Annotated in this window: 111 protein-coding genes, 1 tRNA gene and 1 riboswitch (2 of these 113 running past the window's edge); of the genes, 71 read left to right on the top strand and 41 right to left on the bottom strand. The window is 72.6% G+C overall.

Annotation, left to right across the window (positions count from 1 at the left end; all coding sequences use genetic code 11):
- The 3 genes in view from PZ894_RS15195 to soxR are tightly spaced (at most 19 nt apart) and all read right to left on the bottom strand, a layout consistent with a single transcriptional unit that may run on beyond the window.
- Positions 1–4 carry the start of a DUF4032 domain-containing protein gene (locus PZ894_RS15195; protein ID WP_275746043.1) on the bottom strand. The gene continues 1,205 nt to the left of window position 1, outside the view, so the window shows 4 of its 1,209 coding nt (coding positions 1–4); it begins with the start codon at positions 2–4; its stop codon lies beyond the left edge, outside the window.
- A 19-nt stretch (positions 5–23) separates the two neighbouring features.
- Positions 24–1,859, bottom strand: a complete 1,836-nt coding sequence (locus tag PZ894_RS15190) for a glycoside hydrolase family 13 protein (RefSeq protein ID WP_275746041.1) — start codon at positions 1,857–1,859, stop codon at positions 24–26.
- Positions 1,856–2,302: a redox-sensitive transcriptional activator SoxR gene (soxR, locus tag PZ894_RS15185; RefSeq protein WP_275746039.1), complete on the bottom strand. Its 447-nt coding sequence runs from the start codon at positions 2,300–2,302 to the stop codon at positions 1,856–1,858. The genes PZ894_RS15190 and soxR overlap by 4 nt, the downstream gene beginning before the upstream one ends.
- Before the next feature lie 75 nt (positions 2,303–2,377).
- Between soxR and PZ894_RS15180 the strand changes: the two genes are divergently transcribed.
- Both PZ894_RS15180 and PZ894_RS15175 read left to right on the top strand, forming a co-directional pair.
- Complete coding sequence (locus PZ894_RS15180; protein WP_275746037.1) at positions 2,378–3,109, top strand: SDR family oxidoreductase; 732 nt, start codon at positions 2,378–2,380, stop codon at positions 3,107–3,109.
- A gap of 51 nt (positions 3,110–3,160) precedes the next feature.
- Positions 3,161–3,233 (top strand) — tRNA-Thr (locus PZ894_RS15175).
- A gap of 127 nt (positions 3,234–3,360) precedes the next feature.
- Here the strand turns inward: PZ894_RS15175 and pdxY are convergent.
- A complete protein-coding gene (gene pdxY / locus PZ894_RS15170; RefSeq protein WP_275746036.1) occupies positions 3,361–4,212 on the bottom strand; it encodes a pyridoxal kinase PdxY in 852 nt (283 codons plus the stop codon).
- Between the two features lie 95 nt (positions 4,213–4,307).
- Between pdxY and PZ894_RS15165 the strand changes: the two genes are divergently transcribed.
- The 3 genes from PZ894_RS15165 to PZ894_RS15155 all read left to right on the top strand — a co-directional run bounded on the left by PZ894_RS15165 (position 4,308) and on the right by PZ894_RS15155 (position 8,069).
- Entirely contained in the window at positions 4,308–5,948 is a 1,641-nt protein-coding gene (locus PZ894_RS15165) for a GMC family oxidoreductase N-terminal domain-containing protein (protein ID WP_275746034.1), read from the top strand.
- Position 5,949: 1 nt separating this feature from the next.
- Positions 5,950–7,509: a succinic semialdehyde dehydrogenase gene (locus PZ894_RS15160; RefSeq protein WP_275746033.1), complete on the top strand. Its 1,560-nt coding sequence runs from the start codon at positions 5,950–5,952 to the stop codon at positions 7,507–7,509.
- A gap of 71 nt (positions 7,510–7,580) precedes the next feature.
- Positions 7,581–8,069, top strand: a complete 489-nt coding sequence (locus tag PZ894_RS15155; RefSeq protein ID WP_275746031.1) for a cupin domain-containing protein — start codon at positions 7,581–7,583, stop codon at positions 8,067–8,069.
- 90 nt (positions 8,070–8,159) lie between these two features.
- Here the strand turns inward: PZ894_RS15155 and PZ894_RS15150 are convergent, their stop codons facing one another.
- Genes PZ894_RS15150 through PZ894_RS15140 form a run of 3 tightly spaced genes read right to left on the bottom strand, consistent with a single transcriptional unit; the run spans position 8,160 to position 10,235 of the window.
- Complete coding sequence (locus PZ894_RS15150) at positions 8,160–8,933, bottom strand: class III extradiol ring-cleavage dioxygenase (RefSeq protein WP_275746029.1); 774 nt, start codon at positions 8,931–8,933, stop codon at positions 8,160–8,162.
- 27 nt (positions 8,934–8,960) lie between these two features.
- On the bottom strand, positions 8,961–9,653 hold the full coding sequence (locus tag PZ894_RS15145; RefSeq protein ID WP_275746027.1) for a uracil-DNA glycosylase: 693 nt from the start codon (positions 9,651–9,653) through the stop codon (positions 8,961–8,963).
- 24 nt (positions 9,654–9,677) lie between these two features.
- Complete coding sequence (locus PZ894_RS15140) at positions 9,678–10,235, bottom strand: FAD-dependent oxidoreductase (RefSeq protein ID WP_275746026.1); 558 nt, start codon at positions 10,233–10,235, stop codon at positions 9,678–9,680.
- On the opposite strand from PZ894_RS15140, the gene PZ894_RS15135 reads away from it, so the two are divergent.
- The 3 genes from PZ894_RS15135 to PZ894_RS15125 are packed head-to-tail and all read left to right on the top strand — an operon-like array spanning position 10,206 to position 12,525.
- Entirely contained in the window at positions 10,206–10,391 is a 186-nt protein-coding gene (locus tag PZ894_RS15135; RefSeq protein WP_275746428.1) for a hypothetical protein, read from the top strand. The two genes, PZ894_RS15140 and PZ894_RS15135, sit on opposite strands and share 30 nt — an antisense overlap.
- 17 nt (positions 10,392–10,408) lie before the next feature.
- Positions 10,409–11,578 (top strand): class II aldolase/adducin family protein, encoded by a 1,170-nt coding sequence (locus PZ894_RS15130; RefSeq protein ID WP_275746025.1) that lies wholly within the window; start codon positions 10,409–10,411, stop codon positions 11,576–11,578.
- On the top strand, positions 11,578–12,525 hold the full coding sequence (locus PZ894_RS15125) for a carbohydrate kinase family protein (RefSeq protein WP_275746023.1): 948 nt from the start codon (positions 11,578–11,580) through the stop codon (positions 12,523–12,525). The genes PZ894_RS15130 and PZ894_RS15125 overlap by 1 nt, the downstream gene beginning before the upstream one ends.
- A 39-nt stretch (positions 12,526–12,564) precedes the next feature.
- On the opposite strand, the gene PZ894_RS15120 is transcribed toward PZ894_RS15125, so the two are convergent.
- Genes PZ894_RS15120 through PZ894_RS15105 form a run of 4 tightly spaced genes read right to left on the bottom strand, consistent with a single transcriptional unit; the run spans position 12,565 to position 18,053 of the window.
- Positions 12,565–14,013 carry an aminotransferase class V-fold PLP-dependent enzyme gene (locus tag PZ894_RS15120; protein ID WP_275746021.1) on the bottom strand — a complete coding sequence of 483 codons (1,449 nt, stop codon included), beginning with the start codon at positions 14,011–14,013 and terminating at the stop codon, positions 12,565–12,567.
- Positions 14,010–15,365 (bottom strand): MFS transporter, encoded by a 1,356-nt coding sequence (locus PZ894_RS15115; protein ID WP_275746019.1) that lies wholly within the window; start codon positions 15,363–15,365, stop codon positions 14,010–14,012. Before PZ894_RS15115 ends, PZ894_RS15120 begins: the two co-directional genes overlap by 4 nt.
- 18 nt (positions 15,366–15,383) lie before the next feature.
- On the bottom strand, positions 15,384–16,583 hold the full coding sequence (locus PZ894_RS15110; RefSeq protein WP_275746018.1) for an alpha/beta fold hydrolase: 1,200 nt from the start codon (positions 16,581–16,583) through the stop codon (positions 15,384–15,386).
- A gap of 30 nt (positions 16,584–16,613) precedes the next feature.
- Positions 16,614–18,053 carry a trehalose-6-phosphate synthase gene (locus PZ894_RS15105; protein WP_275746016.1) on the bottom strand — a complete coding sequence of 480 codons (1,440 nt, stop codon included), beginning with the start codon at positions 18,051–18,053 and terminating at the stop codon, positions 16,614–16,616.
- 102 nt (positions 18,054–18,155) lie between these two features.
- On the opposite strand from PZ894_RS15105, the gene PZ894_RS15100 reads away from it, so the two are divergent.
- From PZ894_RS15100 to PZ894_RS15090, 3 genes are all read left to right on the top strand, one after another.
- Positions 18,156–19,466, top strand: a complete 1,311-nt coding sequence (locus tag PZ894_RS15100; protein WP_275746015.1) for a sensor histidine kinase — start codon at positions 18,156–18,158, stop codon at positions 19,464–19,466.
- A 10-nt stretch (positions 19,467–19,476) separates the two neighbouring features.
- Positions 19,477–20,115: a response regulator transcription factor gene (locus PZ894_RS15095; RefSeq protein ID WP_275746013.1), complete on the top strand. Its 639-nt coding sequence runs from the start codon at positions 19,477–19,479 to the stop codon at positions 20,113–20,115.
- 111 nt (positions 20,116–20,226) lie between these two features.
- Positions 20,227–21,426, top strand: coding sequence for a hypothetical protein (locus tag PZ894_RS15090; protein WP_275746012.1), 1,200 nt, complete (start codon positions 20,227–20,229; stop codon positions 21,424–21,426).
- Between the two features lie 3 nt (positions 21,427–21,429).
- Here the strand turns inward: PZ894_RS15090 and PZ894_RS15085 are convergent, their stop codons facing one another.
- On the bottom strand, positions 21,430–22,479 hold the full coding sequence (locus PZ894_RS15085; RefSeq protein WP_275746010.1) for a Gfo/Idh/MocA family oxidoreductase: 1,050 nt from the start codon (positions 22,477–22,479) through the stop codon (positions 21,430–21,432).
- Between the two features lie 113 nt (positions 22,480–22,592).
- Between PZ894_RS15085 and PZ894_RS15080 the strand changes: the two genes are divergently transcribed.
- From PZ894_RS15080 to pseI, 5 genes are all read left to right on the top strand, one after another.
- Complete coding sequence (locus PZ894_RS15080; RefSeq protein ID WP_275746009.1) at positions 22,593–22,889, top strand: DUF3263 domain-containing protein; 297 nt, start codon at positions 22,593–22,595, stop codon at positions 22,887–22,889.
- A gap of 3 nt (positions 22,890–22,892) precedes the next feature.
- A complete protein-coding gene (locus tag PZ894_RS15075; protein ID WP_275746007.1) occupies positions 22,893–23,387 on the top strand; it encodes a LytR C-terminal domain-containing protein in 495 nt (164 codons plus the stop codon).
- 21 nt (positions 23,388–23,408) lie between these two features.
- Entirely contained in the window at positions 23,409–24,254 is an 846-nt protein-coding gene (gene otsB, locus PZ894_RS15070) for a trehalose-phosphatase (protein WP_275746005.1), read from the top strand.
- Positions 24,255–24,408: 154 nt separating this feature from the next.
- Positions 24,409–26,790 (top strand): endopeptidase La, encoded by a 2,382-nt coding sequence (gene lon / locus PZ894_RS15065; RefSeq protein WP_275746003.1) that lies wholly within the window; start codon positions 24,409–24,411, stop codon positions 26,788–26,790.
- A gap of 65 nt (positions 26,791–26,855) precedes the next feature.
- Positions 26,856–27,917, top strand: coding sequence for a pseudaminic acid synthase (gene pseI / locus PZ894_RS15060; RefSeq protein ID WP_275746001.1), 1,062 nt, complete (start codon positions 26,856–26,858; stop codon positions 27,915–27,917).
- A 22-nt stretch (positions 27,918–27,939) separates the two neighbouring features.
- On the opposite strand, the gene PZ894_RS15055 is transcribed toward pseI, so the two are convergent.
- Positions 27,940–28,938, bottom strand: coding sequence for a hypothetical protein (locus PZ894_RS15055; RefSeq protein WP_275746000.1), 999 nt, complete (start codon positions 28,936–28,938; stop codon positions 27,940–27,942).
- Between the two features lie 91 nt (positions 28,939–29,029).
- Here PZ894_RS15055 and PZ894_RS15050 point away from each other — a divergent pair, with 91 nt between their 5' ends.
- The 4 genes from PZ894_RS15050 (at position 29,030) to PZ894_RS15035 (ending at position 32,543) form a co-directional block, all read left to right on the top strand.
- Entirely contained in the window at positions 29,030–29,635 is a 606-nt protein-coding gene (locus PZ894_RS15050) for a formyltransferase family protein (protein WP_275745998.1), read from the top strand.
- On the top strand, positions 29,632–30,357 hold the full coding sequence (locus PZ894_RS15045; protein ID WP_275745997.1) for a glycosyltransferase family protein: 726 nt from the start codon (positions 29,632–29,634) through the stop codon (positions 30,355–30,357). The genes PZ894_RS15050 and PZ894_RS15045 overlap by 4 nt, the downstream gene beginning before the upstream one ends.
- Before the next feature lie 70 nt (positions 30,358–30,427).
- Positions 30,428–31,414 (top strand): UDP-N-acetylglucosamine 4,6-dehydratase (inverting), encoded by a 987-nt coding sequence (gene pseB / locus PZ894_RS15040; protein WP_275745996.1) that lies wholly within the window; start codon positions 30,428–30,430, stop codon positions 31,412–31,414.
- A 4-nt stretch (positions 31,415–31,418) separates the two neighbouring features.
- The gene (locus tag PZ894_RS15035) at positions 31,419–32,543 is read left to right on the top strand and encodes a DegT/DnrJ/EryC1/StrS family aminotransferase (RefSeq protein ID WP_275745994.1); all 1,125 of its coding nucleotides are present in this window, start codon (positions 31,419–31,421) and stop codon (positions 32,541–32,543) included.
- Here PZ894_RS15035 and PZ894_RS15030 read toward each other — a convergent pair.
- Both PZ894_RS15030 and PZ894_RS15025 read right to left on the bottom strand, forming a co-directional pair.
- Positions 32,469–33,839, bottom strand: a complete 1,371-nt coding sequence (locus PZ894_RS15030) for a hypothetical protein (RefSeq protein ID WP_275745992.1) — start codon at positions 33,837–33,839, stop codon at positions 32,469–32,471. The genes PZ894_RS15035 and PZ894_RS15030 overlap by 75 nt on opposite strands.
- A complete protein-coding gene (locus tag PZ894_RS15025) occupies positions 33,839–34,867 on the bottom strand; it encodes a hypothetical protein (protein WP_275745990.1) in 1,029 nt (342 codons plus the stop codon). Before PZ894_RS15025 ends, PZ894_RS15030 begins: the two co-directional genes overlap by 1 nt.
- A gap of 30 nt (positions 34,868–34,897) precedes the next feature.
- A riboswitch (SAM riboswitch) is annotated at positions 34,898–35,045 on the top strand.
- Positions 35,046–35,055: 10 nt separating this feature from the next.
- Between PZ894_RS15025 and thrC the strand changes: the two genes are divergently transcribed.
- Both thrC and PZ894_RS15015 read left to right on the top strand, forming a co-directional pair.
- Entirely contained in the window at positions 35,056–36,327 is a 1,272-nt protein-coding gene (gene thrC / locus PZ894_RS15020) for a threonine synthase (protein WP_275745989.1), read from the top strand.
- Between the two features lie 52 nt (positions 36,328–36,379).
- A complete protein-coding gene (locus tag PZ894_RS15015) occupies positions 36,380–36,655 on the top strand; it encodes a MoaD/ThiS family protein (RefSeq protein ID WP_275745986.1) in 276 nt (91 codons plus the stop codon).
- A gap of 9 nt (positions 36,656–36,664) precedes the next feature.
- Here PZ894_RS15015 and PZ894_RS15010 read toward each other — a convergent pair whose 3' ends face one another.
- The 3 genes from PZ894_RS15010 to PZ894_RS15000 are packed head-to-tail and all read right to left on the bottom strand — an operon-like array spanning position 36,665 to position 38,573.
- Entirely contained in the window at positions 36,665–37,810 is a 1,146-nt protein-coding gene (locus PZ894_RS15010) for a DUF6596 domain-containing protein (protein WP_275746416.1), read from the bottom strand.
- 47 nt (positions 37,811–37,857) lie between these two features.
- Positions 37,858–38,208 (bottom strand): YciI family protein, encoded by a 351-nt coding sequence (locus PZ894_RS15005; protein WP_275745985.1) that lies wholly within the window; start codon positions 38,206–38,208, stop codon positions 37,858–37,860.
- Complete coding sequence (locus PZ894_RS15000) at positions 38,205–38,573, bottom strand: YciI family protein (RefSeq protein ID WP_275745983.1); 369 nt, start codon at positions 38,571–38,573, stop codon at positions 38,205–38,207. The genes PZ894_RS15005 and PZ894_RS15000 overlap by 4 nt, the downstream gene beginning before the upstream one ends.
- A 319-nt stretch (positions 38,574–38,892) precedes the next feature.
- On the opposite strand from PZ894_RS15000, the gene PZ894_RS14995 reads away from it, so the two are divergent.
- The 4 genes from PZ894_RS14995 (at position 38,893) to PZ894_RS14980 (ending at position 43,477) form a co-directional block, all read left to right on the top strand.
- Positions 38,893–39,912, top strand: coding sequence for a LacI family DNA-binding transcriptional regulator (locus PZ894_RS14995; RefSeq protein ID WP_275745981.1), 1,020 nt, complete (start codon positions 38,893–38,895; stop codon positions 39,910–39,912).
- Between the two features lie 17 nt (positions 39,913–39,929).
- Positions 39,930–40,787: a hypothetical protein gene (locus PZ894_RS14990; protein ID WP_275745980.1), complete on the top strand. Its 858-nt coding sequence runs from the start codon at positions 39,930–39,932 to the stop codon at positions 40,785–40,787.
- Between the two features lie 205 nt (positions 40,788–40,992).
- A complete protein-coding gene (groL, locus tag PZ894_RS14985) occupies positions 40,993–42,621 on the top strand; it encodes a chaperonin GroEL (RefSeq protein WP_275745978.1) in 1,629 nt (542 codons plus the stop codon).
- 274 nt (positions 42,622–42,895) lie between these two features.
- Positions 42,896–43,477: a Uma2 family endonuclease gene (locus PZ894_RS14980; protein ID WP_345799158.1), complete on the top strand. Its 582-nt coding sequence runs from the start codon at positions 42,896–42,898 to the stop codon at positions 43,475–43,477.
- Here the strand turns inward: PZ894_RS14980 and PZ894_RS14975 are convergent.
- A complete protein-coding gene (locus PZ894_RS14975; RefSeq protein ID WP_275745976.1) occupies positions 43,452–44,501 on the bottom strand; it encodes a tellurite resistance/C4-dicarboxylate transporter family protein in 1,050 nt (349 codons plus the stop codon). The genes PZ894_RS14980 and PZ894_RS14975 overlap by 26 nt on opposite strands.
- 52 nt (positions 44,502–44,553) lie before the next feature.
- On the opposite strand from PZ894_RS14975, the gene PZ894_RS14970 reads away from it, so the two are divergent.
- The 15 genes from PZ894_RS14970 to PZ894_RS14900 all read left to right on the top strand — a co-directional run bounded on the left by PZ894_RS14970 (position 44,554) and on the right by PZ894_RS14900 (position 59,219).
- Positions 44,554–45,084, top strand: coding sequence for a sigma-70 family RNA polymerase sigma factor (locus tag PZ894_RS14970; RefSeq protein ID WP_275745975.1), 531 nt, complete (start codon positions 44,554–44,556; stop codon positions 45,082–45,084).
- Positions 45,081–45,701: a hypothetical protein gene (locus tag PZ894_RS14965; RefSeq protein WP_275745974.1), complete on the top strand. Its 621-nt coding sequence runs from the start codon at positions 45,081–45,083 to the stop codon at positions 45,699–45,701. Before PZ894_RS14970 ends, PZ894_RS14965 begins: the two co-directional genes overlap by 4 nt.
- A 40-nt stretch (positions 45,702–45,741) precedes the next feature.
- A complete protein-coding gene (locus tag PZ894_RS14960; RefSeq protein WP_275745973.1) occupies positions 45,742–46,305 on the top strand; it encodes a nucleotidyltransferase family protein in 564 nt (187 codons plus the stop codon).
- Between the two features lie 22 nt (positions 46,306–46,327).
- A complete protein-coding gene (locus PZ894_RS14955; protein WP_275745972.1) occupies positions 46,328–47,245 on the top strand; it encodes an endonuclease/exonuclease/phosphatase family protein in 918 nt (305 codons plus the stop codon).
- Positions 47,246–47,317: 72 nt separating this feature from the next.
- A complete protein-coding gene (locus PZ894_RS14950) occupies positions 47,318–48,193 on the top strand; it encodes a MoxR family ATPase (protein WP_275745971.1) in 876 nt (291 codons plus the stop codon).
- Between the two features lie 2 nt (positions 48,194–48,195).
- Positions 48,196–49,323, top strand: coding sequence for a VWA domain-containing protein (locus tag PZ894_RS14945; RefSeq protein ID WP_275745970.1), 1,128 nt, complete (start codon positions 48,196–48,198; stop codon positions 49,321–49,323).
- Positions 49,316–50,497 (top strand): XdhC/CoxI family protein, encoded by a 1,182-nt coding sequence (locus PZ894_RS14940; RefSeq protein WP_275745968.1) that lies wholly within the window; start codon positions 49,316–49,318, stop codon positions 50,495–50,497. Before PZ894_RS14945 ends, PZ894_RS14940 begins: the two co-directional genes overlap by 8 nt.
- Positions 50,497–50,835 (top strand): cupin domain-containing protein, encoded by a 339-nt coding sequence (locus PZ894_RS14935; protein WP_275745966.1) that lies wholly within the window; start codon positions 50,497–50,499, stop codon positions 50,833–50,835. Before PZ894_RS14940 ends, PZ894_RS14935 begins: the two co-directional genes overlap by 1 nt.
- A 2-nt stretch (positions 50,836–50,837) precedes the next feature.
- Positions 50,838–51,935 carry a prolyl oligopeptidase family serine peptidase gene (locus PZ894_RS14930; RefSeq protein WP_275745964.1) on the top strand — a complete coding sequence of 366 codons (1,098 nt, stop codon included), beginning with the start codon at positions 50,838–50,840 and terminating at the stop codon, positions 51,933–51,935.
- Positions 51,936–51,990: 55 nt separating this feature from the next.
- Complete coding sequence (locus PZ894_RS14925) at positions 51,991–53,217, top strand: helix-turn-helix domain-containing protein (protein WP_275745963.1); 1,227 nt, start codon at positions 51,991–51,993, stop codon at positions 53,215–53,217.
- Positions 53,218–53,260: 43 nt separating this feature from the next.
- Positions 53,261–54,601 (top strand): FAD/NAD(P)-binding protein, encoded by a 1,341-nt coding sequence (locus PZ894_RS14920; RefSeq protein ID WP_275745961.1) that lies wholly within the window; start codon positions 53,261–53,263, stop codon positions 54,599–54,601.
- A 79-nt stretch (positions 54,602–54,680) separates the two neighbouring features.
- Entirely contained in the window at positions 54,681–55,151 is a 471-nt protein-coding gene (locus tag PZ894_RS14915) for a (2Fe-2S)-binding protein (RefSeq protein WP_275745960.1), read from the top strand.
- Positions 55,148–57,643: a xanthine dehydrogenase family protein molybdopterin-binding subunit gene (locus tag PZ894_RS14910; RefSeq protein ID WP_275745959.1), complete on the top strand. Its 2,496-nt coding sequence runs from the start codon at positions 55,148–55,150 to the stop codon at positions 57,641–57,643. The genes PZ894_RS14915 and PZ894_RS14910 overlap by 4 nt, the downstream gene beginning before the upstream one ends.
- Positions 57,640–58,494 (top strand): xanthine dehydrogenase family protein subunit M, encoded by an 855-nt coding sequence (locus tag PZ894_RS14905; RefSeq protein ID WP_275745957.1) that lies wholly within the window; start codon positions 57,640–57,642, stop codon positions 58,492–58,494. The genes PZ894_RS14910 and PZ894_RS14905 overlap by 4 nt, the downstream gene beginning before the upstream one ends.
- Positions 58,495–58,496: 2 nt before the next feature.
- Positions 58,497–59,219 carry an SRPBCC family protein gene (locus PZ894_RS14900; protein ID WP_275745955.1) on the top strand — a complete coding sequence of 241 codons (723 nt, stop codon included), beginning with the start codon at positions 58,497–58,499 and terminating at the stop codon, positions 59,217–59,219.
- Between the two features lie 6 nt (positions 59,220–59,225).
- Here the strand turns inward: PZ894_RS14900 and PZ894_RS14895 are convergent, their stop codons facing one another.
- Together PZ894_RS14895 and PZ894_RS14890 are read right to left on the bottom strand one after the other, a co-directional pair.
- Positions 59,226–60,566 (bottom strand): MFS transporter, encoded by a 1,341-nt coding sequence (locus tag PZ894_RS14895; RefSeq protein ID WP_275745954.1) that lies wholly within the window; start codon positions 60,564–60,566, stop codon positions 59,226–59,228.
- A gap of 67 nt (positions 60,567–60,633) precedes the next feature.
- Positions 60,634–61,500, bottom strand: coding sequence for an aldo/keto reductase (locus PZ894_RS14890; protein WP_275745953.1), 867 nt, complete (start codon positions 61,498–61,500; stop codon positions 60,634–60,636).
- 149 nt (positions 61,501–61,649) lie between these two features.
- Between PZ894_RS14890 and PZ894_RS14885 the strand changes: the two genes are divergently transcribed.
- Both PZ894_RS14885 and PZ894_RS14880 read left to right on the top strand, forming a co-directional pair.
- The gene (locus PZ894_RS14885) at positions 61,650–62,177 is read left to right on the top strand and encodes a DUF488 domain-containing protein (RefSeq protein WP_275745951.1); all 528 of its coding nucleotides are present in this window, start codon (positions 61,650–61,652) and stop codon (positions 62,175–62,177) included.
- Positions 62,174–62,500: an MGMT family protein gene (locus PZ894_RS14880; protein WP_275745950.1), complete on the top strand. Its 327-nt coding sequence runs from the start codon at positions 62,174–62,176 to the stop codon at positions 62,498–62,500. The genes PZ894_RS14885 and PZ894_RS14880 overlap by 4 nt, the downstream gene beginning before the upstream one ends.
- A gap of 18 nt (positions 62,501–62,518) precedes the next feature.
- Here the strand turns inward: PZ894_RS14880 and PZ894_RS14875 are convergent, their stop codons facing one another.
- The gene (locus PZ894_RS14875) at positions 62,519–63,133 is read right to left on the bottom strand and encodes an alpha-ketoglutarate-dependent dioxygenase AlkB (protein ID WP_275745948.1); all 615 of its coding nucleotides are present in this window, start codon (positions 63,131–63,133) and stop codon (positions 62,519–62,521) included.
- 66 nt (positions 63,134–63,199) lie between these two features.
- Between PZ894_RS14875 and PZ894_RS14870 the strand changes: the two genes are divergently transcribed.
- From PZ894_RS14870 to PZ894_RS14855, 4 genes are all read left to right on the top strand, one after another.
- Entirely contained in the window at positions 63,200–63,748 is a 549-nt protein-coding gene (locus tag PZ894_RS14870) for a gamma carbonic anhydrase family protein (protein ID WP_275745947.1), read from the top strand.
- A gap of 70 nt (positions 63,749–63,818) precedes the next feature.
- A complete protein-coding gene (locus PZ894_RS14865; RefSeq protein ID WP_275745946.1) occupies positions 63,819–64,592 on the top strand; it encodes an ABC transporter ATP-binding protein in 774 nt (257 codons plus the stop codon).
- Positions 64,593–64,639: 47 nt separating this feature from the next.
- Positions 64,640–67,147, top strand: coding sequence for an FtsX-like permease family protein (locus PZ894_RS14860; protein ID WP_275745944.1), 2,508 nt, complete (start codon positions 64,640–64,642; stop codon positions 67,145–67,147).
- Positions 67,148–67,210: 63 nt separating this feature from the next.
- On the top strand, positions 67,211–67,921 hold the full coding sequence (locus tag PZ894_RS14855; RefSeq protein ID WP_275746412.1) for a GntR family transcriptional regulator: 711 nt from the start codon (positions 67,211–67,213) through the stop codon (positions 67,919–67,921).
- A gap of 18 nt (positions 67,922–67,939) precedes the next feature.
- Here the strand turns inward: PZ894_RS14855 and PZ894_RS14850 are convergent, their stop codons facing one another.
- Positions 67,940–68,290 carry a hypothetical protein gene (locus PZ894_RS14850; RefSeq protein WP_275745943.1) on the bottom strand — a complete coding sequence of 117 codons (351 nt, stop codon included), beginning with the start codon at positions 68,288–68,290 and terminating at the stop codon, positions 67,940–67,942.
- Positions 68,291–68,375: 85 nt separating this feature from the next.
- On the opposite strand from PZ894_RS14850, the gene PZ894_RS14845 reads away from it, so the two are divergent.
- Complete coding sequence (locus tag PZ894_RS14845) at positions 68,376–69,086, top strand: copper homeostasis protein CutC (protein WP_275745942.1); 711 nt, start codon at positions 68,376–68,378, stop codon at positions 69,084–69,086.
- A gap of 1 nt (position 69,087) precedes the next feature.
- Positions 69,088–69,351 (top strand): DUF4031 domain-containing protein, encoded by a 264-nt coding sequence (locus PZ894_RS14840; protein ID WP_275745940.1) that lies wholly within the window; start codon positions 69,088–69,090, stop codon positions 69,349–69,351.
- 45 nt (positions 69,352–69,396) lie between these two features.
- Here the strand turns inward: PZ894_RS14840 and PZ894_RS14835 are convergent, their stop codons facing one another.
- Genes PZ894_RS14835 through PZ894_RS14825 form a run of 3 tightly spaced genes read right to left on the bottom strand, consistent with a single transcriptional unit; the run spans position 69,397 to position 72,126 of the window.
- Positions 69,397–69,993: a hypothetical protein gene (locus PZ894_RS14835; RefSeq protein ID WP_275745939.1), complete on the bottom strand. Its 597-nt coding sequence runs from the start codon at positions 69,991–69,993 to the stop codon at positions 69,397–69,399.
- 4 nt (positions 69,994–69,997) lie between these two features.
- Positions 69,998–71,248: a hypothetical protein gene (locus tag PZ894_RS14830; protein WP_275745938.1), complete on the bottom strand. Its 1,251-nt coding sequence runs from the start codon at positions 71,246–71,248 to the stop codon at positions 69,998–70,000.
- A 5-nt stretch (positions 71,249–71,253) separates the two neighbouring features.
- A complete protein-coding gene (locus PZ894_RS14825; RefSeq protein WP_275745937.1) occupies positions 71,254–72,126 on the bottom strand; it encodes an oxygenase MpaB family protein in 873 nt (290 codons plus the stop codon).
- 30 nt (positions 72,127–72,156) lie between these two features.
- Between PZ894_RS14825 and PZ894_RS14820 the strand changes: the two genes are divergently transcribed.
- Positions 72,157–73,740, top strand: coding sequence for an alpha/beta hydrolase (locus tag PZ894_RS14820; RefSeq protein ID WP_275745935.1), 1,584 nt, complete (start codon positions 72,157–72,159; stop codon positions 73,738–73,740).
- 70 nt (positions 73,741–73,810) lie between these two features.
- Here PZ894_RS14820 and serA read toward each other — a convergent pair whose 3' ends face one another.
- Complete coding sequence (serA, locus tag PZ894_RS14815) at positions 73,811–75,010, bottom strand: phosphoglycerate dehydrogenase (protein WP_275745933.1); 1,200 nt, start codon at positions 75,008–75,010, stop codon at positions 73,811–73,813.
- A gap of 118 nt (positions 75,011–75,128) precedes the next feature.
- On the opposite strand from serA, the gene PZ894_RS14810 reads away from it, so the two are divergent.
- Complete coding sequence (locus PZ894_RS14810; RefSeq protein WP_275745931.1) at positions 75,129–77,840, top strand: hypothetical protein; 2,712 nt, start codon at positions 75,129–75,131, stop codon at positions 77,838–77,840.
- Between the two features lie 10 nt (positions 77,841–77,850).
- Here the strand turns inward: PZ894_RS14810 and PZ894_RS14805 are convergent, their stop codons facing one another.
- Positions 77,851–79,209, bottom strand: a complete 1,359-nt coding sequence (locus tag PZ894_RS14805; protein ID WP_275745930.1) for a TrpB-like pyridoxal phosphate-dependent enzyme — start codon at positions 79,207–79,209, stop codon at positions 77,851–77,853.
- 113 nt (positions 79,210–79,322) lie between these two features.
- Between PZ894_RS14805 and PZ894_RS14800 the strand changes: the two genes are divergently transcribed.
- Together PZ894_RS14800 and PZ894_RS14795 are read left to right on the top strand one after the other, a co-directional pair.
- Entirely contained in the window at positions 79,323–79,976 is a 654-nt protein-coding gene (locus PZ894_RS14800) for an aspartate/glutamate racemase family protein (protein ID WP_275745929.1), read from the top strand.
- Between the two features lie 71 nt (positions 79,977–80,047).
- Positions 80,048–80,374, top strand: a complete 327-nt coding sequence (locus tag PZ894_RS14795; RefSeq protein WP_275745928.1) for an antibiotic biosynthesis monooxygenase — start codon at positions 80,048–80,050, stop codon at positions 80,372–80,374.
- Positions 80,375–80,534: 160 nt separating this feature from the next.
- On the opposite strand, the gene PZ894_RS14790 is transcribed toward PZ894_RS14795, so the two are convergent.
- Positions 80,535–81,047, bottom strand: a complete 513-nt coding sequence (locus PZ894_RS14790; protein WP_275745927.1) for a hypothetical protein — start codon at positions 81,045–81,047, stop codon at positions 80,535–80,537.
- Between the two features lie 68 nt (positions 81,048–81,115).
- Between PZ894_RS14790 and PZ894_RS14785 the strand changes: the two genes are divergently transcribed.
- The gene (locus PZ894_RS14785) at positions 81,116–81,811 is read left to right on the top strand and encodes a hypothetical protein (protein WP_275745925.1); all 696 of its coding nucleotides are present in this window, start codon (positions 81,116–81,118) and stop codon (positions 81,809–81,811) included.
- On the opposite strand, the gene PZ894_RS14780 is transcribed toward PZ894_RS14785, so the two are convergent.
- The 4 genes from PZ894_RS14780 to PZ894_RS14765 form a co-directional block, all read right to left on the bottom strand.
- A complete protein-coding gene (locus PZ894_RS14780; protein WP_275745923.1) occupies positions 81,808–83,460 on the bottom strand; it encodes a DNA repair helicase XPB in 1,653 nt (550 codons plus the stop codon). The genes PZ894_RS14785 and PZ894_RS14780 overlap by 4 nt on opposite strands.
- A 29-nt stretch (positions 83,461–83,489) precedes the next feature.
- A complete protein-coding gene (locus PZ894_RS14775) occupies positions 83,490–83,894 on the bottom strand; it encodes a VOC family protein (protein WP_275745921.1) in 405 nt (134 codons plus the stop codon).
- 102 nt (positions 83,895–83,996) lie between these two features.
- Positions 83,997–84,524 (bottom strand): CGNR zinc finger domain-containing protein, encoded by a 528-nt coding sequence (locus tag PZ894_RS14770; protein WP_275745919.1) that lies wholly within the window; start codon positions 84,522–84,524, stop codon positions 83,997–83,999.
- A gap of 9 nt (positions 84,525–84,533) precedes the next feature.
- Positions 84,534–86,801, bottom strand: a complete 2,268-nt coding sequence (locus tag PZ894_RS14765) for a helicase C-terminal domain-containing protein (protein WP_275745917.1) — start codon at positions 86,799–86,801, stop codon at positions 84,534–84,536.
- A gap of 39 nt (positions 86,802–86,840) precedes the next feature.
- Between PZ894_RS14765 and PZ894_RS14760 the strand changes: the two genes are divergently transcribed.
- The 6 genes from PZ894_RS14760 (at position 86,841) to PZ894_RS14735 (ending at position 92,955) form a co-directional block, all read left to right on the top strand.
- The gene (locus PZ894_RS14760; protein ID WP_275745916.1) at positions 86,841–87,785 is read left to right on the top strand and encodes an FHA domain-containing protein; all 945 of its coding nucleotides are present in this window, start codon (positions 86,841–86,843) and stop codon (positions 87,783–87,785) included.
- The gene (locus PZ894_RS14755) at positions 87,782–88,882 is read left to right on the top strand and encodes an RDD family protein (protein ID WP_275745915.1); all 1,101 of its coding nucleotides are present in this window, start codon (positions 87,782–87,784) and stop codon (positions 88,880–88,882) included. The genes PZ894_RS14760 and PZ894_RS14755 overlap by 4 nt, the downstream gene beginning before the upstream one ends.
- A gap of 54 nt (positions 88,883–88,936) precedes the next feature.
- The gene (locus tag PZ894_RS14750) at positions 88,937–89,347 is read left to right on the top strand and encodes an SRPBCC family protein (RefSeq protein WP_275745914.1); all 411 of its coding nucleotides are present in this window, start codon (positions 88,937–88,939) and stop codon (positions 89,345–89,347) included.
- 53 nt (positions 89,348–89,400) lie between these two features.
- Positions 89,401–91,017, top strand: a complete 1,617-nt coding sequence (locus tag PZ894_RS14745) for an AMP-binding protein (protein ID WP_275745912.1) — start codon at positions 89,401–89,403, stop codon at positions 91,015–91,017.
- A 66-nt stretch (positions 91,018–91,083) separates the two neighbouring features.
- On the top strand, positions 91,084–92,502 hold the full coding sequence (gene larE, locus PZ894_RS14740; RefSeq protein ID WP_275745911.1) for an ATP-dependent sacrificial sulfur transferase LarE: 1,419 nt from the start codon (positions 91,084–91,086) through the stop codon (positions 92,500–92,502).
- A gap of 57 nt (positions 92,503–92,559) precedes the next feature.
- On the top strand, positions 92,560–92,955 hold the full coding sequence (locus PZ894_RS14735) for a cold-shock protein (protein ID WP_275745910.1): 396 nt from the start codon (positions 92,560–92,562) through the stop codon (positions 92,953–92,955).
- On the opposite strand, the gene PZ894_RS14730 is transcribed toward PZ894_RS14735, so the two are convergent.
- The gene (locus PZ894_RS14730; RefSeq protein WP_275745908.1) at positions 92,956–93,714 is read right to left on the bottom strand and encodes a hypothetical protein; all 759 of its coding nucleotides are present in this window, start codon (positions 93,712–93,714) and stop codon (positions 92,956–92,958) included.
- Between the two features lie 38 nt (positions 93,715–93,752).
- Positions 93,753–95,153, bottom strand: coding sequence for an MFS transporter (locus PZ894_RS14725; protein ID WP_275745906.1), 1,401 nt, complete (start codon positions 95,151–95,153; stop codon positions 93,753–93,755).
- A gap of 71 nt (positions 95,154–95,224) precedes the next feature.
- Between PZ894_RS14725 and PZ894_RS14720 the strand changes: the two genes are divergently transcribed.
- A complete protein-coding gene (locus tag PZ894_RS14720; RefSeq protein ID WP_275745904.1) occupies positions 95,225–96,001 on the top strand; it encodes a DUF3027 domain-containing protein in 777 nt (258 codons plus the stop codon).
- Positions 96,002–96,008: 7 nt separating this feature from the next.
- On the opposite strand, the gene PZ894_RS14715 is transcribed toward PZ894_RS14720, so the two are convergent.
- The gene (locus tag PZ894_RS14715; RefSeq protein ID WP_275745902.1) at positions 96,009–96,317 is read right to left on the bottom strand and encodes a DUF2530 domain-containing protein; all 309 of its coding nucleotides are present in this window, start codon (positions 96,315–96,317) and stop codon (positions 96,009–96,011) included.
- Positions 96,318–96,364: 47 nt separating this feature from the next.
- On the opposite strand from PZ894_RS14715, the gene PZ894_RS14710 reads away from it, so the two are divergent.
- From PZ894_RS14710 to ilvA, 8 genes are all read left to right on the top strand, one after another.
- Positions 96,365–97,801 carry an NCS2 family permease gene (locus PZ894_RS14710; RefSeq protein WP_275745900.1) on the top strand — a complete coding sequence of 479 codons (1,437 nt, stop codon included), beginning with the start codon at positions 96,365–96,367 and terminating at the stop codon, positions 97,799–97,801.
- A gap of 70 nt (positions 97,802–97,871) precedes the next feature.
- The gene (locus PZ894_RS14705) at positions 97,872–98,321 is read left to right on the top strand and encodes a MarR family transcriptional regulator (RefSeq protein WP_275745898.1); all 450 of its coding nucleotides are present in this window, start codon (positions 97,872–97,874) and stop codon (positions 98,319–98,321) included.
- Positions 98,322–98,331: 10 nt separating this feature from the next.
- Complete coding sequence (locus PZ894_RS14700; protein WP_275745896.1) at positions 98,332–99,741, top strand: MFS transporter; 1,410 nt, start codon at positions 98,332–98,334, stop codon at positions 99,739–99,741.
- A 133-nt stretch (positions 99,742–99,874) separates the two neighbouring features.
- A complete protein-coding gene (gene rpsL / locus PZ894_RS14695) occupies positions 99,875–100,249 on the top strand; it encodes a 30S ribosomal protein S12 (RefSeq protein ID WP_011757353.1) in 375 nt (124 codons plus the stop codon).
- A gap of 1 nt (position 100,250) precedes the next feature.
- Complete coding sequence (gene rpsG, locus PZ894_RS14690; protein WP_183591896.1) at positions 100,251–100,721, top strand: 30S ribosomal protein S7; 471 nt, start codon at positions 100,251–100,253, stop codon at positions 100,719–100,721.
- Positions 100,722–100,807: 86 nt separating this feature from the next.
- Positions 100,808–102,919, top strand: a complete 2,112-nt coding sequence (gene fusA, locus PZ894_RS14685; RefSeq protein ID WP_275745893.1) for an elongation factor G — start codon at positions 100,808–100,810, stop codon at positions 102,917–102,919.
- Between the two features lie 71 nt (positions 102,920–102,990).
- A complete protein-coding gene (tuf, locus tag PZ894_RS14680; protein ID WP_275745891.1) occupies positions 102,991–104,184 on the top strand; it encodes an elongation factor Tu in 1,194 nt (397 codons plus the stop codon).
- Between the two features lie 133 nt (positions 104,185–104,317).
- Positions 104,318–105,574 (top strand): threonine ammonia-lyase IlvA, encoded by a 1,257-nt coding sequence (gene ilvA / locus PZ894_RS14675; RefSeq protein WP_275745889.1) that lies wholly within the window; start codon positions 104,318–104,320, stop codon positions 105,572–105,574.
- A gap of 17 nt (positions 105,575–105,591) precedes the next feature.
- Here ilvA and PZ894_RS14670 read toward each other — a convergent pair whose 3' ends face one another.
- Complete coding sequence (locus PZ894_RS14670; protein WP_275745888.1) at positions 105,592–105,804, bottom strand: hypothetical protein; 213 nt, start codon at positions 105,802–105,804, stop codon at positions 105,592–105,594.
- Between the two features lie 17 nt (positions 105,805–105,821).
- Here PZ894_RS14670 and trmB point away from each other — a divergent pair, with 17 nt between their 5' ends.
- Positions 105,822–106,553, top strand: a complete 732-nt coding sequence (trmB, locus tag PZ894_RS14665) for a tRNA (guanosine(46)-N7)-methyltransferase TrmB (RefSeq protein ID WP_275745886.1) — start codon at positions 105,822–105,824, stop codon at positions 106,551–106,553.
- On the opposite strand, the gene PZ894_RS14660 is transcribed toward trmB, so the two are convergent.
- Positions 106,519–107,538, bottom strand: a complete 1,020-nt coding sequence (locus PZ894_RS14660) for a LacI family DNA-binding transcriptional regulator (protein WP_275745884.1) — start codon at positions 107,536–107,538, stop codon at positions 106,519–106,521. The genes trmB and PZ894_RS14660 overlap by 35 nt on opposite strands.
- Positions 107,539–107,585: 47 nt before the next feature.
- On the opposite strand from PZ894_RS14660, the gene PZ894_RS14655 reads away from it, so the two are divergent.
- Positions 107,586–108,962, top strand: coding sequence for a GH1 family beta-glucosidase (locus tag PZ894_RS14655; protein ID WP_275745882.1), 1,377 nt, complete (start codon positions 107,586–107,588; stop codon positions 108,960–108,962).
- A 26-nt stretch (positions 108,963–108,988) separates the two neighbouring features.
- Here PZ894_RS14655 and PZ894_RS14650 read toward each other — a convergent pair whose 3' ends face one another.
- The 3 genes from PZ894_RS14650 to PZ894_RS14640 form a co-directional block, all read right to left on the bottom strand.
- Entirely contained in the window at positions 108,989–109,918 is a 930-nt protein-coding gene (locus tag PZ894_RS14650) for a carbohydrate ABC transporter permease (RefSeq protein ID WP_275745881.1), read from the bottom strand.
- 67 nt (positions 109,919–109,985) lie between these two features.
- Positions 109,986–110,948, bottom strand: coding sequence for a sugar ABC transporter permease (locus PZ894_RS14645; RefSeq protein WP_275745879.1), 963 nt, complete (start codon positions 110,946–110,948; stop codon positions 109,986–109,988).
- Positions 110,949–111,013: 65 nt separating this feature from the next.
- Positions 111,014–111,154 carry the final stretch of an ABC transporter substrate-binding protein gene (locus tag PZ894_RS14640; protein ID WP_275745878.1) on the bottom strand. The gene runs 1,209 nt beyond the window's last position, so 141 of the gene's 1,350 nt are visible here — the last part of the coding sequence; its start codon lies beyond the right edge, outside the window — the gene reads right to left on this strand; the stop codon is at positions 111,014–111,016.

Genomic DNA, 111,154 nt, shown 5'->3' with positions numbered 1-111,154 from the left:
CCACGTCGTTCAGGCTAGCTTCGCTAGAGCGTCCACATCGAGAACGTCGGGCCGGCGACGTCCGGCAGCGTGACGACACCGTCGCGCTCGACCAGGTCGCCGTCGTCGCCGGTGGTGAGCAGCAGCGAGCCGTCGCCGAAGCCGAGGCGACCGGCGTCGAGCGTCACCGCCGGCGCCGCGGCGCGCCGGGCGGCGACGAGGACCGACCCGGCCGGGTGCTCGCGGAGGTAGACGAGCGTGTCGTCGTCGACGTGCGCCCAGCGCAGTCCGCCGCGGCGCAGGGCCTCGGTGGAGTGGCGCAGCCGCGCCAGCCCGGCGTACGTCGCGAGCGCCTCGTCGTCCCAGGCGCCCGGGCTGTCCCAGGGGAAGGGGCGCCGCGAGTCCTCGCCGAGCACGCCCTCGAGGCCGATCTCGTCGCCCGCGAAGACCATCGGCACGCCGGGCAGCGTGAACTGCAGCCCTGCCGCGACCCGGTGCACGTCCCCCGCGCCGACCACCGTGCGGATCCGGGCGCTGTCGTGGGAGCCGAGGATGTTCCACGAGCAGGTGGTCGCCCGCCAGCCGTAGCGCCCCTGCCACTCGAGCAGGCTGCGCACGACGCTGCCGCCCGGCCGGCGCGGCGCCGGCACCGGCCGTCCGAAGGCCCGCGCCGGCGAGGCCGGGGCTCGCAGCCAGGACCAGACCGGCCAGGAGAAGCCCGAGTAGTTCATGGTCCCGTGCCACCCGTCGCCGTCGAGGTCGGCCGACGCGTCGTGGTTGTGCTCGCCGATCACCAAGGCGTCGGGGCGCTCCGCCTGCGCCGTACGACGGACCAGGCGGGCGACCTCGTGGTTGACGTCGACCGCACCCAGGCGACCGGTCATGTTGGCGACGTCGACGCGCCAGCCGTCGAGGTCGTACGGCGGCCGCAGCCAGCGCGCCACGACGGACTCGGGACCGTCCACCATGGCGGCGCGCAGCGCGGCGTCGGCGTGGTTGAGCTTCGGCAGCGTGCCGTAGCCCATCCAGCACTCGTAGGAGCCGTCGGGGAGGAAGTAGTAGAACGACCGGGCCGGCGCGCCCTCGACGTCGCGCGCGGCGACGAACCACTCGTGGGTGTCGCCGGTGTGGTTGGTCGTCAGGTCGCCGAGGATCCGCCAGCCGCGGTCGTGGACGGCGGCGGCGAGCCGGACGTACGCCGCGTCGCCGCCGAGCAGCGGGTCGACCGCCTCGAACGTCGAGGCGTTGTAGCGGTGGTTGCTCTCGCCGGGGAAGACCGGCGTCGTGTAGACCACGCTCACGCCGAGCTCGGCGAGATGGTCGAGGTGGTCGGTGATGCCGTCGAGGTCGCCGCCGTAGAGCTGCAGCGGCGTGCGCGGGTCGAAGCCCTCGAACACCACCTCGTCGTCCCACCCGGCCGGCACCGCCCACTCCGGGACCTCCCGGTCGTCGGCCGCGGCCGAGCGGGCGAAGCGGTCCGGGAAGATCTGGTAGACGACGGCGTCGCGGGCCCAGTCGGGTGGCGCGTCGTGGGAGCTGAGCCGGAAGTCGAAGGCGTCCGGCGGGTCGTGCTCGACGGTCCCGACCGCCGTCAGCCAGCGCTGGTCCTCGGGGCTCGCGAGGAGGAACCGGTAGTGCGTCACCGGGTTGTGCACCGGCAGCGCGCCCTCCCACCAGACGGCGCGCCCGTCGTCGACCGCGGTGCGCGTGCAGGGGTGGTAGGTCGGCTCCTCGTCGTACGTCGTGCGCACCCAGACCCGGTCGACGGGGTCGGCGGGGTCGGTGCGCAGCCGGACCGTCACGACGGAGCCGGGCGCCGGTGCCTCGTCGCTGACGTACGTCGGGGAGCCGTCGTGGTGCGGCTCGCGCAGGAGCGTCACCGGTCGGCCCCGCTCGGCTCGAGGAACACCGCGCCGGTGCCCCACTCGCCCGCCTCGTCGCCGGGGTTGCTCAGCGCGCAGGTCTTCAGGCTCAGGCAGCCGCAGCCGATGCAGCTGTCGAGCCGGTCGCGCAGCCGCTCGATCCGCTCGATCTGCTCGTCGAGCCGCGGCCGCCAGGCCTTGCTCAGCCGGTGCCAGTCGGACTTCGTCGGCGTCCGGCCGTCGGGAAGCGTCGCCAGCGCCGCGCCGATCTCGTCGAGGGAGAGCCCGACGCGCTGGGCCGTCCGGATGAACGCGATCCGCCGCAGCGTCGACTGCGCGTAGCGGCGCTGGTTGCCCGCCGTGCGCACCGACGAGATCAGCCCGCGGGACTCGTAGAACCGGATGGCCGAGGTCGCCACGCCCGCGCGCTCCGCCAGGTGGCCGATGGTCAGCTGGGTCATGCCCCCCACCCTCGCCGAACTTCAAGCATCCTTCAAGTTGGCCCCGATAGAACCTGTTCCAGTAGCCTCCCGCTCGTGCAGCAGACCAACCCGCCCGGCAGTCGTGTCGTCGTCATCACCGGAGCAGCGTCCGGGATCGGGTACGCCGCCGCGGAGCTCTTCCGCGACCTCGGCGACACCGTCCACGGGCTCGACATCAACCCCACCGTCCCCGACGGTGTCACGTACGTCGAGTGCAACGTCGGCGACAGGGCCGCCGTCGACGCGGCGATCTCGAGGTGCGCCGCCGACGGCCGCATCGACGTGCTGGCGAACGTGGCGGGCATCGTGCAGTTCGGCCGCATCGAGACCGTGACCGAGGAGGAGTGGGACCGCGTGCACGCGGTCGACCTCAAGGGCCCGTTCTTCCTCATGCAGGCAGCCCTGCCGCACCTGCGCGCCTGCCGCGGCACCATCGTCAACGTCTCGTCGGTCGCCGGCAACGCGCCGCAGCCCTACGCCACGGCGTACGCCGCCGCCAAGGGCGGACTCACCCAGCTGACGAAGTCGCTCGCGCTCGAGCTCTCGCCGGAGGGCATCCGGGTCAACGCCATCTGCCCCGGCACCGTCGACACCCCGATCGTCGAGCAGGTCTTCCACAAGATCACCGACGACCTCGACACCCGGGTCGCGGACCGGCTGATGATGATGCTGCCCGGCGGCGCCATCAAGCCCGCCGAGATCGGCGAGACCATCGTCTGGCTCGCCTCTCCGGCCGCCCGGATGATCACCGGCGCCGTGATCGCCCACGACGGCGGGATGAGCTGAGCGACTCCGGGCCCCGTAACATGTGCCCGCGCCGTCTCCTGGGGCGGCGACGCCGCGTTAGCTCAGCTGGTAGAGCATCCGTCTTGTAAACGGAAGGTCGTCGGTTCGATCCCGTCACGCGGCTCTGTCGGTTCTCTGGGGGCGCGGCTTCATCAAGGGATGACGTCGAAGCGTCGCTTCCCTCGGCCGGTTCGACGTGGGAGGCGCAGGCTCGCCTGCACCCCGTGATGAAACGGCCGGCCGGCCGGACCTCAGCGCAGCCGCCGCACCTCGAAGCCCATCGGCGGCTCGGCGATCGCGTCCTGGGCGGCGACGAGCTGGAGCTCGCGGGTGCCGGCCCGATGCGTCCGCTCGAAGACGGCGAACACCGACGAGGCGGTCCGGGCGAGGGCGGTGGGCGCGGAGCCGGTCGTGCTCAGGTGGGCCAGGTAGAGGGCGGCGGTGACGTCGCCGCCGCCGTTGGGGGTGATCGGCAGCAGCGGCGTCTCGACCGCCCAGGCTCCGTCGGCGGACACGGCGACCATGTCGATCCGGTCGGCGGGGACGTCCCCGTGCACCACGCTCGTGACGAGCACGTCGCGAGGGCCGCGGTCGCGCACCTGGTCCGCGGCCTCCAGCACCTCGGCGAGCGACGTCGTCCCGCGACCGGCGAGGAAGTCGAGCTCGAAGTGGTTGGGCGTGACGATGTCGGCCCGCGGCACGACGGTGTCGCGCATGAACTCCGGGATGCCCGGTCGCACGAACATCCCGCGCCCGACGTCGCCCATCACCGGGTCGCAGCAGTAGACCGCGTCGGGGTTCAGCTCCTTCACCCGGGCGACGGCGTCGAGGATGATCCCGCCGACGGCCGGGTCGCCCTGGTAGCCGGACAGCACGGCGTCGGCCTCGCCGAGCACGCCGCGGTCGCCGATGCCCGCGATCACCTCGCGGACGTCCTCGGGTGCGAGCAGCGGCCCGCGCCACGCGCCGTACCCGGTGTGGTTGGAGAAGTGCACGGTGAGCACCGGCCAGACCTCGTGCCCGAGCCGCTGCAGCGGGAAGACCGCGGCGGAGTTGCCGACGTGGCCGTAGGCGACCGAGGACTGGATCGAGAGGATCTTCACGGGCCGATCCTCGCCGCGCGGCTCTGTACGAGCAAACTAGAACTTGTTACAGTCGGCGGGTTGACATTCTCTCGGTATGTAAGCAGGGGTGGGCAGTGGGCCGGAAGCCGTCGTACGCAAGCGAAGCCGACTACGTCGTGGTGGGCTCCGGCAGCTCGGGAGCGGCCATCGCCGGCAGGCTCGCGGAGTCCGGAGCCAGCGTGATCGTGCTCGAGGCCGGCAAGAGCGACGACCAGTACCTGGTGCGGAAGCCCGGCATGATCGGGCCGATGCACGCCGAGCCCAAGCTCAAGCGGCGCGTCGACTGGGGCCTCTACTCCACCCCGCAGAAGCACCTCCTCGACCGCACCATGCCGGTGCCGCGCGGCAAGGTCGTCGGTGGCTCGAGCTCGATCAACGGCATGGTCTACGTGCGCGGCAACCGCGCCAACTTCGACGCCTGGGCGGCGGCGGGCTGCACCGGGTGGTCGGCCGACGAGGTCAACGCGGCGTACCGCCGGATGGAGGACTTCGAGGACGGCGCCAACGAGTTCCGGGGCGCCGGCGGCCCGATCAAGGTGACCCGCAACGCGGCGCCGCAGGATGGCACGCTGCAGTTCCTCGAGGCGACGTCCCAGGCGCTGGACGTGCCGGTGCTCGACGACTACAACGCCGCCTCCCAGGAGGGCGTGAGCCGGATGCAGCAGAACGCCGCGGGCGGCCTGCGCTACTCCGCGTCCCGCGGCTACCTCCACCACCTCGCGCCTCGCACGCTGGAGCTGCAGAGCGAGGTGCTGGTGCGCAAGGTCGTGATCGAGGGCGGTCGGGCGACCGGCGTCGAGGTGACCGACAAGGACGGGTCGCGGCGCGTCGTCCGCGCGGGCAAGGAGGTCGTCCTCTCGGCCGGCTTCGTCGGCTCGGCACAGCTGCTGATGCTCTCCGGTGTCGGCCACGCGCAGCACCTGCGCGACCACGGCATCGAGGTCGTCGCGGACCTGCCGGTCGGCGACAACCTGCACGATCACCTCTTCCATGCGCTGACCTTCCACGCGACGTCGTCGCGGATGAAGGGCAACGCGCTGTTCTTCGCCAGGGGAGTCCTGGCCGAGACGGTGCGACCGGGACGCTCCTTCCTGGCCAACTCGGTCTTCGAGTCGGTGGCCTTCGTGCGTACGTCGCAGGCGACCGACGTCCCGGACCTGCAGCTGCACCTGCTGCCGTGGGCCTACGTGTCGCCCAACCAGGACGCGCCGATCCGCCACGACGTCGATCCTCGGACGGCGCTGACGGTCCTCGCCACGCTGATCTACCCCCGGAGCCGGGGCACGCTGCGCCTCGCATCGGCCGATCCCACCGCGCAGCCGCTGATCGACTTCCAGTACCTCGCCGACCAGACCGACCTCGACGTGCTGGCCGAGGGCTCGGAGATGGTGCGGGAGATCATGGCCGGCCCGGCGTTCGGCGGCTCGGTCAGGGAGGAGATCCACCCCGGCGCCGGCGTACGCGGACCCGAGCTGCGGCAGGCGATCCTCAACCGAGCCACGTCGGTCTACCACGGCGTCGGCACGTGCCGGATGGGCGTCGACGAGCTCGCCGTCGTCACCCCCGACCTCCGGGTCCGCGGGGTCGAGGGCCTCCGGGTCTGCGACGCCTCGGTCATACCGTCGATCACCGGCGGCAACACCAACGCACCCGCCATCATGATCGGAGAGCGCGGGGCCGACCTCGTGCTCGGCCGCAACGAGCGGAGGGCATGACATGTCACTGCAGCGACCCGCCTCCCTGACCGACGACTTCCTCCGGGGCCTGGTCGCCCGCGTACCCGCCGGTGACGGAGCGACCTGGAAGCTGACCGAGGTCTACACCGGGGACCTGCTCGTCGAGCTGCCGCAGTCGACCCCGGCCGACATCGAGCGGGCCTTCGCGGCCGCGCGGGCCGCGCAGTCGGAGTGGGCGGCCTGGCCGTTGCGGAAGCGGCTCGCCGTCTTCAAGCGCGCGCACGCGCTGTTCATCGAGCGCGCGCACACCACCGCCGACCTGATCCAGGCGGAGAGCGGCAAGAACCGCCGGATGGCGATCGAGGAGACCTGTGACCCGGTGATGGTGATGAGCCACTACCTCAAGCGGGCCCCGCGCCTGCTCAAGCCGGTCAAGCGCGGCGGACCGATCCCGGTGCTCTCGACGTCCACCGAGATCCGCCAGCCCAAGGGCGTGGTCGGCATCATCGCGCCCTGGAACTTCCCCTTCGCCACCGGTATCTCCGACTCGATCTCGGCGCTGATGGCCGGCAACGCGATCGTGCTCAAGCCCGACAACAAGACCGCGCTGTCGCCGCTCTACGGCGTCCAGATGCTCGAGGAGGCCGGCCTGCCCCGCGGTCTCTTCCAGGTCGTATGCGGTGAGGGCCCGGAGGTCGGCCCGACGCTGGTCGACAACGCCAACTACGTGATGTTCACCGGGTCGACCGCGACCGGACGGGTCATCGGCGAGCGCGCCGGGCGCAACCTGATCGGCTGCTGCCTCGAGCTCGGCGGCAAGAACCCCATGATCGTGCTCGAGGACGCCGACCTCGACGACGTCGTGCAGGGCGCGATCTTCGGCGCTTTCGGCAACACCGGCCAGATCTGCATGCACATCGAGCGGATGTACCTGCCCGAGTCGCGGTACGACGAGTTCCGCGACCGGTTCGTCGCCGCGACCGAGCGCCTCGTCCTCGGCGCGACGTACGACTTCGGCCCGGACGTGGGCTCGCTGGTCTCGCCCGACCACCTGGACCGCATGAAGGCGCACGTCGACGACGCCGTCGCCCGCGGCGCCCGCGTGCTCGCGGGCGGCAGGCCGCGGCCCGACCTCGGCCCGGCGTTCTTCGAGCCGACCATCCTGGAGGGCGTCACCAAGGACATGCTCGCCGGCGTCACCGAGACCTTCGGCCCGGTCGTCGCGCTGCACCGCTACCGCACCGTCGACGAGGCGATCGAGCTCGCCAACCACACCGACTACGGCCTCAACGCGTCGGTCTGGGGCGGCGACCTCGCCCACGCCTGCCGGGTTGGCCGGCGGATCCAGTCGGGCAACGTCAACGTCAACGACATCCTCGCCACGGCGTTCGCGTCCAAGGGCACGCCCTCCGGCGGCGTGAAGCAGTCGGGCGTCGGCGCGCGGCACGGCGACCAGGGCCTGCTCAAGTACACCGACGTGCAGCAGCTCGCCGTGCTCAAGAAGCAGGTGATGGGTGCAAGGAGGGGCCAGGACCACGACCAGTACGTCAAGGGGATGCTCGGCGGCCTGAAAATGATGCGGAAGACCGGCATCCGCTAGCCGCTTCGTGGTCGGTGGTTGAGGAAAGGCGCGCTGGCGCCGGTCTCGAAGCCACACGTAGGTTTGGGTGCATGTCGCTCCCGCGCGCCTACCCGCCCGACACCTACCACGGCGAGGGCGGTGAGGTCTCGGCGTGGGTACGCCGGGGCGACGAGCCGCCCGACATCACCTATCGCAACGGCGGCACGTGCGAATACGTCGCCACCGGAGACCAGACGGCCGGGCGTTTCGGGCTCTACCGCTGGACGTTCGGCGAGACGGAGACCGGCCCGGACCCGCACTTCCACCGCGCGATCTCCGAGCAGTTCTACGTGCTCTCCGGCGAGGTGAGGCTCTACGACGGGCGCGCGTGGGTCACCGCGCGCTCCGGGGACTTCCTCTACGTGCCCGAGGGCGGCCTGCACGGCTTCCGGGGCAGCGGGGGTGCGTCGATGCTGCTGATGTTCGCCCCCGGTGGCCCGCGCGAGGACTACTTCGAGACGCTCGCCCGCGGCGAGCAGATGACCGAGGAGCAGCGCGCGGAGTTCATGCTGCGCCACGACACGTTCTGGGTCGGTTGAGTCGGGACTTCTGACGGTTGAGTCTGGACTTTCCTCCGGACTCGACCGTCACAACTCCCGATTCGACCGTCGAGAAGTCCCGACTCGACCTCAGGCCACTTGGAGCGATCGCTTCGACAGCCCCATCCAGAAGCCGTCGATGACCTGGAGTCCGGGTGACTCGGGGTCGGTGGCGGCGCCGAGGGTGACGAACAACGGCGTGTAGTGCTCGACGGTCGGATGCGCGTAGGGAAGGCCGGGCGCCCGGCCGCGGTAGTCGGCGAGTGCGTCGACGTCGCCGCGGGCCAGCGCGTCGGCGGCCCAGGCGTCGAAGTCGTGCGACCAGCCCGGCACGGCGGCGTCGATGCGCCACTCGGTGAGGAACGGCAGGCCGTGGGTGAGGAAGCCGGAGCCGATGATCAGCACGCCCTCGTCGCGCAGCGGGCGCAGCCGTTCGCCGAGCGCGAGCAGCCGCACGGGGTCGTGGGTGGGCAGCGACATCTGCAGCACGGGGACGTCGGCCTCGGGGTACATGATCCGCAGCGGGACCCACGCGCCGTGGTCGAGCCCGCGGCTGCCGTGCCGGTGCACGGGCTCCGAGGCCGGCATCATCGCGGCGACGCGCTCGGCGAGCGCGGTGGCGTCGGGGGTGTCGTAGGTCATCCGGTAGTACTTCGGGTCGAAGCCGCCGAAGTCGTAGACCAGGGGAGCGCGGCTCGCGGAGAGCATGACCGGCGCGGACTCCCAGTGGGCGCTGACGATCAGGATCGCCCGCGGCCGGGGCAGGTCCTGCGCCCACGCCGCGAGCTGCCCGGACCACGTCGGGTCGTCGAGGAGCGGCGGGGCGCCGTGGCCGATGTAGAGCGCGGGCATCCGGTCAGTCATGCCGCCATAATCGTCCAAGATTCAACTTTAATCCACGGGCAACCTCCAGTCGACGGCGGCGCCGCCCTGCTCGACGAGCATCGCGTTGACGCGGCTGAAGGGCCGGGAGCCGAGGAAGCCGCGGTACGCCGAGAGCGGCGACGGGTGGACGGACTCGACGGCCGGGATCGGGTCGAGCAGCGGCTTGAGCTTGCGGGCGTCGGCCCCCCACAGGATCGCCACGCAGGGACCGCCGCGCGCCGCGAGCGCCGCGATCGCCCGGTCGGTGACGGGCTCCCAGCCCCGACCGCGGTGACTGTTCGAGGCGCCGGGCCGCACGGTCAGGCTCCGGTTGAGCAGCATGACGCCCTGGTCGGCCCAGGCCGTGAGGTCGCCGTGTCGCGGTGGCATGACGCCGAGGTCGTCGCGCAGCTCCTGGTAGATGTTGACCAGGCTCGGCGGCAGCGGCCACACGTCGCGGCGTACGGCGAAGCTCAGTCCGATCGGGTGCTGCGGGTTCGGGTAGGGGTCCTGACCCACGATCAGCACCCGCACCCGGCTCAGCGGTCGCTCGAACGCCCGGAACACCCGGTCTCCGCTGGGCTGGTAGCCCCGTCCCGCGGCCAGCTCCTCGCGCAGGAAGCGACCCATCACGGCGATCTGCTCGTCGACCGGCGCCAGCGCCTCGGCCCAGTCCGGCGCCATCAGGCCCTTGTCGACGAGTCCCGCGAGAGCGCTCATGGACCGTGAGGCTATCGAGCCTCCTCAGAGGTGGCGCGCCACCTCCGCCGCGACCCGCTCGCCGGCCCGCACCGCGCCGTCCATGTAGCCGCTCCAGTACGTCGAGGTCTCGGTGCCCGCCCAGTGGACCCGGCCGAACGGGCGCCGGATCGCGGAGCCGAACGCCGTCAGCGTGCCCGGCGCGTGGAAGGCCGTCGGCCCGCCGCGGGTCCAGCTCTCCGCGGTCCAGTCGTGCTCGACGTACTCGACCGGGTGCAGTGCCTGCTCGCCGAACATCGCCGCGAACCCCTCGAGCACGGCCAGACGCCGCCGGTCGGCGGACATCGGTCCGTAGGTGCGCCACGTCGAGCCGCCGACGAACGCGAGCAGCACGCCGGGCGATCCCTCGGGCGGGGAGTTGTCGAAGACGACGCGGGCGGCTCCCGAGTCGATGATGCCGAACCCGTTGAGCCCGGCGTCGCGCCAGAACGGCCGGGGTCGGCGCCGAAGCCCGGCTGCGTCCAGGACTCGATCAGGTTGCCGACACCGCGGGAGTTGACGGTGTTGCGACGGATGAACTTGCCCAGGCTCATCGCGTCCCACGCGGCGGCCCTGGGGTGCGACCACGGTGCGGAGACGTCGATGCCCGCCGCCATGTTGTCGACGCGCGCCAGCAGCAGCGCGGAGTCGAGGGGGATGGTCGGGTCCGGCGGGACGGTGCCGGAGTACTCGCTGCGCCCGAGCAGCGAGGAGACGTAGACGCTGCGGCCCTCGTTGTGCTCGGGGAACGTCGCGACCCCCAGCTCGTCGGCGAGCGCGAGGATGTGGTCCTGGGTCGGGCCGACGAACGCGCCGCCCGACTCGATCACGGCGGCGCCGGTGCGCAGCTCGTGGTTGAGCACGCGCCCGCCGACCCGGTCGCGCGCCTCGACGAGGAGAACGTCGTGGCCGCGGTCGGCCAGGTCGCGGGCCGCGACCAGCCCGGAGATGCCGCCGCCGACCACGACGGCGTCGACGTCGCCGGGCAGCGTGCCCTGCAGGGTGCGGGCCGCGACCGCGGCGTGGAGCCCGTCGGTGGTGGCCGCCAGCGCGCCGAGGGAGGCGCTCCCCAGCAGCAGCCGACGGGTCAGGACTGGTGGCCCATGAGCGCTCCTCGGGGCCGGGCGGACGCAGTCCCAACGATGCGGCGGCCGGTGGGGTATGCGGAAGCGCGTCTGCCACTACGATCGGCGCACGACCTCTCGGACCAACGACGTCGAGGAGCAGCCGTGGCAGCCGGATCCGCACCACCCGATCTCACCGCGCTGCGAACCGAGGTCGCCGAGGCGGCCCTCCGGCTGGCCGAGGTCGGACTGCTCGCCGGCGCCGCCGGCAACGTCAGCGCCCGGCGGGGCGGCCTCGTCGCGGTCACCGGGAGCGGGATCGTGCTCGCGAGGTGCCGCCTCGAGGACGTCACGGTCGTCGACCTCGACGGCGCCGTCGTGGCGGGCGACCTCACGCCCACCTCAGAGCTCGACCTCCACATCGGCGTGTACGCCGACCACGCTGCCGATCGGGTGGCCGCGATCGTGCACACCCACGCGCCGTACTGCACGGCGATCGCCTGTGTCCTCGACGAGCTGCCCGTCATTCACTACCAGCAGCTGCTCCTCGGCGGGGCGGTGCGGGTGGCGCCGTACGCGACGTTCGGCACCGAGGAGCTCGCGGGGCACGTGCGCGCCGCCCTGGTCGGCCGCAAGGCGGCCCTGATGGCCAGCCACGGCGCGGTGGCGATCGGGCGTCATCTCGACGAGGCGGTGGAGAACGCCTACCTCCTGGAGTGGCTGGCCGCCCTGCACCACCGCGCGACCGCGCTCGGCACGCCGCGGGCGCTGAGCGACGACCAGCAGGCGGCGGTGGTGATGGCCGCGATGGTGCGCAACTACGGGCCGCTCGGCGAGGGCTGATGCGCACTCCCGTGCCCGGCATGCGGGTGGCCGCGGTGGGCGTGCACGTGCTCGACATGCACGTGATCGGCATCGGGTCGATCCCGGGCGGCTCCGACGGCCAGCTCGTCGACACGATCCGGATGTCCGCGGCGGGCACGGCGGGCGGGACGGCGCTCGTGCTCAGCCGGCTGGGCGCGGAGGTGTGGTCGTACGGCGCCGTCGGCACCGACCCGATCGCCGACGCGCTCCTGGCCCTGCTGGGGCGTGAGGGCGTCGACGTCTCGGGCCTGGTGCGCAAGCGGGAGCAGCAGACCTCGGCGTCGGTGCTCCCGGTGCGCCCGAACGGCGACCGACCGGCGTGGCACTGCATCGGCGCCAACGGTGCGTTCACGCTCGACGACCTGCCGCTCGACCGGCTCGACGGGATCGGTCACCTGCACCTGGGCGGACCGGAGTTCCTCGGCGGGGAGGCGGCGGCGAGGCTGCTCGCGCACGCGCGGTCGATCGGACCGGTCACCTCGCTCGACGTGCTCGCCCCGGGCGACCCGGACCTGCTGGCGTGGATCGCCGACGCCCTGCCGCACACCGACTACCTGCTGCCGAACGACGAGCAGGTGCTCGGCTTCACCGGCGCCACCTCACTGGCCGACGGTGCCCGCGCGCTGGTCGACGCGGGCGCCGGCTGCGTGGCGGTGACGAGGGGCTCCGCGGGCGCGCTGGTCGTGACCGCCGACGAGGTGGTCGAGGTGCCGGCGTACGCCGTGGACGTGGTGGACACGACGGGGTGCGGCGACGCGTTCTCGGCCGGCTTCCTGCGCGGGCTGTCTCTCGACCGTGACCTGCGCGGCGCCGCGTCGCTGGGCTGCGCCGTCGCCGCAGAGGTGGCGAGGGGCCTCGGCACCGACGCGGGCACCTACTCGCTGGAGAGCGTGCTCGCGTCCGCCGCGCAGGGCGCGCGGCGGTAGCGCTGTCGACGGAGTCTCGCCGGTCGGCCGACGAAGCTCTCAGCGCGTCGGCCGTTGCAGCCGGTCGAGGAACGCCACCAACAGCGCCTCGCGCATCCGCGGGGAGGCGAGGTCGAGCATCGCGTTGACGTCGGCCATCCGGTCGGGGAGGGTGAGGTCGGCCCCGCCGGTCGGGTCGCCGACGAGCCCCGCCGCGACGAGCAGTCCGTCGAAGTCGGCGTCGGTCAACGCGGTCGGGTCGAGCGCCTCGATGAAGGCCGCGACGTCCGCGTCGACCGTCACCGGTCCGGCCGCCGCGGCGGCCGCCACCGACTGGCGCAGGGCGGCGAGGAGGTCGTCGACGCCCGACAGGGTCGCGGCGCTCACCGAGAGGTGGATGGTGGCGGGTCGGTCGTCGTAGGACATCTGCGGCTGGACGTACCACCCGCGTGCGGCCATCTCGTCGCAGACCGTGAACGGGTCGCAGGTGTCGTCGGTGCCGAGCGCCACCAGCGTCGAGTCGGGTGGCGTCAGGACGCTGATCCCGGCGATGTCGGTGCTGCCTGCGACGATCGCGTCGACGGCTTCGAAGACCTCTCGGGAAAGGAGCTCGTAGCCCGTGTCACCCAGCGACTGCACCACGGCCCACGCACCGGCCAGGGGGCCGCCCGACTTCGTCGACTGCATCGTCGAGTTGAGCATCGTGTAGCCCGGCCAGTCGGCGTGGGCGAAGTACTGCGGCCTGCGGTGCCCCGGCGTCCGGTGCAGCAGCAGCGACGTGCCCTTGGGTGCGTAGGCGTACTTGTGCAGGTCGACCGAGATCGACGTGACGCCCTCCACGGCGAACGTCCAGGGTGGCACCTCCCGGCCGAGCCGCGCGGCGTACGGCAGCACCCAGCCGCCGATGCACGCGTCGACGTGGCAGCGGATCCCGCGCGCGGCAGCGGCCGGCGCGATGGCGGCGACCGGGTCCACCACGCCGTGCGCGTACGACGGGGCGGAGACGACCACGAGCACCGTTCGGTCGGGGTCGGCGTCGATCGCGTCGAGCATCGCCGTCGGGTCGGCGCGGAAGTCGGCGCCGACCGGGACGACCACGGCCTCGACGCCGAAGTAGTGCGCGGCCTTGAGGAACGCGGCGTGGACGGTCGACGGCACGACCATGCGCGGCCGGTCGACCCGGGGACGGCTGTCGCGCGCGCCCTGCACCGCCAGCAGGCACGACTCGGTACCGCCGGACGTCACGGTGCCCACGACGGTGTCGGGCGCGTCCAGCAGGTCTGCCGCGAAGCCGACCAGGTCGTTCTCCATCTGCAGCAGGCTGGGGAACGCCGTCGGGTCCAGCCCGTTGGAGCCGGCGTACGCCGCGACGGCCTCGCGGCCGATGCGGTCCACGTCGGGGAGCCCGGAGTCGTAGACGTAGGCGAGGGTGCGTCCGCCGTGCACGGGCAGGTCCGCGGCCTGCATCCGGAGAAGGCGGTCGAGGGCGTCGGTCCCGGGCTGGTTCACGCCGTCACGCTCTCATCCCGGGTGCCGTCGACGTCGTGGGAGGTCAGGGAGTAGCGGCGCAGCCAGACCAGGCTGAGCAGGATCAGCGCGGCCGGCAGCAGCGAGAAGCCGAGCGTGATCGCGGTGAGCGCCGAGTCGGGCTGGACCGCGTCGCCGTCCGTCGACGACCGGTAGCCGCCGATCGCCAGCACCAGCGCGTAGACGCCGGGACCGAGGGCCAGCCCCAGGGTCTCGCCCGCGGTCCACACGCCGGTGTAGACGCCGGCCCGGTTGGAGCCGGTGCGGCGAGCGTCGACGGCCGCGGCGTCGGGCAGCATCGCCATCGGGAAGACCTGGCATCCGGCGTACCCGACCCCCACGAGCACCACGGCGAGGTAGACGACCGCGGCGGGCGCAGACTGCGCGGTCACGGCGCCCAGTGCGCCGGCGGCGAGGATGGCCGAGCTCGCCACGTAGCCGCGCTTCTTGCCGACCCGGGTGCCGATCGCCGACCAGGCCGGCGTGAGCAGCAGGGCGGGCCCCACGAAGCAGACGAAGAGCAGCGTGGCCGCGCCGTCGCTGCCGAGCACGTCGGAGGCCAGGTAGTCGACGCCGGCCAGCATGCATCCGGTCGCGAGCGCCTGGACGACGAAGCAGGTCAGCAGCCAGCGGAAGTCGCGGGCGCGCGCGACGATGCGCAGCTGGTCGCGCAGGCTGCCGGCACCCGGCTGGGGTGCGGCGATCGGGGCGCGGCGGGTGCCGACGTACGCGCTGACGACGCCGACCAGGATGATGACGGCCATCGCCAGACCCATCACGCGGTAGCCGTCGCGGCCACCGACGGCGTCGCGGATCGCCGGCGCGGACGCGCCGGCCAGCATGATGGTGAACGCGAGGATCGCGACCCGCCAGGTCATCAGCCGGGTGCGCTCGTCGTAGGACGAGGTCATCTCCGCGGGCATCGCGACGTACGGCACCTGGAAGAACGCGTACGCCGTCGCGCAGGCCAGGAACAGCACCAGCACCCACAGCGCCTCGAGCCCGGTCGCCATCTCGGGCGCCGCGAAGAGGAGCGCGAAGCCGCCCGCGAGCGCGACGCCGGCGCGCAGCAGCCACGGACGCCGTGGGCCACGCGGGTCGACGGAGCGGTCGCTGGCCCGGCCGGCGATCGGGTTCAGGACCACGTCCCACGCCTTGGGCAGGAAGACGATGAAGCCGGCGACGACGGCGGCGATGCCCAGGCTGTCGGTGAGGTAGGGCAGCAGCATCAGGCCCGGCACGGTGCCGAAGGCGCCGGTGGCGACGGAGCCCGAGCCGTAGCCCACCCGCACCCCGCGCGGGAGGCTGGTCCCGGACGAGACGGTGGCTGGCATGACCGGAGGCTAGCCGGGTCAGCGGGACAGCGCGCGCGATCCGGCCGAGGAGTAGCGGCGCCGCGGGTTCGCGCCGATGTCGTCCGCCTTCGTCGCGGCCGGCTCCTTGGTGGCCGCCTTCTTCGCGGGCGACCGCTTCGTCGTACGCCGTCGCGGTCCGTCCCACTGCGCGAACCACTCGTCGAGCACCTGCCACGTGGTCTCGCGGGCGGCGCGGCCGGCGAGCATCCCGAGGTGACCGCCGGGCACGATCTCGAACCGCACCTCGCATGACCCGGAGAGGAGAGGCAGCACCGCCCGCACCGCGGCGACCGGCGCGATCCCGTCGGTGGCGCCGGCGAAGACCAGCGTCGGGGCCGTGATCGCCGACAGCGACACCGGGTGGTCGCCCAGCTCCACGGTGCCGGACGAGAGCGCGTTGCCCCGGGCGAAGCGGTGGTAGAGCTGCCCGAAGCTGCGGCCGGGGTAGGCCGTCATCGCGGCGGTGAAGCGGTCCACGGCCTCGACCTGTGCCAGCCACTCGGCGTCGTCGAGGTGGACGGCGATCGCGAGCGGCTTGGTGACGAGCTTCTGGACGGAGGCGAGCTGGAAGGCCCAGCCCACCAGCGGCGGCGCCCCGCCGAGGGCGCGGTAGGTGCGCGTGACGAGCCCCGGCCAGTCCGCTGCGGTCAGCAGGGGGCGCAGCGGCGCGACGAGCGGCACCCTCGTCACGTCGACCGGCGATCCGAGCACCGAGAGCGACGCGAGCGGCAGGTCGCGGGAGGCGGCGGCCGCGAGCATCGCGAAGATGCCGCCGAGGCTCCATCCCACCACGTGCACCGGCCGCCCGCCCGCGTGCCGGGACACCTCGCGGATCGCCGTCGGCGCGACCTGCTCGACCCAGTGCTCGAGCCCGAGCGAGCGGTCGCGGAAGGAGACGGCGCCGTACTCGACGAGGTAGGTGGGCCGCCCGCCGGCGACCAGGTGCTCGACCAGTGAGCCGCCCCGGCGCAGGTCGAAGCACGTCGCGGGCGCGGCGAGGGGCGTGACCAGCAGCACCGGGTCGCCCCGCTGCTCGGTCTCGGGTGCGGGGCGGTAGTGGTAGACCTCGCGCAGCGTGCCCTCGTCGACCAGCGTGCGCGCCATCGGACGCAGGTCGGCGAGCCCGCCGTACACCAGCAGGCGTGCGAGGTTGGCGGCCGCCGTGACCACCTGGTCCGGCTTCGGCAGCAGGTCCATGGCCTCGAACCTACCGGGGTCGCGCCTCCGTCAGGACCGCCGGGCGGGCCGGACGCTCTTGCCGTGCGAGGGCCGCACCGCGCCGAGCTCGGTGAGGAAGCTCTCGGCCCAGGCGCCGACGTCGTGCTCCATCACCTGCTTGCGCATCGCCTTCATCCGCCGGGTCAGCTCGCGGTCCTCGGCGCCGTAGGCGTCGAGCAGCGCGGACTTCATGCCGTTGATGTCGTAGGGGTTGATCAGCCACGCCTGGCGCAGCTCGTCGGCGGCGCCGGCGAACTCGGAGAGCACGAGCGCGCCGTCGTTGTCGAAGCGGCAGGCGACGTACTCCTTGGCGACCAGGTTCATTCCGTCGCGCAGCGGGGTGACCACCATGATGTCGGCAGCACGGAAGAAGGCCGCCATCTCCTCGCGCGGGTACGACGCGTGCAGGTAGTGGATCGCCGGCTGGCCGATCTTGCCCAGGTCGCCGTTGATGCGGCCCACCAGCCGTTCGATGTCGTCACGCAGGATGCGGTACTGCTCGACCTGCTCCCGCGAGGGCGTGGCGACCTGGACGAACACCGCGTCCTCGACGTCGAGCCGGCCGTCGTGCATCAGCTCGGCGAACGCGCGCAGCCGCGCGTAGATGCCCTTGGTGTAGTCGAGCCGGTCGACGCCCAGGAAGATCTTGCGGGGGTTGCCGAGCGCCTCGCGGATCTCCTCCGCGCGCGCGGCGACCTCCTGGGACCGGGCCAGCTCCTCGTAGCCGGCGGAGTCGATCGAGATCGGGAACGCCTTGGCGCGCACGGTCCGGCCGTCGGCGAGGTAGATCAGGTCGCGATGGGTCTTGTGGCCGACGCGCTGACGGACGAGGCGGACGAAGTTCTGGGCGGCGCCGCTGAGCTGGAACCCGACGAGGTCCGCACCGAGCAGGCCCTCGAGGAGCTGCCGGCGCCACGGCAGCTGCTGGAAGAGCTCGGCCGGCGGGAACGGGATGTGCAGGTAGAACCCGATCCGCAGGTCTGGCCGCAGCTCGCGGAGCATCGCCGGCACCAGCTGGAGCTGGTAGTCGTGCACCCACACGGTCGCCGCCTCCGCCGCCACCTCGGCAGCGCGCTCGGCGAACCGACGGTTGACCGCGACGTAGGTGTCCCACCACTCGCGGTGGAACTCCGGCTTGGCGACGACGTCGTGGTAGAGCGGCCACAGGGTCGCGTTGGAGAAGCCCTCGTAGAACTCCTCGACCTCCTGGGGCGCCATCGACATCGGCACCAGGTCGAGGCCGTCGGCCTCGAACGGCTCGAGGCCGGTGTCGGTGCCGCCGGGCCAGCCGATCCAGGTGCCGTCGTTGGCGCGCATCACCGGCTCCAGCGCGGAGACCAGTCCTCCCGGTGAGGGGCGCCAGCCGGGCGACCCGTCGGGGTTCTCGACCCGGTCGACCGGCAGTCGGTTCGCGACGATGACCAGGTCTGCTCCGCCAGCGGTGGACACGCCCCTCACCCTAGTGGTGCCCGAAAGTGTCGGGCTGGCCCGACCACGACCGTCGGGCTGGCAGGATCGTGCAGAAGTCCCGTGATTCCTAGCGTCTGAGGCATGACACAGACGGTGTACCCACCCGAGGCGATGACAACCACGACGCCCGCCGCGACCGCCCCCCTGCGCCCGCGCGGGCTGCGGCGCGTGCTCTACGAGAGCGGCTACTCGCTGTCGGCGTTCCCGATCGCGCTGGTCGGCTTCGTGGTCATCGTCGTGGATCTCGCGCTCGGGGTGGCGCTGTCGATCTTCATCGGCGGCGTCCTGCTGATCTCGCTCGGAGTGATGGTGGCCCGGGGCTTCGCGCGCTTCGAGCGGATCCGGATGGAGGGGATGCTCGGCCGGCGCGCCGCGACCCCGTCGTACCTCTGCCCGCGCTCCGGCGACGGGTTCTGGCGGCGGCAGCTCACGCCGCTGCGGGACGCGCAGTCGTGGCTCGACGTGGTCTGGGCGCTGGTGGGGCTGGTCACCGGGACGATCGCGTTCGGTGTCACGCTCGCCTGGTGGGCGGGCGCGGCCGGTGGCCTGACCTACTGGTTCTGGCAGCGATTCATCCCCGAGACCGACGACGACCACGGGCTCGCCTACTACCTCGGCTTCGGCGACGGTCGTACGGCGGAGAGCTGGGTCAACGTGGCGCTCGGCGTCGCGTTCGTGCTGACGCTGCCCTGGGCGGTGCGGCTGGTGGCCACGATGCACGCCAGCCTCGCCTGGGTGCTGCTCTCCAGCCGCGCCGAGCTGCAGAGCGAGGTCGCGCGGGTCGAGGGCGGCCGTGACGCCGCCCGGCTGGCGGAGGCCGAGTCGCTGCGTCGTCTCGAGCGCGACATCCACGACGGCCCGCAGCAGCGGCTGGTCCGGCTGACCATGGACCTCGGTCGCGCCAAGCGGCAGGTCGCCGACGACCCGGAGCGTGCGGCCGAGACGCTCGACGCCGCCCTGCTCCAGGCGCGCGAGACCGTGGCCGAGCTGCGCTCGCTCAGCCGCGGCATCGCGCCGCCGCTGCTGGTCGACCGGGGCCTGTCGGCCGCGCTCGCGGAGATGCTGAACCACAGCAGTCTGCCGGTGCACTCCCGCATCGACGTCCCCGCGCAGCTGCCCCCGCACGTCGAGACCGCGGTCTACTTCGTCGTCGCCGAGGCGCTCACCAACGTCGCCAAGCACAGCCACGCGTCGTCCGCCGAGGTCTCGGTGGTGGCCGTCGGGACCGAGCTCGAGGTGCGGGTCGAGGACGACGGCGTCGGCGGCGCGCACCCGTCGAAGGGCCTGGGCCTGGCCGGGCTGCGCCAGCGGCTCGCCGCCGTCGACGGGACGCTCGACGTCAGCTCCCCCGTGGGCGCGGGCACGGCCGTGGTTGCGAGGATCCCCACATGAGGGCGCACGGATGAGGGTGGTCATCGCCGACGACTCGCTGCTGCTGCGCGAGGGCCTGCAGCTGCTGCTCGCCGACGCCGGGCACGAGGTGGTCGGGTCGGTCGGCGACGGCCCGGCGTTCGTCGCGACCATGCTCGCCGAACGACCCGAGCTCGGCGTGGTCGACGTACGCATGCCGCCGAGCCACACCGACGAGGGGCTCCGCGCCGCGGTCGAGGTGCGACGGTCGTGGCCGGACGCCCGGCTGCTCGTGCTGTCGCAGTACGTCGAGGTGTCGTACGCCGACGAGCTGCTCGCCACGGGCGACGGGGGTGTCGGCTACCTGCTCAAGGACCGGGTCAGCGACCTCGACGACTTCCTCGGCGCGGTGCAGGCGGTGGCGGCCGGCGGCACCGCGCTCGACCCGCTCGTCGTGCGCCAGTTGATGGGTCGCAACCGGGACCCGCTCACCGACCTGACTCCGCGCGAGCGCGAGGTGCTGGCGCTGATGGCCCAGGGCCGGTCCAACGCGGCGATCGCCGAGGAGCTCTCGGTCACCCTCGCCGGCGTCGAGAAGCACACGCAGCGGATCTTCGCCAAGCTCGGGCTGCTCCCCGACGACAGCGCGGCCCACCGTCGCGTGGCGGCGGTGCTGAAGTTCCTGCGTTAGACGAGCGTCGCCAACGCAGCGAGGTGCGTGCGCTGGGTGCGTAGACCCTTGGTGAATCAACGGGGATGACCGCTAGTCTCCGGTGTACGCCGACAACGGGGGTCTCGAATCATGGGTCGTGTGCATCGTCCGCTCGCGTCGGGAGCTGTGGCCCTCGCGCTCGTCCTGTCGGGACTCGGCGCGGTGGCGCTCGGCCCGCCCGCGGCGGCGGACGACGTCGTGGTCGAGCGGACCGCGGACCTGACGGTCCGCGACGGCGTCGGCACCGGGACCGGGATGGGCGCCCAGCGCCTGTCGTCGGCGTCGGTGCGCGCCGACGTCAGCGGCGCCCGGGTCCAGGCGACCGTCGTGCTCGACGCCGAGCCGACGGCGGCCACGGGCGCCACCGTCGTCGTGGCGTTCGGCCCGCTGGTGGACGGCATCTGCCAGCTCGACGACTTCCTCGACGCCGACCAGTACGAGTCGTCGACGACCGACCTGGCCGCGGGCTGGACGCGCACCGGCCGCACGCTCACGCTCGACCTCGCCGCCGAAGAGGCCGGCTATCAGCCGTGGGACTGCGCCGGGGCGATCCTCGGGGTGGGCGGCGAGGTGGTGTCCTTCCTCGGCGGCAACCTGACCGCGGTCCACCTGGAGCCGCAACTGGGCATCGATCGCCCGAGGATCCTGGACAAGCAGGTGCGCGGCAAGCTGCGCCTGGTGCGCGGTCAATGGCACGTCGTCCGGGTGCCGGTGCGCGGCCTCAACGCCGCGGAGGCGCGTCGGGTCGTGGTGCGGGGGTCGGGTCGGGGCCTCGCCGTCACCGGCCAGTCGCTCGGCACGATCGACCAGGACTACGTCCGCGAGGCGGTCATCCGCGTCCGGGCCAAGAGCCGCAAGGTCGGCCCGCTGCGGCTCCGCGTGACGAGCGAGAACGGCGACACGGTCCGCCGCAAGGTCCCGGTGCGGCTGGTCAGGGCGCCCGCGCGACCGGTGCCCGGCCGCTACCGCTCCGCCGACGGCAGCGTCGCGTTCACGATCACCGGCGGGCGGACCGCACGCGTCGCGAGGTTCCGGGTCGAGACCCGCACCCGCTGCCAGCCACCCCTCGACTACGCGACCTACACCGACAACATCTACGGCTTCCCGAAGACCCGCATCGGTGGCGGCGGTGTCGTCGACGCCAGGCAGGTGAAGCCGCTCTTCTCCGTCTCCCTCCAGCTGAAGGCGGTCGGCCGTCGGGTGACGCAGGGCTCCTTCGGCTACGTCGGCCCGAAGGGCAGCTACTGCTCCGCCGACGAGCGGTTCCGCGCCCGGCGGGTGAGGCGCTGAGGATCAGACCGGCCGCGCCTCGGCGGGCGGCGCGCCGGTCGCGAAGGTGACACCGACCTGGCGGCGTACGTCGTCCATCAGCCGCAGGATCGCGAGCGTCTGCTCGTGCGGCACCAGCGGGCTCTCCCGCAGGCCCGCGCGCAGGCACCGGCCGACCTCGACGATCTCGTGGCCGTAGCCGCGACCGATGACCGGCTCGGTGCCGGAGATCTCGACCGGCTCGCCGGGCTCGGCCGCGCGTCCGCCCTCGGCCGGGACGACGGGAGTGAAGGTCGCCCGTGCCGGGTGGTGGAAGTCGTCGAGCTCGACGCGGCCGAGGTCGGTCGCGATCTCGGCCCGCCGCGACGACCAGGACGTGATCGACGCGGTCATGGTGGCGAGCGCGCCGTCGGCGTACCGGCCCGTCATGGAGATGTCGACGTCGATGCCGTCGCGGCTCAGGTCGCCGGTCGCGTGCACCTCCAGCGCGGGACCGAGCATCAGGTGGGCGAAGGTGAGCGGGTAGACGCCCATGTCGAGCAGCGCGGACGCGCCGAGGGCCGGGTCGAGCATCCGGTCCTCGGGCGGCGCCTCGACCCGGAAGCCGAGCTCCGCGTGCAGGTGCCGCGGCCGTCCGAGCACACCGGAGCGCAACCGCTCGCGCAGCGCCCGGATCGTCGGGTGGCACGCGGTCCACATCGCCTCCATCAGGAAGCGATCGTGGTGCCGCGCCAGCCGCACCATCTCCTCGGCGTCGGCGGCGTCGAGCGTGACCGGCTTCTCGCACAGCACGTGCTTGCCCGCCTCGAACGCCAACCGGGCGTTGTCGAGGTGCAGCGCGTGCGGCGTCGCGACGTAGACGACGTCGACGCCCGGGTCGGCGACCAGCTCCTCGTAGGAGCCGTACGCCGTGCCGCCGTGCTCCGCGGCGAACGCCTCGGCGCTCGCGAGCCGTCGGGAGCCGACCGCGGCGAGCCGGGCGCCGGGCACCAGGGCCAGGTCGTGGGCGAAGGTGTGCGCGATCTTGCCCGTGGCGAGGATGCCCCAGCCGAGGTCGCCGGTGAGCTCGGTCATGGCCGGACAGTAGCGGTGCGACTCGCCGCCGGCCGAATCACATCGATGTGGTTCGCGGTCCTATAGTGAAGCCGACAGTGTCGACACGAGTCGATCTCCGGGGGAGGAGCACCATGGACGCCGCCAACGCAGTCCACGGCGACGCCGGCGACGCGACGCCCGGCCTGAGCGAGCGCGACCAGGAGATCCTGGCCTTCGAGCGCCAGTGGTGGAAGTACGCCGGCGCCAAGGAGACCGCGGTCCGCGAGCAGTTCGACATGTCGTCGACGCGCTACTACCAGGTGCTCAACGCGCTGATCGACCGGCCGGAGGCACTCGCCGCCGATCCGCTGCTCGTGCGCCGGCTGCGCCGCCTCCGGGCCGCGCGCCAGCGTCAGCGCTCCGCCCGCCGGCTCGGTTTCGAGGTCTGAGTCGTGGCCGCGCGCAACCAGCGGGGAGCGGTGTTCCCGTCCCCGGTCGTCATCCTCAGCGTCCTGGCCGTCGCCATGGCCGGCATCGCCTACGTCGCCACCCGCGGCGGCGAGCCGACCGAGCGCGAGGTCACCCCGGTCGTCCAGGAGGAGAAGCCGAAGGAGTCGCCCTCGCCGTCGTACCAGCCCACCAAGGACGCCAAGCCGAAGAAGCCGCCGGTCCGGCGCGGCAAGGTCTACGTCGAGGTCTACAACAACTCCGGCATCACGGGCCTGGCCGGCCGCGTCGCCGACCGCGCGACCGGCATCGGCTGGGCCGTCGTCGGCTCCGACAACTGGTACGGCACGATCCCGTCGACCACGGTCTACTACCCGCAGAAGCTCAAGCGGGCGGCCAGGACGCTGGCCCTCGACCTCGGCGTCCAGCGCACCGCGCCGGCCGTCGACCCGATGCGCCAGGACCGGCTTACGCTGATCCTCACCGAGCCGCTGCGCTGACACCCGTGGTTGGGTGGATCCATGGAGTTCACCTCCGCCGACGGTGAGCAGCGGTACGCCGAGCTCGTGCGCGCCGCGTCGCGGGCCGTGGTCGGGCTCGACTTCGACGGCACGCTCTCGCCGATCGTCGACGACCCCGACGCGGCCCACATCCACGCCGACGCCGGCGAGGTCATCGTCGACCTCGCGCGCGAGGTGGCCGCGATCGCCGTGATCACCGGGCGGCCCGCTCGTCAGGTGCTCGACCTCGGCGGGCTCGAGGACGTCGGCCGGCGGCTCGCCGACGCGGGCAGCGACCTCCACGTCCTGGGGCAGTACGGCAACGAGCGCTGGTCCTCGACGAGCCGCCGGATCCTCTCGCCCCGTCCCCCGAAGGGTCTGGCGACGTTCGAGCGCGAGCTGCCCGCCCTGCTGCGCCGCCACGCCGCCGCCGGCGCCCATCTCGAGCACAAGGGCCTCGCCGTCGCCGTCCACACCCGTCGACTGCCCGAGCCCGAGGCCGCGTTCGAGCGGCTGCTGCCCGCGATCGGCGACCTCGCCGAGCGCTGCGAGCTGGTCGTCGAGCCGGGGCGCCAGGTCATCGAGGTCCGCTCACCCGGGATGCACAAGGGCCTCGCCGTCCGCATCCTCGTCGACGAGCTCGACGCGGGCGCCTTCCTCTTCGCGGGCGACGACCTCGGCGACCTCGAGGCCTTCGAGGCGGTCGCCGAGCTCCGCGCCGGCGGCATGCCCACCCTCCTGGTCTGCTCGGCCTCCTCCGAGGAGAGCGCGCTCCTCCCACTCTCCGACGTCGTGGTCGACGGCCCCGACGGGATGATCGCCTTCCTCCGGCGGCTGACCGTCGATGCGCGCGTTCGCCCTGGATGAACAGGAGAGGGTCTCCGGAACATCGCGCCGGCCCCGGGAGTTGAGTCGCTACCACTCAATCTTCCGAAAGGGAGGGCGTTCGCATGAGCACCCCACCACACTGCACGCTCCGCTCGCTCCGCTCGCTTCGCGCACACTTTGGAGGGGACCCCGCGTGACCGCCACCAGACTTCCCGTTCTCTTCGTCTCCGACCTCGTCGTGCTGCCGGGCATGGTCGTCCCGCTCGCGCTCGACGAGTCCTCCCAGGCCGCCATCGACGCGGCCCGCGCCGGCTCCGACAGCCGGGTGCTCGTCGCGCCGCGGCTGGAGGACCGCTACGCGTCGTACGGCGTGGTCGCGACGATCGACCGCGTCGGTCGGCTCGCCACATCACAGGGGCCGGGCGGCTCGCCCGCCGCCGTGCTCCGCGCCGGCACCCGCGCCCGCATCGGCAGCGGGGTCACCGGGCCCGGCGCGGCGCTGTGGGTCGAGGCCGAGCCGGTCGAGGACGTCGTCACCGACCGGGCCCGGGAGCTCGCCGAGGAATACAAGCGGCTGGTCGTCGCCGTCCTGCAGCGCCGCGAGGCGTGGCAGGTCATCGACCAGGTGCACCAGATGAGCGACCCGAGCTCGATCGCGGACGCGGCCGGCTACGCGCCGTACCTCTCCGTCGACCGCAAGCGCGAGCTGCTCGAGGACCCCGACGTCGAGTCGCGGCTGCTCCGGCTCATCGGCTGGACCCGCGACCACCTCGCCGAGTCCGAGCTGACCGACAAGATCGGCGAGGACGTCCGCGAGGGCATGGAGAAGCAGCAGCGGGAGTACCTCCTGCGCCAGCAGCTCGCCGCGATCCGCAAGGAGCTCGGCGAGGGCGAGCCCGAGGGCGCCGAGGACTACCGCTCGCGCGTCGAGGCGGCCGACCTGCCCGAGCACGTGCGCACCGCCGCGCTCAAGGAGGTCGACAAGCTCGAGCAGGCCAGCGAGCAGAACCCCGAGGCCTCCTGGATCCGCACCTGGCTCGACACCGTCCTCGAGCTGCCGTGGAGTGTCACGACCGACGACTCGACCGATGTCGGCGCGGCCCGCGCCGTGCTCGACGCCGACCACCACGGCCTCGACGAGGTCAAGGAGCGGATCGTCGAGTACCTCGCCGTCCGTGCCCGCCGCGCCGAGCGTGGCCTCCAGGTCATCGGCGGCCGCGGCTCCGGGGCCGTCATCCTGCTGGCCGGACCTCCCGGAGTCGGCAAGACCTCGCTGGGTGAATCGGTCGCGCGCACCATGGGCCGGAAGTTCGTGCGCGTCGCGCTCGGCGGCGTGCGCGACGAGGCCGAGATCCGCGGCCACCGGCGCACGTACGTCGGCGCGCTCCCCGGCCGGATCGTCCGCGCGATCAAGGAGGCCGGCTCGATGAACCCGGTCGTGCTCCTCGACGAGGTCGACAAGGTCGGTGCCCGCCTAGGAATCGGGGATGGTCGGGGCGACCCGGCGGCCGCGCTGCTCGAGGTGCTCGACCCGGCACAGAACCACACCTTCCGCGACCACTACCTCGAGCTCGACCTGGACCTGTCCGACGTCGTGTTCATCGCGACCGCCAACGTCGTCGACCAGATCCCGAGCGCCCTGCTCGACCGGATGGAGCTCGTCACGATCGACGGCTACACCGAGGACGACAAGGTCGCGATCGCCCGTGACTTCCTGCTGCCGCGGCAGCTGGAGCGGGCCGCGCTGACGGCCGACGAGGTCTCGGTGACCGACGCCGCGCTGCGCGAGATCGCGGCCAACTACACGCGCGAGGCGGGCGTCCGGCAGATGGAGCGCCTCCTGGCCAAGGCGCTGCGCAAGGCGGCGACGCGGCTCGCGACCGGCGCCGAGCGGGTCGACGTCGACGTGACCGACCTCAAGGGGCTCGTCGGGCGGCCGCGGTTCACGCCCGAGTCTGCGGAGCGTACGTCGGTCCCGGGTGTGGCCACCGGCCTGGCCGTGACCGGCCTCGGGGGCGACGTGCTCTTCGTCGAGGCGTCGGTGGCCGACGCCCGGTCGTCGGAGGGCGCCGGTCTGACCCTCACCGGCCAGCTGGGCGACGTGATGAAGGAGTCGGCGCAGATCGCGCTGTCCTTCGTCCGCTCGCACGCGGCGGAGCTGGGCGTCGACCCGTCGGCGCTGGAGAGGGCGATCCACGTCCACGTGCCCGCCGGAGCCACCCCGAAGGACGGTCCGTCGGCAGGCATCACGATGGTGACGGCGCTCACGTCGCTGCTGACCGGCCGGCCGGTGCGGTCCGAGGTGGGCATGACCGGAGAGGTCACGCTCAACGGCCGGGTGCTGCCGATCGGCGGGCTCAAGCAGAAGCTGCTCGCCGCACAGCGCGCCGGCCTCACCGAGGTCTTCGTGCCGCAGCGCAACGAGCCCGACCTGGACGACGTGCCCGCGGACGTGCTCGAGTCGCTGACCGTGCACGTCGTGGGCGATGTCCTCGACGTCGTCCCCGGTGCCCTCGCGCCAGCAGGTACGGCGGCCGGCGGCCCTGCCCGCGGAGCCGCGTCGGAGGCCGCCTGACCTGCGGCCGAGGGCACGCGCCCAGCGCGTGCGGTCGCACCGGCACCCATGGCTAGGGTTGCCGGGTGAGCAAGACGCAGGTGATCACGGTCAACGGCCGAGCGATCGGCGCCGAGAGCCCGGTGTTCGTCATCGGTGAGATGTCGGGCAACCACAACGGCAGCCTCGACCGAGCCCTCGAGATCGTCGATGCGATCGCGGGGGCCGGCGCGGCCGCGTTGAAGATCCAGACCTACACAGCGGACACGTTGACCATCGACGTGGACCTGCCGCCGTTCCGGGTCGCCAGTGGTCACAGCCTCTGGAGCGACCGGACCCTCTACGACCTCTACGAGGAGGCGCACACCCCCTGGGAGTGGCACCGGGCGATCTTCGAACGGGCGCGGCAGCAGGACCTCATCCCGTTCTCCACGCCGTTCGACCCGACCGCCGTCGCCCTCCTCGAGGAGTTGGGGGTCGAGCTCTACAAGACCGCGTCGGCGGAGATCGTCGATCTGCCGCTCATGCGCGAGATCGCGGCCACCGGCAAGCCGATGGTCGTGTCGACGGGCATGGCGACCCTTGCCGAGGTCGATGCGGCGGTCAACGCGATCCGAGGCGCGGGGAGCAGCCCGATCGTCCTGCTGGCCTGCACGGCTGCCTACCCGGCAGATCCGGCCGAGGCCCGCCTGGGCAACATCGCGCTGCTGCGCGAGGCATTCGACGTGCCCGTCGGCCTGTCCGACCACACCCCCGGTGTCGGCGTTGCGGTCGCTGCCGCGGCGCTCGGTGCAGTGGCGATCGAGAAGCACGTGACCCTCGATCGCGCCGATGGCGGGGTCGACTCCGAGTTCTCGCTCAACCCCGACGAGCTGGCCGCCCTGGTCCGCGCCGCCGAGCAAGCGCGCGTCGGCGTGCGCAGCGGCGTCGGGTTCGGCCCGACCGAGGAGGAGAGCACGATGCTTGCTCTTCGCCGCTCGCTCTACGTGGTGGAGGAGGTGCGCGCCGGCGACGAGGTGAGTGCCGCCAACGTCCGGTCGATCCGACCGGCCGGCGGGCTCGCTCCAGACGCCTTCGATGATGTGGCCGGCCGCCGCTTCACCCAGGACGTCGGTCGCGGCACCCCCTTGACGTGGGACGTGCTGTGAGGGGCGTGATGCCAGGGCGACGCTAACGCGTGCTCTCCCAGGCGGCGACCGTACGGCGGGCGCCGAGGCCGTCGACGGTGGCCATGCCGCGCCGCGCGAGCGCCTCCCGCGACTCGCGATCACGCATGACGTGCTCGAGCTCCGCGATCCGATCCGGCAGGTCTGCGAACGGCGCCGAGCCGAGCCCGAGGGCGATGCCGGCGTCGACCGCCGCCTCGTACCCCTCGTGCTGGTTGTCGACGACGCACAGCAGTGCCGAGGGGGCGCCCATGCAGGCGAAGTCCCACACGGACGTGCCGGCGGCGCTGACCACGACGTCGTGCTGTCGGGCCGTGGCGGGCAGATCATCGAGGAACTCGACGAGTCGGATGTCGTGTCGCTGATCGGCCGCCACCGAAGCGAGGACCTCGTGCTGCGAGGGAGGGGCCACGACGGTGGCGTCGATCGGCTCCGTCAGGGCGGTCAGGCTCCCGACCACGTGGGTCGTGACGTCGAACGGATCTGTTCCGCCGAGCACGACCAGCATCCGCAGGCGTTCCGAGTGCGCGGCCGCGACGGATCGTTGGCGGGTGACCTGGCGTCGGATGGGCATGTAGCGGATGCCCAGGAGGGCGGCACCAGCCGGGTCCCCGCGATGCCTTCGCTCGGCGCCGAGATTGCCGTCGACGGCGAGGTCGGCGGGCCGCACACCGTGCGCACCGTCCTGCATGTTGCTGAGCAGGAAGTCGCCGAGCGCCACGTCGGACTCGTGCAGGTAGGAGTCGACGTGGATCACGTCGGGGTGTTCCGTGCGCGCCGCGGCCAACCACTGCGGGACGCGTGCGAGTGCCATGGCCTCGACCTCTGCCTGAGGGACGAACCGATCGACCACTCCGAGGGCAGCGGCCGACAGGTCGCCACCGATGCGCACTGTCCAGCCGCGGTCGAGCGCCGCTTCCGAGAGTGCGACGCACCGCATCAGATGACCCATCCCGAAGCTGCCGCCGGCGTTGCAGTGGAGGACGACGCGACCGGGACCCACGCGGCAACCATAGATGCGGCGGCGGGTCCGGCCCTCGGGTACGGTCGCGTGTCGTGCGGGCACGACTGGACCGACCGGCTGGGGGCCGCCGATGACGAACGAGAAGGTGCTCTTCCTCGGACCGGCCGACGCTCCGTTGCGCGCGTGGCTGCAGGCCCAGGGCAACGAGGTCGTCCAGACCGAGGCCGCGGTGTCGGCCGACGTCATCGCCGACGCAGGGTTCACGTTCCTCGTCAGCCACGGATACCGGCACATCCTCCGGCGCGACGTGCTCGAGCTGTTCGCCGGCAGGGCGGTGAACCTGCACATCTCCTACCTGCCGTGGAACCGCGGCGCGGACCCCAACCTGTGGAGCTTCGTCGACGACACCCCCAAGGGGGTGACCATCCATCGCATCGACGAGGGCGTCGACACCGGCGACATCCTCGTGCAGGAGGAGGTGCGTCTGGAGGTGGGCGACACGCTCGCCACGTCCTACGCGAAGCTGCAGAGCTCGATCCAGGACCTGTTCCGGCGGAGCTGGGAGCAGATCCGGACCGGTGAGCTGCCGGGCAGACCGCAGCCCGCCGGGGGATCCCGGCACCGGCTGCGGGACAGGGTCGCTCTCGCCGACCTGTTGGCCGACGGCTGGGACACTCCCGTCTCGACACTCAGGGGCCAGGGCCTGCCGGGCGGGGACGTCGGAGCGTCGCGATGAGGCTCGGCGTCATCACGCAGGCCCGGACGACCAGCACCCGACTGCCCGGCAAGGTGCTGCTGACCGCAGGCGGTCGGACGATGCTGGAGCACCACATCACTCGGCTGCAGGCGGCCGGACTTCCGGTGTACGTCGCCACCACGGCGAACGCGACCGACGACCCGATCGTCGAGGTCGCCGACGCCCTGGGCGCACCCGTTCACCGTGGCAGCGAGGACGACGTCCTCGAGCGCTACGCCGAGACGGTCGGGCGGTTCGCGCTCGAGACGGTCGTGCGCGTGACGTCCGACTGCCCCCTGATCGACGGTCGTCTGGTCGCGCGCGGAGTCGATGACTACGTCGCCGCCGGGAACGCGGATCTCTATCTGTCCAACACGCTCACGAGGAGCTATCCGCGCGGCTTCGACTTCGAGGTGTTCGATGCGGCCGCACTGCTCGAGGCGCATGCCCGGGCCGATCGCCCGGAGGAGCGCGAGCACGTCACGCCGTACCTCTACTCCGGCGACCGTCCCGTCCGCTCGGTGGCCAGACGCGAGGACGCCTCGGAGTATCGAGTCACGCTCGACACCCCGGCCGACTTCGAGATGATCCGCCGGTTGATCGAGGAGCACGACGCGTCGTCGCTCGACGCAGAGCAGATCATCGCCGTGCTGCGCGCGCACCCGGAGATCGCGGCGATCAACGCCCACGTCGAGCAGAAGAAGCTCGGCGAGCAGCGGTAGCGGAGACGCGCAAGAGCCACGGGCGGGGCCCGGCGCCGAATCCGTGCGCAGCACACTAGACTTGGCGGCCGTGTCCGTCCTCCAGCGCTCGAACCTGCTGATCACTGGAGGCACAGGCTCCTTCGGCAAGGCCTTCGTCCGCCACGCCCTCGACCACCTCGATCCCGCGCGCCTGGTCGTCTTCTCGCGCGACGAGCTGAAGCAGTACGAGATGCGCCAGCAGTTCGGCGACGACCCGCGACTGCGGTGGTTCATCGGCGACATCCGGGAGGAGCGCAGGCTCGAGCGCGCGATGCACGGCGTCGACTACGTCGTCCACGCCGCAGCCCTCAAGCAGGTCGACACGGCGGAGTACAACCCGTTCGAGTTCGTGAAGACCAACGTGCTCGGCAGCCAGAACGTCATCGAGGCGGCCATCGAGACGGGCGTGCGCAAGGTCGTCGCGCTCTCGACAGACAAGGCGTCGAGCCCGATCAACCTCTACGGCGCCACGAAGCTCACCGCAGACAAGCTCTTCATCTCCGGCAACCACTACGCCGCCCGCTACGAGACCCGCTTCGCCGTGGTGCGCTACGGCAACGTCGTGGGGAGCCGCGGGTCGGTGATTCCCTTCTTCCGACGCCTCGCCGAGGCGGGCGAGGCGCTGCCCGTCACCGACCTGCGCTGCACCCGGTTCTTCATCACGCTCGAGCAGGCCGTCCAGATGGTCGTCGACACCTTCGACCTCATGCAGGGCGGGGAGCTGTTGGTGCCGCGGATCTCGTCCATGAAGGTCACCGACCTGGCCCAGGCGATCGCGCCGGGCGCCGAGATGCGCGATGTGGGTCTGCGCCCCGGCGAGAAGCTGCACGAGGAGATGATCAGCCCCGAGGAGGGCCGGCGCGCGCTGGCCGTTCGCGACGGGCGGTACTTCGTGATCCAGCCCGACCTCGCGACCTGGGGATACCAGCCGCCGCCGGACGGCGTACCGGTGCCGCCCGGCTTCGCCTACCGGTCGGACACCAACGACCAGTGGTTCAGCCGCGACGAGATCGCGGCGATCCTCGCCACGGGTTGAGCCGGTGCTTCCCTACGGCAGGCAGTCGATCTCCGAGGCCGACATCGAAGCAGTGGTCGCCGTCCTCCGGAGCGACTGGCTGACGACCGGACCGCTGGTCGCCCAGTTCGAGCAGCGGGTGGGCGAGCTCAGCGGCGGGCACCGTGCCGTGTCGTGCACGTCGGGCACTGCGGCCCTGCACATCGCGTACGCCGCGGCGGGTGTCGGTCCCGGCGACGAGGTCGTCTGCACGCCCATGACGTTCGTGGCGTCTGCGTCCGCCGCGAGCATGCTCGGCGCCACCGTCGTCTTCGCCGACGTGGACCCCGCGACCGCCCTCCTCGACCCGGCGGCCGCCGCGGCCGCCGTCACGTCGCGCACGCGGGTCGTGACCGCCGTCGACTACGCAGGTCAGCCGGCTGCGTACGACGAGCTGCAGCCCGTTGCGGACTCGGTGGGAGCCCGCACCCTCGCCGATGCCGCTCACTCCGTCGGCGGCTCCGCGGGCGACCGACCCGTCGGCGATCTCGCGGACCTCACGACGTACTCCTTCTTCCCCACGAAGAACCTCACGACCGGCGAGGGAGGCGCGGTCGTGTGCAAGGACGCCGAGCTCGCCCAGCATGCTCACGAGTTCCACTTCATCGGGCTGGTGCGAGACCCCTCGCGGTTCCGGATCGTTGGCGAGGGGCCGTGGCACCAGGAGGTCCACGAGTTCGGGAGCAACTATCGCCTGACCGACATCGGCTGCGCCCTGGGTCTCTCGCAGCTGCTCAGGCTCGAGACCTTCAAGCGGCGCCGGGCCGAGATCGTCGCACGGTACGACGAGCTGCTCGGCGGCGTGCAGGGACTGGAGCCGCTGGGTCGCCGGGAGGACGTGGACCCGATGTGGCATCTCTACCCGGTGCGCATCCTCGACGGTCGGCGCGGGGAGGTGTACGAGAAGCTGCGCGCGGCCGGCATCGGGGTGCAGGTGAACTACATGCCGGTCTACTGGCACCCGGTCTACCAGGACCTCGGCTACCGGCGAGGGCTCTGCCCGAACGCCGAGGCCTTCTACGAGCAGGAGCTGTCGCTACCGCTCTTTCCCGATCTTCGCGACGACGACGTCGCGCGTGTGGCGGAGACGCTGACGCAGGCGCTGGCGTAGCGACCTGCGTGCCGGACGGGTCTGGGCAAGCCTGACCATCTGCGCCGCCACCCGGTGCGCGGCCCGCCCGTCGGCACCACCGACGTGGTAGTGCTCCAGGCGGCGAGCGAACCGGGCGAGCTGCCGGTCCCTGAGGTCCGGGTCCTCGATCAGCTCGCGCAGACGCACGGCAAGGGTGCCCGGGTCCGCCTCCACGACGCCCGCGGCGCCGTCGAAGGCGGGCGGCATCGGGAGCATCGCCGTGCCGGCCAGGTTGACCGCCGGCGTGCCGCAGAGCATCGCCTCGACGAGATAGTTCGAGTCCACGGCCACCAGCACGTCGGCCGCGACTGCCCACTGCGGCCCGTCCTCGGAGGTGTGGACGACGCGTGCCCGGGCCCCGCTCTCCGCGAGGATGCTCGCCAGGGCCTCCTCGCCGACGTCGCTGTTGCTGGGCCGGTCCTTCACGACGGCGCTGAAGCGGACGCCTCGTCGGTCGAGGTCGGCGCAGGCAGCGACGAAGGCTGCGAGGGCGCGCCGATGGGCGTCGCCGGTGTCGAGCGCGGTGAGGTGTGCCGACCACGTCGTGCCGAAGACCACGACCGGCAGGTCGTGCTCCAGGCCGTGCTTCGCGAGGAGCTGCGTGCGCAGGGCGTCTCGGTCTTGCCGCATCGAGGCGTAGTCGTCCCAGGCGGGATTGCCGGTCGCGACGATCCGTGCCGGATCGATGCCCAGGTCCAGGTAGCCCTCGGCGCCGCGCGGGCCGTAGACGGCGAGGACGTCGGTCAGCAGGTGCGCATGCACGGTGTAGGGGTCGACGAGCGCCAGCGAATGGGCGACGTGCAGGCTTGGCACCTGCCGCTTCCGGGCCCACGCGGCCGCGGTCTTGGACAGGGGGATGACGTCCTCGGTCGTCACGAAGAGGCGGATGTCATGAGCCGTCCACGCAGCGTTGAGGGCATCCAGCAGCTCCACGGCCGGCGGGACCTCGGCCCCGACGCGTTGACGCACGATCCTCCGGACGGTGTCGACGTCGCCCTCCCCGATCACACCGCTGGAGGACCAGTCCGAGCCCCGGATCTGGGCCCTGAGGGCTCCGAGCACCTTGCGTGCCTCTCGGTCTCGGGCGTATCCGGGTGGCAGGAGCTCCTCCAGGACGACCACCGCGCACCCCCGGGCCGCGGCGATCTGCTCGAGCCGCTCGTAGCAGTAGGCGCGCGGCGCGATGACGGTGTCGACGGGGAACTGCGCCAGGAACTCGTCCAGGGCACCGAGGTGCTTGTCCCAGAGGTAGCTGATGACGGCGGTCGGTCGCATCACCGCTCCTCGTCGAAGAGCCGGAAGTGCTGCTCGAGCAGGTCGGCGACCAGGTGGTAGTCGACTGCGTGGGTCGTGTCCACGCCGCGCCGGAACCGCGCCGGTCGGCCGCGGGGCCAGTCACGCACGAAGCTGGTGACCGCGTCGTCGATGTCGTGGGCGCGGCGCCAGGTCAGGTACTCGTCGGAGCGGGCCGGGCCCAGCACCTCCGTTGCGCCGAGCGTAGGGACGAGCCGCTGGGCCGCGTCGAGGAGCGCGAAACCGAGATAGCGCGCGTGCGCCGGCTCGAGGAGTCGGTCGAGCTCCGCTCGCAGCTCGCCGGACAGGGCAGGCTCGTCGCCGCTCCCCTCGCGTCGGAGCCAGGCCTGGTTGGACTCAGGGTCGCGGCGCTTCTCCACCACGATCATCATTCGGTGGGTGACGACGGTCGGAAGCCTGGCCACGACCGCACGTTCGAGGAACAGCACCAGCCCGGTCAGGCCGGGATCCTCGGGCAGCCACGACAGCGTGCGCCGCCATCGGTGGGTGCGTTCGAGAGCGGCGAGGTGCGAGAGCTCCGGCTCCGGGCCCCCGAGCAGCGCGCCGTACGGCACGACGTCGACGATCGCCAGGTCGGCGGTCTCGGCAGCGGCCGCCAGCTCGGCGGGGGAGACGAGGCCTCGGAGCCGGCGCGCGCGGCGTACCGCAGACGCGCTGGAGTGACCGCGGGCGCGGACCACCGCGTCCAGGTGGTCGCGCGAGAGCGCGTCGACGATCAACCGACCGGACGCGGGCAGCCGTCCGGCCAGCTTCGCCAGCTCGGCGGGCCAGCGGCGCCGGCCGACCAGCGTGCCTCGTTCCACCGGGCGGCCGGTCGCGGAATGGCGGGCGACGATGTCGGCTTCGATCGCCTCGGCGAGGCCGGCCAGCTCCGGAAGCACGGCGTCATGGTCCCACAGGGCCTGAGCCGTCTCGATCGCGGCCGGCTCGGGCCCGGCCGTCGAAGACAGGCGGAGCGCGTGCCCAGCATTCGGGACCGGCTGACGCATGTTGAGACGCGGCAGGGTAGTGTTCTCACCAGCTCATCCAGAGGGACTGAGGGATACGGCCCGAAGACGTCCCGGCAACCGCCACGAGCCTCCGCCCCCGGCAGACCAGCCGGTCGCGGTTCGTGGAAACGGTGCCAATTCCGCCCGGCGCGACCGTCGCAGCCGGGGAAGATGAGAAGGAGGAATCCATGAGCGCCGTCGTCATCGAGAAGTCCACCACCCTGCGCGAGGGCGCGTTCGGGAACGCCAAGGCGCTGTCGTGCCGCGAGTGCGGCCACCACGTGGAGCTCGGCCCCCACTACGCGTGTCCGGAGTGCTTCGGTCCGCTGGAGATCGCCTACGACTTCGGCACCGTCACCCGCGAGCAGATCGAGGCGGGCCCGCGGAACATCTGGCGCTACAAGGCGCTGCTGCCGGTCCCCGACGACATCGAGACCAGCCCCAACACCGAGCCCGGCTTCACCCGCCTGCTCAAGGCCGACAACCTCGCGGCCGAGCTCGGCATCGCGAACCTGTGGGTCAAGGACGACTCGACCAACCCCACGAACTCCTTCAAGGACCGCGTCGTGGCCTGCGCGCTGAGCGCCGCCCGCGAGCTCGGCGCCAAGGTCTTCGCCTGCCCCTCGACCGGCAACCTCGCGAACGCCGTGGCCGCGGCGGGCGCCCGCGCCGGCATCAAGACGGTCGTCTTCATCCCGCGCAACCTCGAGCAGCCCAAGCAGGTCAACTCGGCCGTCTTCACCGAGTCGCTGGTCGCCGTCAACGGCAACTACGACGACGTCAACAAGCTCGCCTCCGAGATCGCGGGCGAGGAGGACGGCTGGGCGTTCGTCAACGTCAACGTCCGCCCGTTCTACGCCGAGGGCTCCAAGACGCTCGGCTACGAGATCGCCGAGCAGCTCGGCTGGCGGCTGCCCGACCAGATCGTCATCCCGGTCGCGAGCGGGTCTCAGCTGACCAAGGTGCACAAGGCCTTCCAGGAGCTGATCAGGCTCGGCCTCGTCGAGGACAGGCCCTACAAGGTCTTCGGCGCCCAGGCCGAGGGGTGCTCGCCGGTGTCGGTCGCCTACAAGGCCGGCGTCGACGCGATCCGCCCGGTCAAGCCCGACACGATCGCCAAGAGCCTGGCGATCGGCAACCCGGCCGACGGCATCTACGTGCTCGACATCTGCCGCCAGACGGGCGGGGCCGTCGAGGACGTCACCGACGACCAGGTCCGCGAGGGCATCGTGCTCCTGGCCCGCACCGAGGGCATCTTCACCGAGACCGCGGGCGGCACGACCATCGCCGTGCTCAGGAAGCTCGTCGAGACCGGCCAGCTCGATCCCGACCTCGAGACCGTCGCGATCAACACCGGCCACGGCCTGAAGACGCTCGACGCCATCTCCGGGTCCGTGGGCCCGGCTGCGACGATCGACCCGACGTACGCCGCCTTCGCCGCCACCGGCCTCGGTGGTTGAGGAGGATGCACAGCAACCGTCTCGACACCAACTGACCCCCAGAGGAGCCCGCATGTCCGTCTCGGTCCGGATCCCGACCATCCTGCGCACCTACACCGGTGGCGAGTCGGAGGTGAGCGCCAACGGGGGCACCCTCGCCGAGGTGCTCGACGACCTCGACGCCAACTTCAGCGGCATCAAGGGCCGGATCCTCGACGAGGGCGGTGAGCTGCGCCGCTTCGTCAACGTCTACGTCGGCAACGACGACGTGCGCTTCCTCGACAACCTGGCCACGCCGACGCCGGACGGCACGCAGATCTCCGTCATCCCGGCGGTGGCCGGCGGCTGAGCGCCCCGGCTACAGCTGTGCGCGGCGCTCGATGAGGTGCGCTCGCTCGGCGAGGTTCGAGCAGCGGCCGATGGCTTCGTCGTACGCCGTGCCCGCCTCGGCCGCCCGGCCGGCCCGGGCCAGCAGCTCGGCGCGGACGGCCGGGAGCCGGTGGCCCGGCAGCACCAGCCCGTCGAGGGCGGCGAGGCCCGCCGCGGCGTCGGACGACTCGGCGATCGCGACCGCGCGGTTGAGCCGGACGACCGGGGAGTCGGCCAGCGCGAGCAGCTCGTCGTAGCGCCGCACCACCCGGTCCCACGCGGTCTCCGCCGCCGTCGGGGCGATGGCGTGCTCGGCGGCGATCAGCGCCTGGAGGAGGTACGGCGAGGGCGGCGCGCCGACCCACGGCCGCAGCACCTCGAGCGCCTCCGCGACCTCGTCCGCGTGCCAGCGGGTCCGGTCCTGGTCGGGCAGCAGCACCAACCGGCCGTCGACGACCCGGGCGTCGCGACGGGAGTGCTGGAGCAGCATCAGCGCGAGCAGCGAGTCGACCTCGACGTCGTCGTACGGGACCACCGAGCGCAGCACCCGGAAGAGCCGGATGGCCTCGCCGGCGAGCTCGGCGCGCAGCACGTCCGGTCCGGATCCGGGCGCGTACCCCGACGTGAAGGCGAGGTAGGCGACGTCGGCGACGACGCCGAGGCGAGGAGCGAGGTCGGTGGGGATCACGAAGGACTCGCCGGCCAGCCGCTTGCGGGCCCGGGTCAACCGGGCCGCCATCGTCGGCGTCGGCACGAGGAAGAGTCGCGCGACGTCCTCCGTGGGCACGCCCAGCACCAGCCGCAGGGTCAGCGCCGCCGCCGACTCGGGTGCCAGCGAGGGGTGGGCGCACAGCAGCACCAGCCGCAGCCGCTCGTCGAGCGGCACGGAGCCGTCGTCGGCCATGACCCGTTGCGCCTCCTCCTGCAGGGACGTCTCGACGGCGAGCAGAGGCAGCTTCCGTGCGGCGACGGCCTCGGACCGCAGCCGGTCCACGACCCGGCGCCGGGCGGCGGTGAGCAGCCAGGCGGGCGGGTTCGAGGGCGGGTCGTCGCCCCAGGTGCGCGCCGCGGCCTCGAAGGCGTCGGCGAGTCCGTCCTCGGCCAGGTCGAGGCGTCGGTACTGCGCGACGAGCAGGGCCAGCAGCCGGCCCCACTCCTCGCGCAGGAGGTGCTCGGTCGGGGTCAGACCGGCACCTCGAGGACCGGGCGGACCTCGACGGTGTACTCCCGCGGCAGCAGCGCGGCGAGCTCGACCGCGACCTCCGTCGAGTCGACGTCGATGACGTAGAAGCCGCCGATCTGCTCGACGGTCTCGGCGAACGGTCCGTCCGTCACCGGCCGGCCGTCGCCTGGCCGCACGGTGCGGGCGGTCTCGGGCCGCGAGAGCGCCTCGCCACCGACGACCGAGCCTCGCCTGGCGACGGCCGCGTCGAACGCCTCGAAGTCCGCGACGACCCGGGCGCGATGCTCCTCGGAGGCGGCGTCCCAGTTGGCGAAGTGGTCGGCCTCGGACATCAGCAGCACGAACCTCATGACGTCGGGCCGTCCGCGCCGCCCACGGCCGCGCGCACCTCGACGGGTCCGTCGCCGTCGGCGAGGACTCCGCAGACCTCGAGCAGGTCGTCGAGGTCGTCGCTCTCGACGACGTAGAAGCCGGTGAGCTGCTCGACGGTCTCGGCGTACGGTCCCTCCGTCACGGCGATGCCGGAGTCGGTACGACGGACCTGCCGGGCCTCGCGCGAGTGCGTGAGCTCGGCGCCGCCGGTGATCGTGTGCCCGCGCTCGGCGAGCAGCCGGGCGAACTCGCCGTGCCTGGCGTAGACGTCGGCGCGGACCTGCTCGGAGGCGGACTCCCAGGTGCTCTCGTCACCCGGGAGCAGGAGGACGTAGGTGGTCATGACGGGTTTCCTCTCGTCGACGGCTTTGAGTCTGACACCGCGATGACGGGCGGGGACCGCGGAAATCGACGGGACCTCCTTGACAGGCGGTGCCGCAGACCGCAGAGTGAGCGGTGGGAACGCTCCCATCAACCACGACGCGACGAGGGGTGGACCGCGCGATGGCCTCGCAACGGCGTGGGGGAGCGCTCGCCCGGGACCTCGGTCCGGGGACGAGCCCCGACGTGCGGCGGGCCCGGGGACTCCTCGACGGCCCGGGCCCGCCGTTCGCACGTCGGTTCGCGCCTCGGGGGCGCGCCGCCGTCGGCATACTGACGCCATGACCCGGCCGCTGCGCTCCCGCCCCACCCTCGAGGAGGTCGCCGCGCGAGCCGGGGTCGGCCGAGGCACCGCGTCCCGCGTGATCAACGGCGGGGAGAAGGTGTCCGAACGCGCGCGCCTGGCGGTGCAGCAGGCGATCGACGAGCTCGGCTACGTGCCGAACGCCGCGGCCCGCGCCCTGGTCACCCGGCGCACCGACGCGATCGCCCTGGTCATCGCCGAGTCCGAGGAGCGGGTGTTCGGTGAGCCGTTCTTCGCCGGCGTCATCCGCGGCATCGGCTCGGCGCTGGCCGAGGCGGACCGGCAGCTGATCCTCGTGCTCGCGCAGGCCTCGCGCCGGCGCGGTGCACTCGACGAGTACCTCACCCGCCAGCACGTCGACGGGGTGCTGCTCCTGTCGCTCCACGACGACGACGAGCTGCCCGCGCGGATCCGGGCCCACGGCGTACCCCTCGTGGTGGGCGGGCGCGCCGGCGCCGAGGTCGATCACGACTTCGTCGACGTCGACAACGTCCAGGGCGCGCGGCTGGCGGTCGAGCACCTGCTCGGCCTCGGGCGTCGCCACGTCGCCACCATCGCCGGTCCGTCCGACATGGTCGCGGGCCACTCGCGCTACGAGGGGTACGCCGACGCGATCGCCGCCGCCGGGGTGCCGGTCGAGGAGCGCCTCGTCGCGCGCGGCGACTTCGGGCAGGCGAGCGGTGAGGAGGCGATGCGCGCGCTGCTCGCGGGCGGCGCGGTCGACGCCGTCTTCTGTGCCAACGACCTGATGGCCGCCGGGGCGCTGCGGGCACTCGGCGAGGCCGGCCTGAAGGTGCCCGAGGACGTCGCGGTCGTCGGCTTCGAGGACGCCCCGATCGCCCAGTCGACGACCCCGCCGCTCACGACCGTGCACCAGTCCCCCGAGCAGATGGGGCGAGAGATGGTGGCCGTGGTGCTCGCGGCGACCCGCGAGCCCGGTACGCCGCAGCCGGGCCGGATGCTGCCGACGCATCTCGTGGTCCGGGGCAGCGCCTGAGTCGGTAGCCTCGCCCGGTGACGCGCGCGCTCCTCGCCACCTTCAACCTCATGCCCGACGGCGAGCCCGGCGGTGACCTGCTCCTCGCCGCCCTGGCCGAGCGCGGCGTGGACGCGGCCTGGGCGTGCTGGGACGACCCGGCCGTCGACTGGGGCGCTGCCGACGTGGTCGCCGTACGCAGCACCTGGGACTACCACCGGCGCTGCGCCGAGTTCCTGGCCTGGGCGCGGTCGGTGCACGAGGAGACGCGCCTGCTCAACGGCGCGGACGTCTTCGCGTGGAACGCGGACAAGTCCTACCTCACCGACCTCGGCGACGTGCCCGTCGTCCCCACGATCCTGCTCGACGACCGCACGCTCGTCGCCGGGCTCGAGGCCGCCGTCGCCCGGTGGGGCACCGTCGTCATCAAGCCCGCGATCGGTGCCAGCGGCGTCGGCGTGGTGGTCGCGCGGGGGATCGACGACGCCGCGCTCGAGGGGCTGACCGCGGCGCCGTGGCTGGTGCAGCCCCTGGTCGGGTCGGTGCGCACGCAGGGCGAGATCTCGGTCTGCGTCCTCGACGGGCGGGCGGTCTCCCGCTTCGACAAGCTCCCGGCCGGCGGCGAGATCCGCGTGCACGAGTTCTACGGCGGCGCGACCCGCCCCGGGGTCCTGGACGAGGTGACGACCCGGCTCGCCGAGCGGGCCGTCGCGTCCACCGCGGAGCGACTGGACGCCGACCTCGCCTACGCCCGCGTCGACCTCATGGAGTACGACGGGCGGTTGGTCGTCAGCGAGCTGGAGCTGATCGAGCCGGGGCTCTACCTCGGCGTCGCGCCCGACAACGCCGCGCCGTTCGCCGACCTCGTCGTCGAGCGGGCGGGGCGGCGACCCTGAGCCGCGCCCGCTGCTTGCACTCGCCAGGGTCGAGTGCTAAACATGACGCTGGCACTCTCGACCCGAGAGTGACAAACCGGAACGGCGACGTTGAGGCTCCGTGCGCCGGCGAGAAAGGGTTCGCCGGGTCCAGCGGGGGCCGTCCGTCGCGGGCAACCCGCCGCCCCGGTCCACGTACTCAGCATGCGAAGGAATCGCAGGAGTTATGCCGAAGCTGATTGCATTCGACGAGGAGGCCCGGCGCGGTCTCGAGCGTGGCATGAACACGCTCGCCGACGCCGTCAAGGTCACCCTCGGTCCCAAGGGCCGCAACGTCGTGCTCGAGAAGAAGTGGGGCGCCCCCACGATCACCAACGACGGTGTGAGCATCGCCAAGGAGATCGAGCTCGAGGACCCCTACGAGAAGATCGGCGCCGAGCTGGTCAAGGAGGTCGCCAAGAAGACCGACGACGTGGCCGGTGACGGCACCACCACGGCGACGGTCCTGGCCCAGGCGATGGTCCGCGAGGGCCTGCGCAACGTGGCCGCGGGTGCGAACCCGATGGGCCTCAAGCGGGGCATCGAGGCCGCCGTGTCCGCCGTGTCCGAGCAGCTGCTCGGCATGGCCAAGGACGTCGAGACCAAGGAGCAGATCGCGTCCACCGCGAGCATCTCCGCCGCCGACACCACCGTCGGCGAGATCATCGCCGAGGCGATGGACAAGGTCGGCAAGGAAGGCGTCATCACCGTCGAGGAGTCGAACACCTTCGGGCTCGACCTCGAGCTCACCGAGGGCATGCGCTTCGACAAGGGCTACATCTCGGCGTACTTCGTCACCGACCCGGAGCGCATGGAGACGGTCCTCGAGGACCCCTACATCCTCATCGCGAACCAGAAGGTCTCGTCGGTCAAGGACCTGCTCCCGCTGCTGGAGAAGGTCATGCAGTCGGGCAAGCCGCTGCTGATCCTGTCCGAGGACGTCGACGGCGAGGCGCTGTCCACGCTGGTCGTCAACAAGATCCGCGGCACCTTCAAGTCCGTCGCCGTCAAGGCCCCGGGCTTCGGTGACCGCCGCAAGGCCATGCTGCAGGACATCGCGATCCTCACCGGCGGCCAGGTCATCTCGGAGGAGGTCGGCCTCAAGCTGGAGTCGACCGGCATCGAGCTGCTCGGCCAGGCCCGCAAGGTCGTCATCACCAAGGACGAGACCACCATCGTCGAGGGTGCGGGCGACGCCGACCAGATCGCCGGTCGCGTCAACCAGATCCGTGCGGAGATCGAGAAGTCGGACTCCGACTACGACCGCGAGAAGCTCCAGGAGCGCCTCGCCAAGCTGGCCGGCGGCGTGGCCGTCATCAAGGTCGGCGCGGCCACCGAGGTCGAGCTCAAGGAGCGCAAGCACCGCATCGAGGACGCCGTTCGCAACGCGAAGGCGGCCGTCGAGGAGGGCATCGTCGCCGGCGGCGGCGTCGCCCTGGTGCAGGCGTCGGCGACGGCGTTCGACAAGCTCGACCTGTCGGGCGACGAGGCCGTCGGTGCCAACATCGTGCGTCTCGCGACCGAGGCCCCGCTCAAGCAGATCGCGATCAACGCCGGTCTCGAGGGTGGTGTCGTCGCGGAGAAGGTGAAGAACCTGACCCCCGGTCACGGTCTCAACGCCGCCTCCGGCGAGTACGTCGACATGATCGGCGAGGGCATCATCGACCCGGCCAAGGTGACCCGCAGCGCGCTGCAGAACGCCGCCTCCATCGCGGCGCTCTTCCTCACCACCGAGGCGGTCGTGGCCGACAAGCCGGAGAAGGCCGCGCCCATGGGCGGCGACCCGACCGGCGGCATGGGCGGCATGGACTTCTGATTCCCGCTCTCGTAGCAACACCCGAACGGCCCCGGTCTCCTGGACCGGGGCCGTTCGGCCGTTTCGGGACCATCGACCGTTGGCAGCGGCCCCCCGGTGCGGCACCGCGGACGTCATGTGCGAGCACTGCGGCCGCCGGGAGGTCGAGCCGATCGCTGGGCTGATGGACGAGGCGCACCACGTCCGGCTGACGTCGACCGCCCGCCTGTGGATGAGAGGTCGCGTTGGGGCAGAGCGTGACCGAGCCTTGAGGGCATGGACCCGAGGAGGCACCATGAGTTCCATGACCGCCGCGACCGGACTGCCGCCGGGTGGCCCGTTCGCGCTTCCCTGGGGGCGGCCGCTGACGGCGGCCGATCTCGAGACGATGCCCGATGACGGGCACCGCTACGAGCTCGTCGACGGGGTGCTGATCGTGACGCCGTCGCCGCTCGTGCCACATCAGCGGGTCGTCGGCAACCTGCATGTCCTGCTGCGCGCGGCCTGCACCGATGACCTCGAGGTGATGCTCGCCCCGCTCGACATCACCGTGTCGGACTCCACGGTCCTCCAGCCCGACATCCTGGTCGCTGCGCGCACCAAGCTCGCCGGGCGAAAGATGGTGGGCCTCCCCGTGCTGGCGGTCGAGGTGCTCTCCCGCAGCACCCGCCTGATCGACCTCAACCTCAAGCGCGCCGCCTTCGAGCGGGCCGCGGTCACGTCGTACTGGGTGGTCGACCCCGACCGGCCGTCCCTCACCGCCTGGCGGCTCTCGGACGGCGCGTACGTCGAGGTCGCGACGGTGGCCGGCGAGGAGGTCTGGCGCAGCGAGCTGCCGTTCCCGCTCGCGGTCAGCCCGGCGACGCTCGTCCGGTGAGCCACCGGCCGAGGTGCCAGAGCATCGCCGCGAAGACGATCACGCCGGCCGTGAACGCCACCCACAGCTCGGCGCCCGCGATGTCGCTGACCAGCGGCAGCGAGTCGGCCTCACCCAGGTAGATCCCGCCGGCGGCGTACATGCCGAGCGGGAAGACCATGCTCCACAGGGTCGGCTCGTAGCGCAGCGGGAGGCGCCGGACGACGTGGCGCCACCAGCCGGCGGCCACGAGCACCGGGATCAGCCACGTCGCGAACGCCCAGCACACCACCGACAGGCCCGCGATCAGGCCGCGCGTGGCGGCGACCATCGGCGTGTCCGCCATCTCGACGATGCGGGCACCGGCGAGCACGGTGATCGCGAGGGCGCCCATCGCCACCCAGTACGGCGGGTTGAGCTCCTCGGGCCCGAAGTCGTAGAGCATCAGGCGCAGGGTCACCACCACACCCGTGGCGGCGTAGAGGAACACGCCGACCGACCACGCGAGCACCGCCAGCAGCGCGAGGGCCGACCGTCCGGTCGTGACGTGGGGCTCCAGCGTCGCGGCCGCCGTCGCCACCGACTGGGTGCCCACCGTCCAGATGAACCAGGTGCCGTTGGCGGTCGCCACCACGGGCCGCTCCTGCCGCCCGAGCACCGCCGTCCACGGCACGACGTACCCCAGCACCAGCCAGGCCGTGCCCGCGAGGGCGAGCAGCACGGCGGTCGCGGTGTAGTGGCCGTCGAGCCCGAGCCGGACGCCGAGCACGTTGGTGCCGGCGACGAACGTGAAGTAGCCGAAGCCGCGCCGGGGGTCGACGAAGTCGTCGACGGCCGCGTGCCGGAAGGCGACGAACCGCCACGCGGTGAGGGACAGCAGCACGACGAAGGCGGTCACGCAGATCGCCAGCAGCACCGACGACAGGGTCCGGTGGCCCTGCAGCGCCATCCCCACCGAGAGGATGCCGCTGGCCATGACGAGGGCGAAGTAGCCGGGCGTCAGGCCCTCGACGCCGGAGCGGAGGCGGTCGCGGAGCACGGACACGGCTGCACGGTACCGGGCGGGGTCGTGTGGTGCGGTGTGTGAGGCTGGGTGCGTGGACGAGAGCCGACGCGAGCGCTTCGAGGAGATCGCGCCGGGGCTCGTCGAGCCGCTGCGGCGCTACCTCGCCCGGCGTACCGATCCCGACACCGCCGAGGACGTCCTGGCCGAGACCCTGCTGGTCTGCTGGCGGCGGGTGGGCGAGCTGCCGGATCCGCCTTTGCCCTGGGCGTACGCCGTGGCGGCCAACTGCCTGCGCAACGCCGAGCGCACCGCGCGGAGGCAGTGGCGCGTGGCCGCGAAGGTGGCGGCGCTGGACCCGCCCCGCCCCTCCGGCATCGAGCCGGGGGAGGGCGACCCCGACCTGACCGCGGCGATGTCCCGCCTGCGCGCTGGCGACGCGGAGCTCCTGCGCCTGTGGGCGTGGGAGCAGCTGACACCGGCAGAGATCGCGACGGTGCTCGGCATCTCGGCGAACGCCGCCAGCATCCGGCTGCACCGCGCCCGCGAGCGACTGCGCGGGCAGCTGCGAAAGACCGGGACGTGGTCCGGACATGAGGAGTCGAGAGAGGGGAGGACACCGTGACCGACGACGAGCTGCTCGCGCGGCTGCGCGCCGCCGACCCGGCGACCTCCCTCCCGCCGGCCGACCCCGAGGGGACGGCCCGACTCGTGGAGGACGTCATGAGCACCGAGCTGACCACCGAGAACCGCGAGACCGGCACCCGTCAGCGCAGCCCCCTCACGTGGGCGGTCGCTGCGGCCGCGGTCCTGGTGATCGCCGGTGCCGGGTTCCTCGGACTGCGTGCGGTGACCGACGACGGCTCCGCGCCGACCGACGCCGGCCAGGCGGCGCCGTCGGCCACCCACCTCACGGTGTCCGACGACGTGGGGGCCGGGAAGTGCATGGTCCCGACCGCCGACGTGCTGGGCCGCGCCGACGTCGCGTTCGACGGCACCGTCACGGCCGTCGACGGCGACCTGGTGACGCTGACGCCGACGCACTGGTACGCCGGCGACCCGACCGACGAGGTCACCGTGACCGCCCCCAGCGTGCAGATGCAGCGGGTCGCGTCCGCGGTCAGCTTCGAGCAGGGCGGTCGCTACCTGGTCTCGGCCGTCGACGACCAGGTCAGCCTCTGCGGCTTCTCCGCGGCGTACGACGACGACCTGGCCGCGGTCTACCAGCAGGCCTTCGGCTGACGGACTCCACCTCGCGGACTCCGCCCGACAGAATGGGTCCGTGACCGTCCACGGCATCCTGCTCGCGGCCGGGGCCGGACGACGCATGGGCCGGCCCAAGGCGCTGGTGCGCGCCGACGACGGCGAGCCGTGGCTGGTCCGCGGCGTCCGGGCGCTGCGCGACGGAGGCTGCGACCGGGTCGACGTCGTGCTCGGCGCGCGGGCCGAGGAGGCGCTCCCGCTGCTCGACGGCACCGGGGCCGTGGCCGTCGTCGCCGCCGACTGGGCCTCAGGGATGTCGGCGTCGCTGCGGGTCGGGCTGTCGTCGGTCGAGGCCACCGACGCGGTCGCGGCGGTCGTCACGCTCGTCGACCTTCCCGACGTCGGCGCCGACGTCGTCCGCCGGCTCCTGGCCGACCCGCCCGACGCCGGCACGCTGCGGCGCGCGGCGTACGACGGCCGGCCCGGCCACCCCGTCGTCCTCGGGCGCGCGCACTGGGCGGCGGTCGCCGGCGGCGCGACCGGTGACCGGGGGGCCCGTGACTACCTCGCCACCCGGACGGTGGAGGAGGTGGAGTGCGGCGACCTCGCGGGCGGGCGCGACGTCGACACGATTGGCGGCTGAGGTCGTGGGTACGTGACCTCATATGAGCACTCCCGTACTCGGAACGGTTCGCTCGACGATCGCCGCCGGCGCAGTGGGGGCGCTCCTGCTCAGCGGGGTCCCCGCCGCCGCGCAACCTGCGCCGGAGCACCGCAGCGCACCCGCAGCGGAGCGCGCCTCCGCGGTACGCATCGGCACCTTCAACATCAACGCGGGGCTGCCCCTGGACCGGTGGCGCCAGGCGGTGCAGGACTTCAGCGCGCTCGTCGACATCGGCGGCATCCAGGAGGCGGCCGGCAAGGACAAGGCGGCCGCGCTCCGGTCGATGCCCGGCATCGGCAGCTACGTGTCGCAGAGGTTCCTCCAGGAGCCGGTCTTCTGGAACCAGGACGCCTTCCGCCTGGTCAAGGGCCGGTCACCGAAGATCGCCGCAGGACGGAAGGTCGAGAGCAAGACCGGTCCCGGCCTGGTCCACCAGGCGGCCACGCTCGCGACCGTCGCCCGCCTGCGCAGCAGGACCAGCGGCGAGACGATCTCGGTCGTCAACGTGCACCTCCTCTCCGGATCGGTCAACGCGGGCAAGCCGCTGCCCGGCGTGCCGCGCCGGGTCGGCATGTACACGGACCAGGTGCGCAACCTCGGCAAGGTGGTGAAGAAGGAGAAGAAGTGGTCGGGTGGCCCGGTCTGGGTGGTGGGCGACTTCAACGTCAACTACGGCCGCGACAAGGTCGTGCGCAAGAAGAGGTTCGCCTTCTCGACCCTGCGCCGGCGCGACCTCGTCGCCTCCTGGGAGGCGCGCAAGGGCCAGCTCCAGCCGGGCCACGGCTCCGGCTCGCGCAGCGGCGCCTACCTCGACGTGATCTGGTCGACCCGGAAGGCGCGGTCGGTGGACGTGCGCCGCGACGAGCAGTTCCGCGTCTCCGACCACTTCCCGGTGGTCTCGGCGTACCGCGCTCCCTGAGCCGGACCTGGGCCGGACCTGGGCCGGGCCGGCCCAACCCGGAGCCAACACCCCGCCGACTACGCTCGTGGCATGGAGCCGTCGACCCCCGCCGACATCGCCGGGCGCCTGGGTGCGACCGGCTACCTGTGCGACGACGCGCTCGCGACGGTCACGTTCCTCGCGCTGAGGATGCAGCGGCCGCTGTTGCTCGAGGGCGAGCCCGGCACCGGGAAGACCGCGCTCGCCGAGGCGGTCGCCGAGAGCCTCGACCGGCCGCTGGTGCGGCTGCAGTGCTACGAGGGCATCGACGCCACGCAGGCGCTCTACGACTGGGACTTCCCGCGCCAGATCCTGCACCTGCGAGCGCTCGAGGCGGCCGGCCGCGACAGCAGCGTCGAGGAGGCGGAGAAGAGCCTGTACGACGCGCGCTTCCTGCTCGCCCGGCCGGTGCTGCGCGCGCTCCAGGAGAGTCCGGCCGTGCTGCTGGTCGACGAGGTCGACCGCGCCGACGACGAGTTCGAGGCGTTCCTGCTCGAGGTGCTGTCGACCTACCAGGTGTCGATCCCCGAGCTCGGCACCGTGCGCGCCGCGACGCCGCCGATCGTGGTGCTGACCTCCAACCGGACCCGTGAGCTCCACGACGCGCTCAAGCGGCGCTGCCTCTACCACTGGATCGACCACCCCGGGCTCGACCGCGAGGTCGAGATCGTGCGGTCGCGGGCCCCCGAGGTCTCGGCCGCCCTGGCCCGTCAGGTGGTCGGCGTGGTGCAGGACCTGCGCGCCCGTGACGACCTGCAGAAGCCGCCGGGCGTCGCCGAGACCCTCGACTGGGCGCGGGCGCTGACCTACCTCGGCACCGCGGAGCTCGACCTCGCCGCCGCGTCGGCGACACTCGGCGCGCTGGTGAAGTACCGCGAGGACGCCGACCGGGTGCGGCACGCGCTGGACCGGATGCTGCGGGCCTGACCATGACGACACGGCCGGCCGACCGGGGCGGCGACGAGATCCTGCTGGCGTTCACGCGCGCGCTGCGGGCGGCCGGCGTACCCGTCACCCACGACCGGGCGCACGGCTTCCTCGCCGCGACTTCGGTGCTCGGCCTCGACGACCAGCGCGCGACGTACCTCGCCGGTCGGGCGACGCTGTGCGCCGGCCCCGACGACCTCGAGCGCTACGACCGGGTGTTCACCGCGTTCTTCGGGCCCGACGGCCTGCCCCGCTCCCGCCCCGCGCAGCCAGGCGGCGTGCCGGGGTTCTCCGGCCTGCCGGACGACGACGGATCGGGGGTCGGGGACGACGCCGAGGAGGAGGTCGTGCGGGCGCGGGCCAGCGCGACCGAGGTGTTGCGGCACCGCGACGTCGCGACGCTGTCGGCGGCGGAGAAGCAGCGGCTAGCCGCCATGTTCGCGACGCTGCGGCCGCGCCCGCCGGTGCGGCGTACGGCCCGGCACCAGCGCTGGCACCGCGGCCAGGTCGACGCGCCGCGCACGCTGCGCGCGTCGCTGCGCCGGATGGGCGAGCCGGCCGAGATCGCGTGGCGGCGTCGTGGCGTGCGGCCCCGCCGGGTGGTGCTGCTGATCGACGTGTCCGGCTCGATGAGCGGGTACGCCGACGCGCTGCTGCGGCTCGCGCACCGCTTCACCCAGGTCGGCCGCGGTCAGGGCGGCGTGGTCGAGACGTTCACGGTCGGCACCCGCCTGACCCACCTGACCCGGGTGATGCGGATCCGCGACCCCGAGCGCGCGCTGGTCGCCGCGGGAGAGACGGTCCCGGACTGGTCGGGCGGCACCCGGCTGGGCGAGACGCTGCGGTTCTTCCTCGACCGGTGGGGCCAGCGGGGCATGGCGCGCGGCGCCGTCGTCGTGGTGTTCAGCGACGGCTGGGAGCGCGGTGACCCGACGCTGCTCGGGGAGCAGATGGCGCGCCTGCGCCGGGTCGCCCACCGGGTCGTGTGGGTCAACCCGCACCGCGGCAAGGTCGGCTACGAGCCGGTCCAGCAGGGCGTGCTCGCGGCGCTGCCGCACTGTGACGACTTCGTCGCCGGCCACTCGCTGGCGACCTTCGCCGAGCTGTCGGAGGTGATCTCGCGTGCGTGACGTGCTGCCCGAGCTGTTGGAGTGGTGGCGGGCCGGGGAGACCGTCGGTGTCGGCACCGTCGTCGCCACCTTCCGGTCCGCGCCGCGCCCAGCCGGCGCCTCGATGCTGGTCGGCCCCGACGGCACCGCCGTCGGGTCGGTGTCCGGCGGCTGCGTCGAGGGCGCGGTCTACGACCTCGCCGAGTCGGTCGTCTCCGACGGCGAGCCGGTCCTGGAGCGCTACGGCGTCTCCGACGACGACGCCTTCGCCGTCGGCCTCACCTGCGGCGGCATCCTCGACGTGTTCGTCGAGAAGGTCAGCCGCGAGACGTTCCCCGAGCTCGAGGAGATCGCCGCCGACGTCGAGGCCGGCCGCCCGGTCGCCCTCGCCACCGTCATCGAGCACCCCGACCCGTCCCGGCTGGGCCGGCGCCTCGTCGTACGCCCCGAAGGGATAGTCCCTGACGTTTCGGGGGTCGGGGAGCGTTCCCACACCCCGAAAACGTCAGGGACTATCCCGGTGCTGGGGTCGCAGCGGGCCGACGACGCCGTGCACGACGATGCGCTCGGCCTGCTGGCCGCCGGCCACAACGCGACGCTGACCTACGGCCCCGACGGTGAGCGCCGGGGCGAGGGGATGCGGGTGTTCGTCTGGGCGTTCGCGCCGAAGCCGCGGATGCTGGTCTTCGGCGCGATCGACTTCGCGGCGGCCGTCGCGCGGGTCGGCAGCTTCCTCGGCTACCACGTGACGGTCTGCGACGCGCGGCCGGTGTTCGCGACGAACACCAGGTTCCCCGAGGCCGACGAGGTGGTCGTCGACTGGCCGCACCGCTACCTGGCCGCGGAGGCCGACGCCGGCCGCGTCGACGGCCGGACCGTGATCACGGTGCTCACCCACGACCCGAAGTTCGACGTGCCGCTGCTGGAGGTGGCGCTGCGGCTGCCGGAGGTGGCGTACGTCGGCGCGATGGGCTCGCGGCGCACCCACGACGACCGGCTGGCGCGGCTGCGCGAGGCCGGCGTCGACGACAAGGAGATCGAGCGGCTCTCGAGCCCGATCGGCCTCGACCTCGGGGCGCGGACCCCGGAGGAGACCGCGATCAGCATCGCCGCGGAGATCATCGCGGGGCGATGGGGCGGCAGCGGGGAGCCACTCGCGTCGCTCGACGGACGGATCCACAAGGAGCTCGCGTGATGGACGGACACTCCCTGACCCGGCTCGCCGACGAGCACCTCGCGATCGCCGGCGACCATGGCAGCGGCCGCAGCGCCGTGACCGTGCACGGCGGCCGCGAGCACCACCTGCGGCAGACGCTGATCGCGCTGGCGGGCGGGAGGTCGCTCGGCGAGCACGAGAGCCCCGGCGAGGCGACCCTGCAGGTGCTGCGCGGCCGGGTGACCCTGCACGCCGGGGGCGAGCAGTGGAGCGGGGGACCGGGCGACTTCCTGCTGATCCCGCCGCAGCGCCACGACCTCGAGGCGATCGAGGACGCGGCCGTGCTGCTCACGGTCGCGAACCGACTGGCGGACTGACGATGCGGCGCGGCGCGGCCCTCGTGCTGGCGCTCGCGCTGCCGCTCGGTGCCTGCTCGGGCGAGGATCCCTCGGCCGAACCGGCGCCGACCGTGTCGACCGAGTCGACGGAGGCGACCGAGGCGACCGCGCCGACCGACTCGGCCCCGACCGACGAGGCGGCCGAGCTGTCTCCGGGCCCCACCCAGCCCCCCACCCCCGCCGAGCAGGACGAGAGGTTGCCACCCACCACCGACACCCCGTCGCTGGCCAACCTGATGCGCGAGCAGATCGACGCCGGCCGGATCCGGCGGACCGCGCGGCTCGGGGGCACCGACCGGTGGACCAGCTGGGCGGTGACCTACACCGTCGACGGCGCGACGGTCTCCGGTGAGCTGCTCGTGCCGACCGGTCGCGGGCCGTTCCCGGCTCTGGTGCTCAACCACGGCCACATCGACCCGGGCTACTACACGCTCGGGCTCGGCATGTCCCGCGAGCAGGAGTGGTTCGCCGCCAACGGGTTCGTCGTCCTGCACACCGACTATCGCGGCCACGCCGCCTCCGACCCGGTCAGCGACCTCGGTCGCGAGACCCGCCTCGTCTACACCCGCGACGCGATCGGCGCGGTCGAGGCGCTCGAGCAGGAGCGGTACGTCGACGACGAACGGCTCGGCATGGTCGGCCGCTCGATGGGTGGCGGCGTCACCTACAACGCCATCGTCGCGCAACCCGATCTCGTCGACGCGGCCGTGGTCTTCGCGCCCGTGAGCTCCGACTACCTCGACAACCTGCGCCGATGGACCATCCCCGAGCGCCCCGACGCGGCGCAGGCGCTCTACGACGACCTGGGCGGGTCGCCGCGGGCGAACCCCGGCGCCTACCGCGCCCTGTCGGCGCGCACGTACTTCGACCGGATCGAGGTGCCCGTGCTGATCCACCACGGCACCTCCGACGACAGCTGCCCGATCGCGTGGTCCCGCGAGAGCCAGCGGCTGCTCACCCGGGCCGGGGTGGACAGCACCCTGGCGGTCTACGAGGGAGAGGAGCACGCCTTCGGTCCGCAGTTCCCGGCCTCCATGCGGCGCACCGTGGAGTTCCTCCGCGCCCGTCTCGGGGCATGACCCACGTCACCGAGTCGGCTACGTTGGCCCACAGCAACGCACCCCGGGGGGTCCGATGGCACGCACCGAGCTGCAGACGCGCCGCGTGGAGGCCGTCCGCGCCTGGACGGCGTTCGTCGAGCACGGCGACGAGGCGGCCGCGATGGTCCGGCCCGAGATCCTGACCAGCTGGAACCGCTCCGAGGCCGCGATCGCGCCCGACGTCGCCGAGGCTCCGCTCGCCGACGAGTCCGAGACCGCGGCGTACTGGCGCGGTTCGGCCCTGCAGACCGCGGTCGAGCGCGTCCAAGCGGAGCTGCGGCGCACGGCCGAGGACGGCGACCTCGTCATCGCCGTCACCGATCCGGAGACCAGGATCCTGTGGACGTACGGCGGCCGAGTGATGCGCCGCAAGGCCGAGACCGTGAACTTCGTGCCCGGCGGGCGCTGGGACGACGAGTCGGTCGGCACCAACGCCCTCGACCTGGCCAACCGGCTGTCGGAGCCGGCGATGGTCTTCAGCGCCGAGCACTACGCCTCGATCGTGCACAACTGGGTCTGCTGGGCGGCGCCCGTCCACGACCCGGCGACCGGCACCCAGCTCGGCGTCATCGACCTGTCGACCACCTGGGACCGCACGCACCCGATCGGGCTGGCGACCGCGCGGGTGATGGCGCGGCTGATCGAGGCCGCGATGCCGCTCTCGCACCAGCACCCCGTGCGCCTGGGCGAGAGCACCGAGCCGGGCCTGGTCATGCACCTGCTCGGCACCGCCGAGACCTGGCTCGACGGGCAGCGGCTGCTGCTCAACCGCCGACAGACCGAGATCCTCGCGCTGCTCGCGATGCACCCCGAGGGGCTGTCCCTCGAGCACCTGCACGCGCTGGTCTACGGCGACCAGGCGGTCACCACCTCCACGCTCAAGGCCGAGGTCTCCCACCTGCGCGCGTCGCTCGGCGGACAGCTCGCCTCGCGGCCCTACCGGCTGACGATGCCGGTCTCCACCGACGTCGACCTGGTGCTCGGCCTGCTCCGGCGCGGGAGGGTCACCGCGGCCGTCGACGCGTACGGCGGCGACCTGCTGCCCGGCACCAACTCGCCCGCCCTGGCCGAGCTGGCCGAGCTGGTCGCCGTCGCGGTCCGCGAGGCGCTGCTCGCCGATCCCGACCCCGACGCCGTGCTGAGCTACGGCGAGCGGGCGCCGTACGACACCGAGGTCCTCGAGGTCTGCCTGGCCCGGCTGCCGCAGGGCCACCCGGCCGTGCCCCTCCTCAAGGGACGGTTGGCCGCCGCCCAGCGGTGACCCGCTTCCCAGCTAAGACAAGTAGTTCACTAGACTTAGCGCCATGGCCGTCCTCGACCGCGCCCAGCCCGACCCCGCCGCGTCCCGTCCCGCGCCCGCCGCGGCGCGGGTCGCCGTCGTCGGGGGCGGCGCCAGCGGCGTGCTCACCGCGCTCCAGCTGCTGTCCACCTCCGACGACTCCTCGCTGTGCGTCACCGTCCACGAGGCGACCGGGGTGCTCGGCCGTGGCGTCGCGTACGGCACCTCGGACCCGCGCCACCTGCTCAACGTGCGCGCCCGGCACATGAGCGCCTTCGCCGACGTGCCCTCCGACCTGCTGGACTGGGCGCGCCGGGCCGGCCGCGACCCCGACCCGCTCGGCTTCCTGCCGCGGATGGAGTACGCGGCGTACCTCCAGGACACCCTTGCCGACACCGCCGACCACCGGCTCACGATCAGCGCCGGGCGGGTCGACGACCTCGTGCCCACCGACTCCGGCTTCGAGCTGCAGGCCCGCGGACGGACCAGCGTGGCCGACGTCGTCGTGCTCGCCTACGGCAACCAGAGGCCCCAGGAGCTGCCCGAGCTCGCCGGACTGCCGGGCCTGATCGGCAACCCCTGGGACCTCGCCGCCATCCGTGCGCTGCCCGGCGACGCCGACGTCGTCATCGTCGGCACCGGCCTCACCGCGATCGACACCGCGATCACCCTGCTCGAGGATCGGCCGCGCCGCCGCGCGGTGATGGTCAGCCGCAGCGGGCTGCTTCCGTGCGCCCATATCGCGCAACAGTCCACGGCGTGGGTGACCGACGTCCCCGCCGGACCGCTCACCGCCGACTCGGTCGCGGCGCTCGTGCGCCACCAGGTGGAGGCGGCCCGCGCCCACGGCGTCGACTGGCGCAACGTCGTCGACGGGCTGCGGCCCCAGACCCAGCAGATCTGGCGCCGGCTCGACGTCGACGAACGGCGGCGCTTCCTCGCGACGTACGCCCGCGACTGGGAGGTGCGCCGCCACCGGATGGCTCCGGAGGTCGCCGACCGGATCGACCGCTACCGCCGCGACGGTCGGCTCACGCTCGTGCCCGGCGGCACCGGTCGCGTGGACGTCGGCGCCGCCGACGCGGTCGTCAACTGCACGGGCCCACTCACCGACATCAGCCGCACCGACGACCCGCTGCTCCGGGCCCTCCAGGCCCGCGGCCTCGTCGCTCCCGACCCGCTCCGGCTCGGCCTCGAGTCGACGGTGTCCGGCGAGGTCATCGGCGCCGACGGCCGCGTCGTCGAGGGTCTGTACGCCGTGGGGCCGCCTCGCAGGGGGACCCTCTGGGAGTCGACCGCCATCCCGGAGATCCGCGCCCAGGCGGCCGAGGTCGCCCGGCTGGTCCTCGCCGCCGCGCTGCGCTGACGGGTCGGCCTACCTTCGACCAACCGGCACCTCCTAGCGTGACCAGCACCACAGCAGGTCACGTCCTCGAGGAGAGTCCATGACCCGGATCAGCCTGACCGTCGACGGCGCCGCGGTGTCCGACGACGTCGAACCCCGCATGCTGCTCGTGCAGTACCTCCGCGAGCGTCTCGGCAAGACCGGCACCGTGATCGGTTGCGACACCAGCAACTGCGGCGCGTGCACCGTCCACCTCGACGGCACCAGCGTGAAGTCGTGCAACGTGCTCGCCGTCCAGGCCGACGGCGGCGAGGTCACCACCATCGAGGGCCTGGCGCAGGACGGCCAGCTGCACCCGGTGCAGGAGGCGTTCCGCGAGTGCCACGGTCTCCAGTGCGGCTTCTGCACGCCCGGCATGATCATGCAGAGCGTCGACCTCCTGAAGGAGAACCCGAAGCCCTCCGAGGAGGAGATCCGGCTCGGGCTCGAGGGCAACCTGTGCCGGTGCACGGGCTACCACAACATCGTCCGTGCGGTGCAGCACGCGAGCGGTCAGGGGGTGACGTCGTGACCGCCACCCAGGAGCGTCCCGCCGACGCCGTCGACCGCGAGATCGGCCGCGACCGCCGCCGCAAGGAGGACCAGCGGCTGATCACGGGCCGCACCCGCTGGACCGACAACATCGTGCTGCCCGGGATGCTCCACCTCGCGATGGTGCGCAGCCCGTTCGCCCACGCGACGATCACCGGCATCGACACGAGCGCGGCGAGGTCGGCGCCGAACGTCGTCGCCGTGCTCACCGGCGCGGACTTCGGCGAGGAGCTCGGCGTCTGCATCAACGCGTGGCCGATCACGCCCGACCAGGTCGCGCCCGTGCACTGCCCGATGCCGAGCGACCGGGTGTCCTTCGCCGGCGAGATCGTCGCGGTCGTCGTGGCCCGAAGCGCCGCCGAGGCGCGCGACGCCGCCGAGCTCGTCGACGTCGAGTACGACGAGCTGCCGGCCGCGCTCGACCTCAAGGCCGCGGCCGCCGACGAGGTGATCGCGCACCCGGACCTGGGCACCAACAAGTCCGCGCTGTGGGTCTTCGACTCCGGCGAGGCAGGCACCGGCGGCAACGTCGAGGACGCGATCGGCAAGGCCCGCACCGACGGCATCGTCATCGAGCGCGAGTACCGCCAGCAGCGACTGATCCCGGCGTTCATGGAGCCCCGGTCGGTCGTGGTCGACCCGACGGGCGAGCAGTACGTCATGTACTCCGCCACCCAGATCCCGCACATCCTGCGCTTCGCGCTGGCCGCCACGACCGGGGTGTCGGAGTCGAAGATCCGGGTGATCGCCCCCGACGTCGGCGGTGGCTTCGGCGGCAAGCTCCAGGTGACGCCGGAGGAGTGGATCGCCTGGGCGGTCGGCCGCCGGATCGGCAAGCCCGTCAAGTACACCGAGACCCGGTCCGAGTCGCTGATGAGCGCGCACCACGGCCGCGACCAGTGGCAGAAGCTCACCCTGTCGGCCGAGAAGGACGGCACGGTCACCGGCCTCAAGGTCGAGCTGCTCGCCGACCTGGGCGCGTACGTCGCGATCGTCGGCGGCGGCGTGCCGGTGCTCGGCGCCTTCATGTTCAACGCGATCTACAAGTTCCCGGCCTACCACTTCGCCTGCCAGACCGTGCTCACCAACAAGACCTGGACCGACGCCTACCGGGGCGCGGGCCGGCCCGAGGCGACGTACGCCATCGAGCGGCTGATGGACGAGCTCGCCGCCGAGGTCGGCGCCGACCCGCTCGCGATCCGGGAGAAGAACTGGATCCGGCACGAGGAGTTCCCGTTCACGACCGTGGCCGGCCTCGAGTACGACTCCGGCAACTACGAGGCCGCCACCGCCAAGGCCAGGGAGATGTTCGGCTACGACGAGCTCCGGTCCGAGCAGATGGCCCGCCGGGCGAGCGGCGACCCCGTGCAGCTCGGCATCGGCGTCTCGACGTTCACGGAGATGTGCGGCCTCGCGCCGTCGCGGGTGCTCGGTCAGCTCGACTACGGCGCCGGTGGCTGGGAGTACGCCAGCGTGCGCATGCTCGCGACCGGCAAGGTGGAGGTGACGACCGGCGCCTCGGCGCACGGTCAGGGCCACGAGACGGCCTTCAGCCAGATCGTGGCCGACCGTCTCGGGGTGGCGTTCGAGGACGTCGAGATCCTCCACGGCGACACCGCTGTCGCGCACAAGGGACTGGACACCTACGGCTCGCGCTCACTCGCGGTCGGAGGCGAGGCCCTGGTGCGGGCGGCCGACAAGGTCGTCGAGAAGGCCACCCCGATCGCGGCGCACCTGATGGAGGCGTCGGTCGACGACATCGAGTTCGCCGGCGGGCGGTTCTCGGTGCGCGGCACCGACCAGGGCATGGCGATCGGCGAGATCGCCACCGCGGTCTTCGCGGCCCACAACCTGCCCGACGGCGTCGAGGCGTCGCTCGACTCCGACGCGACGTACGACCCGGTGAACTTCTCCTTCCCGCACGGCACCCACCTGTGCGCGATGGAGGTCGACACCGAGACCGGCGCGCTGCGGATGCGCAAGTACGTCGCCTGCGACGACATCGGCAACATCATCAACCCGCTGATCGTCAGCGGGCAGGTGCACGGCGGGCTCGTGCAGGGGATCGCTCAGGCGCTCTGGGAGGAGGCCGTCTACGACGAGGGCGGCACGCTCGTGTCGGGCTCGTTCGTCGACTACCTGCTGCCGACCGCCGCCGACACGATCAGCTTCGACATCGACCACACCACGTCCCCGGCGACGACCCACTCGCTCGGCGTCAAGGGCGTCGGCGAGGCCGGCACGATCGCCTCGACGCCCGCCGTCGTCAACGCGGTCGTCGACGCCGTCCGCCACCTCGGCGTGACCGACATCCAGATGCCGTGCACGCCCGAGCGGGTGTGGAAGGCGATCAACGGTCCCGGTGCCGGAGGGTCCACCGAGGGGGCGGCGATGCCGCACTTCGAAGCGGGTGGTGCCGCAGGCAACCAGGAGCAACCGGGCACCTCGAGCACGGAAGGAGCGGGGCAGTGATCCCGGCACAGTTCGACTACGTGGCCCCGACGTCGGTCGAGGACGCGCTGGCCGCCCTCGCCGAGCACGGTGACGACGCGAAGATCATCGCCGGCGGGCAGAGCCTGCTGCCGGTGCTGCGGATGCGGCTCAACGCCCCCGAGATCGTCATCGACCTCGGCCGCATCGACTCGCTGCGCGGCGTACGCGACGACGGCGACGCGATCGTGATCGGCGCGATGACGCCGCACTCGGTCGTGGGCGCCGACCCGCTCGTCAACGAGCACGCGTTGCTGATCGCCAGGGCCGTCGAGCACCTCGCCGACGCCCAGGTGCGCCACCGCGGCACGTTCGGCGGCGCGCTCGCGCACGCCGACCCCGCCGGCGACCTCGGCGCCCCGGTGCGGGCGCTCGGCGCGTCGTTCGTGATCCAGGGCGCGGGCGGCACGCGGACCGTGTCGGCCGACGACTTCTTCGTCGACCTCTTCGAGACCGCGATCGGTGACGACGAGATCCTCACCGCGGTCCGGGTGCCCAAGCACACCGGCTGGGGTGCGCACTACGAGAAGTTCGTGCGGGTCGCCCACCAGTGGCCGATCGTGGCGGTCGCCGCGACGGTGCGGGTCGAGGGGGGCGCGATCGCCGAGGCGCGGATCGGGCTCACCAACATGGGCTCGACCCCGCTTCGCGCGACCGCGGTCGAGGCGGCCCTCGCCGGGCAGCCCGCCACCGAGGACGCCGTACGCGCGGCGGCGGCCCACGCCGCGGAGAGGACCAGTCCGCCGAGCGACCTCAACGGCGACGCCGACTACCGCCGGCACCTCGCCACGGTGATCACCCGCCGCGCCGTGCTGGCCGCTGCGGGAGGTTGAGCGTGGACCTCACCCACACGTTCACCGTCCCGACGTCGGTCGACGAGACCTGGGCGCACTTCAACGACATCGCGTCGGTGGCCGAGTGCTTCCCGGGCGCGACCGTGACGTCCGTGGACGGCGACACGTTCTCGGGGTCGGTGAAGGTCAAGCTGGGACCGATCGCGCTGGTCTACAACGGCTCGGGCACGTTCGAGGAGAAGGACGAGGCCGCGCACCGCTTCGTCGTCGACGCCAAGGGCCGGGACAAGCGCGGCAACGGCACCGCCGGGGCCAAGGTCACGCTGACCATGGCCCCGGCGGCCGACGGCACCTCGACCGACGTCGTGGTCGTCACCGACCTCGCGATCACCGGCAAGCCCGCCCAGTTCGGGCGCGGCGTGATGCAGGACGTCTCGGACAAGCTGCTCGGGAAGTTCGTGGAGTGCCTGGAGCAGCGTCTCGCGGCGGGGTCCGCCCCACCGCAGACGACTCCCGCGTCCGAGCAGGCGGCCGAGGCGGAGCCCGGGACCGCCTCGGCCACCGGGATAGTCCGTCACGAGATGGCTGACGATCAGCCCGACGGGCAACCAGAACGTGACGGACTATCCCACCAGGCGGCGCCGTCGCAGGACACCCTGGACGTGGGGGCGGCGGTGCTGCCGGTGCTGGTGAAGACCTACTGGAAGCCGGTGGTCGGGGCGGCCGTGGTGGTCGGCCTCGTCATCTGGTGGGCCACCCGGTAGGCGGGGTCACTCCAGTGCGCTGGCCCGGGTCTTCGGGGTCGGCTCGGGCACGACGTCGGCGTCGGCCACGAGCTCGGCCTCCCGGACGCCGTTGACCCGCGCGGGCAGCTGCGGCTCGAGCCGCGCGACGGCCAGCACGCCGAGCACGACGCAGCCGACGACGAGCGAGCCGATGTAGACGCTGTCGAGGTGGTGGCCGATCAGGAAGCCGGCGATCGGCGGCGCGATGATCTGCGCGAGCTGGAACGCCGCGGAGCTCGCCGCGTTGTAGCGTCCGCGCAGGTGGTCGGGCGCGAGGTCGTTGACCAGCGCGGGGACGGTCGGCTGGAGCAGCGTCTCGCCGAACGCGAAGATCGACGCGGACGCGGCGACCAGCATCGTCGCGCCCCAGGTGCCGGAGACCAGGCCGGTGGCGCCCAGGAACAGCCACGACAGCGCCCACACGGCCGCCATCACGGCGATGATCCGGGTGCGCCGCCGGCCCTCGATGCGCTGCAGGACGACCAGCTGGAGCAGCACGATCACCAGCGTGTTGGCAGCGAACGCGAAGCCGAGCCCGCGCGTCGACACCTCGCCCACCGAGCGGGCGTAGGCGGGCATGCCGGCGTTGAGCTGGGAGTAGCCGACGTACGACGACACGAAGCTGACCACCATCATCGAGGCGACCGCGGGGCGGCGCAGCACCTCGAGATAGCCGACCCTGGCGTTCGCCTCGTCGTGGTGCTCGACCCGGCCCGCGACGTGGCGCAGCGGCACCGTCATCAGGAACAGCGCCGGGAGGTAGCTGACCGCGTCGCCGAGGTAGATCGCCTGGAACGTCGCCAGGTCGTCGACGCTCACGACGGCCCCGGCGACCAGGCCGCCGATGCCGATGCCGAGGTTGAGCAGGGTGAAGTTCACGCCGAAGTAGCGCTGTCGCAGGTCGGAGGGGATCACCGCGGCGATGAACGCCTGGAACCCCGGCCACGAGACGCCGAACGCGACGCCGGTCAGCAGCAGCGACACCGCGGCCACCGTGGGCGTCGACGCGAAGGCCAGCACGACGTTGCCGACGACCTGCAGCAGCAGGGCGCCGATCAGGATCCGCCGGGCGCCCCAGCGATCGATCGCGGCGCCACCGGGGCCGACGACCAGGAAGCCGACGAGCGGCGGCACCGCGAGCAGCAGGCCCGCGTCGCTGAGCGCGAAGCCGCGGACCTCGTGGAGGTAGACGACGTTGAACGGCAGCACCAGCCCGGTGCCGATGAACTCGAAGACCACGACCGAGAGCAGCAGCTTGCCCTCGCGCGGCAGGTCGTGCCAGAACGAGCGGAGCGTGAGGCGGCCGGGGGCGGCGGTGCTGGACATCGGTGGGAGTCTCCCAGCGCCCACCGACCGTGATCCACTCGTTATCGGCCGACCGCCGGACCTCCGGTCACGCCAGCGCGGAGAGCCTCGTGAACTCCTCGTCGGCGAGCTCGATCGCGGCGGCCGCCGTGTTCTCCTCGAGGTGCTCGACGCTCGACGTGCCGGGGATCGGCAGCATCACCGGCGAGCGGCGCAGCAGCCACGCGAGGGCCAGCTGCGACGGGGTCGCCCCGTGCTCGCGGGCCGCGTCGGCGAGCGGCCCGTCGTTCTTCGACAGCTCGCCGGTGGCGAGCGGGAACCACGGGATGAAGCCGATGCCCTCGCGCTCGCAGTGGACGAGCAGGTCCTCGGCGGAGCGGTCGGCGAGGTTGTAGAGGTTCTGCACGGTCGCGATCGGCGCCACGGCGCGGGCCGCCTCGAGCTGCTCGACCGAGACCTCGGACAGTCCGAGGTGGCGGATCTTGCCCTCCTCCTGGAGCTTCTTCAGCTCGCCGACCTGGTCCTCGAGCGGGTACGCCCGGTCGATGCGGTGCAGCTGGAAGAGGTCGATGGTCTCGAGCCCCAGCCGGCGCAGGCTGAGCTCGCACTGCTGGCGCAGGTACGGCGGGTAGCCGACCGGGGTCCAGACGTCCGGGCCCTGCCGGACGAGACCGGCCTTGGTGGCGATCACGACGTCGTCGGCGTACGGCGACAGCGCTTCGTGCAGCAGCTGCTCAGCGACCTCGGGACCGTAGGAGTCGGCGGTGTCGAAGAACGTGGTGCCGAGCTCGGCCGCCCGACGCAGGACCCGGATCGCCTCGTCGTGATCGCGGGGCGGACCCCACACGCCCGGCCCGGTGAGCTGCATGGTGCCGTAGCCGAGCCGGACGACCGGCAGGTCGTCCGCGATCATGAACGTGCCCGACGAGTCTGCGTTGGTGTGGGTCGTGGTCATGTCGTCGTTCGTACCAGCGCTCCACAAACGGTCGCGGGTGGATGTCGCGGGTGGGGGTCGCGGCGCCGTCGACGAGCGACGTGCCGCGGCGGCTAACGTCGACAGCGCACCCGCCCGCACGGGACTCACCGACGCTGGGGAGGAAGAGCATGAACCGCGTCTGCACGATCGGGCACTCCTCGCGATCCTTCGGCGACGTGGTGGCCATGCTGCGGTCCCACGAGGTCACCGAGCTGGTCGACGTGCGCTCCTACCCGTCGTCCCGGAAGTTCCCGCAGTGGAACCAACCCGAGATCCGGGCAGCGCTGCCTGCGGACATCGCCTACCGCTGGATCCCGAAGCTGGGCGGGCGGCGCCACACCCCGGCCGGGGTCGCGACAGCGAACGGCGCCTGGCAGGTGAAGGCATTTCGTGACTACGCCGACCACATGGCCACCGCCGACTTCGCCGACGGGCTCCACGAGCTCCTCGCCCTGGCCGCGGAGGGCTGCCCGGCGATCATGTGCAGCGAGGCCGTGCCGTGGCGCTGCCACCGACGTCTGATCACGGACGCTCTGCTCGTCGCGGGTGTCGACGTCGTCGACATCCTGTCGGGTACGACGACCCGGGAGGCCTCCCTCAACCGGATGGCACACGTCGAGGACGGCCGCATCACCTACCCGCCGACCGCATCGTGACGCCGACGCCCCCACCCGTCAGGACGACCACCGCCCTCATCGACGAGGTGGCCGGCGTCGTTGCCTCCATTCCGTCGGGGCGCGTCGCCTCCTACGGCGACATCGGTGACCATCTCGGCGTCGGCGCGCGCCAGGTGGGTCGGATCATGGGTCTGCTCACCGCAGGTGCTCCGTGGTGGCGCGTCGTCCACGCCGACGGCTCGCCCGCGACCTGCCACGACGGCCGGGCCCCGGCCCTGCTCGAGGCGGAGGGAGTGCCGCTGCGCCGAGGACGCGTGGACATGAGCGCGGCCCGCGTCACGACGTGGTCCGACCATGAGTGAGCGCGGTGGCGGGCCGGGTCAGAACACGTTCAAGGGACGGAACTGCACCGAGATCCGCGGGCCGGCGTGGGCGACCTTCGGCACGGCGTGCTCCCACGTGCGCTGGCAGGAGCCACCCATCACCAGCAGGTCGCCGTGGCCCATCTCGATCGAGATCGAGGGCCCACCCACGCGCGGCCGGAGGGCGAGCCGGCGCGGGTCGCCGAGGGAGACGATCGCGACCATCGTGTCCTGGGTCCTGCCGCGGCCGATGGTGTCGCCGTGCCAGGCGACGCTGTCGCGCCCGTCGCGGTAGTAGCAGCAGCCGGCGGTCACGAACGGCTCGCCGAGCTCGGGCCGGTAGTGCGCCGACAGCGCGCCGCGCGCCCGCGCGAGGGTCGGGTGGGGGAGTTGCTCGCCCACGGCGTACGTGTGCAGGAGGCGGGGCACGTCGACCTCGCGGTCGTACATCTGCCGCCGCTCGGCCCGCCACGGCACGTCGTGCACGAGCGTCGCAAAGACGTCGTCGGGCGCGGGCAGCCAGGTGCGGCAGACGTCGATCCAGGCGCCTCGGGTCAGCGTCCGGCGCTCGACACGGTCGAAGGTCGGCGTCTCCACGGTCGGCGCCTCGAACAGCGAGCCCTGGAAGTCCATGGGCCGAGCATACGTCGCGTTCGAACAGATGTTCTAGCGCCGAGGTCGGCCGCCTACGATCGGCGGATGGCCCACATCGACACCACGGCGATCGTCGCAAGCTCGGCAGTCGTCACCGGCGACGTGACGATCGGGCCCGAGTCCAGGGTGCTCCACGGCGCGGTGCTGAACGGCGACCTCGGGCCGGTGCGGATCGGCTCCCACGTCGTCGTCATGGAGCATGCGCTGCTGCGCGGACGGCCCGACCAGCCCGTCGAGATCGGCGACCACGTCCTCGTCGGACCTCGGACCCACCTCAACGGCACCCGGATCGAGGACGAGGTCTTCGTCGCCACCGGCGTCTCGATGTTCCCCGGTTCGTCGGCCGGCCGGGGGTCCGAGCTGCGCATCAACAGCGTGCTCCACGTGAACTCCCGCCTCGAGCCCGACACGGTCGTCCCGATCGGCTGGATCGCAGCCGGAGACCCGGCGGAGCTCTTCTCGCCGGACCGGCACGACGAGCTGTGGGCGGTGCAGGAGGCGCTCGACTTCCCGGGCACCGTGTACGGCGTGCCGCGCGGCACCTCGATGCGGGAGATCATGCGCCGGCAGACCGAGCTGCACCGGCCCACCTGATCGCGGGCGTCAGGGCGATCTCGGGGCCAATCCGGTAGCGCCCGCGGTGCCGGCGCGGGAGGGTTGGACCATGATCGGCGCTCCTCCCTCCTCGCCGCCCGCCGCGCGGGTCCGCAACCTCACCAAGACCTACGGTGCCGGGCAGGCGCTGGTGCGCGCACTCGACGACGTCTCCCTCGACATCGGGGCCGGCGAGTTCACCGCCGTGATGGGCCCGAGCGGCTCGGGGAAGTCGACGCTCATGCACTGCTGCGCCGCCCTCGACCGGGCCGACTCGGGCGAGGTGCTGATCGGCGAGCAGGACATCACCCGCCTCAAGGACAAGGCGCTGACCCGGCTGCGCCGCGACGAGATCGGCTTCGTCTTCCAGTCCTACAACCTGGTGCCGACGCTGACGGCGGAGGAGAACATCAAGCTCCCGATGGCGATCGCGGGGCGGCGGCCCGACGCGGAGTGGTACGACGACGTGATCGCCACCGTCGGGCTGGGCGACCGGCTCGGCCACAAGCCCAACGAGCTCTCGGGCGGCCAGCAGCAACGGGTCGCGGTCGCCCGCGCGCTCGCCAGCCGGCCGCGCATCGTCTTCGCCGACGAGCCCACCGGCAACCTCGACTCCCGCTCCGGCGCGGAGGTCCTGGAGCTGCTGCGCCGCAGCGTCGACGACTACGACCAGACGATCGTCATGGTCACGCACGACCCCGTCGCCGCGGCGTACACCGACCGCGTCGTCTTCCTCGCCGACGGCCGCGTCGTCGACGAGCTGCGCGACCCGACGCGCGAGCAGGTGCTCGACGTGATGAACCGGATGGCCGAGCAGGCGCCCGAGCAGATCCCGACGACATGATCAGGGCGGCGCTCAAGAGCCTCCTCGGGCGCAAGCTGCGCCTGCTGATGAGCACGTTCGCTATCGTGCTCGGCGTCGCGTTCGTGGCGGGCACCCTGATCTTCAGCGACACGCTGAACCGGAGCTTCACCGCCCTGTTCGCGTCGACGGTCGGCGACGTCGTGGTCCGGCCCGAGGGCGGCACGACGGCCGACGGCGCGCCCTCGACCGTGACGATCCCGGCGAGCCGGCTCGAGCGGCTCCGCGCCGTCGACGGCGCCGCCCGGGTCGACGGCAACGTCAACGCCTTCGGCGTCTTCGTCGTCAGCGACCGGGGCAAGGTCGTGAGCGGGTTCGGCCCGCCGGCGATCGGCGGCAACTGGTCCGACGCCCCGGCCGGGCACGGGCTGCAGGGGCTGTCGATCGTCGAGGGTCACGCGCCGCAGGGTCGCGAGGAGGTCGTCCTCGACGAGCGCACCGCCGAACGCGCCGGCTACCGGGTGGGCGACCCGGTCGCGATCATCCCCTCGACGGCGATCGAGGGCGAGCCGGGCACGGACCTCGCCTCGCTCCGGCTCACGCCCACCCTCGTCGGCATCGCCGGGTTCCCGGGTGGCGGCTCGCTCAACGGCGCGACGTACGCCGCCTTCGACACCCCGACGGCGCAGGACCTCTTCGTCGACGGCGAGGACGCCTACACCGACGTGTGGGTCACGGCCGAGGACGGCGTCTCGCAGGAGCAGCTGCGCGATCGCGTCGCGGAGGTGCTGCCCGACGGCCTCGAGGCGGTCACCGGCGACGACGCCGCCGACGAGTCGGCCTCCGACCTGCTGCAGGCGATCTCGTTCCTGACCACCTTCCTGCTGATCTTCGCCGGCATCTCGCTGGTCGTCGGCGCGTTCCTGATCGTCAACACGTTCTCGATCCTGGTCGCCCAGCGCAGCCGCGAGCTCGCGCTGCTGCGCGCCCTGGGCGCCTCCAAGCGTCAGGTGACGTGGTCGGTGCAGCTCGAGGCGTTCGTGCTCGGTGTCGTCGGCGCGACCGTCGGCCTCGGACTCGGCGTGCTGCTCGCGATGGGCATCCGCGCGCTGTTCGCGAACTTCGGGCTCGACCTCTCCGGCCAGCCGTTGATCTTCGCGCCGCGCACGTTCGTCGCGTCGTACGCCGTCGGCGTGGTCGTCACGATGGCCGCGGCCTGGCTGCCGGCGCGCCGCACGGGGCGGATCGCGCCGGTGCAGGCGCTGCGCGACGACGTGGCGCTGCCCGAGTCCACGCTGCACCGCCGGATGTGGGTCGGCGCCGCGCTCGTCGTCGTCGGCCTGGGCGTGCTGTGGCTGGGGCTCTTCGGCGACCTGCCCCACGGCGGCTGGCAGACCGGCGGCGGCATCCTGGCGATCCTGCTCGGCGTCGCCGCCGCGAGCCCGGTGATCTCGCGGCCGTTCCTGGCGCTCGCGAGGGCGGCGTTCGCGCGGATCTTCGGCACCGTCGGCAACCTCGCCGGCCAGAACTCGCTGCGCAACCCGCGGCGCACCGCCGCCACCGCGTCCGCGCTCATGATCGGGCTGGCCCTCGCGTGCACCATGGCGATCGTCGGCGACTCGGCGAAGGCCAGCGTCGACAGGTCGGTCGAGGACAACTTCGTCGGAGACTTCGTCGTCAGCAACGTGATCGGCACCGGCTTCACGCCGGCGATCGGCGACCGGATGCAGCGGGTCGACGGGGTCGACCGCATCGTGCGCGAGCGGTTCGCCACCGCCGAGCGCGACGGCGACCGGCAGATGGTGGCGGCCGTCGACCCCGGCGACGTCGACCGCCTCGAGCTCGACCTCACCGACGGCGACCCGATGACGGCCGGGTCCGTGCTGCTGCAGCAGTCCTGGGCCGACGACCACGACCTCGGGGTCGGCGCCGACCTCGAGCTCCAGATGCCGGCCGGCAAGCGGACCTACGTCGTGGCCGGCACCTTCGACGACAACCCGGTCGTCGTCGCACCGGTGCTGATGTCGCTCGACGACTTCGGCGAGGGCGGCTTCCCCGCGACCGACAACGTCCTGATCCTCTTCACCGACGACTCGGCGGGGATCCAGCAGCGGCTCGACGAGGTGGTCGCCGACCTGCCGATCGTCACCGTCAAGGACCAGGCGGAGTTCGCGCAGGAGCAGCGCGAGCCCATCGACCAGTTCGTGCTGATGATCTTCGCCCTGCTCGGGCTCGCGCTCGTCATCGCCGTGCTCGGCATCGTCAACACGCTGGCGCTGTCGGTGATCGAGCGGACCCGTGAGGTCGGCCTGCTCCGCGCGATCGGGCTCAACCGCAGCCAGCTGCGCCGGATGATCACGCTGGAGTCCGTGGTGATCGCGGTGCTGGGCGCCCTGCTCGGCGTGCTGCTGGGCATCGGGTTCGGCATCGCGCTCATGTCCGCCGTGCGCGACCAGGGCCTCGAGGTGATCAGCGTCCCGTACGGCCAGCTGGCGGTGTTCCTCCTGCTCTCCGTCGTCATCGGCGTGCTCGCCGCGGTGTTCCCCGCGCGCCGCGCGGCCCGCCTCGACGTGCTCCGCGCGATCGCGACCGAGTAGCCGTTCCTCGTGATCCGAGGACGCGGACGCAGTTGAATGTCTACAGTGCAGGTCGTGAACGAGATGCTGGTGACGGAGGGGCGCGCGCTCAAGCACGTCCAGGTGCGTGAGTACGTACGCACGCTCGTCACGGGGGCGGCACCCGGTTCGCCAGCGCCCTCGGAGCGTGAGCTGGTGCACCGTTTCGGGGTCGCCCGGATGACGGTCAGACAGGCCATGGACGCCCTCGTGGTCGAGGGGCTGCTCGAGCGCATCCCCGGGCGGGGCACCTTCGTGGCCCGCCCGCGGCGTGCGCCGAGCCGGTTGACGAGCTTCACCGAGGAGATGGCCCGCCGTGGCCTCCTCGCGGAGTCGCAGACCCTGCTGGCCCGCCGCGAGCAGGCCGGCCCCGGCGTCGCCCGGGCCCTCAACCTGACCGAGGGCGACGCGGTGATCCACTGGCGCCGCCTGCGCCGCGCCGACGGCCAGCCGATGTGCCTGGAGGACGCCTACCTCAACGAGGTGCTGATCCCCGGCTTCCTGCAGAGCGGGATGCCGACCAGCCTGTACGACGCGCTCGACTCGCGCGGGCTCCGCCCCACCTGGGCCGAGGACTCCATCAACGCCGACGTGGCGTCGGAGGAGGAGGCGCAGCACCTCGACCTGCCCGCGGGCGGCCCGGTGCTGCGGCACTCGCGGCGCGGGCTCGCGGGCGAGAAGGTCGTCGAGGTGTCGCGCACCGTCTACCGCGCCGACCGCTACACGATCTGGCTGCAGGTCGGCGCCGAGGGCTGAGGCCGCGCGCCCGGGATCTCAGCGCCCCAGGTCGCCGAGCGGCGCGACGACGTCGCCGCTCTCCTCGCAGACCCACACCGGGTCGGGCCCGCCCAGGTCGGGCTGGATGTAGAGCGCGTGCACCGGTGCACCGTCGCCGCAGTCGCGACACACCGGCCAGCGACCGACGGTCTCAAAGAGCGCGTCCTGCACGTCCTGCGCGACCAGGCCCGCGACGTACTGCGCCCCCTCGGGCCACTGCTCCGCCCACCACTTCCGCTGGGCGACCGCGTCCTCGAGCGCCGAGACGGCGGCCGGGGTCGCGTGGTTGCGCGCCTCGAGGTCGGAGAGGACCCGGGCCCGCGCATCGAACAGCAGGGCGTTGTCCATCCCCCCATCATGCCCCCGGCCGGAAACGCCACCGGGCCAGCGCGGCTCCCGCGTCCGCACGGTCGCCGCTCCTACCATCGGTGCCATGGGACCGACGCTCCTCGAGGTCGCCGTCCAGGACCCGCGCGACGTGCCCGGCGCGGAGGACGGTGGCGCCGACCGCCTGCTCCTCTCGACCCCCGACGGGAGCTCTCCCGAGCCCGCGCTCGTCTCGGGGGTCTGCCGCGAGGCCGACCAGCCCGTCCACGTCGTGCTCCGTCTCAACGACACGTGGAGCACGACCGGCGGTGAGCTCGCGCGCCTGGTCGGGCTGGGCGAGGACTATCTCGGCTCCGGCGCCGCCGGCTTCTCGTTCGGCTTCCTCGACGGCGACCTCGAGGTCGACACCGAGGTCTGCGCCTACCTCGCTGCCCAGCTCCCGGACGTGCCTTGGACCTTCGGCCGCGCCGTCGACGACACGCTCGACCTGCGCCGGTCCTGGCGGCGTCTCTCCGGCCTGACCGGACTCGTCGGCGTCCGCTCGGCCGGGTCGCCGCGTGGGCTCGAGGCGGGGTACGACGAGCTGCTCGCGCTCGCCTCCGCCGATCCCCTGGTCGCCCGCACGCTGATCCCCGGTGGCGGGCTGCTCGCCGAGCAGGTGCCGTGGTTCGTCCGGGCCGGCGTCCGGCAGTTCCACCTCGACAGCCAGGCCCGGCCCGGCAGGTCGTGGAAGGCGTACGTCGACGCCGGCCACGTCCGCTCGTGGCGACTGCTCCTCGACGACGCCGTCGAGCGCGCCTCCCGCAGCGCCGGGTGACATGATCCTCATCGACCCGCCCAACGCGGCCGGGCACGGCCGGCTGTGGTCGCACCTGGCCAGCGACGCCTCCTACGACGAGCTCCACGCCTTCGCGGCCACCCTCGGCATCCCGCCGCGCGGCTTCGACCGCGACCACTACGACGTGCCCGCCGAGTGGTACGACGACGTCGTCGCCGCGGGCGCCGCCCCGGTCACCTCCCGCGAGCTCGTCGCCCGCCTGACCGCCGCGGGGCTGCGTCGGCGCAAGCGGGATAGTCCCTGACGTTCTCGGGGTCGAGCCTCGGCGGAAACCCCGAATCGTCAGGGACTATCCCAGCGACCGCAGCTCGGCCTCCACGTTGGCGCGGGCGGCGTCCTCCCACGCGTCGCGGGCGTGGGTGGTGTGGAAGAGGTGCGGCTTGGCGAGCAGGTCGCGGAGGATCGCCGACCGGCCGGCGGCGAAGTCGGCGTCCGGCACCTCGGCGTACTCCTCGCGCACGGCGGAGGCGTACTCGGCGTACCGCTCCGGCGGCGCCGCGAGGATCGCGAGGTCGGCGTCGGAGAGCGCGCAGCCGTTGGGGTCGTCGTCGGCCGGGCGATGGTGCTCGGTCACCAGCACCAGCCGCACCACCTCGTCGACGACTCCCCGGTCGACCAGGGTCGGGAGCGCCTCGGCCGCCCAGGCGGCGGACCGCTTCTCGGCGTCGGGCCGGCCGTCGTAGACGCTGTCGTGGAACCACGCCGCCAGGAGGACGGCCATCCGGTCGAGCTCCACGCCGTGCGTCGACAGCTCGTGGATCCGCTCGAGCACCTCGGCGAGGTGGCGTCCGTCGTGGTAGCGCCGCTCGGGGTGCGCGTACGACGCGACGAGCTGCGCGCCCAGCGCCGGAGCGCCGGGAAGCGGCCAGGCGGTCAGGAGGTCCACGGCGTCAGCAGGGCGGCGACTGTCCGGGCGTGCGGGCCACGCCGAGCGTGCCCAGCGAGGTCTCCTTGCCCTGCGCCACCGAGATGTCCGACACCGACCTGGAGTCGAAGTGACAGTAGGAGACCGTTTGCACGTAGCCGCCGCGATCGGGATCGGGGTCGATCACGACGGTCATGCGGCGCTGGGTGGTGAGCTGCCCGTCGAGGGTGAACCCGCCCGAGTCCGACGTCGTCGTCTCGTCGACCTTGGTGCCGTAGACGTCGTAGAGCCGCACCTGGGCGTTCCCGAGGGGATACGCGGGCGCGCCGGCGTCGACTGCCTGGCCGGTGATCCAGCCGCCGCGCCTGCTCACCCGGTAGGTGCCGATCGTCGCGCGGTCGGACCGGACCTTCGCCTTCCGGATCCGGCCCTCGGAGCCCAGCCAGGTCCCGACGCCGTCGAACTTCAGCCGGTACCTCCCGGGGTGGACCCCCGGGAAGACGGCCGTGCCTCCCCGGACCGTGCCGGTCCACCACTGGCCGGTCCTCGCGCTGGTGACCGTGACGGTGGTCCTGCCCCGGAGGGCCGACCCGTCGCGCGTGTAGAGGAGCACCCGCAGCGATCCGGAGTGCCGGCGGAGCCGCACCCGGACGTCCGTGCCCGTACCCGTGCGGACCCTCCCGGCCCAGACGCTGGGACCGACCCATCTCTCGCGCCGGTCCCAGGCGAACACCGACCACTTGCCCTGAGGCAGGCCGCCGATCGCGAACGCGCCCCGGCCGTTGGCGGTCGTGTCGAACGACTGCTCCTGACCGTCGGGGAGCGTCCGCGCGACCGCGACCCGCGCCTTCCTCGCCACGCCGGCCCCGGTCGTGACCCGGCCGGTGACGAACGCGCCGCGCTGCATCCTCACGTCTCGCACGGTCGGCCGGCCGGCGCGCACCGTGACCTTCACGTCGGTGGGGGCGTACTTGTCGGTGCGCCACGACGGGCGCCGGTCGACGAACTGGAGCCAGTAGGTGCCCGGCACCAGGTTGAGCGCGTAGGAGCCGCCGTTCGCGCTCTTCTGGCCGAGGTACTGCCAGTCCCTGGTGAACCACAGGACACGCACCCTCGGCGCCTTCCCCGTGCCGTGGCCCGGGAAGGTGATGAACCCGGCCACCGGCCTAGTGTCCGAGCGGGCGGCCGTGGCGCCCGGTGCGACCAGCGCGATCGCCGACGCGAGCAGCGCGACCACCGCGAGAGCGACGACTCGGGATCGGACGCGAGGAGGCATGGCGGTCATCGTAGGGGCGCGGCGCGCTGGCGCGGCATCATCGCCCACCGGATCGTGCCGGTGGCGGCGGTGCCGAGCGCGCGCACGACGGTGCGCTCGGAGACCGGGAGCCACGGCAGCCGCAGCGGCCGCCGCGTCCAGCGTGGCATCAGCCCCACGGCGGCGGCCGCGATCGCGCCGTACGGCGGCCGCGCCACGATCGGCAGCGGCGGCCGCAGCAGCAGGTAGCCGACCGTCGCGCGGGCCTCGGGGGTGCCACGCAGCTCGGGACGGTACGCCGCGAGCGCCGCGGCCAGCTCGGCCTCGCTGGTCGGCGGGTCGAGGACGCCGAGGCGCGCGGCGACCTCGGCCGTCTGCGCGACGTACTCGTCGCGCTCGGCGGCGGTCAGCGGCGCGCGGCCGTAGACGGTGTGTGCCCGCAGGAAGCTGTCGATCTCGGCGACGTGCACCCAGCCGAGCAGGTGCGGGTCGGACGCGGCGTACGGCGTGCCGTCGGGCATCGTGCCGGTGATCCGCTCGTGGATGCGGCGCACGGCCGCGACCGCCTGCTCCGCGTCGTCGGCGGTGCCGAAGGTCGTCACCGCGATGAACCTGCTGGTGCGCGCGAGCCGGCCCCACGCGTCGCGGCGGTAGTCGGAGTGCTCGGCGACGCCACGCATCGCCGCCGGGTGCAGGGTCTGCAGGAGCAGCGCCCGCAGCCCGCCGACGAACATCGACGCGTCGCCGTGCACCCGGGTGATCGGGCTGCCGGCCTCGAACCACCGCGGACCGGGACGCCCGTGGATGCGTGCGGCGTGCCTGCCGCCGTCGGGCCCGGCGACCCGGAGGAAGAGCTCCTGGCCGAGTCGGTCCCGGACCATCGGCACCACGCTTGCCATACGACGACACTACGGGTTCTGATCTACCCCATGCACCTGAAGACGCTGGCGGCAGTGGCCGCCGGGACCCTGGCGGCGGGACTCGCGACGATCGTGCCGGCGACGGCACCGGCGGCGGGGGAGACCGCGACGGCGTTCCGGGTGGCCCCGATCTCGTGGGGTCGCTGCGACGACAAGAGCCTGCGCGACGCCGGCGCCGAGTGCGGCACGCTCACGGTGCCGCTCGACCACACCGAGCCCACCGGGCCGACGATCGACCTCGCGGTCGCGCGGGTGCTGCACACCGAGGAGCCCTACCGCGGCGCGGTCCTCACCAACCCCGGCGGTCCGGGCAGCGACGGCACCTGGCTGGCGCCGTACGGCCAGTACGTGCCGCGCGAGGTCGGTCTGACCTACGACTGGTACGGCATCGACCCCCGGGGCACCGGCGCGAGCGACCCGATCCTCACCTGCGACAGCAAGTACTTCGGCTGGGACCGGCCGGACTACGTGCCCACGACGCCGAAGGTCATGAAGCAGTGGCGCAAGCGGACCGAGCGGTACGCGAGGGACTGCGGCCACGCGAAGGCCCGGGAGCTGCTCCGCCACGTGCGCACCACCGACACCGCGAGCGACTTCGACCTGCTGCGCCAGGCGATCGGCCTGGAGAAGGTCACGATCTTCGGGTTCTCCTACGGCACCTACCTCGCGCAGGTCTACGCGACGCTCTTCCCCGGCCACGTGCAGGCGCTGGTGATGGACGGCGTGATCGACGCCGACCGGGTCTTCTACCAGTCGAATCTCGACCAGGACCCGGCGTTCCAGAAGTCCTTCGAGAAGTTCCTCGCGTGGGTGGGGAAGCACCCGAGGGTCTACCACCTCGGCGCCGGCCGCAAGGCCGTCGGGCGGCGCTACCAGCTCCTGCGCAGCCGACTGGCCGAGGAGCCGGCCCGCGGCAAGGTGGGCCCCGACGAGCTCGACGACGCGCTGCTCAACGCGGCGTACTACAACGGCTACTACCCGATCGTCGCCGACGCGCTCGCCGACCTCGCCAACAGGGGCAAGGTCAAGGGGATCAAGGATCTCTACCGCGGCTCGAACCCGAGCGGGAAGGCCGCCGACAACGGCTACGCGATGTACCTCGCGACCGAGTGCACCGACGCCAGGTGGCCGACGAGGTGGAAGACCTGGCGCAAGGACAGCACCCGGCTGCACCGCAAGGCGCCGTTCCTGACCTGGGCCAACAACTGGTACAACGCGCCGTGCCGCACCTGGCCCGTCGCGGGCACGCAGCGCGTCCAGGTGACCGGCGCCGGCCTCGGCGACGTGCCGATCCTCCTGCTCAGCGAGACCCACGACCCGGCGACGCCGTACGCCGGCGCGCTGGCCACCCGCCGCACGTTCCCGAGCGCGGCGCTGGTCGCCGGGGCGGGCGGCTACTCCCACGCCGTGTCGCTGTCGGGCATCGCCTGCACCGACAACGCGATCGCCGACGTGCTCGAGGACGGCACGCTGCCGGACCGCAAGGCCGGCAACCGCGCCGACAAGCGCTGCCATCCGCTGGCGGCGCCCAAGCCGCCGAGGAAGGGCTCCCGCGTCGAGCTCCCCGAGCACCGCAGCTGGTGGGGTCGGTGACGACAGCCCACCGTTGACCCGCCCGAAACTCGTGGCTGACCCGCCCGAAAGTTTCGGACGGGTCAGCGTTTCAGGCGTCCCAGCTGCGCAGCCAGATCGTGTGCTCCGACTGCGCGAGCTTGGCGAGCGCGTCGCCGGGCAGCGCGTCGAGGGTGTCGGTGACGACGTACCCCTGCTCGCCGCGCGTCGAGAGGTACTGCGCGGTGATGTTGTCACCGCCCTCGGCGAGGATCCGGTTCACGTCGGCGAGGACGCCCGGCACGTTCACGTGCAGGTAGCCGACGCGGTGGCCGGCGTGCAGCTGAGGTGCCTGCACGGCCGGCAGGTTCACCGAGAGCTCGGTGCGGCCCTCCTGCGAGAAGCCCGCGAGCTTGCCGGCGACGAAGTAGCCGATCTCCTCCTGCGCCTCCTGCGTGGAGCCGCCGACGTGGGGGGTGAGGATGACGTTGGCGAGGCCGCGCAGCACCGACTCGAACCCCTCTCCCTGGGCCTTCGGCTCGACCGGGAACACGTCGAGCGCCGCGCCGGCGAGGTGGCCGGAGAGGATGTTCTCGCGCAGCGCGGCGTCGTCGACGACCATGCCGCGGGAGGCGTTGATGAAGAGGCTGCGCGGCTTCATCCTCGCGAACTGCTCCGCGCCGAACATGCCCGCGTTGCCGGGCCGCCCGTCGACGTGGATGCTGACGACGTCGGCCTCCGCGAGCAGGTCGTCGAGTGTCCGCATCCGGCGCGCGTTGCCGTGCGCGAGCCGGTCGGCGGTGTCGAAGAAGACGACCCGCAGGCCCATCGACTCGGCGAGGTTGGACAGCTGGGTGCCGATGTTGCCGTAGCCGACGATGCCGAGCGTGCGGCCGCGGATCTCGTGGCTGCCCTTGGCGGACTTGTCCCAGACGCCCGCGTGCATGCGCTCGGTCTTCTCGGCCAGTCGGCGCGCCAGCATGATGATCTCGCCGATCACGAGCTCGACGACGCTGCGCGTGTTGGAGTACGGCGCGTTGAACACCGCGATGCCCCGCTCGGCGGCCGCCACCAGGTCGACCTGGTTGGTGCCGATGCAGAAGCAGCCGATCGCCAGCAGGTCGGGTGCGCCCTCGAGGACGGCCGGCGTGATGTGGGTGTTGGAGCGGATGCCGAGCAGGTGCACCCCGGGCAACGCCTCGAGGAGGTCCTCCTCGGACAGCGAGCTGCTCCGCAGCTCGACCTCGAAGCCGCGGGCCTCGAGGACCTCGACGGCGACCGGGTGGATGTTCTCGAGCAGCAGCACCTTCACGATCCCCCAGCGTAGGCGCGGGTCCCGCACCCGCCGAACCGGCGCCGGTGGGTGGACGGTTGGGTACCGATCGGCACGTTCCACGTCCGTGGGTCCGGGCGAGCGGCATGATTCGCCCATGTCCCGCCCTACCAGGTGGACCGTCGCCACGGCCGTCCTCGCGCTGACCGTCACCGTCCTCGGCGCGGGCAGTGCCGGGGCGGCTGTCGACCGCTCCGTCGCGCGCGGCCAGGACGCCGGGGTCTGGCAGGTGCGCCGGCTCGCGCAGGGCCAGTACGCCGTGGCCTGGACCTCGCCCACGCGGCTGCCGGTCACCTCCGACCGTCCCACGGTCGTCGGTCCCGCCGGCCGGGCCATCGGGACGTCCACCGTCGCGGCCGACGGCCGCACGGTGCGTGCGCGGGTCGACTCGGCGACGCGGCCCGACGCGGCGCGGCTGGACGTCGTGCTCTCCGGCGCGCGTCTCGACGCCGCCGCAGCCGACCACGCCCGCCGGGCGGCCGGGGCGCCCGACCCGGTGCCCGACCCGGTGCTCGACCTCCCGGGCACCCGCACGCTGGCGGCCGACCCCGCGGCCCCCGGCCCGCACGCCGTGGTGAGCAGCGACTACGAGCTCGCGCCGGTGGCGGTGCCGGGACTCCCCGAGCCGGTCGAGATGGTCGGCCACGTCGTCGAGCCGGTCGCGGCCGCCGCCACCGGGCCGCGGCCGCTCGTGCTCTTCATGCACGGCCGGCACGGCTACTGCTACGACCCGGCCGACAAGCAGGACTGGTCCGCCGACTGGCCGTGCCGGGCTCCGCTGGAGGAGATCCCGAGCCACCTGGGCTACGACTACGTCCAGCGGGTGCTGGCGTCGCAGGGCTACGCGACGGTGTCCGTGCGCGTGAACGGCATCAACGCGCAGGACGGCGGAGCCGCCGACGGCGGCGCGGACGCCCGGGCCCGCATCGTGCAGGCCCACCTCGACCACTGGGTCGCGCTGGCCGGCCCGCACCAGGTCGACCTCGGGCGGGTGGTGCTGGTCGGCCACAGCCGCGGCGGCGAGGGCGTCAACCGCGCCGCGCTCCGGATCCCGCTGACCGCGCCGTACCGCGTCGTCGGGCAGGTGCTCGTCGCGCCCACCGACTTCGCCTCGCAGACCGCGCCGTACGTCCCGACCGTGACGCTGCTGCCCTACTGCGACGGCGACGTCAGCGACCTGCAGGGCCAGCGGTTCACCGACGTCGCGCGCGACCTGACCGGCGACGACACGGCGTTCCGCAGCAGCGTGCTCCTCATGGGCGCCAACCACAACTTCTTCAACACCGAGTGGACCCCGGCGACCGCGCACGCGGCCGCCGCCGACGACTGGTACGGCGCCGCCGACCGCACCTGCGGCCGGCGCGACCCCGCGCGACTGTCGGCCCGCGAGCAGCGCGCGGTCGGCACGGCGTACGTCGCGGGCGCGGTGCACCTCTTCGCGAACGACGACCAGCGGGTGCTGCCGCTCTTCGACGGCTCGCGCGCACGGGTGGCGTCGCAGGGGCCGGCGCAGACGCTCAGCCACGCGATCGGCGGCGGCCGGGCGCTGCGGACGCCGGGCGGCACCGCCGCGCTCGCACTCGCCGACGGGGCCGACACCCGCTTCTGCCGGGGCACGCTCGTCACCGGCCGGGTCTCGTCGTGCGGCGCCGCCGTCGGGCCGGTCGCCGCCGCGCCGATGTGGCTGCAGCCGGGTGAGGCGGCGCCGGCGCGCGACTTCTTCGAGATGGGGTGGACGGCGGCCGGGCAGGCCGGCGGACTGCTGCTGCGCAGTCCGCTGGACCTGACCGGCCGCCGACTCGAGCTGCGCACGATCGTCGAGGGGCGGACCGGTGCCGCGGTCCGCGTCCGCCTCACCGACGCCGCCGGTGCGACGGCGCTGCTCGACCCCGTCGGCGGGCCCCGGCTGCCGGGTCTCGGCAGGTCGGGCGACACCCGCAAGCTCTGGGCGCAGACCGTCGTGGTCGACCCGGCCGGCGCCGCGCTCGACCTCACCCGCATCGCCCGCGTCGAGCTGGTCGGCGTCAGCGGTCGCGGCCGGATCTGGGTGGCCGACGTCGCCGCCGCGCCCGACCGGCTCTCCGTCGTACCCGCGCGGCGGCTGCCGACCGTCGACCTCGGTGAGGTCCGGCTGCGGGAGGGCGCCGGCGGCGTGCGGGTCGCGCGGCTTCCGTTCCACGTCAACGGCACGCTCACCGAGCCGGCGCGCCTCGTCGTGACGACGGTGGGACAGACGCGGCGGGACAGCCAGCGGTTCACCCTCGACCTCGCCCCGGGCCAGACCGGCGGATCGATCCCGGTCGCCTACGACGCCGACGCTCGTGCCGACTATCGCGAGATGGTCACGCAGGTCTCGGCCTGGGGGAGCCGCAACGTGGTCACCGACCGGTACGCCGGCAGCCTCACGGTGGTCGACGACGACCCGCGGCCGCGCGCCACGGTCCGGACGGTCTCTCGCCGGGTCGCCGAAGGTGAGACCGTGCGGTGGCGGATCCGGCTCGGCCGCCGGGTCGACTACGACGAGCCGGTCTCGGTGCTGGTGCGGCGCAGCCCGCGCCCCGCGCTCCGCGTCGGCGATCTCGCCGAGCGGTGGGTCCGCACGCACCTGGGCGGCGCCGAGCCGCGGCAGCCGCTGTGGCGCGCCGGGGCCGCGCTCTTCGACACGCTGCGTCCGGGCACCCGCCGCCTCGAGCTGACCCTCCCGACCCGGCGCGACGGCGTCGCCGAGGGCGAGGAGACGCTCCGGGTGCGGGTCGAGGTCGGCGCCCGGGTGCTGTTCCGCACCGTCGCCGTCGTCGACGCGCGGTGATCACCGAGACCTACGCGACCTCCGGGACCCCGGCCAGGGCCGCGGCGAGCGCGTCGTCGCTCAGCGGGTCGTCCTCGAGGTGGCCGGCCAGGAACGTCTCGTAGGCGCCGAGCTCCAGGAGACCGTGGCCGGACAGGCCGATGACGATCACCTTCTCCTCACCGTCGGCCTTGGCGGTCAGCGCCTCCCGCTTGGCCTGGGCGAGCGCGTGCGACGACTCCGGTGCCGCGACGACGCCCTGCGTGCGCGCGAACTCCAGGGCGGCCTCGAAGCACTCCGACTGGTGCAGCGCGGCCGCCTCGATCAGGCCCTCGTGGACGGCGTGCGAGACCAGCGGCGCCATGCCGTGGTAGCGCAGCCCGCCCGCGTGGATCGGCGACGGCACGAAGTCGTGGCCCAGCGTGTACATCTTCATCAGCGGCGTCAGCCCGGCGGTGTCACCGAAGTCGTAGCGGTACTCGCCGCGCGTGAGAGTCGGGCACGAGCTCGGCTCGACGGCCAGGATGCGCGGGCTCTGGCGGCCCGCCAGCCTCTCGCGCAGGAACGGGAACGACAGCCCCGCGACGTTGGAGCCACCTCCCGCGCAGCCGATCACCAGGTCGGCGCCGCTCTCGCCGGCCTTGGCCAGCTGGCGCAGCGCCTCCTCGCCGATGACCGTCTGGTGCAGGAGCACATGGTTGAGCACCGATCCCAATGCGTACTTGGTGTCCTCGCTCTGCGCGGCCATCTCGACCGCCTCGGAGATCGCGATGCCGAGCGACCCGGAGTGGTCCTCGGGGAACGCCAGTCCCGACTCGGTCAGCCGGCTCGGCGAGCGGTGGACCTTGCCGCCGAACACCTCGATCAGGGTGCGGCGCTGGGGCTTGGTGTCGTACGACGTGCCGACCTGCCACACCTCGCACTCGATCCCGAAGAGCGCGCACGCGTAGGCCAGCGCCGTGCCCCACTGGCCGGCGCCGGTCTCGGTGGTCAGCCGGGTCACGCCGTGCAGGGAGTTGTAGTAGACCTGCGGGACCGAGGTGTTCGTCTTGTGCGAGCCAGCCGGGGAGACGCCCTCGTACTTGTAGTAGATCCGGGCGGGCGTGCCCAGTTGCTGCTCCCAGCGTCGGGCGCGGTAGAGGGGACTCGGTCGGTACTGCCGGTAGACCTCGCGCACGGGCTCGGGGATCTCGACGTACCGCTCGGCCGTGACCTCCTGCATGATCAGGTCGACCGGGAAGAGCGGCGCGAGGTCGTCGGGACCGACCGGCTCGCGGGTGCCCGGGTGCAGCGGCGGGGGCGGCGGGGTCGGGAGGTCGGCCACCAGGTTGTACCAGTGCGTGACCTGCTCGGACTCGTCGAGGGTGAACATGACCTGGTCGTCGCTCATCTGGGGTCCCCGCGGAATCGTGGGGCGGAGGAGCGCAGCGGGGGAACCCCGCGATTGCGTGGGGTGTTCATGCACCGTCACGGTAGTGGTCGCGCGGCGGCAGGATGTACCCCATGTCGAGGGTTGGATTCCTGCACACCGCCGAGGTGCACGTCGGCACGTTCGACGCGCTGGTCGGCGATTCCGCCGAGACCGTGCACGTCGTGGAGTCGCACCTGCTCCAGCGGGCCCGCACCGATGGGTTGACGCCGGCCGTCGAGGCGGGTGTGCGGTCGGCCCTCGACGAGCTCCACGCCCGGGGCGCCGACGTCGTCGTCTGCACCTGCTCGACGCTCGGCCCGGTCGCGGAGTCGGTCGCCTCGGACGTGCCGGTGCTGCGGGTCGACCGGCCGATGGCGCGGACCGCCGTGGCCGGCGGCGCGCGGATCGGTGTGGTCGCGGCGGTCGAGTCGACGCTGGAGCCGACGCGCTTGCTGCTGCAGGACGAGGCGCGCCGGGCCGGTGCCGAGCCGGTCCTCACCGAGGTCCTCGTGCCCGGCGCCTGGGCGTCGTTCGAGGCCGGCGACACCGCGGCGTACCTCTGCGCGATCGCCGACGCCGCCCGCGCCCTCGCCGACACCGTCGACGTCGTCGTGCTCGCCCAGGCCAGCATGGCCGGTGCCGTCGACCTGCTCGAGGACCTGGCCGTGCCGGTCCTGGCCAGCCCTCGGCTCGCCGTGGAGAGCGCGCTCCGGGCGGCCGGGGACCGACCCGTCGGTCGCCCCTGACGTCGACGATCCGATGTCCGGTGTGCGGTGTCCGGTGTGGGGGGCGAGATGCGGGCGGCTACGTTCGGCGCGTGACGATCGCCGAGACCCCGGAGCCGCCGTACACCGCGGTCATCTTCACGTCGCTGCGCACCGAGGGCGACAACGGGTACGCCGCGATGTCCGTCCGGATGGAGGAGCTCGCGCGCCGGCAGCCGGGCTACCTCGGCATCGAGGCGGCGCGCGACGGGCTCGGCATCACGGTGTCCTACTGGGCCGACGACGCGGCCGCGGCCGCGTGGAAGCAGGTCGCCGAGCACCTCGTCGCGCAGCAGCGTGGCAAGGAGGCGTGGTACGCCGACTACCGGGTGCGGGTCGCGACCGTCACCCGGTCCTACGGTCCCGACGGGCCGCGCTAGTGGTCGTGCCCGTTGATACGTCGGGGGTATCCGTGCTCAGCGTGCGTGCATCGCAAGGCGGCGGCGCGACGGCATACCGGGTTGTCTACCGAGCGTCGCCAATGCAGCGAGGTGCGTGCGGTGGGTGTGTAGACCCCTGGTGAATCAACGGGGATGACCACTAGGCCGCGGGGCCCTTCGCGCGCACGTCGGCGACCGCGGTCATCGCGTCCCGCAGCTCCGTGAGCCAGTCGTCCTCGTGCTGCGCGACCAGGCGCACGCACCACGCGAGCGCATCGGCCCGCGAGCGCGCGACGCCGGCGTCGACCAGGGTCTCGAGTACGAGCCGCTGCGGCTGACGCAACCGCGTCATCACCGGGGCGGCGACGTGGGTCCACAGCTCCCGGTGGTCGCCGACGGCCAGCCCCCACGAGACCGTGCGCTCGAAGCGGTGCTGGGCTTCGCGCGCGATCTCCATGCGCCGCTCGCGGGTGTCCTCGCGGAACGCCGACGCGCGACCCGCACGCGCCTCGGCCAGGGCGGTCTCGCTGGGGCTCTCCAGCGCGACGTCGTCGATGGTCAGCACGACCGTGATCTCTTCGCGGTCGATGGTGACGTCGGCGGGCTGCCAGTCCGCCGGGAGCCGGCCGGCGAACCAGCCCGTCACGCGCTCCCGCATCTCCGCTGTAATCATGTAAGCATCATTGCACGGCTCGACAAATCGGGGTGCTGCGTTGCCGGCGGCGGGCCTACCCTGCGGCGGTGACCCCGACCGTCGACACCTTCCACGCCCTGGCGCGCAGCTCGCCGTGGCGCTGGATGACGCTTCACTTCGAGCACCGCTCGAAGTTCCCCGGCCCCTGCGAGGCGTGGGTGCGCCGGCCGGGCGAGCTGCTGGTCCGGACGCCGGACGGTCGCGCGGAGCGGGCGTCGGGTCTGCCGTACACCAGCAGCTTCGGGGTCGCCGCCGTCTCCGACCCCGGCTACACGCCACCGCCCCTGCCGCGGCCGGTGCTGCCGCACGAGGCGACGCCTACCTACCGCGACGACGGCCTGGTCGCGGTGCGGCCGGCGGCGCACTTCGAGGTCAACTACGACGACCCGATGTACGGCAACTACAGCTGGGTCGCGATGCTCGACCCGGTCGAGCTCGCCGATGGCGTCGCCCCCACCGACGTCCGCGAGGACGTGGTCGCCGGCCGGCCGGTGTGGCGCGCCGACGTACGCGCACTGCCGGACTACGACCCGCGATGCAGCTGCTGCGCGCTGATCTGGTCCGAGGTCGCGGACACCTACGAGTACGGCGACCGACCCGGCTGGACGCCGGTGAAGGAGAAGTATCCCGACCACTACGACGTCGCGCTCGACGTCGAGACCGGCGTCGTGGTGCGGTGCCTGCCGGTCGGCGGAGACCCGGACGCGGCCTGGTTCGAGAACGACATCCTCGAGGTCCGCTAGACCCCCAGGTCCCGGCCCAGGTCCTCGGCGTCCACGATCCGGTAGGCGTACCCCTGCTCGGCGAGGAACCGCTGCCGATTGGCGGCGAACTCCGCGTCGACGGTGTCGCGGGAGACGATCGTGTAGAAGTGCGCGGTCTTGCCCTCCGACTTCGGGCGCAGCAGCCGGCCGAGGCGCTGGGCCTCCTCCTGGCGCGAGCCGAACGACCCGGACACCTGGATCGCGACCTCCGCCGAGGGCAGGTCGATGGAGAAGTTCGCCACCTTGGAGACCACGAGCAGGCCGACCTCGCCCGCCCGGAAGGCGGCGAAGAGACGCTGCCGCTCCTTCACGGTCGTCTCGCCCTTGATCCCGGGAGCGTCGAGAGCGGCGGCGAGCTCGTCGAGCTGCTCGATGTACTGCCCGATCACCAGCGTCGGCTGGCCGGGGTGAGCCGCGACCAGCGACCGCACGACGTCGATCTTGTGGTGCGTGCACGCCGCGAGCCGGTAGCGCTCCTCGGGCTCGGCGGTCGCGTAGACGAGCCGCTCCGACGACGGCAGCGTCACGCGCACCTCGACGCAGTCGGCCGGCGCGATCCAGCCCTGCGACTCGATGTCCTTCCACGGCGCGTCGTACCGCTTCGGCCCGATCAGCGAGAACACGTCGCCCTCCCGGCCGTCCTCGCGCACCAGCGTCGCGGTCAGGCCGAGCCGGCGGCGCGCCTGCAGGTTCGCGGTCATCCGGAAGATCGGCGCCGGCAGCAGGTGCACCTCGTCGTACACGATGAGGCCCCAGTCGCGGGCGTCGAGCAGCTCGAGGTGCGGGTAGACGCCCTTCCGCTTGGTGGTGAGCACCTGGTACGTCGCGATCGTGACCGGCCGGATCTCCTTGACGGCCCCGGAGTACTCGCCGATCTCGTCCTCGGTGAGGGTGGTGCGCCGCACGAGCTCGTCCTTCCACTGCCGCGCGGAGACGGTGTTGGTGACCAGGATCAGCGTGGTCGCCTTCGCCTCGGCCATCGCGGCGGCGCCGACCAGCGTCTTGCCGGCGCCGCAGGGCAGCACCACGACACCGGAGCCGCCGTGCCAGAAGGAGTCCGTCGCCTCGCGCTGGTAGGGGCGCAGCTCCCAGTCGGCCGGGTCGAGGAAGATCGGGTGCGCCTCGCCGTCGACGTAGCCCGCGAAGTCCTCGGCCGGCCAGCCGAGCTTGAGCAGCGCCTGCTTGAGGTTGCCGCGCTCGGAGCCGTGCACGACGACGGTGTCGTCGTCGATGCGCTCGCCGATCATGCCGGCGACCTTCTTGGCCCGCAGCACCTCCTCGAGCACGGGCCGGTCGTTGGAGACCAGCACCAGCCCGTGGATCGGGTGCTTCTCGAGCCGCAGCCGCCCGTAGCGGGCCATGGTCTCGGCGACGTCGACGAGCAGCGCGTGCGGCACGGCGTACCGGCTGTACTCCAGCAGCGTGTCGACGACCTGCTCGGCGTCGTGGCCGGCGGCGCGCGCGTTCCAGAGGCCCAGAGGCGTCAGCCGGTAGGTGTGCACGTGCTCGGGGGAGCGCTCCAGCTCGGCGAACGGCGCGATCGCCTTGCGGCAGTCGTCGGCACGCTCGTGCTCGACCTCGAGGAGCAGGGTCTTGTCCGACTGGACGATCAGGGGGCCGTCGTGCACTCAGAAGATCCTACGGAACGCCCGAAGGGTCAGGTGTAGAGGCAGAAGGGGTGCCCGTCCGGGTCGAGCATCACCCGCACGTCGTCCTGCGGCTGGAAGTCGGCCGGCGTCGCCCCGAGCTCGACCGCGTGCTCGACCGCGGACGCGAGGTCCTGCACCTCGAAGTCGAGGTGCAGCTGCTGCTGGGGCTGCTGCGCCGTCGACGGCCACACCGGCCGGACGTGCTGCTCGTTGAGGTGGAACCCGAGGTAGGCCACGCCGTCGGGTGCCCGCAGCGTCACCCAGTCGGGAGCGTCGTCGGCGATCTCCCAGTCCAGCAGCGCCGCGTAGAACCGGGCGAGCTCCCCGGGCGTCGGGGAGTCCAGGACCACGCCCCAGTAGTCCTTGCGAGCCTGACGGTCCGGGTTGGGGTCCTGTGTGATGCGTCCTCGCATGCGACGACGCTACGCCGCGCCCGCGACCCGCCCCGGGCGACCCTCGGCCCGGCAGCGGCAGAAGAGCCGCAATCGCGCGGAAGCGACTCGAACCGGCCTCGGTCAGGCGGTGGCCGACGCCCGGCGCCGGGCCCGGTACGCCGCGACGTTCGCCCGCGACGAGCACCGCTCGGAGCAGTAGCGCCGCGACCGGTTGGGCGAGGCGTCGACGAACGCGTTTGTGCACGGCGCGGAGGAGCAGACGCCGAGCCGATCGGCGCCGAGGTCGCAGATGAGCGTGGCGAGGCCGAGCAGCGACTCGCCGACGACCTGCTCGGCGACGCTGCCGGAGCCGGCCGCGACGTGGAGGTGCAGGTGCTGGCCGTCGTGGTCGGAGATCTGCGGGGTGATGGGGTGCCGCGACAGCAGCCCGTTGAGGCCGCGGACGACGCCGCCGAGGTCGCCGGCCTCACCCGCGTCGAAGACCGGCCGGAGCTCGCGCTGCAGCTTGCGGAGCACCATGCAGTCGCGGTCGATGGCCCGCTCCTGCAGCCGCGGCCGGTCGTCCAGGTACGCCACCAGTCCGTCGACCTCGGAGAGGTCGGCGTTGAGCAGCGAGGCCGCGGCCTCGGCGTACCGGATGAAGTCCACGTTTCAACCTTACGTGGCGGGCACAGCGCGCACCGTGGTGATCCGGTGGACGGCGAAGGTGCGCGTGTCGTCGCTGCGGTGGTCGTACGCCGTGAGCGTGCCGCCGTCGAGCGACGCCGGGTCGACGAGCCGGTCGGTGCTCGCGCCCTGGTTGTCGACGTAGCCGATCACCACCGAGGCCCGCGCCTCGATCGCGTCGCGCAGCGCCGCCATCGAGCCGCTCGGGGAGAGCCGGTCGGCCGGGGCCGCCGGGCGGGTCGACTCGGTGCGGTCGCCGGCGCGGATCGCGCTCACGACCTGGCTGGCGTGCGCGGTCTCCCGGGCGGCGCGCTGTGACCGGCCGCGGTGCTCGCGGGGCGTCCGGGCGCGCAGCGCGTCGGGCCGCGCGACATGCACGCTGCCGTCGGGCGACTCGACGACGGGCGCGACGCCGAGGTCGCGCAGCCGCGGCAGCAGCACGTCGATCGGCGTGCTGCTCACCAACACGGTCGGCGCGAGGCGGCGCAGCCCCAGCGTGTCGGCCTTCGGGTGGTGGAGCAGCTCGGTGAGCGCCGCCTCGTCGTCCGCGCGCAGGAACGCCTCCGCGTGCCCGACCCGCACCGTCCCGAAGGTGCGGGCGACGTCGTCGACGAGGTAGGTCAGTGGCTGGGGGACCGGCGTCCGCGACACGGAGGCGACGAAGTCGTGCACCTCCACGGCCGTCCAGCCCGTGTCGAGCGCGCGCCGCACCGATCCGGGGGTGAACCGGTAGACGGTGGCGCCGCCGCGGGACTCCACGTCGGCGACCAGCTGCAGGGTGCGGGCCAGCTGCGACTCCAGCGGACCGGGCGCGACCGCGGTCAGGTCGGCCTGCAGCAGCACGTGGTCGACCGGATCGGGGAGCAGGCCGGCCAGGGCGGCTGCGGCTGCCGAGCGGTCGCCGGCCAGCAGCGGGCGGGCGTACGACGAGAGCCCGCCCAGCGCCGCGAGCCCGAGCGCCGTCGCCTCGTCGACCGCCCACACCACCTGGTCCGCGCGGGTGCGCGGGCGCCGGGGGCGCAGCCACTCCACGTGCTGCACGAGCGACGGCACGCCGGTCCCGGACGCGAGCACGGTGCCGGGCGCAAGGCCGGCCAGCACCCCCAGGGTCAGCTGGCGGGTCTCGACCTGATGGACGCCGGCGAGCTCCGGCGCCAGCGCGTTCCAGACCTTGCCGGCGGGGTCGCGAGAGCCGACGAGACCCGGCAGCCGCGGGCTCGCCAGCCACGCGACGACCAGGGCGAGCCAGCGCTCGGCCGTCGGCCGCGCCGTCCAGCCGTCGAAGGCGTCGGTCGGGATCCAGCGCGGATCCCCGTCCGGGCCGGCCGCCGTCGCGAGGAGCCCGGCGGCCTGCGCCACCTCGACGAGCAGTGCGGCGACCGGCTCCGCGAGATGCAGGTCGTTCGCCAGCGTCCGCAGGTCCCGGACGCCGAGCCCGCCGCTGCGCAGCGCGGCCGGTGGGCTCGCGCCCCACTGGTCGAGCAGCAGCTCCACGCGCCGGACCGCGTCGAAGGCCGCACCCGCGGCCGCCCGGTCCACCATCGACTGCTTCCGCTCGGAGGTCGCGAGCCCGGGCGGCGCACCGACGTCGTACGTCGTGGTGCGTCCACCGCGCAGGGCCAGCCCGACCTCGCCGGGCAGCACGACGGAGCCACCGCCGCGGGGCACGAGCAGCCGGTGGGCGAGCAGCTCCTCGGCGGGGCTCGCGGCCTCGCCGGGCAGCACGGTGTGCCGTGCCGTGCCGGTGGTGGCGGTGCCGCCGGCGTCGAGGACGTGGTCGAGCAGGCCGCGCGCCGGCGGGGACAGTGCGTCGAGACGACGCCCGATCTCGTCGGCAGCCAGCGGCTCGGCGGAGACCGGACGGAGTCCGCTCACGCCGGGTGAGCCGGCCGCCATCGCCTCCGCCACGGTCGTCAGCGCGCGGAGGCCCTGCTGGCTCTGCCAGGCGAGCGCGAGGTCGACCAGCCGGGCGGTCGCGGCGCGCACGTCCGCGGCCGGCGCTGCCAGCACGTCCACAGGCCCGTCGGCGCTGGTTTGGCCCACGACGACGAGGGCATCAAGGACACAGAGCTCGAGCCGGTTCAGCTGGTCGAGCGCGCGCAGGACGGAGGACCGGGTGGCGGCACGCGACGCGAGCTGGCCGGAGTCGTGAGGGGCGGGAGTGGCGAGATCGGGGCGTTCGTGGAGCAGGCGGGAGAGCCGCTCGTCCGGCCAGCCTCGGAGCTGGTCGGCGAGGGTGCGGTACGCCGTCGTGGACATCCCTCCCACGCTACCGGGCCGACCGCGGAGGGTCGGGCCGTGAGCACCAGCTCGATGGCCTGGTCCTTCCGCCGCGGAGACTGGTTCGGGGTCTTCGGCCCGCGCGCTGCGGTCGTGCTGCCGCCGTCCGAGCGGAGCCGGGTGGCCGCGCTGTGGGAGCTGGTCGACGACGGCGGCGGCTTCGACGAGACCCTCGACGCGCTCATCTCCTCGGGCCTGCGCGCGCTCACCGGGTTCGTGCTGGTCAGCACCGAGGGCGACGTCACGCGGGTCGTCATCCGCGGCGCCGCGCGCGCCCACCTCGCGGTCGGTGACGAGGTCCTCCACGTGGAGGGCGATGCCGCGACGACGTGGGTCGAGCGGAGCGTCCCCGGGATGACCCGGATCCGCATCGAGGTCGACGGCGAGGCCGACGCCCTCGACGGACTGGTGGACACCGGCCTGGTGCGCCTCGCCTGCGCCGAGCACCCACCCGCCGAGGTCGCGCCGACCGCCGAAGAGCCGCGGTCGGTCGAGGCGGAGATCGACCACGACGGGCTCACCCGCTACCCCGCCACCGAGCCGGTGGAGCTGCTCGGGCCACCCGCCCCCGGCATCCCCGGCCAGCCTCCCGCCCCGCCCGTGACCGCGCGCCCGGTGGCGCGCCTCGTGTTCTCCGACGGCGAGACGGTCCCGGTCGACCGGACGGTGCTGGTCGGCCGGGCGCCCGAGCCCGCCCGGTCGACGACCGACGACGCGCCGCGCCTGGTCTCGGTCACCAGCCCGCACCACGAGGTCTCCTCCACCCACCTCGAGATCAAGCCCGGCGCCGGGGCCGACCACGGCGCGGCCGTGGTCACCGACCTCGGCTCGACCAACGGCACCGTCGTCGTCCAGCCGGGCCTCCCGCCGGAGGACCTGCGTCCTGGCGTCACCGTCCAGCTCGTCCCGGGCGCCCTGGTCGACCTCGGGGACGGGGTCACCATCGAGGTCCGAGACCCGTGAGCGCGGCCGACCTCGACCGCCGGTTCTACGCCTTCGCGATCGACCGTGCCCTCGCCTGGAGCATCGACGCCGCCGCGGCCGTCGTCCTCGTGCAGCTCCTCGGGCCCGACCGCGTGTGGATCGCGGTGGCCGCCGTCGTGGGCGTGGTGCTGCTCGTCGGCGGTGCCTTCGCCGTCGTCCTCGGCCGCACCGGCGCCACGCCGGGCAACGCGATCGCCGCGATCCGCGTCGTCCGTGAGGGGAGCGGCGCGCCGGTCGGCGTACCCGCCGCACTCCTGCGCCAGCTCGTGCTGGGCCTCGCGACGCTGCCCACCCTCGGGCTCGGCGTCGCCACGCTCGCCTGGACCGCCGCGATGGACTCCACCGGCCGCCGCCGTGGCTGGCACGACCACCTGGTCGGCTCGGTCGTCGTCGACGTACGTCCCGTCCCGGAGGCGCAGCCCGAGCCGGACACCGGACCGCGGCACGTCGTCAACCTCACCGCGCTGCGCCTGGTCCCCGTTCCCGCGCAGGCGCCGGTCACCGCGCCAGCCCCGGTGCACCGCCCGGCGAGCCCTCCGCCGGCCGGCCCGCCGCCCATCGACCCGCCCGCCGACCCGCCCGCCGACTCACCCGCACCGCGGCATGCGGCGGACGACGCGCCGACGCCTGCGCCCGCGCGCCAGCAGCTGGGCTACCCGCTCGTCCCCGAGCCGCGCCCCGAGCCGGCCCCAGCCGCCGGCGGCGCGCACGCGTCGCCCGCGACGGCCGAGCCGCCGGCTCCGCCGCGCTGGCGGATCGGCTTCGACTCGGGCGAGTCGTTCGTCGTCGAGGGGCTGGTGCTGGTGGGCCGCCGCCCCGAGCCGCGCGACGGCGAGGAGGTGCGCCACCTGGTGCCGCTGCCGTCGACGGACATGTCGCTCTCCAAGACCCACGCCCAGCTCCAGGTCGCGGCCGACGGCGCCCTCGTCGTCATGGACCGGGGGTCGACCAACGGCTCGATCCTGATCCGTCAGGGCGTGCCCCGCGGGCTCCCGTCCGGCAAGGCCGCGACGCTCGTCGACGGAGACCGGGTCCGGTTCGGGGATCGCGAGCTGAGCGTCGTCCGCGAGGCCTGACACCGCCCGCCGGCCCCTCCCGGCGAGCGCGGAAACGCTCTACATTGGCTTGTCATGACCTTCGAGTACGAGCACTCCGTCACGACGACTGCGAGCCCGGCCGAGGTCTGGGCTCTGTGGAGCGACGTGGGCAGCTGGCACTGTTGGGATCCCGCCGTCGAGCGCGTGGCGCTCGAGGGCCACTTCGCCGAGGGCGCGGCCGGCACGATGTGCCTGGCCGGCGGGGTCGAGGCGCCGTTCATGCTCGAGATCGTCGAGCCGCACGCGCGCTACCTCGACCGCCTCACGATCGGTGACCTGACCATCCGCGTCGACCACCAGCTCAGCGCGGTCAACGGCACGACCCAGGTGCTCGTCCGCACCACCATCGAGGGCGACGGCGCCCACGACATCGGGTCGGTGGTCACCGGTGACACGCCGAAGGCCCTCGAGGCGCTGGTCGGCCTGGCCGAGAAGAAGGGCTGAGGGGCGCGGGCTCGCGCAACGACGGACCAACCTCGGCGGCGTAGGTTCCCGCCATGGACGCCTACGCCGCCGGAGATCACCAGCCGCCGCTCCTCGAGGAGGCGATCGGCGCCAACTTCGATCGCACCGTCGCGGCCCACCCCGACCGCGAGGCGCTGGTCGAGGTCGCGAGCGGGCGACGCTGGACCTGGGCCGAGCTCGACCGCGACGTCGACGACCTCGCCCGCGGGCTGGTGGCCGCCGGCCTCGAGAAGGGGGACCGCCTCGGCGTCTGGGCGCCCAACTGCGCCGAGTGGACCATCACCCAGTACGCCACCGCCAAGCTCGGCGTCATCCTGGTCAACGTCAACCCGGCCTACCGCACCCACGAGTTCGCCTACGCCGTGAACCAGTCCGGCCTGCGGATGCTGGTGGCCGCCTCGAGCTTCAAGACCAGCGACTACCGAGCGATGGTCGAGCAGACGGCCGACCAGACACCGACCCTGCAGCGGGTCGTCTACCTCGACACCGACGACTGGACCCAGCTGGTCGAGTCGGGCCGCGTGCTGCCCGAGGGAGTGGTGGCCGAGCGACTGGCCGCCACGGCGCCCGACGACCCCGTCAACATCCAGTACACCTCGGGCACCACCGGTTACCCCAAGGGCGCGACGCTCAGTCACCGCAACATCCTCAACAACGGCTACTTCACGACCGAGCTGATCAGCTTCACCCACGAGGACCGGCTCTGCATCCCGGTGCCCTTCTACCACTGCTTCGGCATGGTGATGGGCAACCTCGGCTGCACCACCCACGGCGCGACGATGGTGATCCCCGCGCCCGGGTTCGACCCCGAGATCACGCTGCGCACCATCGCGGCCGAGCGCTGCACGGGCGTGTACGGCGTACCGACGATGTTCATCGCGATGCAGCACCACCCCACGTTCGCCGACCACGACCTCTCGTCGCTGCGCACGGGCATCATGGCCGGCTCGATCTGCCCGGTCGAGGTGATGAAGCGGTGCGTCGACGACATGCACATGGCCGAGGTGGCGATCGCCTACGGCATGACCGAGACCAGCCCGGTGTCGTGCCAGACCCGCGTCGAGGACGACCTCGAGCGGCGTACCGCGACGATCGGCCGCGTCCACCCGCACGTGGAGGTCAAGGTCGTCGACCCCGTCAGCGGCGAGACGCTCGAGCGCGGTGAGCCCGGCGAGCTCTGCACCCGTGGCTACTCGGTGATGCTCGGCTACTGGGACGACCCGGCGAAGACCGGTGAGGCCATCGACGCGGACGGCTGGATGCACACCGGCGACCTCGCCGTGATGCGCGACGACGGCTACTGCAACATCGTCGGCCGCATCAAGGACATGGTCATCCGGGGCGGTGAGAACGTCTACCCGCGCGAGATCGAGGAGTTCCTGTACTCCCACCCGGACATCGAGGACGTGCAGGTGATCGGCGTGCCCGACGAGAGGTACGGCGAGGAGCTCTGCGCCTGGATCAAGATGAGGGACGGTGCGGCGCCGCTGGACGCCGACGCGGTCCGCGCCTTCGCTACCGGCAAGCTCGCCCACTACAAGATCCCGCGCTACGTGCTCCTCGTCGAGGAGTTCCCCATGACCGTCACCGGCAAGATCCGCAAGGTCCAGATGCGCGAGGAGTCGGCGCGTCAGCTCGGCCTGCGCTGACCCGCCCGAAACTTCGCGCCGACCCGCCCGAAAGTTTCGGGCGGGTCGACGTCCTAGGCTGGGCGCATGTCCGCACAGCAGCTCGTCGTGGGGTTCGACCTCGACCTGACGCTGATCGACACCGCACCCGGGTTCCGGGACGTGCTGACGGCACTCGGCACCGAGCTCGGCGTCGACTTCCCGGTGGAGGCGATGTCGGCGAGGCTCGGCCCGCCGCTCGAGATCCTGTTGGCGCCGCATCTCGACGCCGAGGCGATCCCGGCCGCGAGCGATCGGTTCCGCGAGTTGTACGCCGTCCACGCCATCGCCCGCACGCCGGCGCTCGGCGGGGCCCACGAGGCGCTGGCCGCCGTACGACGGCACGGCGGCCGCAACGTGGTGGTCACCGGCAAGTACCCCGCCAACGCGCAGCTCCACCTCGACCACCTCGCCTTCGACGTAGACCACCTCGAGGGGTGGGTGTGGGGCGTCGGCAAGGCCGACGTGCTGCGCCGCGAGGGCGCGACGATCTACGTCGGCGACCACGTCCACGACGTCGAGGGAGCCCTGGCCGCAGGGGCGACCAGCGTCTCCGTGCTCACCGGCGGCTGCACCCGTGAGGAGCTGCTCGAGGTCGGCACCCACGTGGTGCTCGACAGCCTCACCGACTTCCCGGCCTGGCTCGACGAGCACCTGCTCGACCTCCGCCTCGCCGCCCTCGACGCCGACCTGCGCGAGCGCGGCTCGGTGCTGGTCGCCTACAGCGGCGGAGCGGACAGCGCGTTCCTGCTCGCCGCGGCCGTCCGGGCGCTCGGGTCCGAACGGGTCGCGGCCGCGACCGGTTACTCCCACTCGCTGCCGATGGCCGAGCGCGACCCGGCCCGCAGCTTCGCCGAGTCGCTCGGCGTCGCGGTGCTGACCCCGGAGACCCACGAGATCGAGCGCGAGGGCTACCGCGCCAACGGCGCCGACCGCTGCTACTTCTGCAAGGCCGAGCTGCTCGACGTCCTCACCCCGCTCGCCGCCGAGCGAGGACTCGCCCACGTCGCCACCGGCACGAACGCCGACGATGCCGTCGCCGGCTTCCGCCCCGGCATCCGCGCGGCCGACGAGCGCGGCGCCGTCGCGCCGTTGCGCGACGCCGGGCTGACCAAGCAGCAGGTGCGCGCGGCGTCCCGCCGCTGGGGGCTGCCGACCTGGGACAAGCCCGCGGCCGCGTGCCTCTCCTCCCGGATCGCGTACGGCGTGGAGGTCACGCCCGGGCGGCTCGGCCGGGTCGAGCGCGCCGAGGTCGCTGCCCGCACCGTCCTGGCGGGTGCCGGCCTGGTCGACCTGCGGGTCCGCGACCTCGACGACCGCGCGTCCGTCGAGGTCGACGCGGCGCTGCTCCCGCTCGACCCCGAGACCGAGGCCGGGCTCCTCGACGCCGTACGCGGGTCCGGGTTCGCGGAGGCGACCGTCGACCCCCGCGGATTCCGTTCGGGCTCCATGAACGAGGCGCTATAGGCTGTGCCGTCCGGCTCGCCGGAGCAGAGCAACCGCAAGCAAGAAGAGGTCAGACCCGTGCCCACTGGCAAGGTGAAGTGGTTCGACGCCGAGAAGGGCTTCGGCTTCCTGTCGCAGGAGGACGGACCCGACGTCTACGTGCGCGCCGAGGCGCTGCCGGAGGGGACGACGTCGCTCAAGGCGGGCACGCGCGTCGAGTTCGGCATCGCGCAGGGGCGCCGCGGCGACCAGGCGCTGCAGGTCCGGGTCCTCGACCGGCAGCCGTCGGTCGCGCGCGGCCAGCGCGAGGCGAAGCGCCGCAAGCCCGAGGAGATGGCGCCGATCGTCGAGGACCTGATCCGGCTCCTCGACGGCGTCGGCGAGGCCTACCGCCACGGGCGGCACCCCGACGCGCGCACGGCCAAGCCGGTCGCGAAGCTCCTGCGGGGCCTGGCCGACGAGCTGGAAGCCTGATCAGGCCAGCACGCTGACCGTCACGGTGCCGCCCTCGTCGATCACGCTGCCGAGGGCGGGCTCGACGTCGAGCAGGCTGCCGCTCGGCAGGGTGGTGCCGGACCCGGCGTCGTCCCGGGCGGACGGCTCGACCTCGACCACCTCGACCCGCAGGCCGGCCCGCTCCAGGGTGCGCACGAGCGCGTGGGCCGCGCGCGGCTCCGCGCCCCAGGTGGGCGTCCATCCGTCGACGTCGAGCGGGACGGTGGTCTGTCCCTCGGGCAGCACCCGCAACGAGTCGCGGATCTCGTCGTAGTCGCCGTCGGCCGCGTCGGCGACGGTGATCGCGAGGACGACGCCCTCGGACGGTACGGCGAGCACCCGGCGGCACACGCCCGGGAACCAGCCGTCGCAGCCGTCGAGCTCGAGCACCTCGCGCCCGTCGACCTCGCCGGCGGGCTCCATCCTGGTGAGGAGGTGCTCGCCGTACCCGTGCCCCGACTCGAGGACCGCCAGCGTCGACGCCGCCCGCACCTCCGACGGCGCCGGCTCGTCCGCGCAGTCGGTGAGGGCGCCCGAGTCGAAGTAGACGGTGTCCTCCACCGGCTCGAGGCACTGGGTCTCGCCGGTCGTCCACCAGTCCGGGACGGCCACGACGACGCGCCCGGACCCGACCCAGCGGGTGCCCTCGGGAGCGTCGCTCGCCGGGCCGTCGCCCTGGCCACATCCGGTGAGCACGAGCCCCAGGGCGACGGTGGCGAGGGCACGTGCGGTCGTCATGCCTGGGTGGACGGGCAGCCGGCTCGGGCGGTTCCCGGTCAGTTGCCGGTGCGGACCCCTCGCGCCATCCGTCTCGGGTGGCGGGCGAAGACGAATACGCTCCACGCAGCGAGCACGGCGATCGCCACGCCGAGACCGAGTCGCGCCGGGTCGATCGGCATCGCGATGCCGACGAAGCCGCCGATCACCCAGGCGAGCTGGAGGGTGGTGTCGCTGCGCGCGAACGCACTCGCCTGCACCCGGTGCGGTACGTCGCGCTGGATCGTCGCGTCGAGGGAGAACTTCGCCAGCGCCTGGCCGAGCCCGGCCACCAGGCCGAGCAGCGCGAGCGCGAGCACGCCGTAGAAGAGGAAGCCGAAGACCACCACGGCGATGTCGACGACCAGCACGGCCGAGACCGTGACCGCCGGGTTGATCCGCTTCAGCATCGACGCGGCCACCACGCCGAGGAAGTTGCCGGCGCCGGCGCCGCCGACCACCAGGGCGGTGAGGAGCTCGACGCTCCAGCCGTCGATCGGGTTCTGGCGCAGCTGGAAGGCCATGAACATGATGAGGAAGCCCGACATCCATCGCGGCCCGCAGTTGGCGCGCAGCGCGTAGGCCACCGCCGGGGGGATGCGCACGCTTCCGGTGCGGGCCTTGCCCTCGTCGCCGCGCAGCAGCAGGTCGCCCTCGCCCTCGCTGGAGTCGACCCGCTTGGGGAGCCGGATCGCGCCGATCGTCGCGGCCACGAAGAGCAGGAACGCGTAGCGCAGCACCCACTCCGGTCCGGCGAGCGAGGCGAGTCCCGCGATCGGCGCCGAGACGGCCACGCCGACGATCCCGGACATCGACACCCGCCCGTTGGCCTTGACGAGGGTGAACTCGTGGGGGAGCAGGCGCGGTACGGCGGCGGCGCGCGTCACGCCGTACGCCTTGGACGCGACCAGCACGCCGAGGGCGGCCGGGAACAGCCAGGCCGACTCGGTCACGACGGCGCCGGCGAGCACCCAGCACAGGAACGCCCGGATCGCCATGGTCGCGCCGATCGCCCAGCGCCGGCCGTGGGCGAACCGGTCGAGGAACGGGCCGATCAGGGGCGCCACGACGGCGAACGGCAGCATCGTGAGCCCGAGGAAGAGCGCCACCTGGCCGCGCGCCTCTCCGGAGGGCACCGTGAAGAAGAGCGTGCCCGCGAGGGAGATCGCGACCGCCGCGTCTCCGGCGGTGTTGAAGAAGTGCATCTGGATGAGCCGGGACAGCCCGGACTCGCCCGCGCCCTGCGCGTCGGCCGCCCGCTTCGCGGTCCGCATGGTGGCGCGTCCGGCCCGGCCGGCGCCCCGTGCGGTCGCCCCGAGGCCGCGTGCGACCCGGGACGCGGGCCCGTCGGCGGCCTGCTCCGGGTGCGGGTCCCGCCAGCGTTGCTCGTCGGTCGACGAGTCGGGTTGCTGGGGGGTCATGCCCCCATCCTGCCCGGTCCGGCCAGCCCCGACCTGACAGCGACATCGCTCATGGGCCATGATTTCGTCTCGTGATCGCGATCGCTCGCCCCAAGCCCGACGCCGCCACCGTGGCGGCCGTCGACGTGGCCCGGGCCGCCCTCCTGGAGGAGGTCGGCGCCGCCGACGTCGGCGAGCACCTCGGACAGCTCGTCGAGGGGGAGCGGGTGGCCACCCACCTGTTCGCCTGCGAGCGGTCGGGGTACGTCGGCTGGCAGTGGTCGGTCACGGTCGCACGCGCCAGCCGGCAGAAGTCCGTCACGGTCGACGAGATCGTGCTGGTGCCCGGCGACGCCGCGATCGTCGCGCCGTCGTGGGTGCCCTACCGCGAGCGCATCAAGCCCGGCGACCTCTCGCCGGGCGACCTGCTGCCCGTCGCGGACGACGACCCGCGGCTGGTGCCGACGTACTCCTACGGCGACGACCCGCTCGATGCGGACGACCGGGCGCAGGTCCGCCGGGTGGCGCAGGACCTCGGCCTCGGTCGCGTCCGCACGCTGTCGCCGGAGGGTCGTGAGCTCGCCGCTCAGCGCTGGTACGACGGCGACGGCGGCCCCGAGTCCCCGCTGGCGCGCTCGGCACCCGACAGCTGCACGACCTGCGGCTTCCTGGTGCGCGTCGCCGGGCCGCTGGCGGAGCAGTTCGGCGTGTGCGCCAACGGCGACGCCAACGACGACGGCCGGATCGTCTCCTTCGACCACGGCTGCGGTGCGCACTCCGAGGTGCGGCTCGCCAAGAAGCACGAGCCGAGGCCGCTCCCGGAGCCGGTGGTCGACACGATGACCCCCGACGAGATCGAGTCCTTCTGAGCCAGTCCTACGCGTCGCCCTCGACCTCGGCGATCGCCGCGTCCCGCTCGTCGCGCGACTTGCGCCGGCGCCGGCAGAACTCCAGCCCGATCAGGCCCAGGCCGAGGCCGGCCATGCAGGTCCACAGCCACCACACCCGGCCGGACTCCTCGAGACGGCCGTAGAACGGCAGCAGCGCCACGAAGGCGATCAGCCACAGCGCCGAGCCGACCTCGACCGTCCGCACGCCGTCGACGTCCATCGGCTCGACGTTCGCCACGAAGTAGGTGCGGTTGCCGATCTCGTGCTGCATCGGCCGGTCGTCGAGCGGTTCCACGACGGACACGGTAGTCGACCCGCTGAATCTTCTGCGATGCTGCCGCCGTGACCTCCCAGACCACGGCCGCCCCCGGTGGCATCGACCGCTTCTTCAAGATCAGCGAGCGCGGCTCGACCGTCGGCCGCGAGGTGCGCGGCGGCATCGTCACCTTCTTCACGATGGCCTACATCATCGTGCTCAACCCGCTGATCCTCGGCTTCGCGACCGACGAGGACGGCCAGGTGCTCGGCGGGGGCACCGAGCCCAACCTCGCGATGATCGCCGCCGGCACGGCGCTGGTCGCGGGCGTGATGACGATCCTCATGGGCGTGGTGGCCAACTATCCGCTCGCGCTGGCCACCGGCCTGGGCCTCAACGCGTTCGTCGCCTTCTCGATCGCCAGCCAGATGACCTGGGCCGACGCCATGGGCCTGGTCGTCATCGAGGGCCTGCTGATCCTCGTGCTGGTGCTCACCGGATTCCGTCAGGCGGTCTTCCACGCAGTGCCCGCGCAGCTCAAGGTGGCGATCTCGGTCGGCATCGGCCTCTTCATCGCGCTGATCGGCTTCGTCGACGCGGGGTTCGTGCACCGCATCCCCGACGCCGCCAACACCACGGTGCCCGTGCAGCTCGGCGCGACCGGGCAGCTGTCCGGCTGGCCGGTGCTGGTCTTCGCGATCGGCCTGCTGCTCGTCATCGCGCTGTGGGTGCTCAAGGTGCGCGGCGCGATCCTGATCTCGATCGTCGCGACCACCATCCTCGCGATCGTCGTCGAGGCGATCGGCAGCCCCAAGGCGTGGAGCCTCACCGTGCCGGCGTGGCCCGACAAGGTCTTCGACTCGCCGGACTTCGGCACCGTGGGCGAGTTCAGCCTGCTCGGCTCGTTCGAGAACGCCGGCGTGGTCACCGCGATCCTGCTGGTCTTCACGCTGATGCTCGCGGACTTCTTCGACACCATGGGCACGATGACCGCGATCGGCGCGGAGGGTGGCCTGCTCCAGGAGGACGGCACGCCGCCGAACACCCAGCGGATCCTGGTCGTCGACTCGCTCGCCGCCGCCGCCGGAGGCGCCGCGGGCGTGTCGTCGAACACTTCGTACATCGAGTCCGCGTCGGGCGTCGGCGAAGGTGCGCGCACCGGGCTCGCGTCGATCGTCACCGGCGTGCTCTTCCTGCTGGCGATCTTCGTGGCACCCCTGGTCGCGATCATCCCGTCCGAGGCGGCGGTCCCGGCCCTCGTCCTCGTCGGCTTCCTGATGATGCAGCAGGTGCGCGCGATCGACTGGGACGACCTGGAGATCGCCATCCCGGCCTTCCTCACGATCGTGCTGATGCCGTTCACGTACTCGATCACCGTGGGCATCGGCGCCGGCTTCATCGCCTACGTCTTCCTCAAGCTGGTCCGCGGCAAGGTCGCCGCCATCCACCCGCTGATGTGGGTGGTCGCGGCCCTCTTCATCGTCTACTTCTTCATCGATCCGATCACCGACCTGCTCACCTGACGCCGACTCGGCATTGGCGGAGCCCCACCACCAGGAATAGTTAGCACGGGTAATGAGTTACGCTAACGATATGCCTACCGTGGAGAAGGTCGTCCGCAGCGACGCCGGGCTCGCCAGCGAGCTTCGGCTGTCAGTGATGCGGCTGCGCCGCCGGCTCGCCGTCGAGCGGCACCCCGACAACGAGCTGAGCATCAACCAGATGAGCGTGCTCGGCGTCCTGGCCCGCCGGGGCGCGATGTCGGTCGGCGAGCTCGCGACGGCCGAGAGGGTGCAGCCACCCTCCATGACCCGCACGGTCAACTGCCTCGAGGAGAGCGGCGACGTCGTCAAGCGTCCTCACGAGACCGACCGTCGCCAGATCGTCGTCGAGATCTCCGAGCAGGGCCGCGGCCGCGTCGCCGCCGACCGCGACCGCCGCGACGCCTGGCTCGCCCGCTGCCTCCTCGAGCTCACCCCCGCCGAGCGGGCGATCCTCCGCCGCGCCGCCCCGATCCTCGACAACCTCGCCCAGAAGGACTGATCACCACTACATGAGCCCGACGTTCCGCGCGCTCCGCAGCGCCAACTACCGGATGTACTTCGCCGGAAGTGTGGTGTCGAACGTCGGTACCTGGATGCAGCGCGTCGCCCAGGACTGGCTCGTGCTCCACCTGCCCGGCAACAGCGGCACCGAGCTCGGCATCACCACCGGGCTGCAGTTCCTGCCCGTGCTGCTGCTGAGCCCGTACGCCGGGGTCGTGGCCGACCGCTTCCCGAAGCGGCGGCTGCTCCAGGCGACCCAGGCGACCATGGCCCTCGCCTCGCTCGTCCTCGGCCTGGTCGCGGTCCTGGGCGTGGCCGAGACCTGGATGGTCTACGCCATCGCCTTCGTCTTCGGCATCGGCGCCGCCTTCGACGCCCCCGCCCGTCAGTCGTTCGTCTCCGAGATGGTCGGACCCGACGACCTCACCAACGCCGTCGGCCTGAACTCGGCGGCCTTCAACGCCGCGCGGGTGCTCGGGCCGGCGCTGGCGGGCCTGATGATCGGCGTCCTCGGCGGCGGGGCGGAGGCGACCGGCTGGGTCATCCTGGTCAACGCCGTCTCCTACCTGGCGGTGATCGGCCAGCTCGAGCGGATGAACACCGCGCTGCTGACCTCGCCCGAGCCGCGCGGCCGGACCCCGGGCATGCTGGTCGAGGGCGTCCGCTACGTCCGCAGCCAGCCGAAGCTGGTGATGATCCTGATCATCGTGTTCTTCGCCGGCACCTTCGGCATGAACTTCCAGATCACCTCCGCCCTGATGGCGACCGACGTGTTCGGCAAGGGCGCGGGGGAGTACGGCATCCTCGGCTCGGCCCTCGCGATCGGCTCGCTGACGGGCGCGCTGATGGCCGCGCGGCGGGTGCGGATCCCGCTGCGGCTGCTGGTCGGGGCCGCAGTGGCCTTCGGCGTCGCCGAGATCGTGGCCGGGCTGCTGCCCTCGTACCTCACGTTCGCCCTGTTCTGCCCGCTGATCGGCTTCTTCACCCTGACCATGCTCAACTCCGCCAACGCGACGATGCAGCTGGAGTCGCCGCCGGAGATCCGTGGCCGCGTGATGGCCTTCTACTTCACGATCGTCATGGGCGGCACGCCGATCGGGGCACCGATCATCGGCTGGATCGGCCAGCACCTCGGTGCCCGCTGGACCTTCATCCTCGGCGGCGTGCTCACGCTCGTGGGCGTCGCGCTGGCGGTCGCGGTCTACGCCCGCCTGCAGGGCTTCGAGCCGGCCGGCGCCGTCCCGCGCTGGGCGGCCCCGCGCCGGGTTTTGACCGGTGTCAGGGGCGCGGGTAGCCTTGTTCCTCGTGTCTGGGACAACCAGGCCGTTGCGCGTGCCCGGAATAAGTCGGAAGGACAGGCTCCCGACCCAGGCGCGGAAGCCCCTCTCGACGAGACCCTCTCCGGAAGCTCTCGCTGAGGAGCGGGGGCGGGCGACACGCCCGACCTCGGGGGTGAGCGCGGCGGGTTGAGCTTGCACCACCCGGCCACGAGAACCATCCGCGCGGGCAGGGCGTCCGCGCGTGGGAGTGAACAAGAAGGGGAACCACCCGGTGCCCACCATTCAGCAGCTGGTCCGCAAGGGCCGCCAGGACAAGGTGTCGAAGAACAAGACGCCTGCCCTGAAGGGGTCTCCGCAGCGCCGTGGCGTCTGCACCCGCGTCTACACCACCACCCCGAAGAAGCCGAACTCCGCCCTCCGCAAGGTCGCGCGTGTGCGCCTGTCGAGCGGCGTCGAGGTCACGGCGTACATCCCGGGCGTGGGCCACAACCTCCAGGAGCACTCGATCGTGCTCGTCCGCGGCGGCCGGGTGAAGGACCTCCCCGGTGTCCGCTACAAGATCATCCGCGGCACGCTCGACACCCAGGGCGTGAAGAACCGCAAGCAGGCCCGCAGCCGCTACGGCGCCAAGAAGGAGAAGAGCTGACATGCCGCGCAAGGGTCCCGCTCCCAAGCGGCCGATCGACGTCGACCCGGTCTACGGGTCGCAGCTGGTCACCCAGCTCGTGTCCAAGGTGCTGCAGGACGGCAAGAAGCAGGTCGCGCAGCGCATCGTCTACACCGCGCTCGAGGGCTGCCGCGAGAAGACCGGCACCGACCCGGTCGTCACGCTCAAGCGCGCGCTCGACAACGTGAAGCCGACGATCGAGGTCAAGTCCCGCCGCGTCGGTGGCGCGACCTACCAGGTCCCGATCGAGGTCAAGGGCACGCGCGGCACCACGCTCGCGCTGCGCTGGCTGGTCGGCTACGCCGCCGACCGTCGCGAGAAGACCATGCACGAGCGCCTGATGAACGAGATCCTCGACGCCTCCAACGGCCTCGGTGCCGCGGTGAAGAAGCGCGAGGACACGCACAAGATGGCCGAGTCCAACAAGGCCTTCGCGCACTACCGCTGGTGACCACGGGCGCGGGCGCGCTCCGCTGAAGAGCGGGCCGCCCGCGCTCCACCCCGGAAATCCGAACTTTCTAAGGAACGCTGACAACAGTGGCTGTCGACATCACCACGGACCTCAACAAGGTCCGCAACATCGGCATCATGGCGCACATCGACGCCGGCAAGACCACCACCACCGAGCGCATCCTCTTCTACACCGGCATCACCTACAAGATCGGTGAGGTCCACGAGGGCGCGGCCACGATGGACTGGATGGAGCAGGAGCAGGAGCGCGGCATCACCATCACGTCCGCGGCGACGACCTGCTGGTGGAAGAACCACCAGATCAACATCATCGACACCCCCGGCCACGTGGACTTCACAGCCGAGGTCGAGCGCTCGCTGCGCGTCCTCGACGGTGCCGTCGCCGTCTTCGACGGCGTGGCCGGCGTCGAGCCGCAGACGATGACGGTGTGGCGCCAGGCGAACAAGTACGCCGTGCCGCGCATGTGCTTCGTCAACAAGCTCGACCGCACCGGCGCGGACTTCTTCCGCTGCGTCGACATGATGGTCGAGCGCCTCAACTCCACCCCGCTGGTCCTCCAGCTCCCGATCGGTGCCGAGTCCGACTTCCTCGGCGTCGTCGACCTGGTCGGCATGCGCGCGCTCACGTGGCGCGGCGAGACCACGATGGGTGAGGACTACGCCGTCGAGGAGATCCCCGCGGAGATGGCCGAGCAGGCCGCGGAGTACCGCGAGAGGCTGCTCGAGACGCTCTCCGAGGCCGACGACGACATCATGGAGAAGTACCTCGAGGGCGAGGACCTCACCGTCGAGGAGCTCGAGGACGCGATCCGTCGTGCGACCCTGGCCGACAAGCTCAACCCGGTGCTCTGCGGCACGGCGTTCAAGAACAAGGGCGTCCAGCCCCTGCTCGACGCGGTCGTGAAGTACCTGCCGTCGCCGCTCGACATCGACGCGATCATCGGCCACAAGCCGAACGACGAGGAGACCGAGATCTCCCGCAAGCCGGCCGACGACGAGCCCTTCTCCGGCCTGGCCTACAAGATCGCCTCCGACCCGCACCTGGGCAAGCTGATCTACGTCCGCGTCTACTCGGGCAAGCTCGAGGCCGGCTCAACCGTGCTCAACTCGGTCAACGGCAAGAAGGAGCGGATCGGCAAGGTCTACCAGATGCACGCCAACAAGCGTGAGGAGATCGCGTCGGTCGGCGCCGGCCAGATCGTGGCGGTGATGGGCCTGAAGGACACCAAGACCGGCCACACGCTCTCCGACCCGCAGAACGCGGTCGTGCTCGAGTCGATGACGTTCCCGGCCCCGGTGATCGAGGTCGCGATCGAGCCCAAGACCAAGAGCGACCAGGAGAAGCTGGGCCTGGCGATCCAGCGCCTCTCCGACGAGGACCCGACATTCACCGTCAAGACCGACGAGGAGACCGGCCAGACGATCATCGCCGGCATGGGCGAGCTCCACCTGGAGATCCTCGTCGACCGGATGAAGCGCGAGTTCCGCGTCGAGGCCACCGTCGGCAAGCCGCAGGTCGCCTACCGCGAGACCCTCCGCAAGGAGGTCGCGAACCACAGCTACACCCACAAGAAGCAGACCGGTGGTTCGGGTCAGTTCGCGAAGGTCGTCATCTCGGTCGGCCCGAACATCGACCCCGAGACCGGCACCGGTGCGGGCTATGAGTTCGCGAACAACGTGACGGGCGGTCGCGTCCCGCGCGAGTACATCCCCTCGGTCGACCAGGGTGCTCAGGACGCCATGGAGTTCGGCATCCTCGCCGGCTTCCCGATGGTGGACGTGAAGGTCGCGCTCGAGGACGGCGCCTACCACGACGTCGACTCCTCCGAGCTCGCCTTCAAGATCGCCGGCAACCAGGCCTTCAAGGAGGCCGCCCGCATGGCCAAGCCGGTGCTGCTGGAGCCGATGTTCGCCGTGGAGGTGACGACGCCGGAGGGCTTCCTCGGCACCGTCATCGGTGACATCAACAGCCGCCGCGGCCAGATCCAGGCACAGGAGGAGCGTCACGGTGACATGGTCATCAACGCCCTCGTGCCGCTGTCCGAGATGTTCGGGTACGTTGGCGACCTGAGGTCCAAGACCTCGGGTCAGGCGTCGTACTCGATGGAGTTCGACTCGTACGCCGAGGTTCCCACGAACATCGCCGACGAGATCATCAAGAAGGTTCGCGGCGAGTAATCCCCGTCGGACCCTCGGCACCACCCCAGCAAGTACGAGTCAAGTAACACACCAACCAGGAGGAGCCCACAGTGGCTAAGGCGAAGTTCGAGCGGACCAAGCCGCACGTCAACATCGGCACGATCGGTCACATCGACCACGGCAAGACCACCCTGACTGCCGCGATCACCAAGGTCCTGCACGACGCTTACCCGGACCTGAACCCGTTCACGCCGTTCGACGAGATCGACAAGGCGCCCGAGGAGCGGCAGCGCGGCATCACCATCTCCATCGCGCACGTCGAGTACCAGACCGAGTCGCGCCACTACGCGCACGTCGACTGCCCGGGTCACGCCGACTACATCAAGAACATGATCACCGGTGCGGCGCAGATGGACGGCGCGATCCTCGTGGTCGCCGCCACCGACGGCCCGATGCCGCAGACCCGTGAGCACGTCCTGCTCGCCCGCCAGGTCGGCGTGCCCGCCCTGGTCGTCGCGCTGAACAAGTGCGACATGGTCGACGACGAGGAGCTCATCGAGCTCGTCGAGATGGAGGTGCGCGAGCTCCTCTCCGAGTACGAGTTCCCGGGCGACGACATCCCGGTCGTGCGCGTGGCGGCCTTCCCGGCCCTCAACGGCGACGAGAAGTGGGGCCAGTCGGTCCTCGAGCTCATGAACGCGGTCGACGAGTACATCCCGACCCCGGAGCGCGACACCGACAAGCCGTTCCTGATGCCGGTCGAGGACGTCTTCACGATCACCGGTCGCGGCACGGTCATCACCGGCCGCATCGAGCGCGGCATCGTGAAGGTCGGCGAGGAGGTCGAGATCGTCGGCATCCGCAACGAGTCGCAGAAGACCACCGTCACCGGTGTCGAGATGTTCCGCAAGCTGCTCGACGAGGGCCAGGCCGGTGAGAACGTCGGTCTGCTGCTCCGCGGCACCAAGCGCGAGGACGTCGAGCGCGGCATGGTCGTGATCAAGCCGGGCACCACCACGCCGCACACCAACTTCGAGGCCTCGGTCTACATCCTCTCGAAGGAGGAGGGCGGCCGTCACACGCCGTTCTTCAACAACTACCGTCCGCAGTTCTACTTCCGGACCACGGACGTGACCGGTGTCGTGACCCTGCCCGAGGGCACCGAGATGGTCATGCCGGGTGACAACACCGAGATGTCGGTCGAGCTCATCCAGCCCATCGCGATGGACGAGGGTCTGCGCTTCGCGATCCGCGAGGGTGGCCGCACCGTCGGCGCCGGCCGGGTCACCAAGATCACCAAGTGATCTGACCACGGCACGCAGGGCCCCGGCAGCCGCAAGGCTGTCGGGGCCCTGCTGCTTTGTCAGCACCCGATTCGGCGATCCCACCGCGAACCGCACGCTGACCGGAGCGCCGGGCCCCGTAGGGTCGGGCACCGTGGACGACGCAACGCTCGACGCAGCAGCAGTGGAGGCCGCGGCCGAGGTACTGCGGCCGGTGGTACGCCGCACCGAGCTCGAGCACAGTGAGCGGCTCAGCGGGATCGTCGGCGCGAGCGTGCTGCTCAAGCGCGAGAACCGGCAGATCACCCGGTCCTACAAGGTGCGCGGGGCCTTCCACCTGATCGGCGGCCTGACCGACGCCGAGCGCGCCCGCGGTGTCGTCTGCGCGAGCGCCGGCAACCACGGGCAGGGACTGGCCTGGAGCTGCGCCCGGCTCGGCGTCCGCGGCCGCGTCTACGTGCCGGGGAACACCCCTCGGCAGAAGCGCCAGCGCATCCTCGCGCTGGGCCAGGGACTGGTCGAGCTCATCGTCGAGGGCAGCACGTACGACGCGGCCGGCGCGGCCGCGCGCGCCGACTCCGAGCGCACCGGCGCGGTCTACGTCCCGCCGTTCGACGACCCGCGCACGATCGCCGGGCAGGGCACGATCGCGCCCGAGCTGGTCGAGCAGGCGCCCGGCCCGCTGCACACCGTGCTGGTGCCGGTCGGCGGCGGCGGACTGGTCGCGGGTCTCGCGGTCTGGCTGCGCGAGCGGCACCCCGGCGTCCGCATCGTCGGCGTCGAGCCGCGCGGCGCGGCCAGCATGACCGCCGCGCTCGCCGCCGGCGGACCGGTGGCCCTCCCGGAGGTCGACACGTTCGTCGACGGCGCGGCCGTGGGTAGGGTCGGCGACGTGACGTTCCCGCTGGTGCGTGACCTCGTCGACGAGGTGCTGACGGTCGACGAGGGAGCGGTGTGCACCGAGATGCTGGACCTCTACCAGGTCGAGGGCATCATCGCCGAGCCCGCCGGCGCGCTGGCGAGCACGGGGGCACGCCGGCTCGCGGGGACCTTCCCGGCCGGCGCCACGGTCGCGTGCCTCGTCTCCGGCGGCAACAACGACGTCAGCAGGTACGGCGAGATCCTCGAGCGCTCACTGGTCCACGAGGGCCTGCGGCACTACTTCCTGGTGTCGTTCCCCCAGGAGCCCGGCGCCCTGCGGCACTTCCTCGACGAGGTGCTCGGCGCGGGCGAGGACATCGTGGTCTTCGAGTACGTCAAGAAGAACAACCGCGAGACCGGGCCGGCGCTCGTCGGCATCGAGCTCGACAGCGCGGCGACCCTGGCCGGCCTCCTCGACCGGATGGAGGCCAGCCCGCTGACCATCGAGAGGGTGCCCCCGGGCTCGCCGCTCTTCACGTTCCTCATGTGAGGTCAGCGAGCGCGGTTTCACCAAGGGATGAAGGCCGGCACGCGCTTCCCACGGTGAGCACGTCGAGGGAAGCGCAGCTCCGGCCACATCCCTTGATGAAGCGACACCACGGCCAGTGCCGCCGCCTCACCGCGAGCGCGCTCGGCGAGCTCGGCAGACCGCGGGTGGTCGGCGGCGAAGCGCTCCTCCTCCCGGGGGCGGAGCGACGCGATTCGGGTGTGGTCGACCATGAAGGGAAGATAGGCCCATGAGCGACGATCGGGGCCGACCGGCGCGCCCGCACCACAGGCTGACCGAGGACGGCCGCCGGATGCGGGAGGTGCTGACGTACTCCCGCCGGGGCAACCGGTTCACACCGCGCCAGCAGCAGGCCTGGGACGAGTACGCCGAGCGCTGGTGGGTGCCCGACGAGGCGGTCGACGACCCGGGCTTCTCGCTGGCCGAGCTCTTCGGCCGGGTCGCGCCGCTGATCGTCGAGATCGGTGCCGGCATCGGGGAGTCCACCGTCGAGCTCGCGCGGACCCGGCCCGACCACGACGTCCTGGTCTTCGAGGTGTGGCGCCCCGGCGTGGCCGACACGCTGGGGCGCGTCGGCGAGGCTGGACTCTCCAACGTGCGGCTGCTCAGCGTCGACGCCGTCTGGTCGATCGAGCACCTCGTCGGTCCCGACAGCCTCGCCGGCATCTGGACCTTCTTCCCCGACCCCTGGCACAAGACGCGCCACCACAAGCGCCGGCTGGTCACGCCGGCGTTCGCCGCCATGGCGGCCGGCCGGCTGTCGGCCGGCGCCGAGTGGCGGCTCGCCACGGACTGGGCCGACTACGCCGGGCAGATGGTGGAGGTGCTCGACGCCGAGCCGCTGCTCGAGGGCGGCGTCGTCGAGCGATGGGCCGAGCGGCCGGTCACCAGGTTCGAGCGCAAGGGTCTCGCGGCGGGTCGCGAGATCACCGACCTGCGCTACGTGCGCGTCGGGCAGTAGTGCGACGTACGACGAGCTCGGTCGGCAGGATCACCTGCTCGGGCGTCCAGTCGTCGTCGGCCAGGGCGGCGAGCACCTGCGTGGCCGCCACCCGGCCCTGCTCGTGCACCGGTTGCGCGACGGTGGTCAGGTCGAAGTAGCGCGCCATCTCGTGGTCGTCGATGCCCACGACGGAGACGTCCTCGGGCACCCGCAGCCCGAGCTCGCGCGCCGCGCGGAGCGCGCCGATCGCCATCTCGTCGGAGGCGGCGAAGACCGCGGACGGCCGGTCCGGTCGCTGCAGCAGCGACAGGGCCGCCTCCTGACCGCCCGCGATCGTGAACCCGCCGTCCGCCTCCAGGCAGGGATCGGACTCGACGCCGGCCTTCTCGAGCACGCAGCGGTAGCCGGTCAACCGGGCCGACGGCGCGGTGAAGTCGAGGACACCCTCGGTCGCGCCGCCGATGTAGCCGATGCGCTCGTGCCCGAGGTCGACGAGGTGCGAGGTCGCGGTCGCCGCAGCCTCGCGGTCGTCGATGCGCACGGTCGCCCAGCCGGGCATGTCGGCGCCGACGATCGTGACCGGCCGCCCGAGCCGGCTCAGCCGCTCGCGCTCGTCGGGGCTGGGCTTGAGGCTGAGCACCAGCACCGCGTCGACGCGCTTGGTGAGCAGGCTGGTCTCGAAGACGCGGTGGCGTGCGGACGCGTCGCCGGCGAGGTTGTAGAGGAGCAGGTCGTAGCCGCTCTCGCGCAGCACCTCCTCGGCGCCCTGGACGACGGCGGCGAAGAACCACTGGGTGACCCGCGGCACCACGACGGCCACGGTCCGGGTCTGCCCGCTGGCCAGGCCCGCGGCGCTCGGCGAGGGCACGTACCCGAGTCGTTGCGCCGACTCCATGACGCGCGCCCGGGTCTCGCCGGACACGCCCGCGAGTCCGCGCAGCGCGCGCGAGACCGTCGCCGTGGACATCTCGACGTCGCGCGCCACGTCCTTGATGCTGGTCATCGTGGGAACGCTCCCACTTTCGCGGTAAAGAGTCTAGGCTGCTCCCCATGACCCAGTACCTGCCTGACGGACCCACCCTCGCCTTCGGCGCCGCCACCGCGGCGTACCAGATCGAGGGAGCCACGACCGAGGACGGTCGCGGAGCCTCGATCTGGGACACTTTCGCGGCGCGTCCGGGTGCGACGCGGGACGGCCGGGACGGCTCGGTCGCCTGCGACTCCTATCGTCGCTACGAGGAGGACCTCGACCTCGTCGTGGGGATGAACGCGGGGTGGTACCGCTTCTCGATCGCGTGGCCGCGGATCGTCCCCGCGGGCACCGGCGCCGTCGAGCAGCGCGGGCTGGACTACTACGACCGGCTGGTCGACGCCGCCCTGGCGCGCGGCGTGCAGCCGACCGCCACGCTCTACCACTGGGACCTGCCGCAGGCCCTCGAGGACCGCGGCGGCTGGCTGGAGCGGAGCACCGCCGAGGCGTTCGCCGACTACGCGATGGTCGTCCACGAGCGACTCGGCGACCGGGTGCACGTCTGGGCGACGCACAACGAGCCGTGGTGCGCGGCGTACCTCGGCTACGCCGCGGGCATCCACGCGCCGGGCCGCAAGGAGGGCGGCGCAGGCCACCGGGCCGCCCACCACCTCAACCTCGGCCACGGCCTCGCCGCGGCCCGGCTGCACGGGGCCGGCGTGACCGACGTCGGCATCGTGCACAACCTGGCGCCGTTCTGGCCCGAGACCCCGGAGGCCGCCCCGGCCGCCGACGAGCTCGACGCCGTACGCAACCGGATCTGGACCGGGCCGCTCGCCGAAGGCGCGTACGACGAGGGCCTGCTGCGCGTCGCGCCCGAGCTCGCCGATTCCACGCTGGTGCGCGACGGAGACCTGGCGCTCGTGCGCGGCTCGGCCGACTGGATCGGCGTCAACTACTACACGCCGTTCCGGCCGACGCTCGCCGACCCGAGCCTCGACGTGCATCCCGAGGTCGAGGCCTACCCCGGCGTCACGCCGGTCTCGTTCGTGGTCCGCGAGCCGCGCACCGACATCGGCTGGGAGACCGACGCCTCCGGCCTGGAGGCGATCCTCGTGCAGACCCACGAGCGCACCGGCCTGCCGATCATGGTCACCGAGAACGGTGCGGCGTGTGCCGACGACGAGCTCGTCGACGGCCCGGACGGTCGGCCGATGGTCGCCGACCAGGACCGCATCGACTACCTGCGCGACCACATCGGCGCCGCCGAGGCGGCGCGGAAGGCCGGAGCCGACGTGCGCGGCTACATCGTGTGGACGCTGCTCGACAACTTCGAGTGGGCGGAGGGCTACACGAAGACCTTCGGCGTCGTGCACATCGACGCCGAGACCCTCGCCCGCACGCCCAAGGCGTCCTACCACTGGCTGGCCGAGCACATCGGCTCCGCTTCCTCGTGACCGACTGACGGTGGGTCGCTGGCCGGTCAGCCCTTGACGCTTCCGGCCAGCAACCCCCGCACGAAGTAGCGCTGGAGCGACAGGAAGACGATCAACGGCACCACCAGGCTGACGAACGCGCCGGCGGAGAGCAGGAACCAGTCCTGCCCCCTGGTGCCCGAGAGCTCGGCGAGCCGGGCGGTCAGCGGCGAGACGTCCGGGCTGCCGCCGCCGAAGACCAGCGCGACGAGCAGGTCGTTCCAGACCCAGAGGAACTGGAAGATCCCGAACGCCGCGATCGCCGGCGTCATCAGCGGCAGCATGATCCGGCTGAAGATCTGGACGTGCCCGGCGCCGTCGACGCGCGCGGACTCGATCAGCTCGCCGGGGATCTGGCGCATGAAGTTGTGCAGCAGGTAGATCGCCAGCGGCAGCGCGAAGATCGAGTGCGAGAGCCAGATCGTGTAGAACCCGCCACCGGGCGCCTCGGCGCCGGCCAGACCCCGGTCGACGTACAGGGTGAGCAGCGGGATCATCGTCACCTGGATCGGCACGATCTGCAGCGCGAAGACCGCGACGAAGAGGAAGTCGCGCCCGGGGAACCTCATCCACGCGAACGCGTAGGCGGCCATCGTCGCGATGCTCACCGGGATGAGCACCGACGGGATCGTGATCACGATCGAGTTGACGAAGTACGTCGCCAGCGCGGTGTCGCCGTTGAGCACCTCGTCGTAGTTGTCGAGCGTGAAGCTCGGGTTGGTGAAGATCGTCCACCAGCCGCTCGAGGTGATGTCCCCCTCCGGCCGGAACGACGTGACGAGCAGGCCGAAGGTCGGGATCGTCCAGAGGATGGCGATGAGGATCGCGGCCAGCGACGCCCAGGGCGAGGTCAGCGCCTTGTGCGCGCTGCTGGAGACGCTCTCGCGCTCCACGGCCTGCTCGACGGAGAGGTCGTCCGTGGCGGTGGTGGTAGTCATCGGGGTCCCCTCGGAGTCGTGACCGGAGCGAGCGCAGCGAGTGGAGGGAGCGACTTCGTGGGGTGTCTCATCGTGCCTCCAGCTTGCGCATCTGACGGACGTTGTAGATGACGATCGGCATCACGAGGACGAAGATCAGCACGGCGAGTGCGGCGCCGAGTCCCTGGTCGAAGGAACGGAAGCTCTGCACGTAGAACTCGTAGGCGAGCACGCTGGTGTCGAAGTTGCCGCCGGTCGTGGTGCGCACGATGTCGAAGGCCTTCAGGGTCGTGATGCTGATCGTGGTCAGCACGACGATGAGCGACGGCCGGATGCTCGGCACCGTGATGAAGCGGAACATCTTGAAGCCGCCCACGCCGTCGAGGCGGGCCGCCTCGACGATGTCGTCGGGGATCGCCTTGATCGAGGCCGACAGCAGCGTCATCGCGAAGCCGGCCTGCACCCAGATCATGATGACGATCAGGAAGACGGTGTTCCACGGCTCGTTGAAGAGGAACCGGTAGGTGTCGAAGCCGAGGACCTTCAAGACCTCGTTGGCGACACCGATCTGGTTCGCGTCGGTCTCGCGGTAGTCGTAGACGAACTTCCAGATGATCGACGCGCCCACCAGGGAGATCGCCATCGGCAGGAAGATCAGTGCCTTGGCGAACTTCTCGAACTTGGCGCGGTCGACCAGCACGGCGTACACGAGGCCGATCGCGGTCGACGCGATCGGCACGACGATGACCCAGGCGGCGGTGTTCAGCAGCACCCGGATCTGGTTGGAGTCGGTGAAGATCGTCTTGTAGTTCTCGAACCCGACCGACTCGTTGCCGGCGGCGTTCTGGAACGACTGCCGGATCGTCTCGATCGCGGGGTAGAGCAGGCCGACGCCGATCAGGAGGACCGCCGGCAGCACGAAGGCGGCGGACTGCACGAGCTCGCCTCGTCGGGAGCGCAGGCGTTGCGTCAGCAGCAGGATCGCGGCGACCACGCCGAAGAACAGCGCGATCGCGATGAGCATCTGGGTGAACTTCTCGCCAGTGGACATGCCAGGCACTCCCGTTCAGACAAGGGCCCGCCGGCCGGTCGGACGACCGGCCGGCGGGCGGTTGATCACGGCCAGGAACTCTCGATGTTGTCGAGGGTGTCCTGCGTGCTCTGGTCCTCGCCGATCCAGGCGGTCATCTCCTTCCAGAACGACCCAGCGCCCACGGCACCCGGCATCAGGTCGGAGCCGTCGAAGCGGAAGACCGC

This window comes from Nocardioides sp. YIM 152315 (assembly GCF_029210375.1).
GTDB lineage: Bacteria > Actinomycetota > Actinomycetes > Propionibacteriales > Nocardioidaceae > Nocardioides.
Note: the sequence above shows the minus strand (reverse complement) of the source record. Positions and strands in the feature narration are given on the sequence as shown.

What these genes read in the sequence shown, in the direction of transcription:
- soxR (WP_275746039.1), bottom strand. Translation starts at nt 2,302, where the DNA reads ATGACCCAGCTGACCATCGGCCACCTGGCGGAGCGCGCGGGCGTGGCG.
- PZ894_RS15160 (WP_275746033.1), top strand. Translation starts at nt 5,950, where the DNA reads ATGTCACTGCAGCGACCCGCCTCCCTGACCGACGACTTCCTCCGGGGC.
- PZ894_RS15155 (WP_275746031.1), top strand. Translation starts at nt 7,581, where the DNA reads ATGTCGCTCCCGCGCGCCTACCCGCCCGACACCTACCACGGCGAGGGC.
- PZ894_RS15150 (WP_275746029.1), bottom strand. Translation starts at nt 8,933, where the DNA reads ATGACTGACCGGATGCCCGCGCTCTACATCGGCCACGGCGCCCCGCCG.
- PZ894_RS15145 (WP_275746027.1), bottom strand. Translation starts at nt 9,653, where the DNA reads ATGAGCGCTCTCGCGGGACTCGTCGACAAGGGCCTGATGGCGCCGGAC.
- PZ894_RS15135 (WP_275746428.1), top strand. Translation starts at nt 10,206, where the DNA reads ATGAACTTGCCCAGGCTCATCGCGTCCCACGCGGCGGCCCTGGGGTGC.
- PZ894_RS15125 (WP_275746023.1), top strand. Translation starts at nt 11,578, where the DNA reads ATGCGCACTCCCGTGCCCGGCATGCGGGTGGCCGCGGTGGGCGTGCAC.
- PZ894_RS15115 (WP_275746019.1), bottom strand. Translation starts at nt 15,365, where the DNA reads ATGCCAGCCACCGTCTCGTCCGGGACCAGCCTCCCGCGCGGGGTGCGG.
- PZ894_RS15110 (WP_275746018.1), bottom strand. Translation starts at nt 16,583, where the DNA reads ATGGACCTGCTGCCGAAGCCGGACCAGGTGGTCACGGCGGCCGCCAAC.
- PZ894_RS15100 (WP_275746015.1), top strand. Translation starts at nt 18,156, where the DNA reads ATGACACAGACGGTGTACCCACCCGAGGCGATGACAACCACGACGCCC.
- PZ894_RS15095 (WP_275746013.1), top strand. Translation starts at nt 19,477, where the DNA reads ATGAGGGTGGTCATCGCCGACGACTCGCTGCTGCTGCGCGAGGGCCTG.
- PZ894_RS15090 (WP_275746012.1), top strand. Translation starts at nt 20,227, where the DNA reads ATGGGTCGTGTGCATCGTCCGCTCGCGTCGGGAGCTGTGGCCCTCGCG.
- PZ894_RS15085 (WP_275746010.1), bottom strand. Translation starts at nt 22,479, where the DNA reads ATGACCGAGCTCACCGGCGACCTCGGCTGGGGCATCCTCGCCACGGGC.
- PZ894_RS15080 (WP_275746009.1), top strand. Translation starts at nt 22,593, where the DNA reads ATGGACGCCGCCAACGCAGTCCACGGCGACGCCGGCGACGCGACGCCC.
- otsB (WP_275746005.1), top strand. Translation starts at nt 23,409, where the DNA reads ATGGAGTTCACCTCCGCCGACGGTGAGCAGCGGTACGCCGAGCTCGTG.
- PZ894_RS15050 (WP_275745998.1), top strand. Translation starts at nt 29,030, where the DNA reads ATGACGAACGAGAAGGTGCTCTTCCTCGGACCGGCCGACGCTCCGTTG.
- PZ894_RS15045 (WP_275745997.1), top strand. Translation starts at nt 29,632, where the DNA reads ATGAGGCTCGGCGTCATCACGCAGGCCCGGACGACCAGCACCCGACTG.
- PZ894_RS15030 (WP_275745992.1), bottom strand. Translation starts at nt 33,839, where the DNA reads ATGCGACCGACCGCCGTCATCAGCTACCTCTGGGACAAGCACCTCGGT.
- PZ894_RS15025 (WP_275745990.1), bottom strand. Translation starts at nt 34,867, where the DNA reads ATGCGTCAGCCGGTCCCGAATGCTGGGCACGCGCTCCGCCTGTCTTCG.
- thrC (WP_275745989.1), top strand. Translation starts at nt 35,056, where the DNA reads ATGAGCGCCGTCGTCATCGAGAAGTCCACCACCCTGCGCGAGGGCGCG.
- PZ894_RS15015 (WP_275745986.1), top strand. Translation starts at nt 36,380, where the DNA reads ATGTCCGTCTCGGTCCGGATCCCGACCATCCTGCGCACCTACACCGGT.
- PZ894_RS15005 (WP_275745985.1), bottom strand. Translation starts at nt 38,208, where the DNA reads ATGAGGTTCGTGCTGCTGATGTCCGAGGCCGACCACTTCGCCAACTGG.
- PZ894_RS15000 (WP_275745983.1), bottom strand. Translation starts at nt 38,573, where the DNA reads ATGACCACCTACGTCCTCCTGCTCCCGGGTGACGAGAGCACCTGGGAG.
- PZ894_RS14995 (WP_275745981.1), top strand. Translation starts at nt 38,893, where the DNA reads ATGACCCGGCCGCTGCGCTCCCGCCCCACCCTCGAGGAGGTCGCCGCG.
- groL (WP_275745978.1), top strand. Translation starts at nt 40,993, where the DNA reads ATGCCGAAGCTGATTGCATTCGACGAGGAGGCCCGGCGCGGTCTCGAG.
- PZ894_RS14980 (WP_345799158.1), top strand. Translation starts at nt 42,896, where the DNA reads ATGAGTTCCATGACCGCCGCGACCGGACTGCCGCCGGGTGGCCCGTTC.
- PZ894_RS14955 (WP_275745972.1), top strand. Translation starts at nt 46,328, where the DNA reads ATGAGCACTCCCGTACTCGGAACGGTTCGCTCGACGATCGCCGCCGGC.
- PZ894_RS14950 (WP_275745971.1), top strand. Translation starts at nt 47,318, where the DNA reads ATGGAGCCGTCGACCCCCGCCGACATCGCCGGGCGCCTGGGTGCGACC.
- PZ894_RS14945 (WP_275745970.1), top strand. Translation starts at nt 48,196, where the DNA reads ATGACGACACGGCCGGCCGACCGGGGCGGCGACGAGATCCTGCTGGCG.
- PZ894_RS14935 (WP_275745966.1), top strand. Translation starts at nt 50,497, where the DNA reads ATGGACGGACACTCCCTGACCCGGCTCGCCGACGAGCACCTCGCGATC.
- PZ894_RS14930 (WP_275745964.1), top strand. Translation starts at nt 50,838, where the DNA reads ATGCGGCGCGGCGCGGCCCTCGTGCTGGCGCTCGCGCTGCCGCTCGGT.
- PZ894_RS14925 (WP_275745963.1), top strand. Translation starts at nt 51,991, where the DNA reads ATGGCACGCACCGAGCTGCAGACGCGCCGCGTGGAGGCCGTCCGCGCC.
- PZ894_RS14920 (WP_275745961.1), top strand. Translation starts at nt 53,261, where the DNA reads ATGGCCGTCCTCGACCGCGCCCAGCCCGACCCCGCCGCGTCCCGTCCC.
- PZ894_RS14915 (WP_275745960.1), top strand. Translation starts at nt 54,681, where the DNA reads ATGACCCGGATCAGCCTGACCGTCGACGGCGCCGCGGTGTCCGACGAC.
- PZ894_RS14895 (WP_275745954.1), bottom strand. Translation starts at nt 60,566, where the DNA reads ATGTCCAGCACCGCCGCCCCCGGCCGCCTCACGCTCCGCTCGTTCTGG.
- PZ894_RS14890 (WP_275745953.1), bottom strand. Translation starts at nt 61,500, where the DNA reads ATGACCACGACCCACACCAACGCAGACTCGTCGGGCACGTTCATGATC.
- PZ894_RS14885 (WP_275745951.1), top strand. Translation starts at nt 61,650, where the DNA reads ATGAACCGCGTCTGCACGATCGGGCACTCCTCGCGATCCTTCGGCGAC.
- PZ894_RS14875 (WP_275745948.1), bottom strand. Translation starts at nt 63,133, where the DNA reads ATGGACTTCCAGGGCTCGCTGTTCGAGGCGCCGACCGTGGAGACGCCG.
- PZ894_RS14870 (WP_275745947.1), top strand. Translation starts at nt 63,200, where the DNA reads ATGGCCCACATCGACACCACGGCGATCGTCGCAAGCTCGGCAGTCGTC.
- PZ894_RS14865 (WP_275745946.1), top strand. Translation starts at nt 63,819, where the DNA reads ATGATCGGCGCTCCTCCCTCCTCGCCGCCCGCCGCGCGGGTCCGCAAC.
- PZ894_RS14860 (WP_275745944.1), top strand. Translation starts at nt 64,640, where the DNA reads ATGAGCACGTTCGCTATCGTGCTCGGCGTCGCGTTCGTGGCGGGCACC.
- PZ894_RS14855 (WP_275746412.1), top strand. Translation starts at nt 67,211, where the DNA reads ATGCTGGTGACGGAGGGGCGCGCGCTCAAGCACGTCCAGGTGCGTGAG.
- PZ894_RS14850 (WP_275745943.1), bottom strand. Translation starts at nt 68,290, where the DNA reads ATGGACAACGCCCTGCTGTTCGATGCGCGGGCCCGGGTCCTCTCCGAC.
- PZ894_RS14845 (WP_275745942.1), top strand. Translation starts at nt 68,376, where the DNA reads ATGGGACCGACGCTCCTCGAGGTCGCCGTCCAGGACCCGCGCGACGTG.
- PZ894_RS14840 (WP_275745940.1), top strand. Translation starts at nt 69,088, where the DNA reads ATGATCCTCATCGACCCGCCCAACGCGGCCGGGCACGGCCGGCTGTGG.
- PZ894_RS14830 (WP_275745938.1), bottom strand. Translation starts at nt 71,248, where the DNA reads ATGCCTCCTCGCGTCCGATCCCGAGTCGTCGCTCTCGCGGTGGTCGCG.
- PZ894_RS14825 (WP_275745937.1), bottom strand. Translation starts at nt 72,126, where the DNA reads ATGGCAAGCGTGGTGCCGATGGTCCGGGACCGACTCGGCCAGGAGCTC.
- PZ894_RS14820 (WP_275745935.1), top strand. Translation starts at nt 72,157, where the DNA reads ATGCACCTGAAGACGCTGGCGGCAGTGGCCGCCGGGACCCTGGCGGCG.
- PZ894_RS14810 (WP_275745931.1), top strand. Translation starts at nt 75,129, where the DNA reads ATGTCCCGCCCTACCAGGTGGACCGTCGCCACGGCCGTCCTCGCGCTG.
- PZ894_RS14805 (WP_275745930.1), bottom strand. Translation starts at nt 79,209, where the DNA reads ATGAGCGACGACCAGGTCATGTTCACCCTCGACGAGTCCGAGCAGGTC.
- PZ894_RS14800 (WP_275745929.1), top strand. Translation starts at nt 79,323, where the DNA reads ATGTCGAGGGTTGGATTCCTGCACACCGCCGAGGTGCACGTCGGCACG.
- PZ894_RS14790 (WP_275745927.1), bottom strand. Translation starts at nt 81,047, where the DNA reads ATGATTACAGCGGAGATGCGGGAGCGCGTGACGGGCTGGTTCGCCGGC.
- PZ894_RS14775 (WP_275745921.1), bottom strand. Translation starts at nt 83,894, where the DNA reads ATGCGAGGACGCATCACACAGGACCCCAACCCGGACCGTCAGGCTCGC.
- PZ894_RS14765 (WP_275745917.1), bottom strand. Translation starts at nt 86,801, where the DNA reads ATGTCCACGACGGCGTACCGCACCCTCGCCGACCAGCTCCGAGGCTGG.
- PZ894_RS14750 (WP_275745914.1), top strand. Translation starts at nt 88,937, where the DNA reads ATGACCTTCGAGTACGAGCACTCCGTCACGACGACTGCGAGCCCGGCC.
- PZ894_RS14745 (WP_275745912.1), top strand. Translation starts at nt 89,401, where the DNA reads ATGGACGCCTACGCCGCCGGAGATCACCAGCCGCCGCTCCTCGAGGAG.
- larE (WP_275745911.1), top strand. Translation starts at nt 91,084, where the DNA reads ATGTCCGCACAGCAGCTCGTCGTGGGGTTCGACCTCGACCTGACGCTG.
- PZ894_RS14730 (WP_275745908.1), bottom strand. Translation starts at nt 93,714, where the DNA reads ATGACGACCGCACGTGCCCTCGCCACCGTCGCCCTGGGGCTCGTGCTC.
- PZ894_RS14725 (WP_275745906.1), bottom strand. Translation starts at nt 95,153, where the DNA reads ATGACCCCCCAGCAACCCGACTCGTCGACCGACGAGCAACGCTGGCGG.
- PZ894_RS14705 (WP_275745898.1), top strand. Translation starts at nt 97,872, where the DNA reads ATGCCTACCGTGGAGAAGGTCGTCCGCAGCGACGCCGGGCTCGCCAGC.
- PZ894_RS14700 (WP_275745896.1), top strand. Translation starts at nt 98,332, where the DNA reads ATGAGCCCGACGTTCCGCGCGCTCCGCAGCGCCAACTACCGGATGTAC.
- rpsG (WP_183591896.1), top strand. Translation starts at nt 100,251, where the DNA reads ATGCCGCGCAAGGGTCCCGCTCCCAAGCGGCCGATCGACGTCGACCCG.
- PZ894_RS14670 (WP_275745888.1), bottom strand. Translation starts at nt 105,804, where the DNA reads ATGGTCGACCACACCCGAATCGCGTCGCTCCGCCCCCGGGAGGAGGAG.
- trmB (WP_275745886.1), top strand. Translation starts at nt 105,822, where the DNA reads ATGAGCGACGATCGGGGCCGACCGGCGCGCCCGCACCACAGGCTGACC.
- PZ894_RS14660 (WP_275745884.1), bottom strand. Translation starts at nt 107,538, where the DNA reads ATGACCAGCATCAAGGACGTGGCGCGCGACGTCGAGATGTCCACGGCG.
- PZ894_RS14655 (WP_275745882.1), top strand. Translation starts at nt 107,586, where the DNA reads ATGACCCAGTACCTGCCTGACGGACCCACCCTCGCCTTCGGCGCCGCC.
- PZ894_RS14650 (WP_275745881.1), bottom strand. Translation starts at nt 109,918, where the DNA reads ATGACTACCACCACCGCCACGGACGACCTCTCCGTCGAGCAGGCCGTG.
- PZ894_RS14645 (WP_275745879.1), bottom strand. Translation starts at nt 110,948, where the DNA reads ATGTCCACTGGCGAGAAGTTCACCCAGATGCTCATCGCGATCGCGCTG.